General features: G+C 65.2%; 104 protein-coding genes (2 of these 104 running past the window's edge). 44 read left to right on the forward strand and 60 right to left on the reverse strand.

Features of this window, described 5'->3' with window-relative positions; genetic code table 11:
- Both ACZ7GB_RS04115 and dsbD read right to left on the reverse strand, forming a co-directional pair.
- On the reverse strand, positions 1 to 134 hold the 5' end (the start) of the coding sequence (locus tag ACZ7GB_RS04115) for a L,D-transpeptidase (RefSeq protein WP_472157724.1). The gene continues 619 nt to the left of window position 1, outside the view; only the first 134 of its 753 coding nucleotides appear in the window; its start codon is at positions 132 to 134; the stop codon falls past the left edge of the window.
- The gene (dsbD, locus tag ACZ7GB_RS04120) at positions 131 to 2059 is read right to left on the reverse strand and encodes a protein-disulfide reductase DsbD (protein ID WP_472157725.1); all 1929 of its coding nucleotides are present in this window, start codon (positions 2057 to 2059) and stop codon (positions 131 to 133) included. The genes ACZ7GB_RS04115 and dsbD overlap by 4 nt, the downstream gene beginning before the upstream one ends.
- A 73-nt stretch (positions 2060 to 2132) precedes the next feature.
- Between dsbD and ACZ7GB_RS04125 the strand changes: the two genes are divergently transcribed.
- Positions 2133 to 2828 carry a response regulator gene (locus ACZ7GB_RS04125; RefSeq protein WP_472157726.1) on the forward strand — a complete coding sequence of 232 codons (696 nt, stop codon included), beginning with the start codon at positions 2133 to 2135 and terminating at the stop codon, positions 2826 to 2828.
- Between the two features lie 29 nt (positions 2829 to 2857).
- The gene (locus tag ACZ7GB_RS04130; RefSeq protein ID WP_472157907.1) at positions 2858 to 4138 is read left to right on the forward strand and encodes an ATP-binding protein; all 1281 of its coding nucleotides are present in this window, start codon (positions 2858 to 2860) and stop codon (positions 4136 to 4138) included.
- A gap of 9 nt (positions 4139 to 4147) precedes the next feature.
- Here ACZ7GB_RS04130 and ACZ7GB_RS04135 read toward each other — a convergent pair whose 3' ends face one another.
- From ACZ7GB_RS04135 to ACZ7GB_RS04145, 3 genes are read right to left on the reverse strand one after another with little or no spacing between them, the layout of a single operon-like run.
- Complete coding sequence (locus ACZ7GB_RS04135; protein WP_472157727.1) at positions 4148 to 5521, reverse strand: c-type cytochrome; 1374 nt, start codon at positions 5519 to 5521, stop codon at positions 4148 to 4150.
- 1 nt (position 5522) lies between these two features.
- The gene (locus tag ACZ7GB_RS04140) at positions 5523 to 7118 is read right to left on the reverse strand and encodes a GMC family oxidoreductase (RefSeq protein ID WP_472157728.1); all 1596 of its coding nucleotides are present in this window, start codon (positions 7116 to 7118) and stop codon (positions 5523 to 5525) included.
- Positions 7118 to 7837, reverse strand: a complete 720-nt coding sequence (locus ACZ7GB_RS04145; protein WP_472157729.1) for a sugar dehydrogenase complex small subunit — start codon at positions 7835 to 7837, stop codon at positions 7118 to 7120. Before ACZ7GB_RS04145 ends, ACZ7GB_RS04140 begins: the two co-directional genes overlap by 1 nt.
- Positions 7838 to 8215: 378 nt before the next feature.
- Between ACZ7GB_RS04145 and ACZ7GB_RS04150 the strand changes: the two genes are divergently transcribed.
- The gene (locus ACZ7GB_RS04150) at positions 8216 to 9076 is read left to right on the forward strand and encodes an NAD(P)-dependent oxidoreductase (protein WP_472157730.1); all 861 of its coding nucleotides are present in this window, start codon (positions 8216 to 8218) and stop codon (positions 9074 to 9076) included.
- A gap of 7 nt (positions 9077 to 9083) precedes the next feature.
- Here the strand turns inward: ACZ7GB_RS04150 and ACZ7GB_RS04155 are convergent, their stop codons facing one another.
- Positions 9084 to 10967, reverse strand: a complete 1884-nt coding sequence (locus tag ACZ7GB_RS04155) for an FAD-dependent monooxygenase (RefSeq protein ID WP_472157731.1) — start codon at positions 10965 to 10967, stop codon at positions 9084 to 9086.
- 109 nt (positions 10968 to 11076) lie between these two features.
- Here ACZ7GB_RS04155 and ACZ7GB_RS04160 point away from each other — a divergent pair, with 109 nt between their 5' ends.
- Positions 11077 to 11508: a MarR family winged helix-turn-helix transcriptional regulator gene (locus tag ACZ7GB_RS04160; RefSeq protein WP_472157732.1), complete on the forward strand. Its 432-nt coding sequence runs from the start codon at positions 11077 to 11079 to the stop codon at positions 11506 to 11508.
- A 52-nt stretch (positions 11509 to 11560) separates the two neighbouring features.
- On the opposite strand, the gene ACZ7GB_RS04165 is transcribed toward ACZ7GB_RS04160, so the two are convergent.
- The 3 genes from ACZ7GB_RS04165 to ACZ7GB_RS04175 form a co-directional block, all read right to left on the reverse strand.
- Positions 11561 to 13828 carry a xanthine dehydrogenase family protein molybdopterin-binding subunit gene (locus ACZ7GB_RS04165; protein WP_472157733.1) on the reverse strand — a complete coding sequence of 756 codons (2268 nt, stop codon included), beginning with the start codon at positions 13826 to 13828 and terminating at the stop codon, positions 11561 to 11563.
- A complete protein-coding gene (locus ACZ7GB_RS04170) occupies positions 13825 to 14298 on the reverse strand; it encodes a (2Fe-2S)-binding protein (protein WP_472157734.1) in 474 nt (157 codons plus the stop codon). Before ACZ7GB_RS04170 ends, ACZ7GB_RS04165 begins: the two co-directional genes overlap by 4 nt.
- A gap of 229 nt (positions 14299 to 14527) precedes the next feature.
- On the reverse strand, positions 14528 to 15064 hold the full coding sequence (locus tag ACZ7GB_RS04175) for a YcbK family protein (protein WP_078539890.1): 537 nt from the start codon (positions 15062 to 15064) through the stop codon (positions 14528 to 14530).
- A 528-nt stretch (positions 15065 to 15592) separates the two neighbouring features.
- Between ACZ7GB_RS04175 and ACZ7GB_RS04180 the strand changes: the two genes are divergently transcribed.
- Positions 15593 to 16060: a nucleoside deaminase gene (locus ACZ7GB_RS04180; RefSeq protein WP_472157735.1), complete on the forward strand. Its 468-nt coding sequence runs from the start codon at positions 15593 to 15595 to the stop codon at positions 16058 to 16060.
- A gap of 78 nt (positions 16061 to 16138) precedes the next feature.
- On the opposite strand, the gene ACZ7GB_RS04185 is transcribed toward ACZ7GB_RS04180, so the two are convergent.
- Positions 16139 to 17653 carry a catalase gene (locus ACZ7GB_RS04185; RefSeq protein ID WP_472157736.1) on the reverse strand — a complete coding sequence of 505 codons (1515 nt, stop codon included), beginning with the start codon at positions 17651 to 17653 and terminating at the stop codon, positions 16139 to 16141.
- 210 nt (positions 17654 to 17863) lie between these two features.
- Between ACZ7GB_RS04185 and glgX the strand changes: the two genes are divergently transcribed.
- The 4 genes from glgX (at position 17864) to ACZ7GB_RS04205 (ending at position 25290) form a co-directional block, all read left to right on the forward strand.
- The gene (gene glgX / locus ACZ7GB_RS04190; RefSeq protein WP_472157737.1) at positions 17864 to 19954 is read left to right on the forward strand and encodes a glycogen debranching protein GlgX; all 2091 of its coding nucleotides are present in this window, start codon (positions 17864 to 17866) and stop codon (positions 19952 to 19954) included.
- Positions 19951 to 21678, forward strand: a complete 1728-nt coding sequence (treZ, locus tag ACZ7GB_RS04195) for a malto-oligosyltrehalose trehalohydrolase (RefSeq protein ID WP_472157738.1) — start codon at positions 19951 to 19953, stop codon at positions 21676 to 21678. The genes glgX and treZ overlap by 4 nt, the downstream gene beginning before the upstream one ends.
- Entirely contained in the window at positions 21678 to 23960 is a 2283-nt protein-coding gene (treY, locus tag ACZ7GB_RS04200) for a malto-oligosyltrehalose synthase (protein WP_472157739.1), read from the forward strand. Before treZ ends, treY begins: the two co-directional genes overlap by 1 nt.
- A gap of 262 nt (positions 23961 to 24222) precedes the next feature.
- Complete coding sequence (locus tag ACZ7GB_RS04205; RefSeq protein WP_472157740.1) at positions 24223 to 25290, forward strand: sugar phosphate nucleotidyltransferase; 1068 nt, start codon at positions 24223 to 24225, stop codon at positions 25288 to 25290.
- 64 nt (positions 25291 to 25354) lie between these two features.
- Here the strand turns inward: ACZ7GB_RS04205 and ACZ7GB_RS04210 are convergent, their stop codons facing one another.
- The 5 genes from ACZ7GB_RS04210 to efeU form a co-directional block, all read right to left on the reverse strand.
- Entirely contained in the window at positions 25355 to 26521 is a 1167-nt protein-coding gene (locus ACZ7GB_RS04210) for a glycosyltransferase family 4 protein (protein WP_472157741.1), read from the reverse strand.
- 154 nt (positions 26522 to 26675) lie between these two features.
- Positions 26676 to 27620 (reverse strand): sensor histidine kinase, encoded by a 945-nt coding sequence (locus ACZ7GB_RS04215; RefSeq protein WP_472157742.1) that lies wholly within the window; start codon positions 27618 to 27620, stop codon positions 26676 to 26678.
- Between the two features lie 233 nt (positions 27621 to 27853).
- Positions 27854 to 29110: a Dyp-type peroxidase gene (locus ACZ7GB_RS04220; protein ID WP_472157743.1), complete on the reverse strand. Its 1257-nt coding sequence runs from the start codon at positions 29108 to 29110 to the stop codon at positions 27854 to 27856.
- 17 nt (positions 29111 to 29127) lie between these two features.
- Entirely contained in the window at positions 29128 to 30327 is a 1200-nt protein-coding gene (gene efeO / locus ACZ7GB_RS04225) for an iron uptake system protein EfeO (RefSeq protein WP_472157744.1), read from the reverse strand.
- 38 nt (positions 30328 to 30365) lie between these two features.
- Positions 30366 to 31910: an iron uptake transporter permease EfeU gene (gene efeU, locus ACZ7GB_RS04230; protein ID WP_472157745.1), complete on the reverse strand. Its 1545-nt coding sequence runs from the start codon at positions 31908 to 31910 to the stop codon at positions 30366 to 30368.
- A gap of 278 nt (positions 31911 to 32188) precedes the next feature.
- Between efeU and gndA the strand changes: the two genes are divergently transcribed.
- The 19 genes from gndA to ACZ7GB_RS04325 all read left to right on the forward strand — a co-directional run bounded on the left by gndA (position 32189) and on the right by ACZ7GB_RS04325 (position 49268).
- The gene (gene gndA / locus ACZ7GB_RS04235) at positions 32189 to 33598 is read left to right on the forward strand and encodes an NADP-dependent phosphogluconate dehydrogenase (RefSeq protein ID WP_078545865.1); all 1410 of its coding nucleotides are present in this window, start codon (positions 32189 to 32191) and stop codon (positions 33596 to 33598) included.
- Positions 33599 to 33809: 211 nt separating this feature from the next.
- Positions 33810 to 34562, forward strand: a complete 753-nt coding sequence (locus ACZ7GB_RS04240) for an SDR family NAD(P)-dependent oxidoreductase (protein WP_472157746.1) — start codon at positions 33810 to 33812, stop codon at positions 34560 to 34562.
- Positions 34559 to 35950, forward strand: coding sequence for a F0F1 ATP synthase subunit beta (atpD, locus tag ACZ7GB_RS04245; protein WP_472157747.1), 1392 nt, complete (start codon positions 34559 to 34561; stop codon positions 35948 to 35950). Before ACZ7GB_RS04240 ends, atpD begins: the two co-directional genes overlap by 4 nt.
- Entirely contained in the window at positions 35947 to 36357 is a 411-nt protein-coding gene (locus ACZ7GB_RS04250) for a F0F1 ATP synthase subunit epsilon (protein ID WP_078569625.1), read from the forward strand. Before atpD ends, ACZ7GB_RS04250 begins: the two co-directional genes overlap by 4 nt.
- Positions 36354 to 36650: an AtpZ/AtpI family protein gene (locus ACZ7GB_RS04255; RefSeq protein WP_472157748.1), complete on the forward strand. Its 297-nt coding sequence runs from the start codon at positions 36354 to 36356 to the stop codon at positions 36648 to 36650. The genes ACZ7GB_RS04250 and ACZ7GB_RS04255 overlap by 4 nt, the downstream gene beginning before the upstream one ends.
- A complete protein-coding gene (locus ACZ7GB_RS04260) occupies positions 36647 to 36919 on the forward strand; it encodes a hypothetical protein (protein WP_472157749.1) in 273 nt (90 codons plus the stop codon). Before ACZ7GB_RS04255 ends, ACZ7GB_RS04260 begins: the two co-directional genes overlap by 4 nt.
- The gene (locus tag ACZ7GB_RS04265) at positions 36916 to 37602 is read left to right on the forward strand and encodes a F0F1 ATP synthase subunit A (protein WP_472157750.1); all 687 of its coding nucleotides are present in this window, start codon (positions 36916 to 36918) and stop codon (positions 37600 to 37602) included. Before ACZ7GB_RS04260 ends, ACZ7GB_RS04265 begins: the two co-directional genes overlap by 4 nt.
- A 2-nt stretch (positions 37603 to 37604) precedes the next feature.
- Positions 37605 to 37850: a F0F1 ATP synthase subunit C gene (locus ACZ7GB_RS04270; protein WP_078519861.1), complete on the forward strand. Its 246-nt coding sequence runs from the start codon at positions 37605 to 37607 to the stop codon at positions 37848 to 37850.
- A 2-nt stretch (positions 37851 to 37852) separates the two neighbouring features.
- Complete coding sequence (locus ACZ7GB_RS04275) at positions 37853 to 38587, forward strand: F0F1 ATP synthase subunit B family protein (RefSeq protein WP_472157751.1); 735 nt, start codon at positions 37853 to 37855, stop codon at positions 38585 to 38587.
- A complete protein-coding gene (locus tag ACZ7GB_RS04280; protein WP_472157752.1) occupies positions 38574 to 40076 on the forward strand; it encodes a F0F1 ATP synthase subunit alpha in 1503 nt (500 codons plus the stop codon). The genes ACZ7GB_RS04275 and ACZ7GB_RS04280 overlap by 14 nt, the downstream gene beginning before the upstream one ends.
- Complete coding sequence (locus tag ACZ7GB_RS04285; RefSeq protein ID WP_078539910.1) at positions 40073 to 40876, forward strand: F0F1 ATP synthase subunit gamma; 804 nt, start codon at positions 40073 to 40075, stop codon at positions 40874 to 40876. Before ACZ7GB_RS04280 ends, ACZ7GB_RS04285 begins: the two co-directional genes overlap by 4 nt.
- A 55-nt stretch (positions 40877 to 40931) precedes the next feature.
- Entirely contained in the window at positions 40932 to 41894 is a 963-nt protein-coding gene (locus ACZ7GB_RS04290; RefSeq protein ID WP_472157753.1) for a MurR/RpiR family transcriptional regulator, read from the forward strand.
- Between the two features lie 115 nt (positions 41895 to 42009).
- Entirely contained in the window at positions 42010 to 43077 is a 1068-nt protein-coding gene (locus ACZ7GB_RS04295) for a substrate-binding domain-containing protein (RefSeq protein ID WP_098410191.1), read from the forward strand.
- Positions 43078 to 43124: 47 nt separating this feature from the next.
- Entirely contained in the window at positions 43125 to 44198 is a 1074-nt protein-coding gene (locus ACZ7GB_RS04300) for an ABC transporter ATP-binding protein (RefSeq protein WP_472157754.1), read from the forward strand.
- Positions 44195 to 45046 carry an ABC transporter permease gene (locus ACZ7GB_RS04305; RefSeq protein WP_078539912.1) on the forward strand — a complete coding sequence of 284 codons (852 nt, stop codon included), beginning with the start codon at positions 44195 to 44197 and terminating at the stop codon, positions 45044 to 45046. Before ACZ7GB_RS04300 ends, ACZ7GB_RS04305 begins: the two co-directional genes overlap by 4 nt.
- A gap of 1 nt (position 45047) precedes the next feature.
- A complete protein-coding gene (locus ACZ7GB_RS04310) occupies positions 45048 to 45824 on the forward strand; it encodes an ABC transporter permease (RefSeq protein ID WP_472157755.1) in 777 nt (258 codons plus the stop codon).
- 29 nt (positions 45825 to 45853) lie between these two features.
- On the forward strand, positions 45854 to 47089 hold the full coding sequence (locus ACZ7GB_RS04315; RefSeq protein WP_472157756.1) for a diaminopropionate ammonia-lyase: 1236 nt from the start codon (positions 45854 to 45856) through the stop codon (positions 47087 to 47089).
- Positions 47086 to 48357 carry a Zn-dependent hydrolase gene (locus tag ACZ7GB_RS04320; protein WP_472157757.1) on the forward strand — a complete coding sequence of 424 codons (1272 nt, stop codon included), beginning with the start codon at positions 47086 to 47088 and terminating at the stop codon, positions 48355 to 48357. Before ACZ7GB_RS04315 ends, ACZ7GB_RS04320 begins: the two co-directional genes overlap by 4 nt.
- Entirely contained in the window at positions 48354 to 49268 is a 915-nt protein-coding gene (locus ACZ7GB_RS04325; RefSeq protein WP_083078829.1) for an N-carbamoyl-D-amino-acid hydrolase, read from the forward strand. Before ACZ7GB_RS04320 ends, ACZ7GB_RS04325 begins: the two co-directional genes overlap by 4 nt.
- A gap of 28 nt (positions 49269 to 49296) precedes the next feature.
- On the opposite strand, the gene ACZ7GB_RS04330 is transcribed toward ACZ7GB_RS04325, so the two are convergent.
- On the reverse strand, positions 49297 to 49713 hold the full coding sequence (locus tag ACZ7GB_RS04330; protein ID WP_472157758.1) for a hypothetical protein: 417 nt from the start codon (positions 49711 to 49713) through the stop codon (positions 49297 to 49299).
- Between the two features lie 373 nt (positions 49714 to 50086).
- On the opposite strand from ACZ7GB_RS04330, the gene ACZ7GB_RS04335 reads away from it, so the two are divergent.
- Positions 50087 to 50233 (forward strand): hypothetical protein, encoded by a 147-nt coding sequence (locus ACZ7GB_RS04335; protein ID WP_472157759.1) that lies wholly within the window; start codon positions 50087 to 50089, stop codon positions 50231 to 50233.
- A gap of 37 nt (positions 50234 to 50270) precedes the next feature.
- Here ACZ7GB_RS04335 and ACZ7GB_RS04340 read toward each other — a convergent pair whose 3' ends face one another.
- The 16 genes from ACZ7GB_RS04340 to ACZ7GB_RS04415 all read right to left on the reverse strand — a co-directional run bounded on the left by ACZ7GB_RS04340 (position 50271) and on the right by ACZ7GB_RS04415 (position 69021).
- Positions 50271 to 52787 (reverse strand): cation:proton antiporter, encoded by a 2517-nt coding sequence (locus ACZ7GB_RS04340; protein WP_472157760.1) that lies wholly within the window; start codon positions 52785 to 52787, stop codon positions 50271 to 50273.
- Between the two features lie 125 nt (positions 52788 to 52912).
- Positions 52913 to 53506, reverse strand: coding sequence for an NAD(P)H:quinone oxidoreductase (gene wrbA, locus ACZ7GB_RS04345; protein ID WP_078599618.1), 594 nt, complete (start codon positions 53504 to 53506; stop codon positions 52913 to 52915).
- Between the two features lie 44 nt (positions 53507 to 53550).
- Entirely contained in the window at positions 53551 to 54459 is a 909-nt protein-coding gene (locus tag ACZ7GB_RS04350; protein ID WP_078569637.1) for a pirin family protein, read from the reverse strand.
- Between the two features lie 173 nt (positions 54460 to 54632).
- Positions 54633 to 56204 (reverse strand): GMC family oxidoreductase, encoded by a 1572-nt coding sequence (locus ACZ7GB_RS04355; protein WP_472157761.1) that lies wholly within the window; start codon positions 56202 to 56204, stop codon positions 54633 to 54635.
- A gap of 11 nt (positions 56205 to 56215) precedes the next feature.
- The gene (locus ACZ7GB_RS04360; protein WP_472157762.1) at positions 56216 to 56740 is read right to left on the reverse strand and encodes a Twin-arginine translocation pathway signal; all 525 of its coding nucleotides are present in this window, start codon (positions 56738 to 56740) and stop codon (positions 56216 to 56218) included.
- Positions 56741 to 56776: 36 nt separating this feature from the next.
- Positions 56777 to 57172, reverse strand: a complete 396-nt coding sequence (locus ACZ7GB_RS04365) for a VOC family protein (protein ID WP_078545828.1) — start codon at positions 57170 to 57172, stop codon at positions 56777 to 56779.
- A 114-nt stretch (positions 57173 to 57286) separates the two neighbouring features.
- Positions 57287 to 57580, reverse strand: coding sequence for a ribbon-helix-helix domain-containing protein (locus ACZ7GB_RS04370; RefSeq protein ID WP_078530393.1), 294 nt, complete (start codon positions 57578 to 57580; stop codon positions 57287 to 57289).
- A gap of 120 nt (positions 57581 to 57700) precedes the next feature.
- Positions 57701 to 58765, reverse strand: a complete 1065-nt coding sequence (locus ACZ7GB_RS04375) for a flavin monoamine oxidase family protein (RefSeq protein WP_472157763.1) — start codon at positions 58763 to 58765, stop codon at positions 57701 to 57703.
- Between the two features lie 33 nt (positions 58766 to 58798).
- Positions 58799 to 59467: a cupin domain-containing protein gene (locus ACZ7GB_RS04380; RefSeq protein ID WP_083078815.1), complete on the reverse strand. Its 669-nt coding sequence runs from the start codon at positions 59465 to 59467 to the stop codon at positions 58799 to 58801.
- Between the two features lie 124 nt (positions 59468 to 59591).
- Entirely contained in the window at positions 59592 to 60365 is a 774-nt protein-coding gene (locus ACZ7GB_RS04385) for a carbon-nitrogen hydrolase family protein (RefSeq protein ID WP_472157764.1), read from the reverse strand.
- A gap of 145 nt (positions 60366 to 60510) precedes the next feature.
- Positions 60511 to 60714 (reverse strand): hypothetical protein, encoded by a 204-nt coding sequence (locus tag ACZ7GB_RS04390; protein ID WP_472157765.1) that lies wholly within the window; start codon positions 60712 to 60714, stop codon positions 60511 to 60513.
- A gap of 392 nt (positions 60715 to 61106) precedes the next feature.
- On the reverse strand, positions 61107 to 61349 hold the full coding sequence (locus ACZ7GB_RS04395) for an acyl carrier protein (protein ID WP_078539928.1): 243 nt from the start codon (positions 61347 to 61349) through the stop codon (positions 61107 to 61109).
- Positions 61346 to 62527, reverse strand: a complete 1182-nt coding sequence (locus tag ACZ7GB_RS04400) for a dihydrolipoamide acetyltransferase family protein (protein ID WP_472157766.1) — start codon at positions 62525 to 62527, stop codon at positions 61346 to 61348. Before ACZ7GB_RS04400 ends, ACZ7GB_RS04395 begins: the two co-directional genes overlap by 4 nt.
- Positions 62528 to 62531: 4 nt before the next feature.
- Positions 62532 to 64529: a pyruvate dehydrogenase (acetyl-transferring) E1 component subunit alpha gene (gene pdhA, locus ACZ7GB_RS04405; protein ID WP_472157767.1), complete on the reverse strand. Its 1998-nt coding sequence runs from the start codon at positions 64527 to 64529 to the stop codon at positions 62532 to 62534.
- Positions 64526 to 66265, reverse strand: a complete 1740-nt coding sequence (acsA, locus tag ACZ7GB_RS04410) for an acetate--CoA ligase (RefSeq protein ID WP_472157768.1) — start codon at positions 66263 to 66265, stop codon at positions 64526 to 64528. Before acsA ends, pdhA begins: the two co-directional genes overlap by 4 nt.
- Before the next feature lie 119 nt (positions 66266 to 66384).
- On the reverse strand, positions 66385 to 69021 hold the full coding sequence (locus ACZ7GB_RS04415; RefSeq protein WP_472157769.1) for a cation-translocating P-type ATPase: 2637 nt from the start codon (positions 69019 to 69021) through the stop codon (positions 66385 to 66387).
- Positions 69022 to 69254: 233 nt separating this feature from the next.
- Between ACZ7GB_RS04415 and ACZ7GB_RS04420 the strand changes: the two genes are divergently transcribed.
- Genes ACZ7GB_RS04420 through ACZ7GB_RS04435 form a run of 4 tightly spaced genes read left to right on the forward strand, consistent with a single transcriptional unit; the run spans position 69255 to position 73439 of the window.
- Positions 69255 to 70514 (forward strand): ABC transporter substrate-binding protein, encoded by a 1260-nt coding sequence (locus tag ACZ7GB_RS04420; RefSeq protein WP_472157770.1) that lies wholly within the window; start codon positions 69255 to 69257, stop codon positions 70512 to 70514.
- Between the two features lie 29 nt (positions 70515 to 70543).
- Entirely contained in the window at positions 70544 to 71425 is an 882-nt protein-coding gene (locus tag ACZ7GB_RS04425; protein ID WP_078519888.1) for a carbohydrate ABC transporter permease, read from the forward strand.
- The gene (locus ACZ7GB_RS04430; protein WP_472157771.1) at positions 71422 to 72315 is read left to right on the forward strand and encodes a carbohydrate ABC transporter permease; all 894 of its coding nucleotides are present in this window, start codon (positions 71422 to 71424) and stop codon (positions 72313 to 72315) included. The genes ACZ7GB_RS04425 and ACZ7GB_RS04430 overlap by 4 nt, the downstream gene beginning before the upstream one ends.
- 2 nt (positions 72316 to 72317) lie before the next feature.
- A complete protein-coding gene (locus ACZ7GB_RS04435; RefSeq protein WP_472157772.1) occupies positions 72318 to 73439 on the forward strand; it encodes an ABC transporter ATP-binding protein in 1122 nt (373 codons plus the stop codon).
- Between the two features lie 102 nt (positions 73440 to 73541).
- On the opposite strand, the gene ACZ7GB_RS04440 is transcribed toward ACZ7GB_RS04435, so the two are convergent.
- The gene (locus ACZ7GB_RS04440) at positions 73542 to 74048 is read right to left on the reverse strand and encodes an autoinducer binding domain-containing protein (protein WP_172976147.1); all 507 of its coding nucleotides are present in this window, start codon (positions 74046 to 74048) and stop codon (positions 73542 to 73544) included.
- A gap of 222 nt (positions 74049 to 74270) precedes the next feature.
- Between ACZ7GB_RS04440 and ACZ7GB_RS04445 the strand changes: the two genes are divergently transcribed.
- Positions 74271 to 74741, forward strand: coding sequence for an autoinducer binding domain-containing protein (locus tag ACZ7GB_RS04445; protein WP_472157773.1), 471 nt, complete (start codon positions 74271 to 74273; stop codon positions 74739 to 74741).
- A gap of 84 nt (positions 74742 to 74825) precedes the next feature.
- On the opposite strand, the gene ACZ7GB_RS04450 is transcribed toward ACZ7GB_RS04445, so the two are convergent.
- The 7 genes from ACZ7GB_RS04450 to ACZ7GB_RS04480 form a co-directional block, all read right to left on the reverse strand.
- The gene (locus ACZ7GB_RS04450; protein ID WP_472157774.1) at positions 74826 to 75680 is read right to left on the reverse strand and encodes an SMP-30/gluconolactonase/LRE family protein; all 855 of its coding nucleotides are present in this window, start codon (positions 75678 to 75680) and stop codon (positions 74826 to 74828) included.
- Positions 75677 to 76285 (reverse strand): 2-dehydro-3-deoxy-6-phosphogalactonate aldolase, encoded by a 609-nt coding sequence (locus ACZ7GB_RS04455; RefSeq protein ID WP_472157775.1) that lies wholly within the window; start codon positions 76283 to 76285, stop codon positions 75677 to 75679. The genes ACZ7GB_RS04450 and ACZ7GB_RS04455 overlap by 4 nt, the downstream gene beginning before the upstream one ends.
- Positions 76282 to 77172: a 2-dehydro-3-deoxygalactonokinase gene (locus tag ACZ7GB_RS04460; protein ID WP_472157776.1), complete on the reverse strand. Its 891-nt coding sequence runs from the start codon at positions 77170 to 77172 to the stop codon at positions 76282 to 76284. The genes ACZ7GB_RS04455 and ACZ7GB_RS04460 overlap by 4 nt, the downstream gene beginning before the upstream one ends.
- Entirely contained in the window at positions 77169 to 79241 is a 2073-nt protein-coding gene (locus tag ACZ7GB_RS04465; RefSeq protein WP_472157777.1) for an alpha-galactosidase, read from the reverse strand. Before ACZ7GB_RS04465 ends, ACZ7GB_RS04460 begins: the two co-directional genes overlap by 4 nt.
- Entirely contained in the window at positions 79238 to 80083 is an 846-nt protein-coding gene (locus ACZ7GB_RS04470) for a carbohydrate ABC transporter permease (protein ID WP_078519897.1), read from the reverse strand. The genes ACZ7GB_RS04465 and ACZ7GB_RS04470 overlap by 4 nt, the downstream gene beginning before the upstream one ends.
- A 1-nt stretch (position 80084) precedes the next feature.
- Positions 80085 to 80975 carry a carbohydrate ABC transporter permease gene (locus ACZ7GB_RS04475; protein ID WP_472157908.1) on the reverse strand — a complete coding sequence of 297 codons (891 nt, stop codon included), beginning with the start codon at positions 80973 to 80975 and terminating at the stop codon, positions 80085 to 80087.
- A gap of 117 nt (positions 80976 to 81092) precedes the next feature.
- Positions 81093 to 82328 carry an ABC transporter substrate-binding protein gene (locus ACZ7GB_RS04480; RefSeq protein ID WP_078519898.1) on the reverse strand — a complete coding sequence of 412 codons (1236 nt, stop codon included), beginning with the start codon at positions 82326 to 82328 and terminating at the stop codon, positions 81093 to 81095.
- A gap of 127 nt (positions 82329 to 82455) precedes the next feature.
- Between ACZ7GB_RS04480 and ACZ7GB_RS04485 the strand changes: the two genes are divergently transcribed.
- The 6 genes from ACZ7GB_RS04485 (at position 82456) to katG (ending at position 91150) form a co-directional block, all read left to right on the forward strand.
- Entirely contained in the window at positions 82456 to 83259 is an 804-nt protein-coding gene (locus tag ACZ7GB_RS04485) for an IclR family transcriptional regulator (RefSeq protein ID WP_472157778.1), read from the forward strand.
- 32 nt (positions 83260 to 83291) lie between these two features.
- The gene (locus ACZ7GB_RS04490; protein WP_472157779.1) at positions 83292 to 84353 is read left to right on the forward strand and encodes an ABC transporter ATP-binding protein; all 1062 of its coding nucleotides are present in this window, start codon (positions 83292 to 83294) and stop codon (positions 84351 to 84353) included.
- Positions 84350 to 85270, forward strand: coding sequence for a Gfo/Idh/MocA family protein (locus ACZ7GB_RS04495; protein WP_472157780.1), 921 nt, complete (start codon positions 84350 to 84352; stop codon positions 85268 to 85270). The genes ACZ7GB_RS04490 and ACZ7GB_RS04495 overlap by 4 nt, the downstream gene beginning before the upstream one ends.
- 27 nt (positions 85271 to 85297) lie before the next feature.
- Positions 85298 to 86446 carry a galactonate dehydratase gene (gene dgoD / locus ACZ7GB_RS04500; RefSeq protein ID WP_472157781.1) on the forward strand — a complete coding sequence of 383 codons (1149 nt, stop codon included), beginning with the start codon at positions 85298 to 85300 and terminating at the stop codon, positions 86444 to 86446.
- A gap of 2 nt (positions 86447 to 86448) precedes the next feature.
- The gene (locus ACZ7GB_RS04505; RefSeq protein WP_472157782.1) at positions 86449 to 88647 is read left to right on the forward strand and encodes a glycoside hydrolase family 2 protein; all 2199 of its coding nucleotides are present in this window, start codon (positions 86449 to 86451) and stop codon (positions 88645 to 88647) included.
- Between the two features lie 328 nt (positions 88648 to 88975).
- A complete protein-coding gene (katG, locus tag ACZ7GB_RS04510) occupies positions 88976 to 91150 on the forward strand; it encodes a catalase/peroxidase HPI (RefSeq protein ID WP_472157783.1) in 2175 nt (724 codons plus the stop codon).
- Positions 91151 to 91412: 262 nt separating this feature from the next.
- Here katG and ACZ7GB_RS04515 read toward each other — a convergent pair whose 3' ends face one another.
- Positions 91413 to 91856, reverse strand: coding sequence for a YtoQ family protein (locus ACZ7GB_RS04515; RefSeq protein WP_078604465.1), 444 nt, complete (start codon positions 91854 to 91856; stop codon positions 91413 to 91415).
- Between the two features lie 241 nt (positions 91857 to 92097).
- Between ACZ7GB_RS04515 and ACZ7GB_RS04520 the strand changes: the two genes are divergently transcribed.
- On the forward strand, positions 92098 to 92496 hold the full coding sequence (locus ACZ7GB_RS04520) for a c-type cytochrome (protein ID WP_472157784.1): 399 nt from the start codon (positions 92098 to 92100) through the stop codon (positions 92494 to 92496).
- A gap of 13 nt (positions 92497 to 92509) precedes the next feature.
- Positions 92510 to 92749, forward strand: a complete 240-nt coding sequence (locus tag ACZ7GB_RS04525; protein WP_472157785.1) for a hypothetical protein — start codon at positions 92510 to 92512, stop codon at positions 92747 to 92749.
- Positions 92750 to 92840: 91 nt separating this feature from the next.
- On the opposite strand, the gene sigJ is transcribed toward ACZ7GB_RS04525, so the two are convergent.
- The 14 genes from sigJ to ACZ7GB_RS04595 form a co-directional block, all read right to left on the reverse strand.
- Entirely contained in the window at positions 92841 to 93770 is a 930-nt protein-coding gene (gene sigJ / locus ACZ7GB_RS04530) for an RNA polymerase sigma factor SigJ (RefSeq protein ID WP_472157786.1), read from the reverse strand.
- Positions 93757 to 94209, reverse strand: a complete 453-nt coding sequence (locus ACZ7GB_RS04535) for a carboxymuconolactone decarboxylase family protein (RefSeq protein ID WP_472157787.1) — start codon at positions 94207 to 94209, stop codon at positions 93757 to 93759. The genes sigJ and ACZ7GB_RS04535 overlap by 14 nt, the downstream gene beginning before the upstream one ends.
- Before the next feature lie 239 nt (positions 94210 to 94448).
- Positions 94449 to 95369, reverse strand: coding sequence for an XdhC family protein (locus tag ACZ7GB_RS04540; protein WP_472157788.1), 921 nt, complete (start codon positions 95367 to 95369; stop codon positions 94449 to 94451).
- Between the two features lie 10 nt (positions 95370 to 95379).
- Positions 95380 to 96552 carry a M20 aminoacylase family protein gene (locus tag ACZ7GB_RS04545; RefSeq protein ID WP_472157789.1) on the reverse strand — a complete coding sequence of 391 codons (1173 nt, stop codon included), beginning with the start codon at positions 96550 to 96552 and terminating at the stop codon, positions 95380 to 95382.
- 11 nt (positions 96553 to 96563) lie between these two features.
- Positions 96564 to 97154 carry an SRPBCC family protein gene (locus ACZ7GB_RS04550; RefSeq protein ID WP_078545741.1) on the reverse strand — a complete coding sequence of 197 codons (591 nt, stop codon included), beginning with the start codon at positions 97152 to 97154 and terminating at the stop codon, positions 96564 to 96566.
- Entirely contained in the window at positions 97154 to 98047 is an 894-nt protein-coding gene (locus ACZ7GB_RS04555; RefSeq protein WP_472157790.1) for an NAD(P)-dependent oxidoreductase, read from the reverse strand. The genes ACZ7GB_RS04550 and ACZ7GB_RS04555 overlap by 1 nt, the downstream gene beginning before the upstream one ends.
- Positions 98044 to 100422 (reverse strand): xanthine dehydrogenase family protein molybdopterin-binding subunit, encoded by a 2379-nt coding sequence (locus tag ACZ7GB_RS04560; protein WP_472157791.1) that lies wholly within the window; start codon positions 100420 to 100422, stop codon positions 98044 to 98046. The genes ACZ7GB_RS04555 and ACZ7GB_RS04560 overlap by 4 nt, the downstream gene beginning before the upstream one ends.
- Positions 100419 to 100916, reverse strand: coding sequence for a (2Fe-2S)-binding protein (locus ACZ7GB_RS04565; RefSeq protein ID WP_078519914.1), 498 nt, complete (start codon positions 100914 to 100916; stop codon positions 100419 to 100421). Before ACZ7GB_RS04565 ends, ACZ7GB_RS04560 begins: the two co-directional genes overlap by 4 nt.
- Positions 100913 to 101782, reverse strand: a complete 870-nt coding sequence (locus tag ACZ7GB_RS04570; protein ID WP_472157792.1) for an FAD binding domain-containing protein — start codon at positions 101780 to 101782, stop codon at positions 100913 to 100915. Before ACZ7GB_RS04570 ends, ACZ7GB_RS04565 begins: the two co-directional genes overlap by 4 nt.
- Before the next feature lie 4 nt (positions 101783 to 101786).
- Positions 101787 to 102896: an ABC transporter ATP-binding protein gene (locus tag ACZ7GB_RS04575; protein WP_078604119.1), complete on the reverse strand. Its 1110-nt coding sequence runs from the start codon at positions 102894 to 102896 to the stop codon at positions 101787 to 101789.
- Between the two features lie 13 nt (positions 102897 to 102909).
- Positions 102910 to 103875, reverse strand: coding sequence for a carbohydrate ABC transporter permease (locus ACZ7GB_RS04580; RefSeq protein ID WP_210402129.1), 966 nt, complete (start codon positions 103873 to 103875; stop codon positions 102910 to 102912).
- Position 103876: 1 nt separating this feature from the next.
- On the reverse strand, positions 103877 to 104722 hold the full coding sequence (locus ACZ7GB_RS04585) for a carbohydrate ABC transporter permease (RefSeq protein WP_208607942.1): 846 nt from the start codon (positions 104720 to 104722) through the stop codon (positions 103877 to 103879).
- A 131-nt stretch (positions 104723 to 104853) separates the two neighbouring features.
- Entirely contained in the window at positions 104854 to 106185 is a 1332-nt protein-coding gene (locus tag ACZ7GB_RS04590) for an extracellular solute-binding protein (RefSeq protein WP_472157793.1), read from the reverse strand.
- Between the two features lie 239 nt (positions 106186 to 106424).
- Positions 106425 to 107186, reverse strand: a complete 762-nt coding sequence (locus ACZ7GB_RS04595; protein WP_208607943.1) for a TetR/AcrR family transcriptional regulator — start codon at positions 107184 to 107186, stop codon at positions 106425 to 106427.
- 142 nt (positions 107187 to 107328) lie between these two features.
- Between ACZ7GB_RS04595 and ACZ7GB_RS04600 the strand changes: the two genes are divergently transcribed.
- Positions 107329 to 107640 carry an NIPSNAP family protein gene (locus ACZ7GB_RS04600; RefSeq protein ID WP_078519919.1) on the forward strand — a complete coding sequence of 104 codons (312 nt, stop codon included), beginning with the start codon at positions 107329 to 107331 and terminating at the stop codon, positions 107638 to 107640.
- A 17-nt stretch (positions 107641 to 107657) separates the two neighbouring features.
- The gene (locus tag ACZ7GB_RS04605; protein WP_472157794.1) at positions 107658 to 108239 is read left to right on the forward strand and encodes a nucleotidyltransferase family protein; all 582 of its coding nucleotides are present in this window, start codon (positions 107658 to 107660) and stop codon (positions 108237 to 108239) included.
- Positions 108240 to 108376: 137 nt separating this feature from the next.
- Here ACZ7GB_RS04605 and ACZ7GB_RS04610 read toward each other — a convergent pair whose 3' ends face one another.
- From ACZ7GB_RS04610 to ACZ7GB_RS04630, 5 genes are all read right to left on the reverse strand, one after another.
- Positions 108377 to 109465, reverse strand: a complete 1089-nt coding sequence (locus ACZ7GB_RS04610) for a tartrate dehydrogenase (protein ID WP_472157795.1) — start codon at positions 109463 to 109465, stop codon at positions 108377 to 108379.
- A 7-nt stretch (positions 109466 to 109472) separates the two neighbouring features.
- Entirely contained in the window at positions 109473 to 110315 is an 843-nt protein-coding gene (locus ACZ7GB_RS04615) for an SDR family NAD(P)-dependent oxidoreductase (protein WP_078599653.1), read from the reverse strand.
- Positions 110316 to 110358: 43 nt separating this feature from the next.
- Complete coding sequence (locus ACZ7GB_RS04620) at positions 110359 to 111384, reverse strand: LacI family DNA-binding transcriptional regulator (protein ID WP_078599654.1); 1026 nt, start codon at positions 111382 to 111384, stop codon at positions 110359 to 110361.
- Between the two features lie 122 nt (positions 111385 to 111506).
- A complete protein-coding gene (locus tag ACZ7GB_RS04625) occupies positions 111507 to 112400 on the reverse strand; it encodes an NAD-dependent epimerase/dehydratase family protein (protein WP_472157796.1) in 894 nt (297 codons plus the stop codon).
- A 46-nt stretch (positions 112401 to 112446) separates the two neighbouring features.
- Positions 112447 to 113779, reverse strand: the 3' portion of a protein-coding gene (locus ACZ7GB_RS04630) for a sugar ABC transporter ATP-binding protein (protein WP_078519925.1). It continues 170 nt past the right edge of the window; 1333 of the gene's 1503 nt are visible here — the last part of the coding sequence; its start codon lies beyond the right edge, outside the window; it ends in the stop codon at positions 112447 to 112449.

Consider the following 113779-nt stretch of genomic DNA (forward strand, 5'->3'; position numbering starts at 1 on the left):
TGGCTGTAAATCGCCTTCACCCGCGCGCTGAGCTGCGGCGCTTGCGGCGCGGGTTGCGGGGCCGGGCTGGGAGGCTCGGGCGCGCAGGCCGCGAGGGCGATCAACGCGAGCGGGGCGAAGCGGATAAGGTTCATTGAGCGATCTCCGAAAGCGAGGTCGTGAGTTTCGGCGCGGTTACATCCCCGATCAGCCGGGTGCCCTGCGCCTCCGAATGGTCGGGGCTGAGGAAGATCAGCGTCGGCGGGCCGATCACGCCCAACTGCTTGAGAAGCGCCTGCTGCGGCGCGCCGGTTTTCGTCACATCGACCGCGATGGGCGTGACATGGCGCAGCGCGCCCTGCACCTGCGGGTCGGGGATCACCTCGCGCGCGATGGTGGCGCATTCGGTGCACCATTCGGCCGTGGTGATCAGCATCACCGGCGCGCCCTTCGCCGCGTTCAGTGCGGCATCGAGCGCCGCGGGCGTCTCGACATGGGTGAAGTCATCCTCCATCAGCACGTCCGACGTGGCGGCCATGACGGTCTGGCCTGCGGTGAAGGGCGCAAGCGGCCGCAGCGGATCGGCGGCGCCGCTCGCCGCGCCGATACCTTCGAGCGCACCGGCCAGCAGCGCCGCGAGGCCAAGCGCGCCACCCGCGCGGCGCAGGCCCGAGCTTTCCGGTCCGAACCGGTCACGCCCGCCCATGGCCACGCCCGCGCCGAGCAGCAGCAGCGCCCAGAGCGCGAGGATCGCAGGCCCAGCGATGACGCGGCTCAACAACCAGATCGCCACGCCAAGGAAGACGAAGCCGAAGGCGCGGTTCACGCCGACCATCCATTCGCCCATGCGCGGCAGGATCGCCGAGCCGAAAAGACCGACGGCCATCAACAACACGCCCTGCCCCAGACCCAGCGCGAACAGCGCCGAAGCTCCGAGCCCCGCATCGCCCGTCTGCGCGATGTAGAGGAAGGCCCCTGCCAGCGGGGCCGTCACGCAAGGCCCGACGATCAGCGTCGATGTGAAGCCGAGGATCGCCGCCCCCGCCAACGTACCGCGCCGACCCTGCACGGAGCTCACCTTGTTGGTCAGCGCCTGCGGCAGACGCAGCTCGAACAGGCCGAAGGAGGACAGCGCGAGGACGGCGAACAGCAGGGCCAGCGCGATCACCGTCGCGGGCGCCTGCATCAGGAATTGCAGGTTCTGCCCAGACCATGCCGCCACAATGCCGAGAAGCCCGAAGGCCACGGCCATCGCCAGCACATAGGTCCCGGTCAGCGCCAACCCGCGCGCGGGCGTCAGGTCTTTGCCTTGCGCGCCAAGCATCCCGGCCACGATCGGCACCATCGGCAGCACGCAAGGCGTGAAGGCCAGAAGCAGACCGAAGCCGAAGAACGACGCCACGACCAGCGCCCAGCCGCCCTTCGCCGCGATCCCCGCGACGAGGCCGTCATCGGAGGACAGATTCAGGCTGTTTCCGTCGCCCTTGGAGGCGACTACGGGAGGCGTGGGAGTATCGGCCTCGGAACGCGCGGCTGGCGCGGAGGACGCGGCGCTCTGCGCATAATCGGGCACCCCGGCGGCTTGGTTCGATTGCGCCGCGCCTGATGCGGCGGCAGTCGCAGCCCCGCCCGGCGGCACGATCTCGCGGCTTTGGGGCGGATAGCAGAGACCCTTCTCCTCGCAGCCCTGCCAATGCAGCGTGAACGGGCCGGAAATGTCGCTGACCACGGCCTCGGTATGATCGTGCCAGACCTCGACCGTGCCGAAATTCGGATCGTCCTTCATCTCGCCCGGCTGCGTCTCGATCACTGGCGCGTCGCCGTCCTCGGCGCTGACCGTCAGGTGGTCGCGATAGAGGTAGTAGCCCGGCGCGATGTCGAAGGAGACCGCGAGCGTTCCGTCATCCTGCCACGCGGTCTCGACCTGAAACGCCTCTTCGGGCGACAGCGGACCGCTGCCTCCCTTGGGCTTCAGAAGATCAAAGCTTTGCGCCGCAGCGAGGCCGGGCAACAGCAATGAGACCAGAAACACGCCCCAGAGGGCGCGCAGCGATAGACGGGAAAGAGCCTTTGCGTTCATGTTGGCCGGATCGCGGGTGAAGCTTAAGTCAGTCTTAAGATTCGTGCGGTGTATCCGCCGCGAAGGAGAAAAGATGCGCATACTCGTCGTCGAAGATGACAGCATATTGGCGGACGGCCTGCGGGTCGGGCTCGGCATGGCCGGGTTCACCGCCGATGTCGTGTCCCGCCTCGAAGATGCGCGCGCGGCGCTGGCAGGGGCGGAATATCGCGCGCTCGTGCTGGACCTGATGCTGCCCGATGGCTCCGGGCTCGAACTCCTGCGCGAATTGCGCGCGGGCCGTGCCGGGCTGCCGGTCCTGCTGCTGACCGCGCGCGATCAGGTCGAGGACCGGGTCGCGGGGTTGGATGCAGGCGCGGATGACTATCTCGGTAAGCCCTTCGATCTGGACGAGCTGGCCGCCCGGCTGCGGGCCCTTTCGCGTCGGTCGGACGGGCGGGCGGTCGCGCAGATTTCCCATGCCGGGATGGAGCTCGACCCCGGCACCCGCAGCGCCGCCTTCAACGGCCAGCCGCTGAAACTCTCGCGCCGGGAATTCGCGGTGTTGCAGGCGCTGGCCGAACGCCCCGGACGGGTGCTCGCGAAATCGGACCTCGAAGACCGGCTCTACGGCTGGGACGAGGAGGTCGAGAGCAACGCCGTCGAAGTCCATATCCACCATCTGCGCGCCAAGCTCGGGCGCGATTTCATCGAAACCCTGCGCGGCATCGGCTACCGGCTGCGCCCAGAGGAGACCTCGCCATCTCGCTCCGCCTCCGCCTCTTCCTGATCCTCACCGGCGCGACGCTGGCCGTCTGGCTGTCCGCCGTATTCTGGATCGAGAATTCCACCCGCGCCGAGGTGACGCGGGTGCTCGACGCACGTCTGGTGGAGGCGGCGCGCATGGTCTCGTCGCTGGTCTCGAAGAACCAGATCTCGCTGAATCGGGACGGTCCCGCACAGATCACACTGTCGCATAACGAGAGTTACGAGCATCAGCAATTCTGCCAGATCTGGTCTTTCACCCAAGGGCTCGTCGGACGCTCGAACGGGGCGCCGAGCGCGCAGCTGGTGCCCGCCGATGCGACCGGCTTCCGCGATGTGACACGCGACGGCAAGGACCTGCGGGTCTACACGATCATCGATCCCGATCTGGGCGGGCAGGTCACGGTGGGCGACAGTCTCGCGATGCGCAACCGGCTTGTGCGCGATGTGATAGAAGGGTTCCTCTGGCCCGCGCTGGTGATCCTGCCGGTGATGTGGGGGCTGATCTGGTTTGCGATCTCGCGCGGTCTGGCGCCGCTCGACCGCTTTGCCCGCGATCTGGACGCGCGGCCGAGCGAAGATCTGCGCGCCCTGCCCGGCACCGCGCTACAGCCCCGCGAGATCCGCCCGCTCGCCGGTGCGCTCGACGACCTTCTCGCACGTCTGGCTGCGGCGCGCGGGCGCGAGCGGGAATTCATCGCCTATGCCGCGCATGAGATGAAAACGCCGCTCGCCGGGCTGAAGACGCAGGCCCATATCGCGCGCCATGCGCCCGATACCGACACGCGCGAACACGCGCTCGCCGCGATCTCGACCTCGGTGGATCGAACCGATCGGATGGTGCGCCAACTTCTCGATCTGGCGCAGGTGGACAGTCGCGAGGCGCGCGCCACTTCGGTGGAGCTGAACGGGCTTCTGCGGCAGGTGCTTGGCGATCTGGCGGGGCTGGCCACGCGGCGCGGCGTGACGCTGGAACTCGACAGCGCGCCGGACGCGCCGACGGTAGAAGGCGACCCGCTGCTTCTATCGCTCGCCCTGCGCAACCTGATCGAGAACGCCGTTCAGGCGAGCCCAGACGGGGCGGCGATCAAGGTCAGCGTGACCACCTCCGGCAATACGCTCCTCGTCGACATTCACGACCACGGACCGGGCCTGCCGCCCGAGATCGCGCAGCAGGCGGGGCAGAAATTCGTCAAGGGCAAGGGCGCGGATGCGAATGGCTCTGGCCTCGGCCTTTCGATCGCGCACGACGCGCTGACCCGTCTGGGCGGCACGCTCAGCTTCGAGATGCGCGCGGACGGGCATCATACGCGGGTCGATCTGCCTGCCGCGTGAGGTGCGGCGTCAGGCCCTGCGCCGCGTCCGCATCACAGCCCAACCGATCAGCGCCAGTACCAGAAGCACCGCCAAGGCGATCGCCGCCCAAGCCAACTGTGCGGCGTTCGCGATGATCCAGCTGACCTGCTGCTTGCCGCTCAGGATATTGGCGACGCTGCCTTGGGTCACCTCGCCGTCGACACCTCCGAAATTCGTGCGCACATAGCTCGCGACCGAGGCGATCTGCGCGTCGCTCATCGTGCGCTGAAATCCGGGCATGGCGACGTGGCGCGCCTCATTGGGCATGTTGATCCCATGCGCGATCACCTGCACGACATTCGCTGCATTCGCAGCGCGCACGTCAGAGATCTTGGACAACGCTGGCGCGGCGGTGCCCTGCCCGTTCATGCCGTGGCAGGTCGCACAGGCGCCCTGATAGAGCGTCGCCCCGTCTGTCGTGTCGTGGCCGACCACGGATTGCCAATCGCCGTTGGGCACCTCCAATGCGGCCAGATCGAGCGTCGCCTGACCGTCGGGTCCGCTGGCCTCGGGTTGCGTGTCGACCGGCTTCACCGCCTTCAGGTATTTCGCAATCGCCGTGAGGTCGTCGCTCGACAGCTTCGAGGTTGAGCGCGAGACCACGAGCCCCATCTCGCCGCCCGCGACGGCGTGCGCATTTCGGCCCTTGCTGAGATAGGCCACGATATCGGCCTCGCTCCAGTCGCCCAGACCGCCCTTGTCCGACGGCGTGAGGTTGGGCGCATACCAACCGTTCAGCGTCCCCCCGGCGAGGTGTTTGCTGGTGTCCTCCTGCATCAGCGTCCCGCGCGGGCTGTGGCAGGAGGAGCAATGCTCCAGCGTCTCCACAAGATAGCGCCCGCGCTGAAGTTGATCGCCCGAGACATCCACCGCGCCGGGCGGATGGCCCTTGTCGAGGAACAGCGTGTTCCAGCCCATCATCGCCGGACGCACGAAAGGAAAGCCCAGATGGGTCTCGGGTACCTCGTTCTCGACGGGTTCGACCTGTTTGAAATAGGCCCAGAGCGCTTTCACATCGGCATCGGTCAGGCCGGTGTAATGGGTGTAAGGCATCGCCGGATAAAGCCACGTGTCGGACTTGCCGCGCCGCAGGGCGCCTTCGAATTCCGCCTCGGTCATGTCGCCAATCCCAGTCTTCTGGTCGGGCGTGATGTTAGGCGCATAGATCGCGCCGATCGGGCTTTCGATCTTCTCACCACCGGAGAAATTCTCCGCGTGACAGGAGGAGCAATCCCCCGCGATGGCGAGGTATTTGCCGCGCTTCACGAGGTCGCCTCCAGAAGCATCGGAGCCCGATTGCGCCTTCGCCGCAAGCGGGGAGATCGCGGCGAAGGCGGCGGTGGCCAGGATCAGAACACGCATCTCAAAGCTCCTTCGCGATGGTCTGGCCCGCGCGGATCGCGAGCGCCATGCCGGTCAGCGTCGGGTTCACACCGCCCGCCGTGGGCATCACGCCGGTCGTCACCAGAAACAGGTTCTCGTGGTCGAAACAGCGCAGATCGGCATCGCAGACCGCCTCTTCGGCCTTGCTGCCCATGACTGTCGTGCCCATCACGTGCTGCTGGCAAATAAACTTCTCGGGCGCGGAAACGCGCGTGCCGCCGGTCGCCTGCAGAAAGCGCGCGTAATCCTCCATCAGCCGCGGCAGGTTCGCCTTGGTGTAATCCGAGAGCTTGTAGGTCAGTTTGATGCCCGGCAGCCCCACGGCGTCTTTCCAAGAGGGGTTCACCTCGATGCGGTTCGCGGGATCGGGAAGGTCCTCGGTCAGCGCCTCGGCGGTGAAGACGCGGGCCGAGTGGTCGCGGATCTTCGCGTCGAGATCAGGGCCGAGCGTGCCGTCCTTCAACAGCCCCTGCGCGATGCCTTCCTCGGGTGGCGCATTGAGCAGGTCGTAGCGCGTCGATGGCACCTTGTCGCGGTCGGGAAGCGCGCGGCGCTGCATGATCGCACCGTGAATATTCTGGCCGCGCCCGGTCCAATAGGGCTCGGGCGAGAGCCATGTCATGTCGATCGTCGGGTGGATCATCAGCCGCCGTCCGACCATGTCGGAACTGTTCGCGAGATCGTTCATCAACAAGAGCTTCGGCGTCTCGTAGCCATGCGCGGCGATCACGAACATCTTCGCCGTCAACCGCGTGCGGTCGCCTTCGGGGTTGATATAGGAGAGCGCCGTGATCTTGCCCTTGTCGCCGGTCTCGATCTTGTCGACGATGGCCTGCGTGCGGATCTCGACGCCCAGATCGCGGATCTTCTGAACCACGTGATAGCCCGAATGTTTCGCACCGATCGGGCAATTCCAGTTGCAGATATTGTTGCCGATACAGGCGGGCCGGTTGTCGTAGGGCTGCGACAGCCGCGACGAGGGCGCGATATCGACGCGAAAGCCCATCGACGCCACCTGCTGCTGTAGCCGCTGGGTCGCATAGGGTTTCGCCTCAGGCGGGAGCGGATAGGGTTTCGAGCGCGGCGGATAGGTCTCGCCCTTGCCCAGACCGCTCTCGTCGAAGCCCTTCTGACCGTTCACGCCGATCTCGTATTCGGCCTGCGTGTAGAAGGGCTCCAGATCGTCGTAGCTGATCGGCCAGTCCTCGGCGATCCCGTAAGTCGAGTGCATCGCCATGTCCTCGGGCAAGAGCCGCCAGGTCGCCGCCGTCCAGTGCCGCGACGTACCGCCCAGCACCCGCAGCGTGCCCGGAAACACGTCGAGCCCGCCGGTCAGATGCGGATCGACATAGCCGGGCGTGAAGCTGTTGGGCGCATAGGGCACATCGCCGAAGGGATCGTTGAAGTTGTTCTTGCGCGGCGAGTTGCGCCAGTTCTCGGTCACTTTCCAATCGGGGATGTCGGGACCTGCCTCCAGCACGATCACCGAATGGCCCGCCTGTGCGATCTGTTGCGCGGCCAGACCGCCGAGCGAGCCCGACCCGACCACGATCACGTCTGCATCGAAATCAGCCATTACTGTGCCTCCTGCTGGGAGTCGGAATTGGATGCGGGGTTGGGCGAGCCACTGGCACCCTGACCGGTGCCACCTCCGCTGTCCGCGCCTTGCGCTTTGCGGGCGGCGTCGACGCTGTCGGCCTCGCTCTTGGCATAGGCCAGCCATGCCGGATCGGGATCTTGCAGCTCGTAGCTGGATTTGGGCTGGTACTCCCAGCTCGTGGCCTCCTCGGGCAGGTCCGAGGCATCGACACCTTCGGGCACCTCTTTCCACCAGCCCGCACCGCCAGAGGGGTAAGTCTGCAGGGGCACGATGTCGCTGACTTTGGTCAGCGCCTGCGCCTCGAGGAAGGTCGCGAATTCGGCGTCGTCTTTCAAAATGCGTGCCGAGGGGGAGCCGGTGAATCCGAGATACCACGGCTTCGCGATGCTCAGCGCGAGGGTGGTCTGGTCGTCGCTCAGCCCCTCGATCGCGGTAGCGCGGTCCCTGCCGTCGAAGGCCTTTGCGAGCCCGTCCAGCTTGCCGGCAAAACCTGCATCGCCATCGCTCAGCAGCTTTTCGATCCGCGCGGCGGTTTCCTTCGAGAGGCTGTCATTGCCGCAGATCGCGCGGCTCACGAAAAGAAAGGCATCGCTGGGCGCGGCGCTATCGGCGGCGCGGGCGAAACCGGGTGTCAAACTTGCAAGTGGCACGGTGCCTGCCAAGGCGATCAGGAAACGTCTGCGGTCGAGGCTCATGGCATCCTCCTCCCGGGGCTAAAAACGGAGCGTAAGCAACAGCCATGCGCAGTGACCCTCAATCCCAGCGCAATCGCGCGTATGGAGCGGTCGGGTCATGGCTGCCTTCGTCATAATCGTGACGCTTTCACGCATTCGGGGTGGCGTAGGTTGACGGTAGGGCCGCAGTCGGGGCCAGCAACCGCCCGCTACCGCACGTTATCGTCAAGGAACAAAGGCCGCGGGATGCGCGTTCGATACCCCCCTTCACGTTTTCTCGCAAACGAACGCGGCCGCGTCTGAAATCGGCCCGGTCACCGGGATGTGCGCGCCACGCCCGGAACTTCGCGAAGGCACGTCGCATTCGGCCGGCAACACCCTCACGAACAGGAGCAGAGCATGGCAAAGATCGCATTTCTAGGCATGGGCGCGATGGGCTCGCGGATGGCGCGGACCCTTCTGGATGCGGGCCACGATCTGATCGTCTGGAACCGGACGCCAGAGCGCTGCGCGCCACTCGTCGAGGCCGGAGCCACGCAGGCCGACACCCCGCGCGACGCGGCAGCACAGTCCGAGTTCACGATCTCGATGTTGCGCGACACCGAGGTCTCGCGCGAGGTCTGGTGCGACCCGGAAACCGGCGCTTTCGCCGGGTTGCCCGAAGATGCCATCGCGATCGAAAGCTCGACCATCACGCCAGAGGGAGCCGCAGAGCTTGGCAGCTACGCCACCGCGCAGCAGCGGCGCTTTGTCGAAGCGCCGGTCTCCGGCACGCTGCCGCAAGCCGAGAACGGTGTGCTGGTCTATTTCCTCGGCGGCGAGGCCGAGACCGCAGGCCGTGTGCATGACGTGCTCGACCCGCTCGCCAAGGCGCAGCACCATGTCGGCACCTGGGGCATGGCTGCGCGGATGAAGCTTGCGACGAATGCGATGCTGGGCGTTCAGGTCGCCGCCTGGGCGGAGATCATTCCGATGCTGGAGCGCGGCGGCATGGATGTCGATCTTGCGCTGGAGGCGCTGTCCTCCACCCCGATCTGGACGCCGAACGCGCCCTATATCACCGGCACGATGCAGCGCTCGGACTTCACGCCGCAATTCCCCGTCGATCTGATCTCAAAGGACTTCCGCTATGCCATCGCCGAGGGTGGCGAAGCGCGGATGCCGATGACCGAGGCCGCGAAACGCCTCTTTGCGCGGGCCAGCGAGGCCGGTCATGGCGCGGAGAACATGACCGGCGTCGTGCAGGTGAACCGCGACTGACGCGCCCTCAGCCTGCCGATTGCGGGATCAGGATGCGGTCGAAGAAATCCGCGACCGCGTCCACCGCGTCGAGCGGCAAGACCTGCGCGACATATTGATCGGGCCGCAGCACCAGCAAGGCGCCCTGCGCCCGGTCGATGCCGCGCAGGTCGAAGATGTCGGGACCGGGGACGGCGGGGCAGAAGGCTTTCTCGTAATCGACCAGCCCGTAACGCCCCTTCTTGGGACGCAGGAGCGCGGGCAGCGCCTCGATGCGCATCTCGCGATGGGGCGTCTGGAAGACCGCGCGCAGGTCGACGACGCTGTCGATATCCGCGCCCTCGGGCGTGAAGCGGTGAAGTAGTCCCTCCGGCCCATCGAGCCGGTCGCATAGCTGCGCGATCGCCCCACCCGTCTCGCCTGTGTCGCCCGTCGGCGCAAACGCCAGAAGCCGCCAGCGCCCGTCCGCCTTGAACGCATGGCCCAGCTGCACCGGCTTCGCATCCGCCAAACGCACCACCGGAGCGGAGTGGAAGCGCTTGCCCACGACCTGCCCGGCGGCCAGCGCCTGATGCGCGGCGTCGCCGATCAGGAGCCCCGGCGCGTATTGCGTCTCGACCCCGGCGGTATAGCGCCCGTGTTTCTGGAAATAGGCCTGAAACTGCGCCTCTTCCTCCTTGGTCTGCGGCTTCGCGCTGAACAGCCGCGCCATGTCGCGGTCGAAGTCGATCAGTTCCTGCGCCTTGGCCTGCCGCTCCGCCGAATAGGTCCGCAACAGCTCTGGCCGCGCCTGTCCGCGCAGCACGGCAGCCAGTTTCCAGCCGAGGTTGAACGTGTCGGCCATCGAGACGTTCATACCCTGCCCCGCCTTCGGGCTATGGGTGTGGCAGGCGTCGCCCGCGATGAAGATGCGCGGCTCGGTCACGCCGTCGCCGCCCCCGTCGCTGTCGTCGAACCCGTCGCAGACACGCTGGCCGATCTCATAGGCCGACCACCATGCGACCTCCTTCACATCGAGACTGTAGGGGGAGAGGATCGCCTGCGCTTTCTCGATCAGCATCTCGGCGCTGACATTGCGATCCGCGGCGCGCTCGTCGCCATGCAGCGCGTCGAGCTCGATATAGAGCCGCACCAGATAGCCGCCTTCGCGCGGGATGATCAGGATGCTGCCCTCGGTTGCCGACTGGATCGCCGCCTTGAGCCGGATATCGGGGAAGTCGGTGACCGGCAGCACATCCATCACGCCCCAAAGCTGGCGCGCGGATTCGCCGTGCAATTCGTGCCCGATAGATTTGCGCACCGTGCTGCGCGCCCCGTCGCAGCCGACGACATAGCGCGCGCGGATCGTCTCGGTCTCGCCCGGCGCATCGAGGCAGTCGAATATCGCGACGAGCGGATAATCGGGGTCGTCGGTGCGGGTGAGCGTGGTCAGCGCGCGATCGTAATCCGGGGTCAGACGGCGTGCACCGTTTTGCATCTTCTCGAGGTAGAAATCATGGACCCGCGCCTGATTGAGGATGACATGCGGCATCTCTGAGAGGTCATCGGCCACGTCCTGAATCCGGTCGGCCCGCTGCAGCCCCTCGCCTTGCACGCCGGGCCGCCAGAAGGCGACCTCATTCACCCAATAGCCTTCCTTCATCACCTTCTCGGCGAAGCCGAAAGCCTCGAACATCTCGACCGAGCGGCAGGCGATGCCGTCCGCCTGCCCGACTTCGAGCGGGCCGGATTTGCGCTCGGTGATGCGCACGGAAATCTCGGGGAAGGCTGCAAGCTGCGCCGCAAGGGTCAGCCCCGCCGGGCCGCAGCCGACGATCAGCACATCGACTTTGTCGAGCGTCTCCCCCGCCTGCGGATGACGCGGCGCGATGGCCGGATCGCCGGTAGTGAACCCGTTCAGATGAAACTGCATAGCGCGCCCTCCCAATTGATATGTATACTTACCATTAACGGAAAGGCTGGCGCGGCGTCAATATAGTAAGTATACTTACCTAAATCACAGAAGACCCGGAGCGCATCCCATGCCGAACGAATTCGAGACAATGCCCGGCCACCTGATCCGGCGGCTGAACCAGCGTTCGACGGCGGTGTTCCAGAAGCGGATCAAGGACGCCCCGGTGGAACTGACCTCGGTGCAATTCGCGGCGCTCGACGCCCTGTCGCGCGAGCCAGGAATGGATCAGGCTCAGCTGGCCGCGCGCATCGCCTATGACAGGGCGACGATCGGGGACGTGGTCAAGCGGCTGGTGCAGAAGGGGCTTGTCGCGCGGGCCGTCAGCGAGACGGACCGGCGCGCGCGCAGCCTGCATCTGACGCCCGAGGGGACAGCCGCACTGGACGGCGCGCGGCCCGTGGTGACGCAGCTGCAGGCGGAAATCCTGGAAGGGTTGAGCGAGGAGGAGGCCGCGCAGTTCATTGCGCTCGCCCGCAAGGCTGTCGCCCCGCAGGACTGAAAAAGGGAGGCGGATCGCGCCGCCTCCCCCAATTCTTTCCGTCCGGACGGGCTCAGCCCTTCTTCAGGTCGAGCTTGTCCATCGGCATCGAACGCACGCGCTGCCCGGTCAGCGCCGAGACCGCATTGGCGATCGCCGGCGGCACGGCGGGCAGCGGCGGCTCGCCCACGCCGCCCATCTTCGCGCCGCTCTCGATCACCTTCGCATGGATGCGCGGCGCCCGCGCCCCACCGAGGATCGGGTAGTAGTCGAAGTTGCGCGCGGTCGGCTCGCCGTTCTTGTAGGCGACCTCTTCGATCAGCGCCTCGGAGGTGCCGAGCGTGGCCGCCCCCATGATCTGCGCCTTGATGATCGACGGGTTCACGATGCTGCCCGGGTCGAGCACGTCCCAGATGTCATGCACGACGATCTGGCCGTCCTGTATCGAGACCTCGGCAATCGCCGCCGCCTCGCTGCCGAAGGGCGACGCCATCGCGACACCGCGGGCGCGGCGGGTGCCGTCCTCGGCGTCGAAGGGGCCACGCTTCCAGCCGCCCGAGAGATCGCCCACGGCTTTGAGCAGATTAGTCAGACGCTCATTCCCTTCGAGCAGCTTCATGCGCAGCTCATAGGGGTCCTGCCCGCCCGCATCGGCCATCTCGTCGAGGAAGGCCTCATAGAAGAAGTCGTTCATCGAATGACCGACCGAGCGCCAATAGGCGAGCGAGGTCGGGTTCTCGACATAGTTCTGCGCGATGCGGCGGTTCGGGATCGCGTAGCTCTTGCCGGTCAGCCCCTCGACGGCCATCGCATCGACCTTGTCGGGGTTGTGGCCGTTGAGCGCCTCGGTCGGACCTTCACAGGCGGAGATCGCCTCCAGCGCCACCGGCATGCCCTGATCGTCCAGCGCACCACGGAAACGCACCGCCGCCATCGGACGCAGCGGATCGCGCAGGAATTCCTGCTCGCGCGTCCAGATCACCTTGATCGGCTTGCCGACCTCTTTCGCAAGCTGGACCGCCTGCGGGAAGGGGTTCGCCGCGGGGTACAGGAAGTGCCGCCCGAAGAAACCACCGAGCATCGGCGAGTTGACCTTTACCTGCTCGGGCTTGATGCCCGCCGCATCCGCGATCTGGGCCTGGAACTGCTCGGGCGCCTGATTGGGCAGCCAGATGTCGAGCGTGCCATCCTCGTTGAACCGCGCCAGTGTCGAGGCAGGCTCGATCTGGGCGTGGTGCAGGTATTGGCTCTGATAGGTCGCATCGACCGTCTTCGCAGCCCCGTCGAAGCCCGACGCGATGTCGCCTTCGCTCTCGGCCTCGGTGCCGTCGCCTTTTGTATTGGCCAGTTGCTTGGCGAACTCCTCGGTCGAGAAATCGGCGGGCATGTAGCGGATCTTGGACTTCTCGTCCTCGCTCGGCTCCTGCCAGTCGACCTTGGCAGCTTCGACCGCCGTCTTCGCATCCCAGAACCGCTCGGCCACGACAGCCACCGCCCCGTCGAGCTTGTGAACCGACATGACGCCGGCCATGCCCTTCACCTCGTCGAGGTTGCTGATGTCGCCGGGCTTGAGACCCAGACGTGGCGCGTGCTGGACGGCGGCGTGCAGCATCCCGTCGACCTTGGCATCCATCGCATAGATCGCCTTGCCGGTCGATTTCTCGTAGACGTCGACGCGCTTCACGGGCTCGCCGATCCACTTGAAGTCTTTCGGATCTTTCAGCGTCACGGAGTCGGGGCTCGGCACCTCTTGGTCGAGCGCGTCGCCCGCCAGCTCGCCATAGCCCAGCGACTTGCCGGAGGCCTTGTGGACCACCTTGCCCGGCTCGGTCGACAGATCGGACACCGGCGCGTCGAGCTTCTTCGCCGCCGCTTCCAGCATCATCTGCCGTGCCGCCGCACCGAGCTTGCGCATCGTGTCGTAGCTGGTGCGCACCGACATCGAGCCGCCGGTGATCCTCATCTTGCCATAGACCACGAGGTAATCGCTGCCCGCGGGCGCGTTCTCGACGATGAAGCTATCCGGGGCCACGTCCATTTCCTCGCCCACGATCTGCGCCATCGCGGTGAAGACCCCTTGGCCGCCTTCGTTGAACGGGCTCAGCAGGCGGACCTTGCCGTCTTTGCGCAACTCGAGGAAGGCCGGGACGTTGGCGCCGGGCGGCATGTCTTTCGCAGCGGCGGCGGCTGCCTTGTTGGGCGCGACGCTCAGGCCGAAGCCCAGCACGAGCGAGCCTGCGGTGATGCCAGCGGAGGCCAGCAGGAAGCGGCGGCGCGAGACGTTCTCGGGCGCGCCGGTCGGGTAGCCGGGATCGGAGATCTTGGGATCGTGGTCGTTCATTGCGCATCCCCCGCTTTCGCTGCATCGGTACCGGCAATCGAGGCGATCGTATCGTTGATCGCGTTATAGGTGCCGCAGCGGCACAGGTTGGTCATAGCTGCCGTGATGTCATCTTCGGTGGGCTTGTCGTTTTCCTTCAGCAGCGAGGTCGCCGCCATCACCTGACCCGACTGGCAATAGCCGCATTGCGGCACTTCCTTGTCGATCCAGGCTTCGACGACACGCTTGCCGACGGGGTCGTTCTCGATCTCTTCGATCGTGGTGACTTCGCTGTCGCCGACGGCGCTGACGGGCAACACGCAGCTGCGCTGAACCGTGCCATCAAGCAGCACCGAACAGGCGCCGCATTGTGCGATCCCGCAGCCGAATTTCGTGCCGGTCATGCCGAGCTCATCGCGGATCACCCAAAGGAGCGGGGTATCCGGGCCGGACTGCACGTCGACGGACTTGCCGTTGATTTTCAATTTCATGAATTCCTCCTCGCCGTTTCATCGGTGAGCGCTCGCGCGGCGCTGGTTGGCCGCTCTCCACCTAGGGCACGAGTGGCGCGAGGCACTAAATTTTCGTGAAAACGTCGCGAGAAGATGGAACCGCCGGGGATGCCGGCGCGTCAACGCGGCGCGGCGCCCTGCCCTCGTTTCGATCCCGTGAAGGCAGGGAAACCGCGCACCGCGCCGGAGGTCTTTGGAAGTCCTGCGCTCAGCCGCGCCAGGTGCGGACCGGGCCGCAATCGACATGCACGAAATGCTCGCTCGGATAGTAGCCGACACCGCCGCCACGGATGCGCAGGGCCACTTTGTGCAGCATGCTGGTCGAGACATGCGGATGCGTCAGATCGAGCGCCTCGCCCCGCATGTGGTAGCTATGCGTCGCGCCATGCACGAGACGGTTCGTCTTCGGCGTGCGGTAGCCCGACACCAGCATCAGCGGCGTGCTCTGCTCGAGCATGTTCTGCATGTTGTAGGCGATGTTGACCGTGCGGTTGTCGATCTTCACCTCTTTCTCCTGACGCCAGTCGCGGGCGATCCGGTAGAATTCGCGCATCGCGTCGTCGTCATACTGCCCTTTCGCGAAATAGACCGCGTCGAAATTCTCGTTGGTATGCGGATTGTGGAAGCGCAGGCGGCGCTCGTCCGTCTGGCCTGCCTGTGCCGGGGTGACGATGTAGGGGGTTGCGAGGGCGCCCGCCGCGCCCAAGAGAAACTCGCGACGGAGCAGTCCTGATGCCTTTGCCATGATAGATGTCCCTTCGAATGCGTGTCGAAGGGCGCAAATTCGAAATTTCGGGGACGAACAAAAGGGCCGCACTGGGTTCCATCGATGGAACCGGCAGCCAAATGCCGAGAGCTCAGCAGGGAGTTGCCGACAGACGCCCTCACCTCAAGGTCATCTGACCGGATGTTACCTCTTGAAACCCGCGCAGCCCTTGCAGGTCACGCAGGCGCGAGGGAGCGCGAGGACAGCCTCACACGGGGGAGAGGCCGGATTTTGGCTTCCGGACACGTCACCGCACCTGAAACCACCACCCGATTCGCCCCGTGGAGACTTGGACCCCACGAAGACGCAGCAGCTTCGCGGCGCGCCTTTCGGTCACCTGTAAGTCTCGTCCAACGCCGAATGTCGACATGGGTTCCCGAAAAAATCGGCGCGCGTGTGGGATTGGTCGCAACCGCAAGCGGGGAACAGCGCGCATCCGTGGGCGTTCGTCCCTGCGCGCCCGCCGCGCCCGCCCGTTTACCTCCGACCGCCGAAAGGATCGCATCCATGCCCGAGCACCCCACACCGAACGAACGCGAGGCGATGGCCCTCTTGATCGCCAAAGCGAAAGAGGCCGCACAGGAGCCGGGCAAGGCGGGGATCGCCGCCGCGATCCTGCGCGACGGGGAGATCATCGCCGAGGGGGAGAACGAGGTGCATCTGAACTGCGACCCGACCCGCCATGCCGAGATCGTGGCGATCGCGAAAGCGACACGGGCGCAGGACGACCCGTCGCTCGACGGCTGCGTGCTGCTGACGACCCTGCAGCCCTGCGAGATGTGCCTCTCGGCGGCGCGGTTTGCCGGGATCAAGCGGATCGTCTTCGGCGCGCAGAAGGAGAATGTCGCGGGGAAGTATTTCGTTTTCCCCGATTTGACGCTGACCAAATTCCGCGACGCAGGCGAAGCCTTCGAAGCGATCGGCGGCGTGCTGGAGGAGGACGTCGTCGCGCTTTATGTCGATGGCGAGGAGTGACGCCTCTCTAAGCTAAGCGGATAGCAAAAAGGCGGGGCCGCGGCCCCGCCTTTTCCTTTGGTCTGTCTGACGTTCGGCTTAGCCGCCGATGCTTTTCGCCGAGGCCATGCCCGGCGCCTTCGATTCACCGCCCAGCTTGTCGCGGACCGCTTTCTCGATGCGCGCGCCGATATCGCCGTCGATGTTGCGCCAGTACTCGAATGCTCGTTGAAGCACCTTCTCGCTGACGCCGTCGCAGAGGTGGCCGGTGACGTTGTTCACGAGACGCTCGCGCGCCGCGTCGTCCATCACGTCCCGCACAAGCGAACCTGCCTGGCTCCAGTCGTCGTCATCCTCGCGCAGCGTATAGGCCTGACGGACCATCTCGCCATCGGAATACCACAGACCGGCTTCGGATTTCTGCGGATGCGCTTCCGGCCCGCCATAGGAGTTCGGGAAATAGACCGGGTCTTCGGACTTGTTGACCCGCAGCGCGCCGTCCTTGGTGTAGGCGTTGGTCTCGGCCTGCGGCTTGTTCACCGGGATCTGCTTGTAGTTCACCCCGAGCCGCGCGCGGTGCGCATCGGCATAGGAGAAGCCACGTGCCAGCAGCATCTTGTCGGGCGAGAGACCAACGCCGGGGACCATGTTGTTGGGCTCGAAGGCCGCCTGCTCGATTTCGGTGTGGAAATCGGTCGGGTTGCGGTCGAGCACCATCTTGCCAACCTCGATCAGCGGATAGTCCTTGTGCGGCCAGACCTTCGTCAGGTCGAACGGGTTGATACGATAGGTCTTTGCATCCTCGAAGGGCATGATCTGGAAATAAAGCGTCCAGCTCGGAGCGTTGCCCTCGGAGATCGCGTTGAACAGGTCGCGGCGGTGATAGTCGCTATCGGCGCCCGCCATCTCGTCCGCTTCTTCCTGCGTGAAATGCGCGTTGCCGTCGCCCTGATCGGTCTTGAAGTGGAACTTCACCCAGAACATCTCGCCCGCCTCATTGACGAGCGAATAGGTGTGGCTCGAATAGCCGTTCATCTCGCGCCAGGTCCGCGGGATGCCGCGATCGCCCATCAGATAGGTGACCTGATGCGCGCTCTCGGGCGAGAGGGTCCAGAAGTCCCACTGCATGTCGTGGTCGCGCAGACCGTTATCGGCACGGCGCTTCTGGCTGCGGATGAAGCTCTGGAACTTCAGCGGATCGCGCACGAAGAAGACGGGGGTGTTGTTGCCCACCATGTCGAAGTTGCCTTCCTCGGTATACATCTTCACCGAGAAGCCGCGCGGGTCGCGCCACGTGTCGGGGCTGCCGCGCTCGCCTGCGACGGTCGAGAAGCGTGCGACGATGTCGGTCTTCGCGCCCGGCTGGAACACCTTCGCCTTGGTGTATTTCGAGACGTCGCCCGTCACTTGGAAATGGCCGAAGGCGCCCGAACCTTTGGCGTGGGGCTGACGCTCCGGGATGCGCTCGCGGTTGAAATTCGCCATCTGCTCGATGAGGTAGTGATCGTTCAGAACGATCGGACCATCGGAACCGACCGTGAGCGAATGTTCGAGACTTTGGACGGGGGTGCCCCCGTCTGTGGTGGCGGGGCGTCCGCGCTTGTCGTTCGTCATGTCGGAACCTCTAATTTTGGAAAATATCGGTTCGGAAACGCAGGGGGCGTGGCGCAGTTCCTTGAAGTTTCCACGACTGAATTCACGGCTCCGATATGTTGGTCGAAATGCGGGTAGCCCGTCCCGATCCGGCCCTTAGCGACTTACGCTTGGGAACCGATTACACTGCGGCGCATTGATCACGTTGGCGCATCGCCGTTTCTTCCGCACATGGAGCCTCCCCCTATGACCCCCAGTTCGCTGCGTTTCGATCCGTATGCGGGGCGACCCGATACTCTTGGCGCGCGCGTCACCGGAGACGGTGTGAATTTCGCGATTTTCTCCGAAGAGGCCGAGAAGGTGGAGCTGTGCCTTTTCGACGATGAGGGCCAGGAGGAACTTGCGCGGCTGGAGATGCCGCAGCAGGAGGGCGGGATCTGGTTCGGCCATTTGCCCGGCGCGCAGGAAGGCCTTGCCTATGGCTACCGCGTCCACGGTCCGTTCGCCCCCGAAGAAGGGCTGCGCTTCAACCCGAACAAGCTGCTGCTCGACCCCTACGCGATGGCGATGCGGGGCTATCTGAAATGGGATGACGCGCTGTTCGGCTATCCCATTGGCGATTCCGATCTGAAACAGGACACCCGCGACTCCGCCCCGTTCATGCCGAAAGCCATCGTGGTCGACACGCAGTTCGACTGGGATCAGGATCAGGTGCTGCACCGCCCGTGGTCGGAAACCGTGATCTACGAGGCCCACGTGAAGGGCCTGACGATGCGCCATCCCGGCGTCGTTCAGGCCGATCGCGGAACCTTCCGCGCGCTCGCCTCGCCGCAGATCATCGACCACCTGCTGACGCTCGGCGTGACCACGATCGAACTGCTGCCGATCCATGCCATCGTGCAGGATCGCCACTTGGTCGAGAACGGCCTGTCGAACTACTGGGGCTACAACTCCATCGGGTTCTTCGCGCCCAATCGCAGCTATCTCGCCGGCGAGGACGTACGCGAGGTGCGCGCCGCAGTGAAACGCTTCCACGAGGCCGGGATCGAAGTGATCCTCGACGTGGTCTACAACCACACCGCCGAGGGTAACGAGCTCGGCCCGACGCTCAGCTTCAAAGGCATCGACAATCGCAGCTACTACCTGCTGTCGCCGGAAAACAAACGCCACGGCTTCGACACGACCGGCACCGGGAACACGCTCAACGTCGCCCATCCGATGGTGCTGCGCCTCGTGATGGACAGCCTGCGCTACTGGGTGGAGGCGGTGCATGTCGACGGCTTCCGCTTCGACCTCGCCTCGACACTTGGCCGCGAGCCCGACGGGTTCGAACGCGAGGGCGCTTTCTTCAACGCGATCCGGCAGGACCCGGTGCTGTCCGGCGTAAAGCTGATCGCCGAGCCGTGGGATATCGGCGAAGGCGGCTATCAGGTGGGCGGTTTTCCCTGGCCCTTCCGCGAGTGGAACGACAAGTTCCGCGATGACACCCGCGCGTTCTGGCGCCGCGATCCGGGGCTCTTGCCGAAAATTTCCCAGCGGCTGATGGGCTCACCGGTGCAGTTCGACCACACGCATCGCCCCGCGACGTCGTCGATCAATTTTCTCGCCGCTCATGACGGGTTCACGCTCTGGGATACGCTCAGCTACAACCACAAGCACAACGAGGCCAATGGCGAGGGCAATCGCGACGGCCACGACCATAACCTGTCCGACAATATGGGCGTAGAAGGGCCGAGCGACGATCCCGAGATCAACGCCGCCCGCCTGCGTAGGGCGCGCGCGATGCTGGGCTCGCTGCTGGTCAGCCACGGCGTGCCGATGATCCTCGCAGGCGACGAGATGGGCCAGAGCCAGAACGGCAACAACAACGCCTATTGTCAGGACAACGAGACGACATGGATCGACTGGGAGGGCGCGCGGACCGATCTGCGCGACAGCCTCAGCGCGATGGTCGCATTCCGGCAGGACTGGCGCTATCACCTCGCACCGCCCGCCTTCGCCCCTAACGCCGCGACCCCGGTCAGCGATTGGTGGCACGCGTCGGGGCGGCAGATGAAGGACGACGACTGGCAGGAAGCGGGGCAGTGCTGCGTCGGATTGCGGCACCGATTGGAAGGCTACCCCGAGCTGCTGATCGTTGCCAATGCGGGCGACGCCTGCGAATTCACCCTGCCCGGCAACGGCTGGCACCATATCCTCGACACGACCCGGGACAATCCGCGCTGCGACGAGGCAGTCGACGGGGTGCAGTCGCTGCCGTGGCAATCGTTGCACGCGTTCTGTCGTGAGGGCGAAGCTGCGATCTACGAGGGCGACGCGTGACGGCGGCAGGCGATCGGCAGCCCCTTCGCTGGGGCGCGCATCCGGGGGCGGAGGGTAACTGGGACTTCGCCATCTGGGCCCCTGCCGCGAAGCGCGCAGAGTTGGTGCTGGACGGAGCGGCACATGACATGACACCGGTCGGAGACGGCGGCAGGCAGGCCTCAGTCGCGGCCCGCGACGGACTGCCCTACGCATTCCGCCTCGACGGCACGGACTACCCCGACCCAGCCGCGCGCCGCCAGCGAGGCGATGTTCACGGGCCGTCGCTGACCGTTGATCCGGCCCATTTCGACTGGGGCGCGCCGTGGCAAGGGCGGCCATGGGACGAGGCGGTGATCCTCGAAATCCACATCGGCACCTTCACCCCCGAGGGCACGTTCGCTGCTGCTTCGGAACGCTTGCCCGAACTGGCAGGTCTCGGCATCACGGCTGTCGAGATCATGCCCGTCTCGCAGTTCCACGGTGCCCATGGCTGGGGCTATGACGGGGTTGTGCTCCGCGCGCCGCATCCCGCCTATGGCAGCCCCGACGAGATGCGCGCCTTCATCCGCACAGCGCAAAGCCACGGGATCATGGTGATCCTCGATTTGGTGCTGAACCATTTCGGCCCCTTCGGGAACTACCTGCACGCCTATGCGCCCCAGACCTTCGGCGGGGAGGCAACGCCATGGGGCGATGCGATCGACTTTACGCGACCCGAGGTACGCGCGCTGCTGCGCGAGGCAGCGACAGGATGGATCGACGAGTATCGGCTCGACGGGCTTCGGCTGGATGCAGTCCACGCGATCCGCGATCCGTCCGAGCCGCATTTCCTGATCGAGCTTTTGCAAACGATCCGCGCACAGGATCGAGGCCGTCCGATCCACCTAATCCTCGAGGACGAGCGCAACCTCCCCGATCTGCGCGACGGCGGGTATGACGCGCAGTGGAACGACGATTGGCATAACGCGCTGCATGTCGCCCTGACCGGCGAGACGCAGGGCTACTACAAAGCCCATGCCACCGATCCGTTCGGCGATCTGGCGCGGGCGATGGCGCAGGGCCAGATCGAGGAAGGCCAGACGCGGACCGACAGGACGACAGCGCGCGGCGCGCCCGCCGCCCATTTGCCATGGTCCGCTTTCGTGAACGCCAACCTCACCCATGACCAAGCGGGCAACCGTCCCGAGGGCGAACGCCTCCTGAGCCTTATCGGCGACGAGGCGGGTGCGGTGATCCATGCGCTGGTGCTGCTGATGCCCTTCACGCCGATGCTGTTCATGGGCGAAGAGGTCGGCTCGACCGCGCCCTTCCCCTTCTTCGCCGATCCACCGCCGGACGCCGTCGCCGCACTGCGCGCGGGCCGGACGAAAGAGCTGCAAGGCATCGGCTACGACACGTCCGCGATGATCGACCCCGCCTCTCCCGATACGCCGCGCCTGTGCTACCCTTACCGCGACACCGGGCCGCGCGCGCAGGAGTGGCTGCGGCTGACTCGCGAACTTCTGAGCCTGCGCCGGGCGCATCTGCTGCCGCTTTTGCGCAGCGGTAAGCGCGGCCCTGGCGAGGTCACGCGCCACGGGGCGAAGGCCTTCCACGCGCGCTGGCCTTTCGCAGCGGGGACGCTCGATATTCTCGTCAGCCTCGGGGCACCCGCATCCAATGCGCCGCGCCGCGAGCCTGCGCTATTCTCGATGGGCGACCCGCGCCGGGACGCCTTCGCCATCGACGTGAGGATTGAGTAATGCCGTCCGATCTGCCCGCTGCCACCGCCCGCCCCATGATCGCGACCTATCGGCTGCAATTGCGAAACGGCATCGACTTCGCGGCTGCGAAAACCTTCCTGCCCTATCTCGCCGACCTTGGCGTGAGCCATCTCTACCTCTCGCCGATCTTCACCGCGACGGAGGGTTCCACCCACGGTTATGATGTCGCCAACCCGCAGGAGATCGACCCGGCGCTTGGCGGCGAGGACGGTTTTCGAGATCTCACTGACGCCGCGCAGGCGCTGGGGCTCGGCATCGTGCTCGACCTCGTGCCGAACCACACCGCACTCTCGCTCGACAATCCGTGGATGCGCGATGCGATGCGTTATGGCCCCAACAGCGCCTACGCCGATTACTTCGCGATCGACTGGTCGCAAAAACTGATCCTGCCTTTCCTGCCGGAGCCGCTCGACGACATGCTGGCGAAGGGTGAGCTGCGACTGACTGAGGATCACGGTGGCGCGGTGGAATGGGAGGGCGGCTGGCTGCCGCTCGCGCCCGGCACGGCGGCGCTGGGAGACATCGCTACGGTCCTGACGCACCAGCACTGGCAGCTGCGCGACTGGACGCGCGAACGCGGCGCGCTCTCGCATCGGCGCTTCTTCAACGTCACCGGGCTGATCGGGATGCGCATCGAGGATCCGGCGGTATTCGCCGCGATGACCGAACTGCCCGCGCGGCTGGTTCGCGAGGGGCTCGCCCACGCGCTACGGATCGATCACATCGACGGGCTCGCCGATCCCGCCACCTATCTGGAGCGGTTGCGCCAGACGGTGGGCGATGCAGTCCCGATCTGGGTCGAGAAGATTCTGACCGACGATGAGGCGATGCCACCTGAGTGGCAGACCGACGGCACCACGGGCTACGAGGCGGGACGGCAGATTTGCCGCCTGCTGACCGAGCCGGAAGGCTTCGCGCGGCTCGACACGCTTTGGCGCGACCGCACCGGCGGCTGCGACGATTACGAGACGATGTGCCGCGAGACGCGCGCGCAGGTGATCCCCGAAGACCTCGCGGCTGAGTTGCACCAACTGATCGACCTCGCACAGGCGGCGCTCGTGGTGGATCGGCTCGATCCGCCCGATACGGAAACGCTGCGCGAGGCGATGCTGGCGCTGCTGATCTTCTTCCCGCGCTATCGCAGCTACATCACCACGCCGCCCGCGACGCCCGAAGACCGCGCCATCATCGAAGAGACGGTGGACGCCGCGGCAGAGACCTTGCCGCAACGCGAGGCGCTAGATTTGCTCGCCGGGCTGCTGCTCGACGGGAAGGATAAGCCGAGCCTCAAGTTCCGCATCCGGTTCCAGCAGGTCACGGGCGCGGTGGTCGCCAAGGCGCAGGAGGACACGGCCTTCTTCCGCCACACCCGTTACCTCGCCGCGAATGAGGTTGGCGCGGAACCCGACACACCACTGCTCGACGCGGAAGGGCTCAACGCGTGGTTCTCCAGCGCGCAGGGCCAGCGGGATACGGCGCTGACGCTCACCTCCAGCCATGACACGAAACGCGCTGAGGACACACGGATGCGGATCGCCGCGATCTCGCACCATCCCGAGACCTTCGCCGCTTTGTTCGATACCGCGATGCAAGACGCCGCACTTTCGGATGCCGGGTTCGTCTGGTATGCCACGCAAAGCCTTCTGGGCATCTGGGACGATCCAGCGCCCGGCCCGGAATTGTGCGAGCGCCTGACCGAGCATCTTCGCAAAGCGCTGCGCGAGGGCGGGGAGATCACGCGCTGGTCCTTCCCCGATATCGAGGCCGAGGACGCCGCCTTGAACGCGGCACGGCGGATTTGCGCGGCATGGGAGGCGCAGCCGCCGGCCGAGCTCGCGCCCCTGATCGCGACGGGGCAGCGGCTTTCGCTGCTGCAACTGGCGCTGAAGATGATGCTGCCTGGCATGCCCGACATCTACCAGCGCGGGGAGCGCGCCCTCTACGAATTGACCGATCCCGACAATCGCCGCCATTTCGCTTTGCCAGAAACCCTGACGTCCTTTGAGCAGGTGAAATCGGACACAACACGGCTCCTCCTGAAGCTGCGACGACAGGCGGAGGACGTGTTCCGCGCAGGCAGCGCCGAGGCGGCAGAGCGTGACGGTATCTTTACGCTCACCCGTCGCGCGGGCGGGCGCGAAATCACCCTGCGCTTCCGTCGTGACCTGCGCGATCTCAGCGATGGCGCGCTCTTCGAGATTCGCGATTCGGCAGCGGAGGACACTGCCGCCCGCCTACATTTCCGCCGCCTGCCTAATTGATCGGCGGATTGGCGCGACCTGCTTTTTGACACATCGTCCGAGACCGCCCCCTAGACTCAAAGGGTTTTCGATCAGCTCTCGAAATGGTCAAAAAACACACGCGAAAATCTTACCGCGAACCGGCGGAAATCCGGGAACCGCGGACCCGTTTCATGGCTTTCATTTTTGAAAAGCGTTAAGCTTATTCATGTCGCAGCGTCACGGTGGAGGAGCTCTGATGCTGACTCAGAAAAGACCCAATTTATTGAACGGCTGTCTTCCCATGGTCTTGGCCGGCGGGCGCGGAAAGCGTCTGTACGAGCTGACCGAAGAGAGTTGCAAACCCGCCCTGCCCTTCGGCGCTGGCGGCCAGCGATTGGTGGATTTCACCCTTGCTTCGCTGCGTGCTGCCGGGTTCACGCGGGCGATCATCGCGACGCAATATCGGCCCGCGCCGCTGATCCGGCATCTGCGCGACAAATGGGCGGATGCCTTTCCCGACGGTCTGCTCATCCGCGATGCGACACGGCTCTCGCGCGGCGGCTATCGCGGCACGGCCCATGCGCTTCTCGCCAATCTCGACCTGCTCGAGCGCGAAGGCGTGAGCGACGTTCTGGTGATGCCCGCCGATCAGATTTGCGACATCGATCTGCGTCCGTTCATCCAGCGCCATCGCCTGAGTAACGCGCCCGCGACGCTGGTCGCCGCAACGCTCTCATCCTCGGATGCCGAGCATCATTCGGTGCTGGAAGTCGCGCGGGACGGGCATGTCAGCGCGCTCACCCATCGCCCGAGCGCGCCCGCCGAGATCGGCGAAAACTCAGGGCGCAGTTTGGTCGCGACGGGGATCTACCTCTTCAAGACAGCGTGGCTGCGCAAGGAACTGCCCGAACTGTCTCGGGGCCGGTTCGATATTTCGATCGAGGCCGACCTGCTGGAAGCCGCGCTGCGCGAGAAAGCTCTGCAAGCCTACCGTCTGCCGCGCAGCGACACCGGCCGCGAAGCCTATTGGCGCGATATCGACACGCTCGACGACTATCGCTCTGCCCTTCTGGATTTCGCGGCACCACAGGGCGGCACGGCACGGGGAAGCCCGCCGCTGAGCTGCCTTCATCTCGAGGCGCAGCCGGGCGTCATCGGGGTCGGTCGGCGCTCCGCGTTGACGGCAAAAGGGGCTGTCTCGCGCGATTGCCACCTGACCGATACGCTGCTGGCGCCCGATGTCTCGTTGCCAGCCGGAACTATTGTCGAAGGGATCGGACGCACGAATATGCAATGGTTCCGCCGCAGCGGCGACACCAACCTGATCACGCAGGCGATGGTCGATCGCTCCAGAGAGCGGCTGCACTAGCTGCCAATTCCGAGACGCTTTCGGGCGCGGACCTTCAGCGGTCCGCGCCTTTTTCAGTCCCGCGCTATTCCACCGCCAGCCTGACACCGACCTCTGCCGGCGGCAGGTCGTCCGGCGCGAAATCGACCTCGGGCGCTGGCTCCGAGAGCCCCGCCATGCACATGCGATAGAGCTCTTCGTAACGGTCGACCATCCGCTCCACCCCGAAGCGGGCGACTGCCCGGTCGCGCACGAATTGTCGGTCGCAGGTCATCGCCTTGCGTGCAGCGTCCGCGAGCGCGGACACGTCGCCCGTGGGAACAATCACGCCCGCCTCGCCCACGACCTCGCGCACCGCGCCGGAATCGAAGGCAGCGACGGGCACACCGCAGGACATCGCCTCGGCTGCGGCGAGCCCGAAGGGTTCATCCCAGACCGGTGTGAAGAAGCAGACTGACGCCCTGGCGACCTCGGCGCTCAGTTCCTCCGCCGTCAGATTTCCCCCATAGGTGATCTGCGACCCGAGATAGGGGGCGATGGTGTCGTCGAAATACGCACGATCCTCGATTGGCCCGTAAATCCGCAGCGGCACTTCCGCGATCCGCGCGGCCTTCACCGCCTCGGCGGTGCCCTTGTTGGGAGTGATGCGCCCGAACCAGACCGCTGAGCCATCGGCATGAGGGCAGAAGCCCCAGACGCCGGTATCGATCCCGTTCGGCACGACATGGAAGGACAGATCGCAGTCGGGCTTGGCCCAACGCTCGCGCTGCGCCCCCGTGCAGACCGTGAAACGACACCATGGCGCGCGGGCATCGTGGACGGCGTCGCGCAGCGTCTCGAGGGGCGGCACATGCAGGGAGGTCAGCATCGCGATCCGCTCCCGCCGCGCCAGCCGCGGCGGATAGCGGTGCAGCGAATTGTTGTGAATGATGTCGAAGCCCCCCGTCTCCAACTTCTGCAGGATGCCCGCGAAGGCGCTGTCGAGATGGGTATCGGGCACATCGGACTCGCGGCCGCCTTTCGACGGATAGGCGCTGTCGACATGGCGCTCCGTGACCGGATACAGCTCCACCCCTTCAGGCGGCTGACTGTCGCCCGACGCAAACAGTGTCACCTCATGCCCTCGCGCGACGAGGGCGCCTGCGAGCGCGTAGGAATGAGCCTCCATCCCACCCATGAAGGGCGCCGAAATGGGGTGACGGATTGGGGAAATGATAGCGATGCGCATGTGCCTCCCTTCCCGGAAACGCATGGGCTCCGGGCGATGAACGGGCTGTTTCGGTAATGGGACTTCAATCGTATCGTGTAGGGGAACCAATGGGTGCGACGCTTGTTCCTGCATCGCGGAGCCGATCATGCAGAAAGTCTCGGCTGTTGCCCGATTTCCCCCCCGGGGGTCGCGCGCGTCAGTACCCGTCGAGCGGCAGCTTCATGTCGATGATAAGCCAGCCATCCTCATAGCGGCGCTCTTTCTCCGCGCGCAGTTGCATCGCCGAGGCGAGGATCAGGAGCGAGCCGAAGCCCTGTTCGGCGGCCGCGTCGTAATCCGGGACCTGCTCTTTCCAGGTGAGGTGAACGCCGTTCTCATAGGGCTCCCACGTAACTTTGATCTGGCCGTCCACGGATCTCAGCGCGCCGTATTTGGCGGAGTTCGTCACCCATTCATGCAAGATCAAGGCCAGCGAGGTCAGCGCCCGCGCGGGGATCATCACCTCTGCGCCCGACAGCAGAATGGTTTGCTCTGCGCGCGCCGGCGCAAGCACCCGCTCCAACAGCCCGCCGAGCGCAACCGGCTGGGTGCTGTCCGTTCGCAGCATCATGGAATGCGCGCGATCGAGGGCGGTCACGCGGCCGCGCAGCTCGTCCAGCATCTCCTCCTTGGTTTCGCTCGCGCGGGCCGCGCTGGAAATCATTGCAGAGACGAGCGCAAAGAGGTTCTTGATGCGGTGGTTCATCTCGGCGAGGTGCAGCTCGCGCTCGGCCAGCAACGCCTGCTCGGAGGTGATGTCGAAGCTGACCCCGATGACTTTGCGCTGGCCCGCCTGCGCGCGGTATTTTCCGACGCCACGGATCCAGCGCTGCTCGCCGGAGGGAAGGGTGATCCGGAAGACCTCGTCATAAATGTCGCCATCGCTCACAGCACTGTCGAGCGCCTCGAAAACGCGCGCGCGATCTTCCTCGACCACCCGCGTCCGCACTGCGTCCTGCAAGTCCATCTCTCCCTCGGAGATGTCGAAGAGCAAACGACACGGCTCGTCGATTACCAAGCGGCGCGCCTCGACCGAGAATTCCCAGCGGCCGATCCCGGCAATGCCGAATGCGTCCTCGAGGCCGATGGGGGGAAGCGACATGCTGGGGAAACCTCGGTACTGACGATGTGCGGGGGAGGGTGAGCGGGGCGCGGAGCCGAATGGCTCGGCCCGACACAGTGACCTTTCCTCTGACCGAGTCAACTGCTGTAAACCGCCAGCCCCCGGCCCCTATGCCCCCGGCACGGCTCAGACTTCCTGAAGTTCCTCATGCTTCTTGGTCTCGCCGCGACGACGGCGCGCAAGGGCCTCAACGCCGGATCCGCCCCGGAGGTTTAAACCGCCGCGAAAAGCGGTGCTCCGATATAGGAGCCTTTCGGAGCGGCAGGCGGCACCCAGAACAGCCCCGATCCGGTGTGGGAGATGTATTCATTCAGCAAATCCGACGCGCCGAGCCGCCGTTGCAGCGCCTCGAAATGCGCGGGATCGTTCTGGTAGCCGATGAAGAACAGACCCGCATCGAGCCGCCCGACCGCGTTCAGCCCGCCGGTGAAGTTGTAGCCGCGCCGCAGGATGCGAATGCCGTCATTGGTTTCATGCGCCGACAGCCGAATATGCGCATGCGTCGGGATGACCGGCTCGCCTTGCGCGTTCTTCGCCTTGAAATCGGGCGTGTCGAATTCGTCCTCTCCGGTCAGCGGCGCGCCGGTGAGCTTGTGCCGCCCGAAGACGTCGTTCTGGTGGCTGACCTGCGCGTTGTCCCAGTTCTCGATATGCATCTCGATCCGGCGCATCACCTGATAGGTCCCGCCATGCTGCCATTCCGGGCCATCATTGGCCCAGACATGCTGCGCGAGTTGCTCGGGCGTCGTGATGTTGCGGGTGCCGTCGCGATAACCGAAGAGGTTGCGCGGCGTCTCCTGCCCTGCCCCGGCCGAAGCGCGCCCGAAGCCGAGTTGGGTCCAGCGCACCGTAGCGGCCCCGGTGCGTTTCGCGATCCGCGCGAGGATGCGCACCGCGTGATAGGCGACCTGCGGATCGTCGGCGCAGGCCTGCAGCGAGAGATCGCCACCGCTGATCTCGGGGCGCAGCGCGTCCGAGGGCAGATCGGCCAGTGGGCGCAGATGCGGCGGGGCTTTCGCCGCCAGCCCCATCTCCTTGGAGAAGACGCGCGGGCCAAGGCCCACGGTCACCGTCAGACCCGCCGGGCCAAGCCCCAGCGCCTCGCCGGTCTCGAGCGCGGTGGCTGTCTCGCGGTCGGGCTCTGCCGGACCGACCGGCTGCCCTTCCATCATCAGCCCGATCGAGGCCGACCAGCGCGCGAGCAGCACCTGCAGCGCGCGCGGATCGGACCCGGTCAGGTCGAAGGCCATGGCCATCAGATGCTGCTGCGGCGGCGTGGCGATCCCGGCCTGCGGCCCGGTCCCGTAGAAGGCATAGCGCCTCTGGTCCGGGTCGGGCATGGCGTCAGGCGCGACCTTGCCGGTCTCCGCCGCCTGCCCCGCCGTGGCGAAGGTGCCGCCGAGCGCTGCCGCGCCCAGAAACAGCCCACGCCGCGACAGTCCTGCCGGTTTATCGTCTTGCCCGCGCATCATGGCCTCCTTCGTCTTCAGCTTGCCGTGGCGACTTTTTCAGCGATCCGCGACAGCGGCTCCTGCAGCATCTGGATCGCGCGGCTCAGCTTCACCGCGTCGGATTTGCGCAGCTCAGCATCGTAGATCTTGTAGCCGCCCAGAGCGTCGGCATCGCGGTAGTCTTCGAGCATCGTCTGCACATCCGCAAAGCGCTGCGCGATGGTCTCGGCCACGTCCGAGTCGATCCGCTTCAGCCCCGGCTCGAGGAAGGCGAAGGCCTGATGCGCGCCTTCGATATTGGCCGCGAAGTCCACGAGGTCGATATGGCTATAGGCCTCTTCCTCACCGCTGATCTTGCCGCTTTGCACTTCTTCCAGAAGGGCCGCCGCACCGTTCGCGAGATCTTCGGGGCGATATTCGATTCCGCCCGACAGATCGGCGAGCATCTTGACGTTCTTCACCAGCTCCGCCGCATAGGCCTTGGTCTCGTCGGTGATTTCACCTTTTTCGAACAGGTCGCGCTCCACCGCATGGAAGCCGTGCCAGCCGACCGCCGGGTCGAGGTTCGACGCCCGCATGTCGATCAGGTAATCGAGGTTGCCCGAGTTGTCGGTCGGATCGGTGCCGGGCATGACGAAGCCTTCGACGTCGGGCTCGATCCGCTCGTAGAACGGACGGGCCTGCGCATAGGCCGCCTTCGCGCCCTCCACGTCGCCCGCATCCACTTTCGCGGCGAGGCGTTCGCTTGCGGTCACCATCGCGCCGACCATGCCTTCGACGTAGTTGGCATAGCCTGCGGTGCCTTCGTCCAAGAGATCGCCGATCGCGCTTTGCGCGCGCTGCTTGCTCTCGCCGGTCACGGTGAAGGCCACGGTGTCTTCCGCAGCGCCCGGGCAGTAGATGCGATAGTCGCCACCGTCGAGCGTGACGGTGAAGCTCGACGCGGGCAGACCGGGGGCGAGGTTCTCTTTCTCGCCGAGGATGCGGCTGTCCGACAGCAGCTCCAGCTCGGAGATCGCCGGGGCGGATTCATTGGTCACCGTGAAGGTGATCGGCCCTGCCGCCGCGCTGTCGTGATCGAGGACACACGCGCCGCCATCGTCGCCGGTCAGCGTGATCGCGACCTGCGCGGCCCCGTTATTCATCGGCGCATCGGCCAGTGCGGGCTGCGCGAAGAACGCGGTTGCGGCGAGAAGGGGGACAGCGCGGCGGCGCGCGCGGGACGACATGTTCATTGTCAGGCTCCTGTATTTGCTCTGCGGTTTTGGCTTGGTCAGAGGGACCTGGCGGGGAAAAACGGTGCGGGGCGCGCACGGGCGAGCGCAGAAGCTGCCAGTGCAAGCGCGATGAGGAAGAGGATCACGGGCAACTCTCGGGCCCAGAACTGATGCTCGATGCGGGCACGGCGCACGGCGCGCAGCGCATCGGCGGCGTCTTGCGCGGCGGCGGGGGCCATGACCCAGGCGCCGGTCGCCATGCCACCGGGGGCCATGTCGACGCGCAATGTGCGTGCCGTGGTCAGCCCGCCGCCCGAGAGGCGCAGCGTAACGGCACTACGGCCCTGCGCATCGAGAAGCGCATCGCCTGCGGTCCAGACGGTCACCTGTTCGAGCCGCGTCCACTCGGCCACGAAAGGTCCGGGGTTGCGCGCGGGGCTGACGCCCACCGGCAGGCGCCCACCTGCAAGCTGCGCAAGCGTGGCGAGATCGATCTGGCCGGGGGCACCCGCGATCTCGGTCTGGCTCTGCACTTCGCGATGCAGGCTTGGCAGGCCCAGATGCCGCTCCGGCGTGGCCTCGGCGCCCGTCAGGTCGACGCGGGTCGCGCCCATCTCCAGAACCTCACCCTGCAAGCGCAGATCGGGCCCGGCGGAGGTGTCGACATCGCTTTCCAGCACACGCGGCGCATGATCGGGCAGCGTCACCTGAGGCTGCGGCCAAAGCGCCGCAATGCCCGCGGCCAACACCGCGAAGGCGACCGCCAGCCCACCGCGCAGCCATTGCGCCGTGCGGGGATCGGGGCGCAGTGCGCGCGGCCAATAGGTCAGCGCCGCGACCGGGATCAGATAGGCGATCCAGCCCAGCACCTCGATCAGGCGCGGATCGGCGGGAATGCCCAGCACGCCGGTGATCAGCGCCGAGCGCACGGTGCCGGGGGCCACGAGCCAGCTCAGATCGGCAATGCGCTGCTGGCCCGCCAGCAACCAGCCCGCCTCATGGGCGGAGCGCAGCGTCTGCAACACCAGCCCCGCCGCGACGAGGATCAGGAACACGCCGGTCCAGCGGAAGAAGCGCCCCAGATTGAGCCGCATCCCGCCCTGCGCGATCGCCCAGCCAAGCACGACCGACGCCGCGAGGCCAAGTGCTGCACCAAGCCCGGCCCAATGTCCGGTCTGCGCCCCCGAGATCGTGGCAAGCAGGAAAACAGCGGTCTCGAAACCCTCGCGCAGTACGGCGAGGAAGGCCATCGCCGCCAGTGCGACCCGGCTCCCCTGCCCCAGCGCCGCGTCGGCGTCGCGCTCGATCTGGCCCTTCAGCCCTGCGGCGTGGCGCGTCATCCAGAGCACCATCAGCGTCACGAAGACGACCGCAACGGCCGCGATCACGCATTCGAGCTTTTCCTGCGCGCTATGCGGCAAAGCGGCCTCGACCAGCGCGAGCCCCGCGCCAACACCGACGGCCAGCGCCACGGCGGCAGCGACGCCAAGCCACATCTCGGTCAAACGTTCGCCCCGGGCGCGCAGGAAGGCCGCAATGATCCCGACGATCAGCGCCGCCTCGAGCCCTTCGCGCAGGCCGATGATGAATGTTGCCAACATGCCGTGGGCACCCCGTCGATTCCCGAGTAAATTGATTGGGTATTCGTTAGTGGCGCAGATCGGCGAGCGCAACCCCTTTTCCGAGTAAATTGCTCGGATTCTTGAAGTCGCATTTCTTCGCCCCTGCCGTTGCGGGCGATTTGCAACTTCCGCCATCTTGGGGCAATTCGTGCGGGTCGCCCTCGCAGCGCCGCGCAATCAGGCGGTCCGGCGCAGCGAAAGAGACACGATCCGGGCGCCTGAAGTGGCCCGCATGCAACAATTTCGGAGGCCGTATCTTGGCACAATCGCAAATCGGGCTGATCGGCCTTGGCACCATGGGCGGGATGCTCGCCCTCAACATCGCGGAAAAAGGGTTCGACATTTCGGTGTTCAACCGCACCACCAGCGTCACGAAGTCCTTCCATGAAAACGCGGGCGAGCTGGCGTCGAAGATCACGCCCTGCGAAAATCTTGAAGACCTAGTGGCCTCGATCGCGAAACCCCGCGCGATCATCCTGATGGTCCCCGCAGGCGAGCCGGTCGACCAGCAGATCGCGGCGCTGCGCGCCCATCTCGACCCCGATGATCTGATCATCGACGCGGGCAACGCGAATTTCCACGACACCGAGCGCCGCGCGGAAGAAGCGGCAAAGGCGGGGCCCCGTTTCCTCGGCATCGGCGTTTCCGGCGGTGAAGAAGGCGCGCGCCACGGGCCCGCGATCATGGGCGGCGGCGAGCAGCAGGACTGGGACCGCGTGGCCCCGATCCTCAACGCGATCGCAGCCAAGTTCGACGGCACGCCCTGCGCAGGCTTCATGGGCAAGGGCGGCTCGGGTCATTTCGTCAAAGCCGTGCATAACGGCATCGAATATGCCGATATGCAGATGATCGCCGAGACCTACGGCGTGATGCGCGACGGCATGGGCCTGAACTCGCAGGCCTGCGGCGAGATCTTCGCGAAATGGGACGAAGGCGCGCTGAAATCCTACCTGATCGAGATTTCCGGCAAGGTCGCCCGCGCCACCGATCCCGAAAGCGGCGAGCCGATGCTCGACATCATCCTCGACCGCGCGGGCCAGAAAGGCACCGGCCGCTGGACCGTGATCGAGGCGCAGCATCTGGCGGCCCCCGTGCCGGTGATCGAAGCGGCCGTGATGGCGCGCAACCTGTCGTCGCGGCTCGATGCGCGCAAGCAGGGCGAGGACATGTTCGGCGCCGCTCCCGAGGCGCTGCCCGAGGGCGCGCTGAGCGCGGAGGATCTGGAGAACGCACTGATCGCGGGCAAGATCCTGTGCTACGCGCAAGGCTTCGAGCTGCTGCGCTCGGCCAATGCGCCTTTCGACTGGGACCTGCCGCTGCCCGACATCGCGCTGGTCTGGCGCGACGGCTGCATCATCCGCTCGGCGATGCTCGACGATATGGCGAGCGCGCTCAGCGAGTCGCCCGATCGCAACCTGATGTATGCGCCCTATTTCGCGGATCTGCTGAAGGCGCATCACGGCGCGCTGCGCAAGGTCGTCAGCATTGCCGCGGCCCACGGCCTGGCGGTTCCGGCCCTGTCGATGGCGCTGAGCTATTTCGACACGATGCGCACCGCGCGCGGCACCGCGAACATGATCCAGGGCCAGCGCGATTTCTTCGGCGCGCATGGGTTCGAGCGCACCGACCGCGAGGGCACCGACTTCCACGGCCCCTGGGCGATGTAAGCGCGCCCGTTTGCTGAAAGATCACCGCCCGCGGCTCGCGCAGAGTCGCGGGCGGTTTCCGTTTCGCGGGGCGTCAGACGCCACGAACCATGCACCGCAATCACGAGTTCGTGTACGCCCCAACCGCGTCCGCCCCGCTTGATCCCCATCAAAGTCCTAAAGCACCGAGATCGTTACCCTCTGCGCATCCAAAACGGAGGCCGGGACTGCTATGACACGGGATTTCGAAGGTAAATCAGCTATCGTTACGGGCGCGGGATCAGGGATCGGCGCGGCAATCGCCACGGAATTGGCGGCACGCGGCGCCTCGGTCCTGCTGGCCGATCAGAAAGCGGACGCGGCCAAGTCCGTGGCCGAAGAAATCCGCGAGGCCGGCGGCACCGCCGAGCCGATGGCGGTCGACGTCACCTCCGCCACAGAGGTCGAAGCGATGGTCGAGAAGGCCGTCGCGACCTTCGGCAAGCTGGATCTTGCCGTGAACAATGCGGGTATCGGCGGTCCGCAGGTGCCGTTCGGGGAGTATCCGCTCGACGGCTGGAAGCAGGTGATCGACGTCAACCTGAACGGCGTGTTCTACGGGATGCGCTTCGCGATCGCCGCGATGCTGAAATCGGGCGGCGGCGCGATCGTGAACATGTCCTCGATCCTCGGCTCGGTCGCCTTCCCGAGCGCCTGCGCCTATGTCGCAGCGAAACACGCGCTTCTGGGCCTGACGCGGGCCGCGGCGATCGATCACGCAGCACAGGGCATCCGCGTCAATGCGGTGGGCCCCGCCTTCATCGAGACACCACTTCTGTCGGGGCTGGCGCCTGAGGTGAAGGACTCGCTGGTCGCGCTGCATCCCGCCGGACGGCTCGGCACGCCCGAGGAAGTCGCGGCGCTGACCTGCTTCCTGCTGTCGGATGCCGCGAGCTTCGTGAACGGCAGCTATCACCTCGTCGACGGCGGATATACCTCGCGATGAGCACGACGGAGGGGCGGATCATCGCGGTGCGCGGGCCGGTCATCGACGCAAGCTTCGATGGCCCGCTGCCGCCGATCCATTCGATCCTGACGCTGACGGACGACGACATGCCGGGCAGCTTCGAAGTGCATGGCCATCTCGACGCGCATCGGGTGCGCGCCATCGCGCTGCAATCGACGCTCGGCCTGTCACGCGGGCGCAAGCTGCGCGCCACGGGCAAGCCGCTCGAAGTGCCCGTCGGCGAGGCCGTTCTGGGGCGGCTGATGGACGTGACGGGGGCGATGCGCGACGGCGGCGATCCGCTGCCCAAGGGCACACCACGCCGCCCGATCCACGGCACACCGCCGCGCCTCTCGGGCAGCGGCGCGGTCACCGCTTTCGAGACCGGGATCAAGGTGATCGACCTGATGTTGCCGCTGGCCCGCGGCGGCAAGGCCGCGATGTTCGGCGGCGCGGGCGTGGGCAAGACGGTGCTGGTGATGGAGCTCATCAACACGATGGTCGAGAAATATCAGGGCATCGCGATCTTCGCGGGTGTGGGCGAGCGCTCACGCGAGGGTCACGAGATGCTCGCCGACATGACCGATTCCGGGGTGCTCGCGCGCACCGCGCTGGTCTATGGCCAGATGAACGAGCCGCCCGGCGCGCGTTGGCGGGTGCCGCTGACCGCCGTCTCCATCGCCGAGGATTTCCGCGACCGCGATCACCGCAATGTCCTTCTGATGATGGATAACGTCTTCCGCTTCGTGCAGGCGGGCAGCGAGGTCTCGGGGCTTCTGGGCCGCCTGCCCTCGCGCGTGGGCTACCAGCCCACCCTCGCGTCTGAGGTCGCGGAACTTGAAGAACGCATCGCCTCCGCCGCCGGGGCGTCGGTCACGGCAATTCAGGCGGTTTACGTCCCGGCGGACGATTTCACCGACCCGGCCGTGACCGCGATTTCGGGGCATATGGACAGCTCCATCGTGCTGTCGCGTCAGCTGGCCTCGGAGGGGATTTACCCCGCGATCGACCCGCTCGCCTCGTCCTCGCAACTGCTCGACCCAGAGATCGTCGGGGCGGAGCATTTCCAGCTCGCGGGTGAGGCGCGGGCACTGTTGGCGCGGTTCCGCGAATTGCAGGACATCATCGCGCTTCTCGGCGTCGAGGAGCTGGGCGCGGCCGACCGGCTGGCGGTGCGCCGCGCGCGCAAGCTGCAACGCTTCCTCACCCAGCCCTTCGTCGTGACCGAGGCCTTTACCGGCCAGACCGGGCGCTCGGTGCCGTTGGCCGATACGCTGGAGGGCTGCCGCGCGATCCTCGCGGGCGAGGCGGACGACTGGTCGGATCAGTCGCTCTACATGATCGGCGGGATCGACGAGGCCCGCGAGCGAGAGGAGGCCGCGGCATGAGGCTCACCATCGCCACGCCTCTCGAAATCGTCGTCGACGCCAAGGACGTCACCGCGATCCGGGCCGAGGACGAGAGCGGCGGCTTCGGCATCCTGCCCGGTCATGCCGAGTTCCTCACGAGCCTCAGCATCTCGGTCATCTCCTGGGTGGTCGAGGGCCAACGGCATTATTGCGCGGTGAAGGGCGGTGTTCTTATGGTCGAGAATGGAAGCGACGTCTCGGTCTCGACCCGCGCTGCGGTGACCGGCGATCTGCCCGAGCTGGGCGACACGATCCTGAAGCGGTTTCAGGCCGAGGATGACGCCGCGAAGACCAAACAGGCCGACTCCACCCGGCTGCATCTGCTCGCGATCCGGCAGCTGGTGGCGAGCCTCGACGGCGCGCAGGCTCGGAAGGATTGGACATGACCGACTCGCCGGAAGACCCGGAACAGACGGAGGAGCCGATGGAGAGCGCCGCGCGCCGCCACGCCGCCCGGATCGAGAAAGCCCGAGAGGAGGGTGACATCCCGCTGGCAAGACGGCTGGGCCAGATCGGTGTGCTCGGATGGATCGTGGTGCTTCCGATGCTCGCGGGGGCCGCAGGCGGAAGATGGATCGACCGGAGCGCCCAGTCGGGCATCTTCTGGACCGCCGCGCTGATGATGGTGGGGCTTGTCGTGGGGTGCTGGCTGGGCTGGCGCTGGGTGCAACAGCAATGAGCGCGACGATGGTTCTTCTAGGTCTGGCGAGCCTCGCCCTCGGCATCGGCGTCGGCCTCGTGCATTTCGCCCTGCTGCGGGCGGGCACGGATGCGATGCTGCTCGAAAGCAAGGCGCTGAAGGCGATCGCGCTGACCGCGCTGCGCTTCGGGCTGACGATCGGGGCCCTCGTGGGCTGCGCGCTTCTGGGCGCGGTGCCGCTGCTGGCGGCGGCGCTCGGGATCGGCATCGGGCGGATGCTCACCCTGCGCCGCGCGAGGTCCGCATGAATTCGCCGCTGGAGACCACCGTCCTGTTCTGGGTCGGCCCCGTGCCGATCACGCAACCTGTCGTCACGACATGGGTGATGATGGTGGTGATCGTGGCAGGGTGCTACGCGCTGACCCGAAACCTGAGCCTCAAGCCCGGACGACGTCAGGCGGCGCTGGAACTGCTGGTGACGGTGCTCGACACCCAGATCCGCGAGACGATGAGCGTCGCCCCCGACCGCTACCGCACCTTCCTCGGCGGCTTGTTCCTGTTCATCCTGATCGCGAACTGGTCCTCGCTGATCCCGGGCGTCGAACCTCCAACCGCCAACCTCGAAACCGACGCGGCCCTTGCGCTGCTCGTCTTCGTTGCGGTGATCGTCTACGGCATCCGCGCGGGCGGCGTGCGCGGCTACCTGCGCAGCTTCGCGATGCCGACGCCGCTGATGATCCCGCTGAACCTCGTCGAGACGCTGACGCGCAGCTTCTCGCTGCTGATCCGCCTGTTCGGCAATATCATGAGCGGGGTCTTCGTGATCGGCATCGTGCTCTCGCTTGCGGGGCTGTTCGTGCCGATCCCCTTCATGGCGCTCGATCTGCTGACCGGCCTTGTCCAAGCCTACATCTTTACCGTCCTCGCCATGGTTTTCATCGCGGCGGCAGTGGCGGAATCACAAACCTCCCACGGATCCGGAAAGGACTGACTATGGAATATATTGAAGTGGCGAGCGTTATCTCGGCCGCCGCGGCGGTAGCCTTCGGGGCGCTCGGCCCCGCGCTTGGCGAGGGGCGCTCGGTCGCGGCTGCGATGGACGCGATCGCCCGCCAGCCCGAGGCCGCGAACGCGATCTCGCGCACGCTCTTCGTCGGGCTCGCGATGATCGAGACGACGGCGATCTACTGCCTCGTGATCGCGCTTCTGCTGCTGTTCGCCAACCCGTTCATCGGCTGATCATGACACTGGACTGGTGGACGCTAGGGCTACAGACGCTCAATGCGGCGGTGCTGATCTGGCTTCTGAGCCGGGTGCTTTGGCGCCCGATCGTGAGTGCCATCCAAGCGCGTCAGGCCGAAGCGGACAAGCAATTGAGCGACGCGAGCGAGACCGCGCGCAAAGCCGATGAGGCGAAGGCGCAGGCCGAGGCCGAGCTCGATCAGGTCGGCACGCGTAAGTCCGAGATGCTGGCGCAGGCCCAGACCGAGGCCGAAGCCGCGCGCAAGGCGCTTCTGGATCACGCCCGCGCAGAGGCCGCCGATATGGCCCGCACCGCAGAGGCCGAACGCGCTGCCCGCGCGGAGGAGGCCGAGAAGCGCTATGCCGCGCGCGCCGCCGATCTGGCGCAGCGCATGGCCGAGCGGATCGGCGCGCGCCTGTCGCGGCCCGCACTGCTCGAAGCCTATGCGACGGATCTTCTGGCGCAGGTCGCGGCCCTCGACACCGAGGATCGCGCCGCGCTCGGCTCGGAGAAACTCATGCTGCGGATCAGCGAGGCGACAGAGGCCGGTTACGGAGAGGCCTTCGCCGACCGCCTTGGAAAGACCTTGGGAGAGAAGATCGCGCCCGCGATCAAAACGGATGCGGAGCTGATCTGCGGCCTCGCGCTGGAGACCAAGCACCTGCACCTCGAGAGCTCATGGGCCGCCGATCTTGCCCGGATGCGCAAGGAGGTGGCCAATGACACCCAATGATCCCGACGAGTGGCTGGACCGCAGCCTCGAGGCCATCGCGCGTGCGCCGCTCGGTCCCGTCGTGCGCCGCAGCGGGCGGGTGGAGCGCGTGTCCGACGGCGTTGCGATGGTGTCGGGCCTGCCCGAAGCCCGCGCCGGCGAGCGGCTGGTCTTCGAGGGCGGGCAATCGGGCTTCGTGCATGTGCTCGACGAAGAGACCCTCGCGGCGGTGTTGCTCGACGATATAGCGGGCGTCGCACAGGGCGATGCGGTCACCGGCACGGGCGACGTGATGCGGGTGCCGGTCGGGCCGGGACTGCTGGGCCGGATCGTCGATCCGCTCGGGCGGCCCCTCGACGGGCTCGGCCCAATCACGACCACGGCCAAACACCCGGTCGAACGCCCCGCCCCGGCGATCATCGACCGCGCCGCGGTGGTGGAGCCGATGCAGACCGGCACGCTCGTGGTGGATGCCCTCTTCGCGCTTGGACGGGGCCAGCGCGAGCTGATCGTGGGCGACCGTGCGACCGGCAAGACGACGATCGCGCTCGACACGATCCTGAACCAGAAAGACGGCGACGTGACCTCGGTCTATGTCGCGATCGGGCAGAAAACCTCCTCGGTGGAGCGCGTGATCGAGACGCTTCGGCGCAACGGCGCGCTGGCGCGCACCATTGTCGTGGTCGCCGGGCCGTCGACACCGCCGGGGATGCAATGGCTCGCCCCCTTCGCAGGCATGACCATGGCCGAGGAGCTGCGCGACACCGGCGGCCACGCGCTGATTGTGCTCGACGACCTCACGCGCCACGCCGCCTCGCATCGCGAGCTTGCGCTGCTGACCCGCCAGACGCCGGGGCGCGAGGCCTATCCGGGCGATATCTTCTATCTGCACGCCCGGCTTCTGGAACGCGCCGCGCGGCTGTCGGACGCATTGGGCAGCGGCACGCTGACCGCGCTGCCGATTGCCGAGACCGATGCGGGCAACCTCGCGGCCTTCATCCCGACCAACCTGATCTCGATCACCGACGGGCAGATCGCGCTCGACGCCAAGCTGTTCAACCGCGGCCAGAAACCCGCCGTGGATGTCGGCACTTCGGTCAGCCGGGTCGGCGGCAAGACGCAGGCGCGCAGCCTGCGCGACGCGGCGGAGTCGATGCGGCTCGACTACGCGCAGTTCCTCGAACTGGAGATTTTCACGCGTTTCGGGGGGATGCCCGATACGCGGGTGAAGGCGCAGCTTGCGCGCGGGCGGGCGGTGCGCGCGGTGCTGGCGCAGATCCAGCACGCGCCACTGCGCCTCGCCGATGAGGTGGCGCTGGTTCTGGCGGTGCAGACGGGGCTTCTCGACGGGTTGGAGCCCGCGCAGATCGACACGCTGCGCGCGGCGCTGCCCGATGCGCTCGATGCGGCGGGGCTGTCGGGGGCGGATTTCTCCGCCACGCTGAGCGAGAGCCTGCATGACCAGATCGTGCAATGCCTGAAGGGGCTTCTGCCGGAGCCTTCGAAATGAGCGAGCAGCTTGCCGAGATCGAAGCGCGGATCGGCAGCATCCGCACGCTCGCCTCGGTCATCCGGGCGATGCGCGCCATCGCGGGCGCGCGCGTGCGTCAGACAGAGGGAGAGCTTGCCTCGGTGGATCTGCACGCGGCGACGGTGAGCCGCGCACTCGACCGGGTTCTGTCGCTCGCGCCGACACCGCCCAAACCCGAAGGGCCGCCGCTCACCGTTCTGTTTCTCGCCGAACAAGGCTTTGCGGGATCGTTCAACGCCCGGCTTCTGAGCGAGCTGGGCACGCCGCCCGGCGGTCTCGTCGTGATCGGCACGCGCGGCGCGGCGCTGGCCGCCGAGCAAGGCCTGAATGCGCTTGCGCAGTTCCCCCTGCCCTCGCACGGTCCAGCGGTTCCGCCCTTCGCCGACCGGCTGGCCGAGACGTTGCTGCAACTGGCAGGCCGTGCCCCGATCGACGCCTTCTACGCCCAGACGGAAGATGGCAGCTGGAAGGCCCGCCGCCGCCGTATCTTCCCCCGCCCGACCCGGTCGACTCCGCCGCCAAGCCAGCCGCCCCTGCTGACGCTGCCGCCCGCGCAGCTTTGCGCGTCGCTCTTTGCCGAGCTGCTGCATGCGGAGCTGTGCCGCGTCGCGCTGCATGCCACGGCTGCGGAAAACACCGCCCGGATGCTCGCCATGGCCTCCGCTCAGGGGATGACCGAACGCAAGCTCGACGCGCTGCAACAGACCGCGCGGATTTCGCGGCAAGAGTCGGTGACGACGGAAATTCTGGAGCTTTCGGCGGGCGTCACGTCCAGCTGAGTTGGGAACCCCACAACCCCGCTACGCACACGCATTGCTTGAAAAGCGCGCCCGCATGCAACAAGACTTGGGCTCGAGCAGAAACGAGGCCGATGTGACGCAAGAGATGTCCCCCGAGGCGCAACCCGGGTCGGGAGATGACCCGATCGACATGCGGATCATGGCGATTTTTCCCGAGCTGACCCCCAGTGAGAAACGCCTTGCCGAGGTCGTGCTCGAAGCGCAATCGACCCTGTCGAGCTATACGGCTGCGGAGCTGGCCGAGAGCGCGGGGATTTCCTCTGCCACGGCGGCGCGCTTCTTCAAGCGGCTGGGCTATCGCAATTACAACGAAGCGCGGCTGCATTCGCGGCGCAACGGAAGCTGGGGCTCGCCGCTGAGCGAGTTGAGCGACGGCACGACGCCGGGGCAACTGGCCGATCACTTCGCGCAGGATATGCAGAACCTGACCCGCAGCACCGAGATCCTCTCGGAAGAGGCGGTCGCCGACGCGGTTCAACACCTCGCCTCGGCCCGCCGGATCTGGGTGCTGGGCTATCGGAACTCGCGGGCGCTTGCGATCTATGCCCGCGCCCTGCTGCTCAATCTGAAATCGGATGTGCAGCTTCTGCCCTATGAGGGTGCGTCGCTCGCCGAGGATGTCGCGGGGTTCGCGCCGGGCGATGTGCTGCTGGCGATCGGGCTGCGGCGCAGGCCGCGCGCGCTGGGAGAGGTGATGACCGTCGCGCGCGAGGCGGGCATCCCGACGATCCTGATCGGCGACCCTACCGTGGCGCAGACCGCGCGGCACGCGACGATCACCCTGCGCTGCCACAATCGCGGGCAAGGCATCTTCGACAGTACGGTCGTCGCGATGAGCCTGATCAACTTCCTCTGCTCGAGTCTGGTGGACTCGCTTGGCCCCGAAGCGCGCGCCCGACTCGCCCGGATCGAGGACCTTCATGCGCGTTTCGACGACCTCGGACCGCCCCCGGAGAGCCTTGAGGCGCTCACCAAGGCTGCAAAACAGGAGAAATAGCGCCCAAAAACTGCGCATAGCTCGAATGAAAGCCTATTTTCATTTTTAGGATTTTGTGAAATAATTCTTTCCTGCGAAGGTGACCTCGCCATCTCATGCAGCGAAAGGATATGCCATGGATCGCCGACTATTCCTGAAATCTGCGCTTGCGGGCACCGCTCTCGGGGCGTTCGGCCCGGCGGGACGAGCGCTGGCCGCGACCGATCTTCTTTGGATGACCTGGGAGAACCTCGCGAAAGACGACTACCTCGCGCCCTTCCTCGACAGCCATGACGTCGACCTGACCAAAACCTTCATCGGCACCGATGACGAGCAATTCGCAAAACTGCGCGCCGGCGGCGCCTCCTCAGTGGACCTGATCACGCCCGGCCTCGACAAGGTTTCCTACTACACCGCGTCAGACCTTCTGCAGCCGATCGACTTCGACAAGGTGCCGAACGCGAAGCTCCTCTATGACACGTTCAAGAAGACTGATCTGGGCAAGACGGACGGCCAGACCTACGGCATCCCCTTCTATTGGGGCATCAACCCGATCGTCTACCGCGCCGACCTGATGGATGAAGAGCCCGATTGGTCGGTCTTCTTCGAGGGCGACAAATACAACGGCAAGCTCGCGATGCGCGACTACGCGCTCGAAGGGATCATGATCGCCGCGATGTATCTGGGCATCCCGCGCGACGAAATGTTCACGATGGACGACAAGCAGCTCGCCGAAGTGAAAAAGGTGCTGATGATCCAGAAGAGCAAGCTGCGCACCTACTGGAATTCCATCGGCGACCTGACCAACCTGTTCGCGACCGGCGAAGTGGTCTGCGCCTTCTCCTGGGTGCCGCCCTATTACGACCTGAAGGAAAAGGGGCTCGAAATGGGCATGGCCAAACCCAAGCAGGGCGTCATCGGCTGGTGCGATACGATTGCCGTGCCCAAGGGCGTCGAAGGCGCGCGTCGGGACTCGGTCTTCGAACTGGTGAACTACCTGCTCGGCCCGACCTACGGCAAGAAGCTCGCCTATGGTGGCCCCTATGCGCAATCGACCTCCGCCGCGCGCGACGAGATCGACGAAGCCCAGCAGGAAAAGATCTTCATTAAGGACCTGTCGGTGATGGACAACTTCGTCTGGAAGCAAAATCCGCCGCGCTACAACGACTGGGTCGCACTCTGGAACGAAGTGAAGGCCAGCTAAGAATGACCGAGGCAGGTTCCGGGCCGACGGGTGGGCAGGGGCAGACAATGCCCCTGCTCCGCGCGCGTGCCCTTTGTAAGACTTATGGCACCGTGCAGGCCGTGCGCGGTGTGAATTTCCGGCTCGACGAGAATTCCTACGTGACGCTGCTGGGGCCTTCGGGCTGCGGCAAGACCTCGATTCTGCGCATGATCGGCGGGTTCGAGGAGGTGAGCGAGGGGATGCTCGAGCTCGACGGCAAGAAGATCAACGACGTGTCCGCGAGCGCCCGCCCGATCAACACCGTCTTCCAGAGCTATGCCCTCTTCCCGCATCTGAGCGTGCTCGAAAACGTGGGCTTCGGCCTGCGCTACAAGGGCTTGAGCCGCAAGCAAGAGCGCGAGAAGGCCCGCGCGGCGCTGGAAACCGTCCAGATGTCCGCGATGGCGGATCGCCGCCCGCGCCAGCTCTCGGGCGGGCAGCAACAGCGCGTGGCGCTGGCCCGCGCGATCGCCAACGAGCCGCGCCTGCTGCTGCTGGACGAGCCGCTCTCCGCGCTCGACCGGCGGATGCGCAAGGACATGCAGATCGAGCTGAAAGACCTGCAGCGGCGACTGAAAATGACCTTTCTCCATGTCACCCACGATCAGGAAGAGGCCTTCGCTCTCTCGGACTGGATCATCGTGATGCGTGACGGGATCATCGAACAACAAGGCGCGCCGGATACGATCTATCGCCGCCCCGAGACCGCTTATGTGGCCGATTTCATCGGCGGCGCGGCCTGCGTGCCGGGCAAGATCACCGACACCGCCATCGGCGCCTATGAGATCGAGACCCCCTTGGGCCAGTTCGCGACACCCGGCGTGCGCGGTCTCAAAGCCGGATCTCCCGCCGTGCTCTGCCTGCGCCCCGAGCAACTGTTCCTCGACCCGCAGGGCCGGATTTCCGCCCGCGTGACCCATGCCGTCTATCGCGGCGCGGAGTGGCTGGTAGAAGCCGAGGCCGCCGGCGTCACGCTGGCGCTGACCGTTGGCCATGACGACGTGCCCGAGATCGGCGCGGAGATCCGCATCGGTTTCGATCCGGCACAGGTCTGGATCGCGCGGACCGAGGCCGAACAAGCGACGGGAGCCAAGCCATGAGCCTGCGCGTCGGCACGCTCCTCGCCGCCCCGGTGACGGCCTTCCTGCTGGCGCTTTGCGTGGCGCCGCTGCTGATCCTCTTCGCCTACAGCTTCTTCCGCGTCGATTTCGTCGCGATCTCCTACGACCCGTCCTTCGCCAATTACGCAAAGATCGCGGGCTCGGCGACCTATCGCGGGCTGATCCTGAAGGCCTTCGGCTCGGGCGCGCTCGTCGTCGCGATCACCGCCGTGATCGGCTACCCGGTCGCGTGGTTCCTTGCCAAACGTGCGGGCGCAATGAAATCCGCGCTGCTGACGCTGCTGCTCGTGCCGCTTTATTCCGGCGATCTGGTGCGGGTGTTTGCTTGGCGCGTGCTGCTCGGGGCCGAGGGCGTCATCAACCGCTCGCTGATCTGGGCAGGCGTCACCGACGCACCCATTCAGGGGCTGCTGTTCTCGCCCCTCGCGACCCATATCGCGCTGACCTACAACTACCTGCCCTTCATGGTGATCGGACTGTGGCTCGCCTTCGAGAGCCTCGACGATGCCTGGCTGGAAGCCGCCGCCGATCTGGGCGCGCGCAGCCCCAGCCGGTTCGCCCGCGTGACCCTGCCGCTGACCTTCCCCGGCCTCGTGGCGGGCGGGCTGATGGTCTTCGTGATGGTGGTCGGCGATTACCTCACGCCGCAGCTGCTGGGTGGCGCTTCGGGGATCACCGTGATCTCGGCGATCAACGACCTCTTCGGCACCGCCTTCGACTGGCCGCTGGGCTCGGCCATCGCCTGGACGATGCTCGCGATCCTGATGGCTTTCTTTGCCGTGGGCGCGATGCTGATCCGCCGCTCCAGCCTCGTGGGAGGGTCCTGACATGTCGCGCCTCTCCACGCTTTGGGTCTGGGCGGTCTTCGCCTTCATGTATCTGCCGATCGCGATGATCGCGCTGTTTTCGGTCAACGATTCCAAGATCATGTCCCTGCCCTTCTCGGGCTTCACCCTGAAATGGTATGCTGAGGTGATGGACGACGGGCGTCTGGGCGGGGGCTTCCTGACCACGCTGAGCGTCGCCTTCCCCGTTGCGATCTGCGCGACGCTTCTGGGCGGGCTCGCCGCTTTGGCGATCAGCTTCTACCCGATGCGCGGACGCGGCATCTTCGCGGTGCTGCTGCTCGCGCCCTTCCTGATCCCGAAGCTGATCCTCGCCGTGGCGCAGCTGATCATGTTCAACGAGACCGGGGTGGAGCGCAGCTTGCTGACGGTGATCGCCGCGCAGACGGTGATCGTGCTGCCCTTCTCGACGCTGGTGATCGCCTCGGTGCTGATCCGGATCGACCGTGGACTGCTGGAAGCGGCCGCCGATCTGGGCGCCTCGGGCCTCTCGGCCTTCCGCCGGGTGGTGCTGCCGCTGATGGCGAACGGGCTGATGGCGTCATGGGTCGTGGCCTTCGTGCTATCCTCGGCCGAATACGTCCTGACCGCTTTCGTCTCGGGCCGCGCGCAACCGCTTTCGGTGCTCGTCGCCTCCGACTTCCGCTTCGCGCTCTCTCCCTCACTCAACGCGCTCGCCGTGATGATCGTGTTCGGCAACATCGCCCTCGTGGCGCTGGCCGAGCTGATCCGCCGCCGCGCCTCCAAGACGGGGGCCTAAGCGCGATGACCAACCACAAGGACCCCACCATGATTTTCGAAAATGCCCTCGGAGAGGGGCAATCCAACGAGCTCATTCTGAACCCGCATTACGACACTGCGAAAGGCTATGGGCCCAAGCAGGAAGCCGTTCTGAACGACGCGGCCTTCGATCTGGCCAAGCGCACGATTTCTTCGTGGGAGGGCTATGCGCCGACGCCCCTCGTCTCGCTGCCCGCAATGGCGGCAAAGGCGGGCGTGGCAGAGATCCAGTTCAAGGATGAGGGCGGGCGCTTCGGTCTGGGCAGCTTCAAGGCTTTGGGCGGCGCCTATGCGGTGCTGCGCCTTCTGGCCCGCGAGATCGCGAAGGCCAAGGACATCCCCGAGCCCAGCGCCGAAGACATCGTCGCGGGCAAATATGCCGATATCGTCTCGCAACTGACTGTCTGCTGCGCCACGGACGGCAATCACGGGCGCTCGGTCGCATGGGGCGCGCAACGCTTCGGCTGCCGCTGCGTGATCTTCATCCATGCCACCGTCTCGGAGGGCCGCAAGGAAGCCATCGAGGCCTACGGGGCCGAGGTACGCCGCTGCGCAGGCAATTACGACGACAGCGTCCGCGAGGCGCAGGAGACCGCAACGCGCGAGGGTTGGTTCGTCGTCTCCGACACCTCCTATCCGGGCTATACCGAGATCCCGAAAGACGTGATGCAGGGCTACGAGCTCATGGCGGCGGAGGCGGCCGATACGCTCGGCACCCCGCCCACCCATATCTTCATCCAGACCGGCGTCGGCGGGCTGGCGGCGGCGGTCGCGGCGCAATTCGCGCGCCGTTACGGCCCCGAGGCCCCGCGCGTGATCCTCGCCGATCCCGACCAATCGGCCTGCTGGCTCGAGACGATCCGCGAAAGCAAACCCACCGCCGTCGAGGGCGATCTGGACACGCTGATGGCAGGTCTGGCCTGCGGCGAGGTCTCGCTGCTGGCCTGGGACGTGCTGGAGCCCCTGACATTCGCGGTGATGTCCGTGGCCGACCCCGATGCCGTCGCGGTGATGCGTGCGCTGGCCAGCCCCGAGGGGGGCGATCCGCCCGTGGCCGCCGGAGAATCCGCCGTGGCGGGGCTCGCAGCCTTCCTCGCCGCCGCCGAGAATGATGCGGCGCGCGCAGCCCTCGGGATCGACGCGAACTCCCGCATCTTGTGCTTCGGCACGGAAGGCGACACCGACGCCGCGCTGTTCAAAACCCTCGTCGGCCGCAGCGCTGACGAAGTTCGGGGCGCGGCATGAGTATCGCGATCGACATCGAGCGCCTGATGGCGCGGCTGGAACGGCTCGGACAGATCGGTGCCCTGCCCGGCGGCGGCGTGAAGCGCCTCGCACTTTCCCCCGAAGACGCCGAAGGCCGCGCCCTCGTGATGCGCTGGATGCGCGAGCTGGGCCTCGAGATCACCACGGACGTCATCGGCAATTGCTGGGGCATCCGCGCGGGCGAGGAAGACGGCCCGCCGGTTCTGATGGGCTCGCATATCGATACTGTCGCGACGGGCGGCCTCTATGACGGCAGCCTCGGCGTGCTGGCCGGGCTGGAAGTGATCGAGGCGCTCAATGCGGCTGGCGCGCGCACCCGCCGCCCCGTTGCGGTCGCGTTCTTCACCAATGAGGAAGGCGCGCGCTTCGCCCCCGACATGATGGGCTCGGGCGTGGCGCAAGGCGCGCTGCCGCTCGACGAGATGCTGGAGGTGGAAGGCATCGACGGGGTGCACCTGCGCGATGCGCTCGCCGCGATCGATGCCGCAGGCCCCGCCCCGGTCGGCGCGCTGAAGCCGCACAGCTATCTGGAACTGCATATCGAACAGGGCCCGGTGCTGGAGACCGAGGAGCTGCAGATCGGCGTCGTCACCGGCGTGCAGGGCATTTCCTGGACCGAGATCACCGTCACGGGCGCTTCGGCCCATGCGGGCACGACGCCGATGGCGCTGCGCCACGATGCAGGCGCGGTCGCGGCACGGATCGCGGTCGAGGCGCAGCAGATCGCGGCAGACCACGGCCCGCCGCAGGTCGCGACCGTGGGTCGGATGCGCGTCTCGCCCGATCTGGTGAACGTGGTGCCGCAGGAAGCGGTGATGACCGTCGATCTGCGCCATACCGACGAGGCCGTGCTGCAGAAGGCCGAGACCCGGCTCTGGCGCGCCGCGCAGGATTTCGCCCGCGCCGGGGGATGCGCGATCACGCGCCGGACGCTGGCCCGCTTCGAGCCGGTGGAGTTCGATCCGGCGCTGGTGGACAGCGTCGAGGCCGCCGCACATGCGCGCGGGCTGGGCCATCGCCGGATGCCCTCGGGCGCAGGCCATGACGCGCAGATGTTCGCGCCGAATTGCCCCTCGGCCATGATCTTCGTGCCTTCGCAGGACGGGGTCAGCCACAACATTCACGAATATACCGCGCCCTCGGACATCGCGGGCGGGGCACAGGTGCTGATGGATGTCGTCTGCCAGCAGGCGGAGCTTCAGGACGCGCCCGAATTTCAAACGACCGAGACAGGACAATTGCCATGACCCGCAAATTCATTGCCGCCGCCGCCCAGCTTGGACCGATTGCGCGTGACGAGCCGCGCGCCTCCGCCGTGGCGCGGATGCAGAAGCTTTTGATCGACGCCCATCGGCGCGGCGCGGAACTGGTCGTCTTTCCCGAACTGGCGCTAACCACCTTCTTTCCGCGCTGGCTGATCGAGGACGAGGCCGAGCTCGACGCATTCTACGAGACCGAGATGCCGAACGCGGAGGTGCAGCCGCTGTTCGATACCGCCCGCGAGCTCGGTGTCGGCTTCTATCTCGGCTATGCGGAGATCGCCTACGAGAACGGCCAGAAGCGCCGGTTCAACACGTCGATCACCGTCGAGAAGACCGGCCAGATCATCGGCAAATATCGCAAGATCCACCTGCCCGGCCATCCCGAATACGAAGACTGGCGCCCCTTCCAGCATCTGGAGAAGCGCTATTTCGAGCATGGCAATCTAGGTTTTGGCGTCTTCGACGGGTTCGGCGGCAAGCTGGGCATGTGCCTGTGCAACGACCGCCGCTGGCCCGAGACGTTCCGCGTATTGGGGCTGCGCGGGGCGGAGCTGGTGATGTTGGGCTACAATACGCCGGTGCACTACCCGCTCGCGCCCGAGCATGACCACCTGCAGGACTTCCACAACCACCTGTCGATGCAGGCGGGCGCCTATGCGAACGGGTGCTGGGTGATCGGCACCGCGAAAGCGGGGCGCGAAGAAGGCTGCGACCTGATCGGCGGCACCTGCATCATCGCACCCACCGGCGAGATCATCGCCAAGACCCAAGGGTTCGGCGATGAGCTGGCGATGGCCGAAATCGACCTCGACCGCTGCCGCGAGCTTCGTGAGAACGTCTTCAACTTCGCGCTTCACCGCGAGCCGGACGACTACCGCGACATCTGCGCGGGATAAGAAAGTCGATGAGGGTGAGGACTACCGATCAGTGCAGCGGCGCATTCGAGGCCGCGAGCTGTTCCGCATATGCGCCCCGAACCTTGAGCGACGAGAGCATCGGTTGGGACTGCATGATGTAGCCCTCGAGGAAGGTGACGAGGGCGATGCGCCACCGGCGTTCGATCTCGATATAGGGATCGGAAGTGGCGAAAGAACTGACGTTGACGGAGACCGAGAATTTCTGCGGGTCGAAAGTCGCGCGTTGGTCGAGCAATTCGGTGCGCAGGGCCGCGGTGAAAACCTTTTCCGGCTGCGCCAGCGTCGCCAGACCTTTCAAGTCGATCGAGTCGCCGAGAGCGTCACGGGTGTCGTCCTGGAAATTAAGGGAGAATTTGCCCACGTCAGCCACACCGCGCTCATCAAGCTTAACCAACAATTCAAGCGACACGTGTTTAACATTCATAATCAATACCTCCGTTGGACGCGAGTGGCTCCGAATGGACCTGTGCGGCTCGCCGACGAGGGCTGGATCACATGCAAGAGCGGCGATGTTGTGACTTGAATTGGGCAACTATGTCAAAGTTAGTTTCTGACGCTGCGTGACCTTTCGAACTGACGATCAGGTCTCCATCTTCGGGGCCTGCCATCGAGAAATACCCTTGCGGCAATCTCCCGCTCATGTGCGCCGGGAAATCCCCTGCGTGGCGTCGGTGCGTCAGTGAGGCTAAATACATCCACAGAAACCGAAAAATCTTGCCGCGCCCCACGGTGCGCCCCAAATAATTGAACTGGTCCGTTCATTTTGAGGACCCGAGTCGTTTTGAAAGGAACCCGACATGCAAAGCCCGATGAAGAAAAAAGCCGTACTCGCTCTGGTCGCATGCTGCGCCATGGGCATTCTGGCCGCCTGCACCCAAACCGAAGGCACGGCGACTGCTGCAAACGTTCCGAACATGAAGGCGAACATCGAAAACCCGATGTAAGCGAACGGAGCCTTTTCGCAGCACCAAAGCCGACCCGCTACTGACGCGCCCTCTCGACATCCGCGAGGAGCGCGTCAGGAGCGATGCCGCGTTTCTCCGCACTCGCGCGGACGGCCTCCTGCAGGGACTTGCTACGGCTCAGCAGGCGACGGAAACGGGCTTCATCCAGTTCGAGAAGTGTCGAGGGGGTGATCGCGCGCACTTCGGTTCTGCGCGTCCGTCTCATCAGGATCGACAGCTGACCGAACATCTCACCGCGACCCAGCCGCCATGTCTGATTGGCCGCCTCCACCTCGACGGCCCCGGAGGCGATGAAGAACACACTTTTCGCGACGCTTTCGCGGCCGAGAATGACCTCCCCCGCATTGGCGTGCCGCGCCTTGAGCAACCGGCTCAATCGTTTCTGGTCCCGGGCATCGAGACCGGAGAACAGCGGAAATTGCCGCACGAGCTCGATGCGCCGCAGCGCGATATCGAGCTTGGGGCGATCCTCTGCGCGCGACCGCTTCTGCGCAAGGGCGGCCCGGAGCTTGGTGTAGACCTCATCGCCGATCAGGCCGTCTTCTCGCATCGTCTCGTATTCGCGCTCCTCCAGCCGCAGCGCGGTCCGGCGAATGATGCGCCGTTCGAGCTCTTCGGCGTAGCCGGGATATTGCAGACGCAGCCCCTGCAGCGCGGTTTCCACGATTTCGATGCGGCGCGACAGCAGGTCAGAGAGCAGGTCGCTCACGCGCTTGCCATGAATGCGGCGGATGCGGCCGCTGATGAAGCCGCCGAGATCGCGCAGCACCAGACGCTGCGACAGGAGCATCTCGAACCGGTCCGCCGTCATCCGCGCGAGGGGGCGCGACAGGTGAAGGCGGCGATGAAGGATATTCGCGACGCGGAAGCCGAAGCCATATTTGACGCTGCGCCGCGCGATCCGGTTATAGCCGTGCCGCCCGTCCGCGCGCGCGCCCTCGATGAGGCGGTCGGCGTTCGACAGAACCTGTTCGGCGATGCGAGAGGCGATCGTCCGCTCCCGCACCCGCATCAGGATGGTGTCGCGTTCATGGCCGGCGAGCGCGATAAGCCCCAGGGTGATGCGGTCGCGGTCGTGGATGTCCTGACTGTCGTCGGCGGCCTTGACCGCGCCCTCCAGCCGCTCCCCGAACCGCTTGGCCTCAGAGCGGACGACGTCTCGGCTGAGTTCGTAATTCTCGGTGGTCCGCGCGAGGTCTTCGCGCACTTTCTGAAGCGAGACGGCGACGACCTGGCGCGACAGCGCATCGTCGATCGGCGACAGCCGGTCCAGCCCCAGCCGACCGATGATCCAGCGCAACGTGGTACCCTGCCCGATCAGCGTGAACAGGGTGAAGCCGGTGGCGAGGATGCCGACCATGCGCTGAACCTCGTCGGGGACGCGGAAACTCTCGGTCACCGCCAGCGCCAGCGCGAGCGTCACCGCCCCACGCAATCCGCCCCAGAGAATGGCGACCCGGTAGGGCCGCTCGACCGTGGGCGAGACCCGCAGCGCCGTGAGAAGTGGCAGAAGACCGAACAGGATCACCGCGCGCGCGAAAATGGACGCGAGGACCACGACACCGACGAGGGCGATATCCCCGATCCGGATCTCCTCCAGAAGTCGCGGGATCAACAGCGCCGCCAGAACGAAGATGAGGGCCCCCGCCCAATGCGCCAGGACGCCCCAGAGCTCGCGCAGATTGATCCATGTCTGCGGTTGCAGACGTCCGGGCCCGGTCAGGTTCAGCGTCAGACCGGCGGCGACCACCGCGATGACACCCGAGGCACCGATGCTTTGCTCCGCGCCGATATAGGCCAGGTAAGGCAGCGCCACCGAGATCGAGAGCTGGGCAAGCTCATGACGCCGGAAGAACGACATCATCCCGACGGCGATACGCGCGACCAGCCAGCCCGTGAACGCGCCGCCGAGGATGAGATACGGAAACCGGGCGAGCGCATCGCCCAGCTTCGGATCGGGCACGCCCATCATCACGAAGCCCATGAAAAGGCCGAACAGCGCGATGGCCGCGGCATCGTTGAGCAGGCTTTCCCCCTCGATGATCCGCGACAGCCGGCGCGGGGCAGAGATCGAGCGGAAGATCGAGACGACGGCGGACGGGTCGGTCGTGGACACGATCGCGCCGATGAGCAGGCACGCGGTGAGCGGGATCGAACTGACCCAGGACAGCGCGTAGCCGACGCTGAGGGTGGCCGCGACGACCGCCACTACCGCAAGCATCAGGATGGGAACCCAGTCGTCCAGCATCCTGCGCAGGTCCATGCCCAACGTCGCCTGAAACAGCAGCGTGGGCAGGAACACGTAGAGAAACACGTTCGAGCGGATCGGCAAGTTCAGGATCGCTTCCGCCACCGGATTGAGCGCGTCGGTCAGCTCGGTCCGGAGGAAAAACACAGCCGCCACACCGATGAGAATACCGATGCCCGCAAGGATCACGCTGAAGGGCAGACGCAACCGCGCGGCCAATGGCTCCGCCACCCCGATGACGAGGAAAAGCGACGCGACAATCGTGGTGATGACGACGATATCCATTCAGTCGAAATACCACGCTGATCGGCGGACGCACGGGGAATTGAAAGGTTTGGACACTTTGCGATCGGGAGACAAGCACGCCCCCGCCGAGAGAGGTGGGGGCGCTTAATGGACGTTAAGTCAGATCAGGCGACGAGTTTCGCCGTCATCTCGACGAGGCGTTTCGCCTGATGGGCGATCGCGGCCTTGCCAGCCTCGTCGACGCCCCCGGCATTGGTCGAGAAGCCGTAGGGGTTGCCGCCCGCATTGAAGATCGCCTCGTCGGTATAGCCCGGCGGAACGATGACGCAGCCCCAATGCATGGCCGTGGTGTAGAGGCCGAGGATGGTCGCCTCCTGCCCACCATGTGCGTTCTGCGCGCTGGTGGTCGCGGTGAAGGTCTTGTTCGCCAGCTTGCCCGCGCCCCAGAGCCCGCCCAGCGTGTCGATGAAGGCGCGCATCTGGCTTGCGGAGACGCCGTAGCGGGTCGGCCCGGAGAAGAAATAGCCCTCGGCCCATTCCATATCGTCGGCGGTCACTTCCGGAATATCGCTCATCTTCTCGAGCTGGTTCTTCCAGGCGTCCTGCCCCTCGACGACGGCTTTCGGGGCCGTCTCGGGAATGCGACGCAGGCGCACTTCGGCTCCGGCAGCCTCAGCGGCTTCCGCTGCCGCCAGCGCGACGGCATGGTTGGTGCCATAGGTGGAATAAAAGACGATTGCGATCTTCGGTTGTGCCATTTCTCTCTCCTGTGTTGGGAAGGGACTGAGGGGCAACGGCGCCCTCAGCCGTGTTTGATGAACGTGCCGTTGTTGAGTTCAGTCAGCGCCTGACGCAGTTCGTCTTGCGTGTTCATGACGATGGGGCCGTGCCATGCGACAGGCTCCTGGATCGGGCGACCGGTCATCAGCAGGAAGCGGAGACCTTCGTCCCCGGCCTGCACCGTGATCTCGTCGCCCGCGCCGAAGCGGACCAGCGTGCGGTTGCCGGTCATGTCGCGGATGTTCAGCTCCTGCCCGCGATATTCCTTCTCGACCTTGATGCCGACCGGATCGCTGGCGTCGCGGAAGGTGCCGGAACCTGCAAACACATAAGCGAGCGCATTGGAGTGCGTATCGACCGGCAGCACCTTGCGGCGTCCGGCGGGGATCGACACGTCAAGCAGCATAGGATTGGCGGCGATCCCGTCGACCGGACCGGTCTTACCCCAGAACGAGCCGATGATGACCTTGACGGTGGTACCGTCCTCGTCGCCCTCGATCGGAATGTCGCTGCCGGTAATGTCTTGATAGCGCGGCGCCGTCATCTTGAGCGCGCCGGGCAGGTTCGCCCAAAGCTGAAACCCGTGCATCTGCCCCTTGGCATTGCCCGAGGGCATCTCCTGATGGACGATGCCGGAGCCAGCCGTCATCCATTGCACGCTGCCCGCGCCGAGAAGCCCGCGATTGCCGAGCGAATCCGCGTGCTCCACCTGGCCGTCGAGCACATAGGTAATCGTCTCGATGCCCCGATGCGGGTGCCACGGGAAGCCCTTGGAATAAAGGCGCGGATCGTCGTTGCGGAAGTCGTCCATCATCAGGAACGGATCGGTCAGCGACGGATCACCGAAGCCGAACACGCGATGAAGGTGAACGCCAGCGCCTTCGAGCGCGGGTTGCGCTTGGCTGGTGGCCGAGACAGGTCGAAAGGTCATGGGAGCCTCCAAATATCGTTGGTGATAGTGTGGGGCTTCCTGTGGGAATTTGAATTAGCGAAGGTCCCGCATGTCCTGTGCGCAAGCGCGCAGATGGGCAAAGGTTCCCAAAAAAGAACCGGGCCACCCGTGGGCAGCCCGGTCCTCTTTTGACGTAACGGATCGTCTCGGGATCAGATGTTGCCCTTCGACAATTCCCCGGCGATGAAATCCGCCTGCCGGATCGCGAGCGCCACGATGGTCAGCGTCGGGTTCTCTGCCGCGCCGGTCGTGAATTGCGAGCCGTCCGAGATGAACAGGTTCGGCACGTCATGGGTCTGGCCGTGTTTGTTCACCACCCCGTCGCGCGGGTTCTCGGACATCCGGTTGGTGCCGAGGTTATGCGTCGACGGATAGGGCGGCGTCGGCAGCGTCCGGGTCGCGCCCACCGCCTCGTAGATCGCCTTCCCGCGAGCATAAGCGTGATCGCGCATCGCCCGGTCGTTCGGGTGATCGGTGTAGTTCACGTTGGCCACCGGCAGCCCGTAGGCGTCCTCGACCTTGTGGTTGAGCGTGATGCGGTTGGTCTCCTGCGGCATGTCCTCGCCGACGATCCACATCCCGGCCATGTTCTCGTAGCTGTCGAGCGCCGAGGTGAACTCGCGCCCCCAGCCGCCCGGATCGAGGAAGGCCGCCATGAAGGGCAGACCGAGGCTGAGCGTCTCCAGCTCATACCCGCCCACGAACCCGCGCGAGGGATCGTGGCGCGCCTCATCGCGGACGATGCCCGCCATCGTTGTGCCGCGCCACATCTTCACCGGCTTGTCGAACACGCCATAGACCGAGCCCGTGGTGTGACGCATGTAGTTGCGCCCCACCTGCCCCGAGGAGTTCGCGAGCCCGTCGGGGAACATCGCCGAATGGGAATTCAGCAGCACGCGCGGGCTCTCGATGGAGTTGCCCGCGACGCAGACGATCTTGGCCTTCTGCATCTGCAGATTGCCCTCCTTGTCGAAATACTCGACGCCGGAGGCCATGCCCTGATCGTCATGCAGGATGCGCGCGACGTGGCAGTGATCGCGCACCTCCAGATTGCCGGTCGCCTCGCCGCGCGGAATATCGGTGTAGGCCGACGACCACTTGGCGCCCCATTTGCACCCCTGGAAACAGAAGCCCGTCTGCTGGCACGAAATCCGGTCGTCATAGTCGATCGAGTTGATCGCCATATGACCGGTATTCACTTCCTCATAGCCGAGCGCCTTCGCGCCTTTCTCCAGCACCTTGAAGTTGTTGTTGCCCGGCAGGCCCGGACGGTCGCCGGTGCGGGTCACACCCAGCTTGGCCTCCGCCTTGTCGTAATAGGGCGCAAGCTCGGCCGGATCGATCGGCCAGTCGAGCAGGTTCGCCCCGTCGACATTGCCGTAATGGGTCTTCGTCTTGAACTCGTGGTCCTGAAAGCGAAGGCTCGCGCCGGCCCAGTGGATCGAGGTGCCGCCCACCGCCTTCACGATCCATGCGGGCAGACCCGAGAAGTCCTTCGCCACCCGCCAGTCGCCGCTCGTGGTGCGCGGCTCGGTCCAGGCGAGCTGGCCGAAGCTTTCCCATTCGTCGTTGATGTAATCCTCGGGCAGATAGCGACCGCCCGCTTCGAGCGCCACGACCTTGACGCCCTTCTGCGCCAGTTCGTTGGCCAGCACGCCGCCGCCTGCGCCGGTGCCGATGATGACAACGACGCTGTCGTCGCTCAGATCAAATTTCGCAACCATGTCTGCCTCCCTTACAGCCAGTCGATGTCGTCAAAACCGCGGTTGATGTAGCCGCCCTTGGAATAGGACTCGCCCTCGTAGCCGAAGATCGGCCAGACCGCTTTCTGGTTGTAGAGGCCGGTCACCAGACCACCCCGGATCTTCTGGAAGAAGGGGCTCTCCTCCATGCCCCGCAGGATCGCGACGCGATCCTTCTCCCAGCCCGTCTCGAGGTAATTCGCGAAGCCTTTGCCACGTGCCGCCGCATCGAGCGCGGCAATCCCCGCCTCGATCTCATCGGCCGTATCGGCAGTGTCGTAGCCCTTCACCGCGATGACATAATACTGGTCGTCGATCTTGTCGTGCGGATAGATATCGCGCGCCATCTGCACGAGCGTCGCGAAGGTCGTGGGCTTGAGCGCCGAGAGCTCGGTGGCCCAGGCGGCATTGCGCGCCGCCATGAACCCCGAACCCACGACGAAGCTCGCCCCTGCCGCGGTAACCCGCGCCAGAAGCTGCCGTCTGGTCAGCCCTTTCGAGCTTGCCTTGGTGGTCATTGTCGTCTCCTCCCTGATGTCTCCCTTAGGAAAATCTCACTTGAAGCGGCCTTCGCGCGCGAGCACCTCGATCTGGTATCCGTCCGGATCGGCCACGAAAAAGAACTTCGCGACGACCTCCCCTGCCGGCGCGAATTCCACGAGTTTGCGAGGCGCGAGGCCCTCCGCCTCGAAGCGCTTGTGTTCGGCTTCGAGATCATCGACCGAGACCGCGAAATGGCCATAGCCATCGCCGAGGTCATAGGGCTCGGTCCGGCCCTTGTTGACGGTGAGTTCCAGTTCGAACTCGCTTTCGGGATTGCTCAGATAGACGAGCGTGAAATCCGGAAAGTCGAGACGGTCGGCGACCTTGAGGCCGAAAGCCTTGTCGTAAAACGCGACCGAGCGGTCCTCGTCGAGGACACGGATCATGGAATGAATGGATTTTGCCACCGGTTGCTCCCGCTGTAGTGCTGTCAGTTGTCCTGAGAGCCTAGCAGCGGGCCGCGGTGGGGCGGGTAGTAGGTCTATACTACCCCTGAAGAATGTTTGACGTCAGGCTTGCGCTTACTCTGCGGCGACCGCGAGCGGGGCACGATCGGTCGAGATTTCCATGAATTTCAGGCACGCACAGCGCAGCAGCGACGTGAAGTTCGACGGCTCCCCGCGCAGCTCCAGCACTTCCGCATGCAGCGTCGAGATAAAGGTCGGCGTGGACACCCCATCGCGCGCGGCGATCTCGTCGAGAATGTCCCAGAATGCGTTCTCGAGCCGGATGCTCGTGCTCTGGCCGTTGAGCCGCAGCCTGCGCGTCTCGCTGGAATAGCGCTCCGGGTCCTGACCCGCAAAAACATGGCACATATCGTCTCTCCTCCCTCAGATCCGATTGCCGAGGCGAACCAAGATTCACCCGAGACTCAAGAATATGGTCAATCCGGGGCGGGTCAATCGTGTTGTGACAGGGGGGCTGGGCGCGTCGGGCTATGGGGTCGCCCCGAACCCTCCCACGAGGTCACGCACCACGCGCTCCGCCGCCGCCAGCGCGCCTTCCATGTAGCCGCCCATCTCGGGCGCGGTTTCCGAAGACGCGAAATGCACACGGCCCTCACGGAGCCCGCGCAGCACCGACGGCAGGCCGTAATCGGGGTGGAACCTGAGCGGTTCGAGATCGGCCTCCGTCGCCGTTTCGGGCGCGACGGCCCAATCTTCGAGCGCATAGGTCAGCGGCTTGGCCGCCTCCGGCCCGAATATCCGGCCAAGCTGCTCGAGGGCGGCAGCTTTGACCACTTCTTCCTGCCCGATCCGCGCCCGCGCCGGCACGCCCAGAAAGCCGAACAGCGCAGCGGGCGCGCCGTCTGGCCCGGACGCATCATGGATTTCCGCCAGAGGGCCGCGCTGGCTCATCGCATCGCCCGACAGCCCGGCCTCGCGCCAGAACGGTCGCTCGTAGAGAGCGACGAATTTCGCGTGCCCCGCCATCCATGTCGGGATCGCGCGGAGCGCCTGCATCTGCGCCTCGCTCAGCTGCGGCGCGAAAGACATCTGCGCCGCAACGCGGGGCGGCACGGCCAGCACGACATGCTCCGCCTCGCAGGCCCGACCGTCCTTAAGCGTGACCGAGGGCCCTGCCCCGATTTCGACAACGCGCGATCCGGGATGAAGCTGCGCGGCGGGAAGGGCGGCGGCAAGCGCATTCGTCAGCGCGACCATGCCGCCTTCGAGACGCCACGACCCCGCCATGCTGGCAAAGCCCATATTGCGGTGAACCTCGCCGCTCGCATCTTCCAGCGAAACCGCGCCGCGCGCGAACTGCTCGAACTTGCGCAGGTTCAGCGCCTCGGTGAGCGCGGCGATCCGGGGCTGGCCGGGCCAGAACCATGACGGGCCGAGATCGACCCTGCCCGTTGCGGTCTCAAGCGCCTTGATCCGACCGCCAAAGCGCGGCCGCGCCTCGAACAATTCGAAAGAGACACCGCGCGCGTGCAGATGCCGCGCGAGCGCCAAGCCCGCGAGCCCGCCGCCCACGATCGCGACCTGCGTTTTCATGGAAGCCTCGTCATTGTGAGAGATCGTTTCCCGTCACTGATCCGGCGCGGCAACAAAGCGCAGATGCCCCGTCTTGATCCAGAACTCGGCGCCGCCCGACCCGGCCTGAACCTGCAGCGGCTGCCCGTCAGGCAAGCGCAGCCACGATCCCTCGCGCAGGTCATCGCCGCCTTCGGACAGCGTTCCGCCTAGCACGAGCAACTCCATCCCGCCCGGATCATCTAGCGACAGGGTCGCATCCGGCGCGAGCCGGAAATAGCGGACGATCTCCCGCGCGTCGCGATGAAGTTCAGCGCACTCCACGCCCTCGCCGGTCTGGGTCAGATCGGCCCGCATATCCTTGTGAAACTGGTTGCGGTCGTCCGGGTCGAACTGCCAGAGCTTCACGAAGATCGTGCAGCCACCTTCCGATCCCGGCCGGTGCCGGGTCTGCGGCGGATTGCGCACATAAGTCCCCGCCGGATAATCGCCGCTCTCGTCCTGGAACACGCCTTCGAGCACGAGATATTCCTCGCCGCCGCCATGCGTATGCGCCGAGAAACTGTGCCCCGGTGCGAAGCGCACGATGCTCGTCGCCCGCGCCACCTCGTCGCCGATCCGGTCGAGCATCCGCCGCTCGACACCCGCCGACGGCGAGCCGTGCCAGTCGAGCGTGTCGGAGTGAACGAGCACGCGCTCCGAGAATTCCGCGTTGATTTCCATGTGCCCTCCGAAATGTCTGCCCCAACCCGGGCTGGACTGTCGCCCCGCCTTAAAACGGCGCGTAATTCGGAGCTATGCCCGGAAGGCGGAATTTCAAATGGAGGGGAGCCGCGAAGCCCCTCCGCTATTCCACGCGTCGCAGATCGTCGAGCTGAACCGAGATCGCCTCGCCGGGATAATCGGCGGGCTTCGGCAGCTCGGCAATCAACATCGTCGGGCCACGTCCGGCCAGCGCCACCGCCTGTCCGTCGGGGCCCGCGATGATGGACTTGCCACCGAAATCGATGTCTCGATCGGGACCGGCGTAATTCGCATAGACCACGACGGCCGCGTTCTCATTCGCGCGCGCCCGCACGAGCAGATCGGGGACGTGATCGTAGCCAACCGGGTTCGCCGTCGGCACGAGGATCAACTCGGCCTTCGCTCTCGCCAATGCCCGCGCGTGTTCCGGGAACTCGATATCGTAGCAGATCAGCAGGCCGGTCCGGATCCCATTCAGCTCGAAGACGGGCGGCGTTTCCGTCCCGAAGGCGAAACTCGCGCGCTCCATCTCGCCAAAAAGCTGGATCTTGCGATAGTGCCCGACCCGCGCGCCTGTCTTGTCGAGCACAGACGCCGCGTTGAACACGTCATCGCCCAGCCGTTCAGCCCAGCCATAGCAGATCGCGCAGTCGTTTTTGCGCGCGATATCGCCCATCGTGGCGCACCACTCTGCGCCGAGCGGCTGCGCCTGCGCGCGATGGTCCTCGGGCCGGTTGTAGCCGGGCAAGATCAGCTCGGGCAGCACGACAAGATCGACGCCGAGCCTCGACAGGCCGCGCACCCATGCCTCGATAGTCGCAAATATCTGCGCCGGATCAGAGGGAAGCGGGTGCGGCTGGACGAGCGCGATTCTCATGTTTGTCTCCATTCTCGACAAACAAGCGTATCGCTTGCGTCGCAGCCCGTCACCCTGAGCAAAGCCGGAAAACTCTGCCTACGGGCGACAGACGTCTGGAGAGAGGGTCAGGACGAAGGCAGCCGCGAGAACCTGTCCAGTTCAATCAAGACAGGAGTTTCGCCTTGGCCTCCCGCAGGGCATGCGCGAGTTCGAGATAGCCGGCATTGCCATTATTGAGATGCATCAGCTCATAGTGGTCTGCCCAGTGGTCGATCCGCGCACGCGGCACACGGTCCGACCACGCACCTCTGCGCAGCCGGATGGCCCCGTCTTCCAAGCACTCTACTTCGATACGCGTTTCGATCATAACGATCTCCATCTCTAACTCGTCAAGGGCGCAAGAGGCTCGCGATACAGCCGGGGCCCTCCCGAAAATAACATTTTTGCGAATAGACAACTGTTGCGAATAACCCACTGGTAACAAAGGAATGCGACTCCGCGCATTGCGGATTTCCTCAGTTTTTTCCGCGGTAACAGCGAATTGACTCACGGCGTGCCGAAATCCCCCCTGAGTTGAATGCTCAGCGGGTGGTCCGGCAGGGTCAATTTGGAGTGGCTGGCCTCCGGGCGAGAAGCGAAGCCCCCGCCTTAGAGCGATCTGGATCTGCGGTCCGTGCAGCGGTGCTCACCCACCAGCATCAGCCCGGACTGGACGCCATCAGACATCGGATGCCGCAACTGACCGCCTAAGCCGATCCTTCAAACCCGCTTGGCTAGAAACGCCGCAGCAAGATCCGGTGTGGCGATCTGGGGATAATCCGCCTCTGCAATCGCGACGCCGAAGCGCTGGTTGAGCGCGATCACCAGATTCAGGATATCCATCGAGTCGAGCTCGAGATCGTCCTGAAGATGGTCCGATCCCGCGATTTCGGCGGGATCGAGATCGGGGGCGACGCGCACAAGTTCCTCGATATAGGCGCTGCGGATTTCGTCTTCGGTCATAGCTCCTCCGGGGTTTGCAGCTTCGCGTCGATCGCGGTCAGGAATTTCGAGCCCAGCCGCCCGTCGCTCACGCGGTGATCCGCGGCGAGGGTCAGCGTCACGGCCTGCGCGGCGATCACCTTGCCATCGCGCACCAGCGGTTGCGGGCCGGGCGCACCGGCGGTGACGATGGCGACCTGCGGCGGCACGATGATACCGGCCATCGCCTCGACCCCGCTTTCGCCGAGCGCCGAGAAGGTCAGCGTCGCCATGCTCATCTCCGAGCTTTTGAGCCGCCCGGCACGGGCGCGCATCGTAAGGTCGCGCATCGCCTCCATCAAATCCTGCAGGCTCTTCTTGTCGGCATCGAGGATCGCAGGCGCGACAAGCCCGCCGCCCCTGAGCGCGATCGCCAATCCGAGATGGATCGCCGTGGAGGGCGTAAACCCATCCTCGCCATAATGCCCGTTCACCGCCTTTTCCTCGTGTGCCGCCAGCGCCATGGCCTTCATCAAAAGCGCGCCCATCAGGATGCGCTCTTCGGGCGGGCGGTCCGCATTGGCGGCGCTCAGCCAATCGCTCGCAGCAGTGAGGTCGACCGTGTGAGTGACGTAGTAATGCGGGATCTCGCGTTTGGACCGGGCCATCGCGGCGGCGATCGCCTTGCGCATCTCGGCGAGATAAGCGCCGCGATCTTGCGCCGGGCTCGGTGTCGCGGCGGGTTTCGTCGTCTCGACATCGGCGAGGACGATTGCGCCCCCCGGCCCGCTCCCGGTGAGGCTCTCCAGCGCGATCCCGAGTTCCGCCGCGCGTGCTTTGGCGGCGGGTGATGCGGCGATGCCTGCTGCTGTGGCGGCAGGCGGAGCACTTGGCGGCGCCGCTTCCGCAACGGGCGCGACGGGTTCGGTCGCAGTCTTCGGTGCAACTGGCGGCGCTTCCTCCGTGGGTTCCGCCAGCGCCTCCCCCGGCGCCTGAATAACGGCGAGCGGCGCGCCGACGGGCAGGCTCTGGCCCAGTTCGGCCACCAGCTTTTCGACCACGCCGTCCTCGAAAACCTCGATCTCGATCGCGCCTTTCTGGGTCTCGACCACCGCAACGATATCGCCGTGCTTGACCGTATCGCCGGGCTTCACCAGCCATTCGACCAGCTTGCCCGCCTCCATATCCGCGCCGAGCGAGGGCATCTTGAAAACGGCCATCGCGTCACCCTTTCCCGAGCGTCGCCTTCACGGCGGTCACGATGGCGGGCACTTGCGGAATGGCGGCGTCCTCGAGATGTTTGGGATAGGGGATCGGCACCTCGGTCGAGCACACCCGCCCCACCGGCGCGTCGAGATGCCAGAAGGCCTGCTCGCCGATCCGGGCCGCGATCTCGGCCGAGAGCGAGCCGGACCGCCAGCCCTCATCCACGATCACCGCGCGGCGCGTGCGCGCAAGCGATGCCATGATCGTCTCGTCATCGAGCGGGCGCAGGGAGCGCAGGTCGATCACCTCGGCCTCGATCCCCTCGCCTGCCAGCACCTCGGCGGCCTCGAGCGTCTTCCACAGCGATCCGCCATAGGTGATCAGGCTGATATCCTTGCCCGCACGCCGGATCGCGGCTTTGTCGATATCGACCGGCCCGGCATTCGCCGCGATCTGCCCGGTCATGTTGTAGAGCATGACGTTCTCGAAGATCAGCACCGGGTCGGGGTCTTCCAGCGCGGTCCAGAGCATCCCGCGCGCGTCCTCAAGCGTGGCAGGCGCGAGGATGCGCAGCCCCGGAATATGCGCATACCACCCTTCGAGCGAATGGGAATGCTGCGCCGCCAGCTGCTTACCCGCACCGGTCGCGAGGCGGATCACCACGGGCGCGCCGAACTGCCCGCCCGACATGTGCCGGATCGTGGCGGCGGTGTTCATGATCTGGTCGAGCGCGAGCAGCGAGAAATTCACCGTCATCACCTCGACGATGGGGCGCATTCCTGCCGCCGCCGCGCCAATTCCAGCCCCGGTGAAGCCGGACTCCGACAGTGGCGTGTCGCGGATGCGATCCTCTCCGAATTCGTCCATCAACCCTTTCGAGACCGCGTAGCAGCCGCCGTATGCGCCCACATCCTCGCCCATCAGGAAGACCCGATCGTCGCGGCTCATCGCGTCACGGATGCCCTGCTTGACCGCCTCGCGATAGGTCATCTCGACGGTCTCGGCGCTGGGTTCGGGCGGTGCGGGCGGCGCGGGGCGGTCCTCGGCCATGACATGGCGGGTGAGCGTCTCGAGCGGCTCCCATTCGCTCGCCTCGGCATAGGCGACGGCGGCGGCGATCTCATCCTCGACGTCCGCCTCGATCTGCGCGACCTCTTCGGGATGCATAAGCCCGGTCTCGTAAAGCCAGGTCTGGAACCGTACGATCGGCCCCTTCTCGCGCCACGCGGCCACCTCGTCCTTGTCGCGATAGAGCTGGGCGTCGAACATCGAATGCGCCCGGAACCGATAGGTCAGACATTCGAGGAAATAGGGTTTGCCGGTCTCGCGGATCGCGGCGAGCGCGCGGCGGGTGGCGGCCTCGACCGCGACCACATCCATCCCGTCGACCTGTTCCGTCACCGTGCCATAGGCCGCCGCCTTGCGCCGGATGTCGGTCTCGGCCTCGGTCCGCGCCAAGGCCGAACCCATCGCGTAGCCGTTATTCTCGCACACGAACAATACCGGCAGCGACCAGAGTTGCGCGAGGTTCATCGACTCGTGGAATTCGCCCTCGGCCACAGCCCCTTCGCCGAAGAAGCAGGCGGTGACATTGGGCGCGCCCATCATCCGGTCGCGCAGCGCGAGCCCCACGGCCAGCGGCAGCCCGCCCCCCACGATCGCATTCCCGCCATAGAAATTGCGCTCGGCGTCGAAGATATGCATCGAGCCGCCCCGCCCGCCCGAGGCGCCGGTGGCCTTGCCATACATCTCGGCCATCACGCGTTCCATCGGCACGCCGCGCACCAGCGCGTGACCGTGCTCGCGATAGGTCGCCACGACGCGATCATCCGGGCCAAGCCGCGGGATCACGCCCGAGGCCACCGCCTCCTCGCCATCGTAGAGATGGAGGAAACCGCGGATTTTCTCCTGCGTGTAGAGCTCGGCGCATTTATCCTCGAAGTGGCGCACACGGATCATCGCCGTGAGCAATTCGCGGATGTGGTCATGGGTCAGGTGCGGTTTGTCGGCAGTCATGTCTCGTCACTCTCCAGCGTCGAAATATCGCCTTCCGGCAGGCCCAGCTCGCGCGCTTTCAGAAGACGGCGCATGATCTTGCCCGAACGGGTCTTCGGCAGGGTTTTGCGGAACACCACCTCGCGCGGGGCGACCGCCGCGCCGAGTTTCTTGCGTGCAAGGCCCCGGATGTCGCGTTCTAGATCCTCAGAAGGCTCAAAGCCCGGATTGAGCGCGACATAGGCCTTCACGACCTCGCCCGCGGTCTCGTCGGGCAGGCCGATCACGGCGGCCTCGGCGACCGCCGGGTGCTCGATCAGCGCGCTTTCGACCTCGAAAGGGCCGATCAGGTGGCCGGAGGATTTGATCAGATCGTCGGCACGGCCCACGAACCAGAAATACCCCTCCGCGTCGCGCATCGCGAGATCGCCCGAGAGATACCAGCCATCCACGAAACACTTCTTGTAGCGTGCCTCTTCGTGGAGATAGGCGCGCATCATCGACGGCCAGCCGGGGCGCAGCGCCAGTTCGCCGATCTCGCCGGGCTTGCAGTCGCGCAGCCCCTCATCGACACGCTCGACGATCCCCGCCTCGATCCCCGGCAGCGGCTTGCCCATCGAGCCGGGATGCACATCCATCGCGCGGGTATTGGCGATCATGATGCCGCCGGTCTCGGTCTGCCACCAGTTGTCGTGGAAGGGTTTGCCGAAGACCTCGTTGCCCCAGACCACGGCCTCGGGATTGAGCGGCTCGCCCACCGAGGCCATGAACCGCAGTTTCGAGAAATCGTAAGGCTCGGCCGCCTCTTTCCCTGCGCGCATCATCATGCGGATCGCGGTGGGCGCGGTGTACCAGACCTCGATCTGCTCGCGCTCAAGGATGCCATACCAGCGGTCGAGATCGAAATCGGCCTCGTCGATAACCATCCGCACACGGTTCACCAGAGGCGAGATGATCCCGAAGGAGGTGCCCGTCACCCAGCCCGGATCGGCGGTGCACCAGTAGCGCGTGCCCGGCGTCAGCTCGAGCGCATAGCGCCCCGCGGCAGCGTGCATCACCACCGCATTATGCACATGCACCGCGCCTTTCGGGCGGCCCGTGGTGCCGGAGGTGAAATGGATCAGCGCAGGGTCTTCGGGGGCCGTGCGGACCGTCTCGAACTCCTCCGAGGCCGCCGCCATCGCAGGGCCGAGTGCGACGCAATCGTCTGGCGCCTCGTCGCCGATGATCAGCACCAGTTTCAGGGACGGAATCTCGTCACGCCAGGCGGCAATCTTGCGCCGGTAGATCGAGGCAGTCGTGATCAGCGCATTGGCCTCGCCGATCTCGAGCCGGGTGCGCAAGGGCTCGGGCCCGAAGGCGGAAAAGAGCGGCGAGAAGATCATCCCGGCTTTCAGCGTGCCCAGCGCCGCGACGTAGAGATCGGGTACCCGCCCCGCGAGACCGAAGAGCCGGTCGCCCGGTTTCAGCCCGTGGCTTGTCAGCACATTGGCGAAGCGCGCGGTCCGGGCGGCGAGGTCGTCATAGCTCAGGCTTTCTCGCGCGCCGTCCTTGCCCAGCCACAGGATCGCCTCATCTGCCCCATGACCCGAGGCGACATACCGATCCACCGCCTCATAGGCGATGTTCAGCCCGCCATCGGGAAAGCCGTCGAGCATCGCCCGCGCGGTGTCCCAAGTGAACGCCTCGCGGACCTCATCGGTCAGCGTGGCGGCTGCCCGTTCGGCGGCCGGCTTCCGGATAATCGCCCAAGTCATCACACCTCCTCCCATGGTGATGCCAGTCGATGGGCCGCCCCTGTCACGAACGGCCATGACCTTCCCTAGGCGAAGACAGGAGGCAGTTTCATTGATGTGGCTCAACGCGGGAGCGGAAATTATCTGCGGGTTGCGCGCGATACGACCAGATGCCCCAGCAGCGGCGGCAGCAGGCTCATCGCCCCGGCGAGCGTCAGCCCCGCGATTCCGGGCGACGGCAGCTGCAGCACATCGGAGAGCCCCGGCAGCCACAGCGCCCCGGCGATCAGCACGAGACACAGGACAAGCGCCCCCCAGACATAGGGGTTGCGCGTCACATCGTTGCGCAGGGCGTGGGTGTCGGCCTCGCGCATGTTGAACACGTTCCACAACTGGCCCAGCGCGAGTGTGACGAAGGCCACGGTGACGGCGGCGGCGGGCTCAAGCTGCAGACCGTAGAGCGCCCCCCCGAAAGCCAGCATCGTCGCCAGCGTGACGATCGTCCCGAGCGCAATGATGCGCCCCCATTCCCTGCGTGCGAGGATCGGCTCGGCGCGGTCACGGGGCGGGCGGCGCATCTCATGGCCGTCCCCATGCCCCAAACCGAGCGCCAGCGCGGGGAAGACATCGGTGACGAGATTGAGAAACAGGATCTGCAGCGGCAGGAGCGGTGAAGGAAGCCCCACTCCCACGGCGATCCCGACCACAAGGATCTCCGAGAGATTGCACGACATCAGGTAGACGATGAATTTGCGGATATTGCCGAAGATCACCCTGCCCTGTCGCACCGCCTCGACGATGGTCGCGAAATCGTCGTCCTTGAGCACCATATGCGCGGCCTCGCGGGCGACCTGGGTGCCGCGCTGGCCCATCGCGATGCCGATATCGGCTTTCTTCAGCGCCGGCGCGTCATTCACCCCGTCGCCCGTCATCGCGACAGTCTCCCCCTCGCGCTGATAGAAGCTGACGAGGTCCAGCTTCGTCGCCGGTGCCACGCGGGCGAAGACGCTAGCCTTGCGCAGGCGGTCGAGCGTTTCCTCCGGGGCGTTTTCCAGATCGAGCCCGGTGAGGTCTCGCCCCTCGATCGCCACCGCGCCGTTTCCGCTGATCCCGGCATCCTTCGCGATGCGCGCGGCGGTCTCGGCATGATCGCCCGTCAGCATGATCACCCGGACCCCGGCGCTCTGGCAGGCCGCGATCGCGGGGGGCACATCCTTGCGCAACGGATCGGCGAGGCAGGCAATCGCGACCAGCGTCAGCCCCTCATAGGGCGCGTCCTCCGCCCCGTCCGTCCGCTTCATCGCGAGGCCGATCCCACGCAGTCCCTCGCTCGCGGCGTCCGCGTTCCGCGCGATCCAGTCGGCCTTGTCTTCGGCGCTCAGAGGGCGCGGGCCTTCCGCCCCCAGAACCTCGGAGCAAGAGGCGATCACCGCCTCGGGCGCGCCCTTCACCGCATAGAGCGCGCGCCCGTTCGGCAACGCATGGACGGTCGCCATCATCAGGCTGTCGCTCTCGAAAGCATGTTGGAACAGGCGTGGCTCCGCTTCGTCCTCGGTCACCCCCGCCTGTCGCGCCGCACTCAGCAAGGCCAGTTCGGTCGGGTCGCCGATCCGGCCCTCATCGCCATCGCCCAACTCGGCATTGTTGCACAGCATGCCGATCTTCAACGCGGCGCGCAGACGGTCCTCCGCGACACCGGTCTCCGGCCCATCCAGATCCACGCTCCCCCCGTCGAGCAAGACCTGCACCACGCTCATCCGGTTTTCGGTCAGGGTTCCGGTCTTGTCCGTCAGGATCAGCGTCGTCGCACCGAGCGTCTCAACCGAGGACAGGCGGCTGATCAGGGCATTGCGCTGCACCATGCGCCACATCCCGCGCGCAAGCGACAAGGTGGCCACGACGGGGATGCCTTCGGGGATCGCGGCCACGGCAAGAGCGACCCCGGTCTGGATCATACTCGTGAGCGGGTGGCCCTGCGCCATTCCCGTCACGATGATCGCGATGGCAAGAACGATCGTCAGCCAGACCAGTCGCTGCCCGAGCCGCGTCAACTGGTGTTCGAGCGGTGTGGGTTCCGTGCTGGCCGCCATCGCAAGCTGGCTGATCTTGCCGATCTCGGTCTCCATGCCGGTCCGCACCACCACGCCGGTTCCGGCCCCCCGCGTGACCGCCGCCCCTTTGAACCCCATATTGGTGCGATCCCCCAGCACGACGTCGGATGGCAGCGGTTTGGTGGTCTTGAGCACCGGAAGGGACTCGCCGGTCAGCACGGATTCGTCGCAATGAAGCCCCGACGCCTCGACGAGCCGCAGATCGGCGGTCACCACATCGCCCGCTTCGAGCATCACGAGATCGCCAGGCACGAGATCGCGGGCATCCACCTCGATCAGAATCCCGTCCCGACGGACTCGGGTGCGGACCTCGGCGACGCTGAACAGCGCCTCCATCGAGCGGGTGGCGCGCAACTCGGTGAAAAACCCGATCGCGCCGTTCAAGAGCAGCACGACGAGGATCGCCAGCGCCTCGACGATATCGTTAATGACCAGCGAGAACACCGTTGCCAGAACGAGAAGCGCGACGATCACCCCCTGAAACTGATGCAGCAGGATGCGCAACGCGCTTCGGGGCTTGGGACGTCGCAGAGCGTTCGGGCCGTGACCCGCGAGGCGCGTGGCGGCCTCCTGAGCGCTCAGCCCGTTCGGAAAAGGGACGGACAGACGCGCAATCACCGCCTCGGCGGTTTCGGCAAAAGCTGGCGCGGCGTCGGTATCCTGCATCACGAGGCCTTCAGTCATCCCGAGGCGATGGTAAGCCTTTCGGCAGGCAGCGCAATCGCTCGGACTTGCGTAAGGATGCCACGGGTCAAACTCGCCTCTGCCACCGTCCCCTCACCCGCGATTCACAAATCGTTGATCGAGATCAATGACGTTCTGCGCCTGTCGTCTCAGCCTAAATCTCGTGTCGGGCTGCGATCTTGGACCGCGAACTCGACCGGGAGGAGGAGGAAAACATGCACATTTGTAAAGCCATGATGGCGGCGGCAAGCGTCGCCGGCGCGCTCTCAGCGAGCGCGGTACGGGCGGATGGCACGGTCGAAGTCCTGCACTGGTGGACTTCGGGCGGCGAGGCCAAGGCCGTCGGAGAACTGAAGAAAGCCTTCGAGGCCGAGGGCGGCGAATGGATCGACTCGCCGATTGCGGGCGGTGGCGGCGATGCCGCGATGACGGCGCTGCGCGCCCGCGTCGTGGCCGGCAATCCGCCGACGGCCGTGCAGCTCAAGGGGCCGGGTATCCAGGAATGGGCCGAGCAAGGCGCGCTGAACGACGTTCAGTCCGTCGCGGACGAAGGCAACTGGGATGCGGTCCTGCCGCCAGCGCTGGCCGAGATCATGAAATATCAGGGCAAATACGTCGCCGCGCCGGTCAACATCCACCGCGTCGACTGGATGTGGGCTAACCCCGAGGCGCTGAAGAAGGCAGGCGTCGAGGAGATGCCCACGACATGGGACGAGTTCAACGCCGCCGCCGACAAGCTGCAGGCGGCGGGCATCGTGCCGCTCGCCCATGGCGGTCAGCCATGGCAGGACGCGACGCTGTTCGAAGACGTGGTGCTGGGCATCGGCGGCGCCGATTTCTTCCGCAAGGCGCTGGTGGAGCTCGATCCGGAGGCTCTGACCTCGGACATGATGGTCAAGTCCTTCGACCAGCTGCGCAAGCTGCGCGGCTATGTCGATCCGAACTTCTCGGGGCGCGACTGGAACCTCGCGACCGCGATGGTGATGCGCGGCGAGGCCGGTTTCCAGATCATGGGCGATTGGGCCAAGGGCGAATTCCTCGCCGCCGGAAAGGTGCCGGAACAGGATTTCCTGTGCTGGCCCACGCCGGGCAAGGGTTTCGTGCTAAACTCGGACAGCTTCACCTTCTTCAAGGTGGAGGGCGAAGACCGCATCGAGGGCCAGAAAGTGCTCGCACGACTGATCATGTCGCCCGAGTTCCAGAAGGTGTTCAACCTCGCCAAGGGGTCGATCCCGGCGCGCACCGACGTGCCGCTCGACGATTTCGACGCCTGCGCCAAACGCTCGCATGCCGATCTGCTGGCAGCGATCGAGAACGACACGCTGGTGCCTTCGATGGCGCATGAGATGGCGGTGCCGCGCTCGGTGCGGGGCGAGTTCCTCGATCTCGTGACCGCTTTCTTCAACTCTGACATGAGTTCTGAGGACGCGGTCAAGCAACTTGCGGCCGCGATCAAGCGCGCGCAGGAAAACTAGGGCCTGCAATGCCCGGAGGCACGGGGCCCATGGCAAGGTTCGGGCGGGCGCTGGAACGGCGCCTGCCCGCGATCGTGGTCTCGCCGCTTTTCGCGGCGAGCCTGTTCTTCGTTTACGGCTTCATCCTCTGGACGGCCTATATCTCGCTGACCCGGTCGGGGGTGATGCCCAACTACGAGTTCGACGGGCTGAGCCAATATGTCCGGCTCTGGGAGACGCCACGCTGGTATGTGGCGATCCGCAACCTCTTCGTCTTCTCGGGCCTGTTCATTTCGATCTCGATGGCGATCGGCATCCTTCTGGCGATCCTGCTCGATCAGAAGGTGCGGATCGAGGGGGTGATCCGCACGATCTACCTCTACCCGATGGCGCTCAGCTTCATCGTCACCGGCACGGTCTGGAAATGGATGCTGAACCCCGGCCTCGGGCTGGAGCGGCTGATGCATCAGGCCGGGTTCGAGAATTTCAGTTTCGACTGGCTGGTGAACTCCCATTACGCGATCTACACGGTTGTGATCGCAGCCGTCTGGCAAAGCTCCGGCTACGCGATGGCACTGTTTCTGGCGGGGCTCCGCTCGGTCGATGACGAGGTCCTGAAAGCGGCGGCGATCGACGGCGCGGGGCTGTGGCGCACCTATACCGGCATCGTGCTGCCGATGCTGCGGCCGGTGTTCTTGTCCACCGTCATCATCCTCGCCCATCTCGCGATCAAGAGCTTCGATCTGGTGATCGCGCTGACCGGCGGGGGGCCGGGCTATGCCACCGACATGCCCGCCACCTTCATGTATTCCTTCGCCTTCCAGCGCAGCGAGCTGGGCGTGGCGGCGGCGAGCGCCACGATGATGCTGATGACGGTCATCGCGATCATCGTGCCCTATCTCTACTCGGAACTGAGGAAGACCAGCGGATGAGTGGGCGCAACACAAGCGGGATCGTCCAGCGCAGGGGCCTGCATCACAGCCTGATGCGCGCCGTGCTGTTCGCCGTGCTCGGGGTGTTCTGCATCTACTACCTGATCCCGCTTCTGGTGATGATCTCGACCTCTCTGAAATCGCTGACCGAGATCCGGGAGGGCTCGCTGATCAGCCTGCCGAAAGAGTTCGACTTCAGCGCCTGGGAGAAAGCCTGGAACAGCGCCTGCGTGGGCGTACGCTGCAACGGGCTGGCACCCTATATGTGGAACTCGGTGATGATGACCGTGCCGGCGGTAGCGATCTCGACGATACTGGGCGCGCTCAACGGTTACGCTCTGACCAAATGGCGCTTTCGCGGCGCCGACACGATTTTCGCGCTGATGCTGTTCGGCGCCTTCATCCCGTTTCAGGTGATCTTGCTGCCGATGGCGCGGGTGCTGGGCCAGCTTGGCCTTGCGGGCACGATCCCGGGGCTGATCCTCGTACACACGGTCTATGGCCTCGCCTTCACCACGCTGTTCTTCCGCAATTTCTTCATCGGGGTTTCCAGCGGCATCATTCAGGCGGCGAAGGTCGACGGGGCGGGCTTCTTCGGCATCTTCTTCCGGCTCGTGCTGCCGATGTCGCTGCCTGCCATCGTGGTGACCGTGATCTGGCAGTTCACCCAGATCTGGAACGATTTCCTGTTCGGCGTGGCCTTCACCACCGGCGACAGCAACCCGGTGACGGTGGCGCTCAACAACGTGGTGAACACCTCGACGGGGGTGAAGGAATACAATGTCGACATGGCCGCGGCGATCATCGCGGCGCTGCCGACGCTGGCGGTTTATGTCGTCGCCGGAGCCTGGTTCGTGCGCGGGCTCTCGGCCGGAGCGGTGAAAGGGTAGCAATGGCAGCGGGAATTTCCCTTCAGGGCGTGCGCAAACGCTTCGGAACGAACGAGGTGATCAAGGGTATCGACCTCGAGATCGAGGCGGGCGAGTTCATCGTCCTCGTCGGGCCCTCGGGCTGCGGCAAGTCCACCCTGCTCAACCTGATCGCCGGGCTCGAGACGCTGAGCGACGGCCATATCGAGATCGCCGGGCGGCGGGTCGACGACACCCCGCCACGCGACCGCGACATCGCGATGGTGTTCCAGTCCTACGCGCTCTACCCGACCAAGACGGTGCGCGAGAACATCACCTTCGGGATGCAGACCCGCCACGTCCCGCGCGCCGAACAGGCCACCGCGGTCGAAGAGTTCAGCACGCTCTTGCAGATCCATCCCTATCTGGATCGCAAGCCCGGTCAGCTTTCGGGCGGCCAGCGCCAGCGCGTCGCGATGGGCCGGGCGCTGGTGCGCAAGCCCGAGGTCTTCCTGTTCGACGAACCCTTGTCGAACCTTGACGCCAAGCTTCGGATCGAGATGCGCACCGAGATCAAGAAGCTGCATCAGCGGCTGGGAAAGACTGTCGTCTATGTCACCCACGACCAGATCGAGGCGATGACGCTGGCGACCCGGATCGCGGTGATGGATAATGGCCATATCCGTCAGGTGGCCGAACCCGGAGAGATCTACGACGATCCGGTGGACCTCTTCGTCGCGAGCTTCATGGGCTCGCCGTCGATGAACATGCTGCCCGGCGCCCTGCGGCGCGATGGGCAGACGGGCGCGCTGTCGGTGGAGGTGGCCGAGGGCACGGCGGGGGCGCTTCGCTTTCCCCTGCCCGCGCGGTTCGCAGAGCGGATCACCGCCCCCGACGGGCACAAGGTTGTTCTGGGGCTCCGGCCGGAGGCGATCTTCATGGCCGGGACCGAACTGCCCGGCCCCGACCGTTTCGTCTTCGAACGCCCGGTCGATCTGGTCGAGCCGACCGGCCCCGACACGATGATCGTCTTCGCCCTTGGAGAGACCGAGGTGATTGCCCGGGTTCGCCCGGAAGACGCCCTGCCCCCTGGTTCCCCCTTCAGCTTCGAGGTCGATATGGGCAAGGCCAAGGTCTTCGATGCCGAGACCGGCCTGCGCCTGTGACGCGGATCTTTGAAAGCCCCCTAAAGCCCCCCGCGCCGATTGGCGCAACGCGGCTTTCGGCTATCGTCTTCGCAAGAGGAAAACCCGGTGGAGCGTCAAAGCTTACAGCAGGCCGCGACTTGCAGCGATGCTCGCAGCTTCTCTCAATGTCTTGGCCCCGAGGCGGTCCGCAGCGCCCCTTAGACGGGCCTTTACCCCGCCGACGGAGAGCTGCAATTCATGGGCGACCTGCTTGTGCAGATAGCCCTTGGAATAGAGTTGAAGGGCCTGCATTTGCGCCTCTGTCGGCATCTCGGGCTCGGCGGCATGGATGCGCGAGAGCACCGTCTCGATCTCTTCCATTTCGGAGACGTGCAGCTCTCGGTCAGCGCGCGCAAAGATCCCGAGGCTCCGCTTCGGCATCTCTTCCGTCCCATGGATCGACACGACACTTCCGAATTCGAAGCCAAATTTCCGATAGTCGCGCATGAAGTCCGTGCCGACGAAGCTGTCGATGTCCTTCCATCGCGCATAGCCCGAATTTTCCTGACACCAACGCAACAGCGGGTCGGCCAGCGCCAGTCCAGAAAAGGTATAATGATTGATCCAGTCAGCCGGAAACAGATTCAACTCGGCCTCAGGCGCGAAGAAACCCGCCCGCAAAGCGATGTAGCAACCGGCTGGCGCGCGTTCGGCGAAAAGACTTTGAAAATCACTTAGCATCGTGTCGTTTCGATCTTCCATTCCCTCCGAGGGATTTATAGTCACCAAAGAGGAGAGCTCAATTAGGCCAAGCTAGTGCCGCGGCGTTTTGGTCAAGAATTTCTGTCAAGTTTATACAAGGATAGCTGCATGATCGACGTGCATGAAATGCGCCAGAGCTTGCAACGTCTGGGTGAAGTATCGGATTGGAAATTCGCCCTAGGGCTGCACATTCGCTTTGCCAATCCTACGCTGCTCTACCAGACATATCCACAAGAATGGATGAATTTCTACACCGCAAATGGCCTCGTATTCGTCGATCCGACGGTCAAGTGGGCGATGACCCATACGGGGATTTGTGATTGGTCCGAGCTCGCGGATCAAGACGAGAGCAATGTGTTCGGTCAGGCCGCCGAATTCGGACTGCGCTTCGGGAAGGCCATCGCGATCGGGGAGACCTCCCGGTCCGCTGGATTTTTCACACACCCTTCGCGGAAGATCGAAGACGCCGAGGCCGAGCAAGCCCAAGCGCTCCTGGAAGAGCTTCACGAGATGACGAAGGGTGTCGAGTCGTTGCCCGAGGGCGAGTTGGAGCGGCTCCGGTCTGAACTCCGTTTCTGAGACGATCCGGAAAGCCGGATCGTCCCCGAGAAAGCGCAGCAAGCCCGTGCTGTGTTCGCCCGAGCTCCGCTGCACGCATTGCGATCAGCCGTTCAGGCGCACCGCGGGTTCGGGTCGCCCTGCAATCCCGGCGGGGGCGCAATAGACCCGGCCCTGCGCGACGTCGGGCGCCTCGATCCCTTCCTGCGCGGTGGTCACGAAAAGCGTCTTGAACTCCGGCCCGCCGAATGCGGGACAGGAACTGTGCCGCCCGCCGACCGCGGTCGCCCGGTCGAAGCGCCCGTCGGGCAGGTATCGCGCCACGCGCCCTGCCCCCCATTGCGCACTCCAGAGTGCGCCCTCGGCATCGCTCTGCGCGCCGTCGGGGTTCAGGCCCTCCGCGCTCAGATCGACAAAGACCTCCGGCGCCCCCTCGGGCCAGCCCTGCGCGTCGAGCGCGACGGTCATGATCTTTCCGGTCGGGGTGTCGGCGAAATAGGCGCGTCGCCCATCGGGCGCGAAGCAGATCGAATTGGGGATGGTGATCTCGGGAAAGAGCCGCTCCACCGTGCCCTCGAAATAGCGATAGATTGCCCCCGCGCCCGTCTCCGCGTTCTTGCCCATGGTCGACGCCCAGAAGCCCCCCATCGGATCGGCCCGGCCATCGTTGCAACGTGTGTCGGTGCGGTCGGCCTCGATCGCGGCGAGCGGCTCATGCGCACCCGAGGCAATGTCGAAACGGCGCAGTCCGGTCTCGGTCGAGATCACCAACGTCTCGGCATCGACCCAGCCCGCAGCCGAAGCCATCTGCCCGATCTCCCATTCGCGCGACCCGGTCGCATCGCGGCTGAGCATCCGACCCGCGAGGATGTCGAACCAGAACAACTGGCCACGTTCGGGATGCCAGAACGGCCCCTCGCCAAGGAAACAGGCGCGGTCGTCGTAAATCTCGAAGCTCATGCCGTGCAGGCCTCGTCATAGCTGGCGACCAGCGCGCGGGCCTTCTCGGTCACGGTCTCTACGCTGTCGCCGGGTTTGTAGATAGACGAGCCAATGCCGTAGCCGGCCGCACCTGCCTTGTGCCATTCGCCCATGTTCTCGGCCGAGACGCCGCCCACCGCGTAAAGCGGCACTTCGGGCGGTAGCACAGCCCGCATCGCACGCAGCCCGACGGGGCCGATCAGTTCGCCCGGAAACAGTTTCAGCCCATCGGCCCCGGCGGCAAGCGCCGCGAAGGCCTCGGTCGGGGTCATCACGCCTGGGAAGCTCTGCAGCCCGGCGGCTTTGGAAGCGGCGATCACCTCGGTGTTGCAATTGGGCGAAACGATCAGCTTCGCACCGGTTGCGGCGACGGCGGCGACCTGATCCGTGGTCAGGACCGTCCCCGCCCCGATCAGCGCGTCGGAGCCGAAGCGCTCCACCATCGCGGCGATGCTCTCGAGCGGATCGGGCGAGTTCAGCGGCACCTCGATCCGGGTCACGCCCTCGGCGATCAGCGCCTCGCAGACGGCGATGGCTTCAGCGGGGGTGATCCCGCGCAGGATGGCGATGATGGGTCGGCTCATTTGTCAGCTCCGATGGTCTGGCGCGCGGCATAGAGCCCCGCAAGGGTCACGTCTTCGGCGTCATGGCTGGCAGCTTGGATGCCGCAACCGGCCAGCGCCCGGGTATAAAGCGGGCTGAGAACAGGGCTTCCGATCAGCGCGACGGGCTGGCCCTGCCAGAGATCGCGCGTGGCGGACAGCTCCCAGCCGATCAGCAGCCCGGAGAGACGGCAGGCGGCGGTTTCGGGCGATTGCGCACCCAGTAGCGCCCCGGCGCGCAGCGCGAACAGCGCGCCATAGGCTGCCGCCGGATCGGCCAGCGCCTCCGCCACCGCCGCGTCGAAAGCTGCCATGTCGTGACAGCCTTCCCCGATCGTGTGGCGCAGCACCGAGCGATGCGCGAGCAGGTCGTAAATCTCGCCAGTCATGCAGCTCCGGAACCGCTCGATCCGGCCCGCGCGCAGCGCCACCCATTTCGTATGGGTTCCCGGCAGACAGATCGTGCCCTCGAAGCCGGGATTGCGCAGCAGAAAGCCCGCTATCTGGGTCTCTTCGCCGCGCATCACATCGGGCGGGCTGTCCTGACGCAGGCCGCAGGCGATATAGACCGGGCGCGCCGCGTGATCCGGCACCCGCACGAGGCGCGGTTGGGCGGCGCAGGGCACCGGCGCATAGGGCGCCTCGGCCCAGCCCTGACGCGAACCGACCATGCCGCAGGTCACGACCGGGGCCGCGCCCCAGCCCGCAACGGCGTCTTCCAGCACCGGGCCGAACTCGGGGGGGGTAAGCTTGCCCATCCCCTGCTCCGAGCTCCGTCGGTCGAGCACCTCGCGCCCGCGCATCGCCCAGACGCGCAGATGCGTCGTGCCCCAATCGGCGGCGATCCAGTCGGGAGCCGCGTCACTCATAGTCTTTCTCCTTCAATCACGTGAATGCGCTCGGGGAAGGTCCAGGGCAGGGTGATCCCCTGCCCCATCAGCGCTTGCCCGCTGAGCGTAATCGGTCCGGTCTTAAGCGCGGGTGTCCCACGCGACAACCGGGGCAGATCTTCCGCGGTGATCAGCCGCAACCGGTAGCGCGCTGCCCGGTCCAACCCGGTCAGCCGCAGCGGGCGCGGCAGGATCTGCGCAGAGGTTGCCGCCTGACCTGCGAAGGCCACGAAACGGCTGCCATCCTCGGCCAGCTGCAACTCGGCGATCACGGCCGGGTCGGCGCTGTCGAGCCGCAGGATATCCGCGCGCATCCGCCAGTCGCGGTTGTCCTTCCACCAGCGGGTGACGGAGGTCAGAACCTCTGCCTCCTCCGCGGTCAACTCGCGCGGGTCCATCTCGAAACCCATGTGTCGTTGCGCCGCGACCCAGGCCCGGGTGCGAATGTCGATCACCCTCCCCGATGTGTGGCAATGGCGCGGGCCGACATGAGAGCCGGTGACGCAGCTCGGCAAAAACAGCGCCGCGTCATGCTGGATGCGCAGGCGTTCGAGAGCGTCGTTGCTGTCCGAGAGCCAGACCCGGCCCGTGCGCTCGAGAATACCGAAATCGATCCGCCCACCGCCTGAGGCACAGCTTTCGAACTCCACGCCCGGATGGGCCGCGCGGAGCCGGTCGAGCAGATCGTAAAGGCCCCGCGCCTGCGCGGCGTCGGGATGCGGCAGCACCCGGTTATGGTCCCATTTGACGTAAGAGATCGCATAGGCCGAGAGCACCGCGTCGATCGCCTCGAAAAGATGATCGCGCACCGCGGGGTTCGCCATGTCGAGCACGCGCTGCTGGCGGCCTTCGATCTGATCCTCCGGGCCCAGCAGCCAGTCGGGATGGGCGCGGGCCAGATCGCTGTCGCGGTTGACCATCTCGGGCTCGAACCAGAGGCCGAATTCCATCCCGAGGCTTTGCACATGATCGACCAGCGGCGTCAGCCCGTCGGGATATTTGCGCGGATCGACCGTCCAGTCGCCCAGCGACGTGGTGTCGTCGTCGCGCTTGCCGAACCAGCCATCGTCGAGCACGAAACGCTCTGCGCCAAGTGCGGCGGCGCGCTCTGCGATGGCTTTCAGCTCGGCCAGATCATGTTTGAAATAGACCGCTTCCCAGCAGTTGTAATGCACCGGGCGCGCCTTGGCCCAAGGGGCGCGTTTGCGCAGGTGGCGCTGGAAGGCGACCGCGCAGCCATTCGACCCCGCTTCTGAGAAAGCGGCATACAGCGTCGCGGTCTCGAACCGCGTCGCCGGTTCCGGCTCGGAGCCGCTGGCATGGCCGAACTGGATTTGCCTGCGCCCGTCGGGCAGTTCTTCGGCGACCATCCGATGCCCGCCGGACCAGCCGTAATGGAAGGCGCGGGTTTCGCCTTGGGTCTTGGTCGCCCCGCGCGCGGGCAGGATCAACCCGGGGAAATGCTCGTGCCCGGTACGGCCCGTATGGTTGTCGCGCACGCGCTGGCCGGGGCGCCACGGGGTCGGCTCGATCTGGAATTCCCCGATCCAGCGACCGGAGAACTCATGCATCTCGTCGGCCAGTTGCGGGCCGGGAAAGACAGGCGCGGCGAGCCAATGGAGCGTGATCGGCGCATCGCTCTCCAGCTCGGCGCGGGCCGAGATCAGACCGGTGTCGGGGTCGAGCGTGAAATGCGCACTATAGCGCAGCCCGAGCGCCGCATCGCGATAGGTAAGCGTCAATTCGCTGCCGGTCTGCGTCTCGCTCTCGAAGCGGAAGGCGGGCCGCAGAGGCCGCCCTGCCCCGTCGCGCGCAATCAGACCCGGCTCGCCCGGGAAGCTCTGGCTCGCTTCGGGGCAGATCGAGACCTCCGGCGCGCGGTCGAGCATCCCGCCGGTAACATCCGGCACGCTCGCCGCGGCCAAGCTTGCGAGGTCTTCCCCCTCGGGCAGCGCCGCGCCCCAATAGACGATCTCGGGAAGCCGGTCGTCGTGACCCGCCAGAACGAGGCTCTGGCGGGCGTCTTGCAAATGCCACGTGCGGATCATTTCACCGCCCCGAGCGTCAGCCCTGCGATGAAGTGTTTCTGCATCAGGAAGAACATCGCCACCGGCGGCAGCGCGGCGAGGATCGAGCCTGCCGACACCAGTTGCCACGCCGCGACCCATTGGCCGTTGAGCGATTGCAGCCCGGCTGTGATCGGCTGGGTATCCGCCCCCGTGGTCAGCACCGTCGCCCAGAAATAGTCGTTCCAGATGAAGGTGAAGATCAGCACCGACAGCGCCGCGATTGCGGGCCGAACCAAGGGCAGCACGATATGCCAGAAGATCTGCCATTCGCCAACGCCCTCGACCCGGGCGGCCTCGATCAGCTCTTTCGGCAGTGCCTTGATGAAGTTGCGCATGAAGAGCGTGCAGAAGCCGGTCTGGAAGGCGACATGGAACAGCGCGAGCCCCGTGATCGTGTCGTAAAGCCCCATCTTCACCGTCAGGTCGCGCACCGGCACCATCAGGATCTGGAAGGGCACGAAGTTCCCCGCCACGAAGATGAAGAAGATCAGCAGGTTGCCCTTGAACTTGTAGACGGCGAGCGCAAAGCCCGTCAGGCACGACAGCGCCACCGCCCCGATCACCGTCGGGATCGTCACCTTGAACGAGTTCAGCATGTAGCTGGCAAAGGGCGAATTCTTGAACACGTCGAGATAGTTCGAAAACGCCAGATAGGACGGTATGCCGAAGTAGTTGCCCTGCGCGAGATCGCTGGAGGGCCGGATCGACGTGACGGCGACGCCCAGAAGCGGCAGCAGCCAGACCACCAGCATCACCGGAAGGGCTATCTGATAGGTCAGCCGGGCGGCGGGGCTCATGGATTGAATGGGTTTGGGAAACATCTCACACGCCCCTTTCGTCGCGCCACATCTTCCAGATGAAGCCCGAAATGAAGATCATCATGATCGCGAACAGCACCACCGCGATCGCCGCGCCGTAGCCCATGCGATAGCCGTATTCCGACAGCGCCTGCTCATACATGTAGTAGGACAGCACCCGCGAGGAGCCGAAGGGCCCGCCATCGGTCATGATCGAGACGAGATCGAAGCTGCGCAGCGCCCCGATCACGGTGACGACGACCGCGATGAAAGTGGCCGGGCGCAGTTGCGGCAGCACGACATACCAGAGCATCTTGATGCCCTTCGCCCCATCGAGACGCGCCGCCTCGATCTGGTCGGGCGCGACCGCGTTCAGGCCGGTGAGATAGAGGATCATGCAATAGGCGATCTGCGGCCACAGACCCGCTGCGATGATCCCGTAGGTCACCGTGTTGGGATTGGCGAGGATCGCGATCCCGGTCCCGTCGAGCCATTTCGTCAGCTCGAAGAACAGCCCGAAGCCCGGTGCATAGAACCACGAGAAGATCAGGCCGACCACGACCTGAGAGATCACGAAGGGGAAGAAGAACAGCGATTTGTAGATCCGGATACCGCGCACGGTCTGGTTCAGGAACAGAGCGATGAACAGCCCGAACGGGATCGCCAGCATATAGAGCACCAGCCAGATCAGGTTGTTCTTGAGGCTGGTGTAAAAAGCGTCGTCATCGAGCAGCTCGAGATAATTCGACAGCCCGACCCACGTTTTCGCGCTCAGCCCGTCCCATTGGAAGAACGAGATCCACATCGACTCGCCGATCGGGATCAGCACGTAGATCAGGAACATCAGCACGCCGGGGGCGAGAAACAGCCAGGGCGCAAGTTTTCGGTTCAACCGGCGGCGGCGCGGTGCGGGCATGCCGGTCTCCGCGCGCGGCTCGGACATAGCGGGTGAGACGGTCATCGTCGCACTCCTCGGATCTGGAAAAACAGGAAGGGGCGGCGCCCTGTGACAGGCACCGCCCCTCGGGGAGGATCAGTTCTTGTAGACGCGCTGACGCACCTTCTCGAGGCGCTCGAGGATCGCGTCGAGATGGTCGGGATAGGCCATGAATTCCTGGAAGCCTTCCATGCCCGCCTTCGCCATCTGCGCCGGTGCGTCACGGTCGAAGAACTGCGCGATGCCACCATCGGCCGTGGACAGGATCTTGAAGCCCGCCTGCAGATAGGGATCGTCGCCCACCGAAGAGTTCTTGTTGATCGGCAGCTGACCGAGTTCTTCGTTCATCTTGGTCTGCACATCGGCCTTCGCGACATAGGCGAGGAACTTCTTGGCGTCCGCCTTGTTCTTCGCGCCTGCCGGGATGTGGATCGTATCGGTCGGCGCTTCTTCGGCGCGCGGGATATCCGGGTTGATCGTCGGGAAGTCCATGAAGCCCAGCGTGTCATTGGTCATCCCGCCATCCTTGAAGGTGGCGACGGCGAAGTTGCCCATGACGTAATTCGCGGCCTTGCCCTGCACGATGTTCGAAACCGCATCCTGCCAGTCGATCGCGGCGACGTTCTTCGTGGTGTAGGGCAGAACCTTCTTCCACTCGGCGAAGACGGCCTTCACCCGGTCATCGGTCCACGGAATCTCGCCGCTGGTGAGCTTCATGTGGAAATCGTAGCCGTTGGTGCGCAGATCGAGATAGTCGAAGATCCCGGCCGCCGGCCACAGCGCCTTGGTGCCGGTGGTCAGGCAGTCGACGCCCATCTCCTGGAACTTCTTGCAGTTCGAGATGAACTCGTCCCAGGTTTTGGGCACCTCCACCCCGGCTTTCTTGTAGACGTCTTTGTTATAGTAGATGCCCCACTGGTAGTAGGTATAGGGCACGCCCCATTGCTTGCCGTCGATGGTCATCGACTTGAGCGCGGAGCCGAGGCTGTCCTTGAGCCCGTTCTCCTCCCAGACATCGGACACATCGGTGAACTGCCCGGCATTGACGAAGGGCGCCATGCGGTTGCCCGCATACCAGTTCGCCAGATCGGGGCTGTCGGCGGTCAGGAAGTTGCGGATCGCGGTCTTGTAGCCCTCGTGATCGAAGGTGTTCACCTCGACTTTCACATCCGGGTTTTCGGCCTCGAAGCCTTTCACGAGCTGTTCGAACGCGGCTTTCGGGGCCGGATCGGACGCGTCGGTGAAGAGCTTGAGCACGCGCTGCTCCGCCATCGCCGGAATGGCGATAGAGCCCATCAGCGCCACAAGCGCGGTGGTTTTCAGGATATTCATTCGGTTCTCCTCCCGTTTCAGTAGCCCACGGATCAATGATTTTAGTTCCAAATATTGAAACCGTGTTTTACATATTGAAATGCTGCCGCGAATCTCTCATCCTGTCAACAGCCCTGAGGAGGAGCCCATGAACGACGCCACGCCAAAGCCGGAGAAATCCGACGGCACGGTTGGACGCACGCTGGCCGTGCTCGACCGCGTTGCCGAATTCGGCCGCCCCGTGCGTTTCGCCGAGTTGCTGCCGGTCTGCGATCTACCCAAGGCGACCCTGTATCGCTTCGTGCAGACGCTCACGAACCAGGGCATGCTCGCCTTCGACGAGGATCGTCAGACCTATCGGCCGGGTTTGCGCCTCGTGCGCCTTGCTCATGCCGCCTGGGCGCAAAGTTCGCTTGCGCCGATCGCGGCGCCTTACCTCGATCAACTGTCGAAGGAGACCGGTCAAACGCTGCACCTCGCGCAGCTCGATCAGGGCATGGTGCTCTATGTCGACAAGCGCAACGCCTCGCGCCCGGTCGAGATGTTCTCGCAATCGGGCAAGGTCGGTCCGGCCTATTGCACGGGCGTGGGCAAGGCGATGCTCGCCTATCTGCCGGAGGAGGCGCTGCAGAATGCGCTGACGCGGCAGAGCTTTCATCGTTTCACGGAACACACCCTGACCGACGCGACGAGCCTGCGCGCCGAGCTGGACAACATCCGCAAGCGCGGTTTTGCCCGGGATGACGAGGAGCATGAGCCCGGCATCCGCTGCATCGCCGCTCCGATCCTGTCGCCGCAGGGCCGCGTTCTGGGCGCGCTCTCGATCACCTCGGGCCAGCCCGACGGTCAAAAACAACTCGAAACCTATGCCCCGCTGATCCTCGAGACAGCGGAGAAGATCGCGAAAGCGGCCAGTGACTGGCGCTTTCCGGAACAGAAACGCGCCGACTGAACCCCGGCGCGTAAAAACAGGGAGGAGACCCCGTGAGCGGAGTCGCATTGGAGAAGATCGTCAAGAGATTTGGCGATGCGGAGGTGATCCACGGCGTCGATCTGACGGTCGACCCGGGGGAGTTCTGTGTCTTCGTCGGGCCGTCCGGCTGTGGCAAGTCGACGCTTTTGCGGATGATCGCGGGGTTGGAGGAGACCTCGGACGGCGCAATCCGCATCGGCGGGCGCGAAGTCACGAAGGCCGAACCCGCCGAGCGCGGCATCGCGATGGTGTTTCAGACCTACGCGCTCTACCCGCATATGACGGTGGGCGAGAATATGGGCTTCGGGTTGAAGATGAACGGCCATCCAAAGGCCCAGATCAGCGACAAGGTTCAAGAAGCCGCGCGGATCCTGAAGCTCGAGCCGCTTCTGGACCGTAAGCCTGCCGCACTGTCTGGCGGTCAGCGCCAGCGTGTGGCCATCGGCCGCGCGATCACCCGTGGCCCGGAGGTGTTCCTCTTCGACGAACCGCTCTCGAACCTCGATGCCGAATTGCGCGTCGAGATGCGCGCCGAGATCGCGCGTCTGCACCGTGAGATCGGGGCAACGATGATCTACGTTACCCACGATCAGGTCGAAGCGATGACGATGGCCGACAAGATCGTCGTGCTGCGCGCGGGAAATATCGAACAGGTCGGAAGCCCGATGGAGCTTTACGACGATCCCGACAATCGCTTCGTTGCGGGCTTCATGGGCTCGCCTTCGATGAACTTCCTCGCCGCGACCGTGGTGGAGGGCCAGCTCGACGTGCCCGCTTTGGGGCAGCGCGTCGACAGTCCCGTCGCCTTGCCCGCGGACGGCACGAAGCTGGAAATCGGCATCCGCCCCAACGCGCTGCGCCTGAGCGGCTCGGACGGCAACTTCACCATCGAGATGGCCGAGAACCTTGGCGGCGTCAGCTATGCGCATCTCGACGCGGCCTCCGGCGAGCGCGTCGTGGTCGAGACCGATCAGCGCCTCCACGGCGGGGTTGGCGGCAAGACCGGGCTCAGCTTCGATCCGGCCTCGGTCTATGTGTTCAACACCAGCACGGGCGCACGGGTGCGCGGATGAGCCTTGCCATCGGCCTCGTGGGGCTGGGAGCGATCGCCCGCGCCCAGCACCTTCCCGCGATTGCGGAGACGGGCGGCGTGCATCTCGCCGCCATCGCGAGCCGCAATGCCACCCTGCCCGACCTGCCGAGCTATCCCGACCTGCGCGCGATGCTGGACGCCGAACCCGAGATCGGCGCCGTCTCGCTCTGCACACCGCCGCAGGGGCGATTCGATCAGGCGATGGCGGTGCTGCGCGCGGGTCGTCACCTGATGCTCGAAAAGCCGCCCGGCATGACGCTGAGCGAGGTCGAGGCGCTGCGCGAGACCGCCGCGAAGGCGGGGCTGACGATCTTCGCCACCTGGCATTCGCGCGAGGCGGCAGCCGTGGACGCGGCGCGCCAATGGCTCGCCGGGCGCGAGATTTCCGCAATCCGGATCGACTGGCGCGAGGATGTGCGCAAATGGCATCCGGGCCAGGAGTGGATCTGGCAGCCGGGCGGGCTCGGGGTCTTCGATCCCGGCATCAACGCGCTCTCGATCCTGACCCGCATTCTGCGCCAGCCGGTGCGGCTGACAGCAGCCGCGCTGAGCATCCCGCGAGGTCGCCAGACCCCGATCGCCGCTGATCTGGAGATGCGCGCGGGCGACACCCCGATCACCGCAGCCTTCGACTGGCGGGAAACGGGTGACGAGCTGTGGCGCATCACCCTTCAGACCGAACGCGGCACGGCCATGCTCGACAAGGGCGGCGCGGAGTTCAGCGTCGATGGCAAGGTGATCGCCACGGGCGAGAACCGCGAATACGCCAATCTCTACGCCCGGATGCGCGGTCTGGTGCGCGCCGGGCAGAGCGATCTCGACCTCGCGCCGATGCGCCTCGTCGCGGACGCCTTCATCAATGCACGTTTCGCGATCACCGATCCTTTCGACGCCTGATCGCGCCCACTAACCCTGAGGACCGTCATGAAAATTACCGCCATCGAAACCTTCATCGTGCCGCCGCGCTGGTGTTTCGTGAAAATCTCCACCGACGAGGGCATCTCCGGCTGGGGCGAGCCGGTGCTGGAGGGCCGTGCGGCCTCTGTCGCCGCCTGCGTCGAGGAACTGTCGGACTATCTGATCGGCAAGGATCCCGGCCATATTCAGGACCACTGGACGGTGATGTATCGCGGCGGCTTCTATCGCGGCGGCGGGATCCACATGTCGGCCATCGCCGGGCTCGATCAGGCGCTGTGGGACATCAAGGGCAAGGCGCTAGGCGTGCCTGTCCATGCGCTTCTGGGCGGCCAGCAACGCGACCGCATCCGGGTCTATAGCTGGATCGGCGGCGACCGGCCCGGCGACACGGCGCGGATGGCGCGCGAGTGCGGCGACCGGGGCTTCACTGCGGTGAAGATGAACGGCACCGAGGAGCTGCAATTCATCGACTCCCACGCCAAGATCGACGCCGTGCTGGCGCGCGTGCAGGCGATCCGCGAGGAAATGGGCCCCGATTTCGGCATCGGCGTCGATTTCCACGGCCGCGTCCATCGCCCGATGGCCAAGCAGCTCGCGAAGGAACTCGAGCCCTTCAACCTGATGTTCATCGAGGAGCCGGTGCTGAGCGAGAATGCCGAGGCGCTGCGCGAGATCGCCAACCATTGCTCCACCCCGATCGCATTGGGTGAGCGGCTCTATACCCGCTGGGATTTCAAATCGATCCTGCAGGGCGGCTACGTCGATATCGTCCAGCCCGACCCCTCGCATTCCGGCGGCATCACCGAGACCTACCGGATCGCGGCCATGGCCGAGGCGCATGACGTGGCGCTGGCGCTGCATTGCCCGCTGGGGCCGATCGCGCTGGCGGCGAACCTGCAGCTCGATGCGGTCTGCTACAACGCCTTCATTCAGGAGCAGTCGCTGGGCATCCATTACAACAAGGGCTCGGATCTGCTCGACTATCTGAGCAACCCGTCGGTCTTCGAGTATGACGACGGCTTCGTCGCGATCCCGCAGGGCCCCGGCCTCGGCGTCGAGGTCAACGAGGAGAAAGTCCGCCAGGCGGCCGCAGAAGGTCACCGCTGGCGCAACCCGATCTGGCGCCATGCCGATGGCAGCTTCGCGGAGTGGTAATCATGAGAGAGATCAGCAAACTGAACGAAGGCTGGAGTTTCGCGGAAGGCTTCGACGCATCCAAGGTCGCAAAGCCGCTGCAGGGCGAGACGGTCACCCTGCCCCATAACGCCGCCGACCTGCCGATGAGCTATTTTGACGAAGCCGCGTTCCAGCGCCCCTTCACCTATCAGCGCGAGATCGCGTGGGACGATGCATGGGCGGGCAAGCTGGTGCGTCTGCGGTTCGACGGAGCGATGGCCGATGCCGTGGTCTATGTGAACGGCGCGGAAGTGCTGCGCCACCGCGATGGCTACACGCCCTTCACCGTCGATCTGACGGACCGGTTCGAGGGCGGCAAGGCGCTGGTGACGGTGCATATCGACGGCTCGGAAAACCCCGAGATTCCGCCGTTCGGTGGCCGGATCGACTACCTCACCTATGCGGGGATCTATCGCGACGCATGGCTGGAAGTTCTGCCCGAGGCCCATATAGCAAGTGTGAAGATCGAGACGCCCGACGTGCTGGCCGAGGCCAAGCGCGTTCTGGTCAAACTCGACGCGCCGGGCACGGTGGAGGCGGTTCTGTCGGACGCCGACGGCCACGAGATCGCGCGCGGCGAGGGCACCGGCGAGATCACCTTCGAGGGCCTCAGCGGCATCACGCTCTGGTCCCCCGAGACGCCCGCGCTCTACACGCTGACTCTGACCCTGAGCCAAAGCGGCGACCGCCTCACTCAGCGGTTCGGTTTCCGCCACGCCGAATTCACGCCCGAGGGCTTTTTCCTCAACGGCAAGCGCGTGGTCCTGCGCGGCCTCAACCGGCACCAGAGCTTCCCCTATTCGGGCTATGCTCAGGGCAAACGCAGCCAAGAGCGCGACGCGGAAATCCTGCGCTACGATCTGGGCTGCAACATCGCGCGCACCTCGCATTATCCGCAGAGCCCCTATTTCCTCGACCGCTGCGACGAGATCGGCCTCATGGTCTTCGAGGAAATCCCCGGTTGGCAGCATATCGGCGGCGATGTCTGGCAGGACGAGTCCGTCGCCAATGTCGAGCGGATGATCCGGCGCGACTGGAACCACCCCTCGATCATCATCTGGGGCGTGCGGATCAACGAGAGCCCTGATGCGGAAGCGTTCTACAAGCGCACCAATGCCTTGGCGCATGAGCTGGATGCGACGCGCCCCACCGGCGGCGTGCGCTGCATCACCGACAGCCAACTGCTCGAAGACGTCTACACGATGAACGATTTCGTCCTCGGCGACTTCGAACTGCCCTTCTCGAACCGCCCGCGTACGAGTTTGCGTGACCAGCAGGAGGTGACGGGGCTGCCCAAGCGCGTGCCCTATTTGGTGACCGAATATAACGGGCACATGTATCCGACCAAGGCGGGCGACCCCGAGCATCGCCAGCACGAGCATGTGCTGCGCCATCTCGACGTGCTCAACGCCGCCCACGACCCCGATGCCGGGCTCGCGGGCTGCATCGGCTGGTGCATGTTCGACTACAACACGCACAAGGATTTCGGCGCGGGCGACCGAATCTGCCATCACGGCGTGATGTCGATCTTCCGCGAGCCGAAATTCGCAGCCTACGCCTATGCCAGCCAGCGCGATCCCGACGAGGCGATCGTGATGGAGCCGGTCACCGTCTGGTCGCGCGGCGAGCGCAATATCGGCGGGGTGATCCCGTTGATCGTGCTGACGAACTGCGACGAGGTGGAGCTGTCCTACGCCGATGTGGTCAAACGCGTCGGGCCTGATCGCACCCGCTTCCCGCATCTGCCGCACGCGCCAGTTATCATCGATTACGACCATTTCACCCCCGACGAGGTGACCGCTTGGGGAGAGAGCTGGCATGCGGGCCGCCTGCGCGGCTATCGCAACGGCGAGTTGGTGATCGAGCGCGACTTCCCCGCCGATGCGATGTTCGACCGGCTCGAAGTGGCGCCCGATGTTACGAAGGCCGAGGCCGATCCGAGCGAGGAAATCCGCGTGATGATCCGCGCGCGCGATCAGGCGGGCAACAAGCTGCATTTCCTCAACGAGCCCGTTCACCTCACCGTTGAAGGCCCGGCTAAGCTGATCGGCTCCGACTGTCCGGTGCTCGCTGACGGCGCGACCGGCTGCTGGATCCGCCTGACCGGGACGCGCGGCACGATCAAGGTGACCGCCCGGCTTCGTGAGACGCTCGAGACAATCGAGATCGCGGTGGAGTAAGCGGCAAGGACGGCGACGCTCGATCAAGGTCATGGGGCAAACCGTTCGCGACATGACATGTCGTTGAACGGGCGCCCGCTTTGGCCGGTTCGAACCCGTCGGAGGCGCATGACGCCAGCACTTGGATTCCGCTGACAAAATGCCAATGCATAATTTTACATTATATGTCTTATTACAATTTCCAAATTTTTATTTATCACACTGCCTGCTATGAGCATCGGGCAAGGTAGGGACCCACGTGCCGTAGCCCCTATTCGGACAAGCTGCGGCATGTCAGACTTTAACCGGTCTCCCCGATCAACCCCGTGCTCAGCAGGAGGAAGCACAGATGGACGGAAATGATGTGAACACGGGCGGCAAGTGCCCGGTGATGCATGGCGGCAATACCGAGCTTGGCTCGAACGTGATGAACTGGTGGCCGCAGGCGCTCAATCTCGACATCCTGCACCAGCATGACACCAAGACGGACCCGCTGGGGCGCAGCTTCGACTATGCCGAAGAGGTCGAGAAGCTCGACTACGATGCGCTGAAAGCCGATCTGCATGCGCTGCTGACCGAAAGTCAGGAGTGGTGGCCGGCTGACTGGGGCCATTATGGCGGTCTGATGATCCGTCTCGCCTGGCACTCGGCGGGCTCCTACCGTCTCGCGGATGGGCGCGGCGGCGCGGGCACCGGCAATATCCGCTTCGCCCCGCTCAACTCGTGGCCCGACAATGCGAGCCTCGACAAGGCCCGCCGCCTGCTCTGGCCGCTGAAGAAGAAATACGGCAACCGGCTCAGCTGGGCGGATCTGATCATCCTCGCCGGCACCGTCGCCTATGAAAGCATGGGGCTGAAAACCTTCGGCTTTGCCTTTGGCCGTGAGGACATCTGGCATCCCGAGAAAGACACCTATTGGGGCGCCGAGAAGGAATGGCTCGCGCCGTCGGACGAGCGCTACGCCAATGTCGACAAGCCCGACACGATGGAAAACCCGCTTGCCGCCGTGCAGATGGGCCTGATCTACGTGAACCCCGAGGGCGTCAACGGCCAGCCCGACCCGATGAAGACCGCGGCACAAGTCCGCGAGACCTTCGCGCGTATGGCGATGAATGACGAGGAAACCGCCGCGCTGACCGCAGGCGGCCACACCGTCGGCAAATGCCACGGCAATGGCGACGCGTCGGCGCTCGGCGCGGAGCCTGAAGCGGCCGATGTCGAGCAGCAGGGTCTCGGCTGGTTCAACCCAAACCTGAAGGGGCAAGCGAGCAACTCGATCACCGGCGGGCCGGAAGGTGCCTGGACGACGAACCCGCTCGAATTCGACATGGGCTATTTCGAGATGCTCTTCGGCCATGAATGGGAAGTCACCCAGAGCCCCGCTGGCGCGAAACAGTGGAAGCCGGTGGACATCGCCGAAGAGGACATGCCGCTCGACACTTCGGATCCGAGCCAGCGCCGGATGCCGATGATGACCGATGCCGACATGGCGATGAAGGTCGACCCGATCTACAACGAGATTTGCCAGAAATTCATGGCCGATCCGGAGTATTTCAAGGAGACCTTCGCCCGCGCCTGGTTCAAGCTGACCCACCGCGATATGGGCCCGAAGGTCCGCTACAAGGGCCCGTGGGTGCCCTCGGAAGATCTGGTCTGGCAAGACCCGGTCCCCGCTGGGTCGACCGCTTGGGACGTGGAGTCGGTGAAGGCGAAGATCGCCGCCTCGGACCTGTCGGTGGCCGAGCTGGTCTCGACCGCTTGGGACAGCGCGCGCACCTATCGCGGCTCGGACATGCGCGGCGGCGCCAATGGCGCGCGCATCCGTCTCGCCCCGCAGAAGGACTGGGAGGGCAACGAGCCCGCCCGTCTGCAAAAGGTGCTCTCGGTGCTCGAGCCAATCGCGGCAGAAGCAGGTGCCTCGGTGGCCGACGTGATCGTGCTGGCGGGCAATGTCGGCGTCGAGAAGGCGATCAAGGCCGCCGGTCATGACGCAACGGTGCCCTTCGCGCCGGGTCGTGGCGACGCAACCGACGAGATGACCGATGCCGACAGCTTCGACGTGCTAGAACCGCTCGCCGACGGCTTCCGCAACTGGCTCAAGAAGGATTACATCGTCTCGCCCGAGGAGATGCTTCTGGACCGTGCCCAGCTGATGGGGCTGACCGCGCATGAAATGACCGTCCTGATCGGCGGCATGCGGACGATCGGTACGAACTACGGTGGCACCAAGCACGGTGTCTTCACCGACCGCGAAGGCCAGCTGACGACCGACTTCTTCGTCAACCTGACCGATATGGGCTACAGCTGGCATCCGGTGGACGACGGCGCGTACGAGATCCGCGACCGCAAGACCGGCGCGGTCAAATGGACCGCGAGCCGCGTCGATCTGGTCTTCGGCTCGAACGCGATCCTGCGCGCCTATGCCGAGGTCTATGCTCAGGACGACGCAAGCGAGAAGTTCGTGGAGGACTTCGTAGCCGCCTGGACCAAGGTGATGAACGCCGATCGCTTCGATCTGGCCTGATCGTCTGTCTTACAGAAAACCGCGCCCCTCGCAGGATGACCTGCGGGGGGCGTTTTCGTTTGGGGGATCGAAGTCTGAGCATCAGAGGGCGGCGCCAGACCGCCGGGTGGGCGCCCTGCCCTTCGTGGTCAGCGCTTTATCCCGGCCAAATCCGGACGATCTCGATCCGCGCGCTAACGTAGCCAAAGCGCCCGCCCGAGGGGGCGGTCGGACGCTGCCCGGGCCGCTGACGCGGCTGATCCGGGCGGGGCACCGTTCCGCCTTACAGCGCCGCCGTCGTCACGTAGCGCAGCGCGCGGGCCACCTGTTCGGGCGTGCGCGCGACCGCATTGGCCGCCGCGTCGACCTCCTTGAGCGCATGATCGTGCTCGGGTGGCTGAAGCACGATGATCGGCTTGCCGAGCGCCGCCGCATAGCCCGCATCAAAAGCCGCGTTCCACTGCTTGTATTTCTCGCCGAAGCAGACAACGAGCACGTCGCAGCGCTCGATCCCGGTGCGGATACGGATCGCGTTGAGCGACGCGCCCTTGCGGTCATGCCAGAACTTGTCCTCTTCCGCGCCGAATATCTCGACCCCACAATCATCCGAGGCCCCGTGATCCGTCACCGGCCCCGACCATTCGATATCCAGCCCTTCGCAGGCCGATTTCACCGCCTCGCGCCAATCGGTGTGAATTTCGCCGGCCAGATAGACATTCAGTTTCATCGCATCCTCTTTTCGCTGTCGCGTGGGCCCCGCTTCGGGCCGCTTCGCTTTTCCGGCGCGATCCTTGAGGATCGGGACCAGCTTGGCAACCTCTCCGGTTGTCCGGACCCCTTCCGATCCGCTCCCCATGCGCTTGATCCGCCAGCAGGCATAGCGACATGTCATTGACGCCGGTCAGTGCGCGAATTCGATCACCTGATTTGCTGGGAAGTGTTCGAAATCCTGGGAGGAGGAGAAAGCAATGAACGGTGTGGTGATTTCAAGCATGGCAGCGCTCCTGCTGCTGACAACAAACGCTCTGGCGCAGGAGGATGCCGGTCGCGAGGAATACATGGTCGCCTGCGCTGGATGTCATGGGGAGACAGCGAAAGGGAATGGCCCGCTGGCAGGGTTGCTGGATATTCAGACACCCGACCTCACGAGCCTCGCGGCGAAGAAGGGCAACGGCGAATTCCCGTTCGACTACGCGCTTCGGATGATAGATGGGCGAAACGAGATGCGGGCGCATGGCAGCAAGATGCCGGTCTGGGGGGACCGTTACGCGGCCTCGGCGACCAGCGAGCGCGGAGAGACGGCGGACATGGTGGCCCGGGGGCGCATCCTGTCTCTCATCTATTATCTGGCCTCGATACAGCAGTAGCGCCCCGGCGCAGATGGTGTTGGGCCTCGGCATCTGTGCCGGCACTTTGATCGGCGGGCGCGCGGCGAACCGCTACCGCTTTGGCACGATGAAGATGGCGGCCTTCAAACTCGCCAACGCCCTCGGCATGGCGGCGGGCGGGCGGAAGGAGTTGATGATCATTGACGGTGCCGATCACGTCGACCTCTACGGCCAGACGGGCATCATTCCCGTCGACAAGCTGCAGAGCGTCTTCGAAGGCCAGCTGGCCTGATCACACACGAGGCAGGAAGCCGGGCCTCGCGTCCGGCTTCTTGACGTCCGTGGGCATGCCAGACGAAACCCGCGATGTGGCTTAGTCCACATCAATCGGCCGAACAGCATGGAGGGCGCGACCCTTCGGGTGGAAATCCATCCTCCGCAGGGTGAACATGCCGCAGCTTCTCGGGGTTTCGGACAATCCATATTGCTTTGATCTTTCCGGAATGAACCGCGAAGGCCGTGGTTTGCAGGACGCCATTTTCCCGCACCACATATCCTGTTGCTCCGTTGATCAACTGCGGTCTCGGTACAGGCCCAGACGTCAGCTTGCCCTTCCGGGCCAAGCCTTCGAAGAAGCGCGCGGCGTTCCGGCTCCCTCTCAGCACGTTGATCGCCGCCGGAACCTTGCCGCCGCCATCCGTATGCACCTCGATATCTTCAGCGAAGATTTCCAGCAGCCGATCCATGTCGCCCTCGCGGCTCGCAGCCCAGAATGCCGCGACAAGCGGGTGGGTCTCCTCCGCCCGTTCCGGCGTGCTCTGATCGGCACCGGCAAGCTTGCGTCTTGCCCGCGAAACCAGCTGCCGACAATTTACGGAAGACTGGCCGACGACCGCCGAAATCTCGTCGAAACCGTAATCGAACCCGTCGCGAAGAATGAACGCTGCGCGCATCTCGGGCGATAGTCGATCGAGCGTGAGCAGGAGTGCAATCCCCACGTCTTCGGTCAGGATCCAATCACTTTCGGCATCCGCCGCATGGTCGGTGACAATCGGCTCGGGCAGCCACGCCCCCACATAGGTTTCCCGCCTCTTCTGCGCCGATCGCAGATGGTCGAGGCAAAGGCGCGTGACGACGGTCGAAAGCCATTGCGCCGGACGTTCGATGCCGGAGAGTCCGACGCTTTGCAGTTTCAGCGCCGCGTCCTGAAGGATGTCTTCCGTCTCCGAGACTGACCCGGTCATTCGATAAGCGAGCCCCGCCAAGCGGCGGCGCTCCCTTTCGAAAACCTGCTGTGTCTCAGGCAACGGCATGATCGCGCTCTGTGATCTTGTGGGTAGACCGGAACCCGATCGCGAAACGGTTCCACGCGTTAATCAACGTAACAGCGAAAGTCAGGTCCACGCATTCGCGCTCCGTGAAAACATTTCGGAGACGCTGGAAGACCTCCTCCGAGGCGCCCTGTTGCTCTATCCTTGTCAGGGCTTCGGCCCAATCGAGTGCGGCGCATTCGCGTTCGTCAAACGCAGGGCTTTCCCGCCAGGCCGCCAGCACATCGAGCTTTTGCTGCGACACACCCGCCTCCCGCGCTGCAGGCGCATGCATATCGAGGCAATAAGCGCAGCCGTTGATTTGCGACACGCGCATCTTGATAAGCTCCCGTAGCATGAGAGAAATCGAAAGCTCCTTCGTCGCCTCCTCGGCCGCCCTCATGGCCTTCATGGTCTCGGGGGCTGCTTCGTAGTAGTTCATTCGGGGCGTCATCGGCATCTCCTTGGGTTATATACCAGAAGACGAGACAGCGCCCCGCTTTGTGACCGGCGGAAAGAAAATCTCTCTGTTCAGGTAGCCGGGCCTGGAGCCTGGGGAGCCACGCCTTTCGCCAAAGCCATACGCCGGAACATAGGAACTCGGTCGAAGCTTTGGTCGCGCGGGGCATTTTAACGTAGATGCAATTCGCGGCGGCTTGTTCGGGCCAGCACCCGCGAATTTCAAACGTCGCGCTGCACTTCTTCAAGCACCTCGGCCAGCACCGACACGGCCAGCAGCCGGGGATCGCGCGCGGATTGGATCAGCCCGATCGGCCCATGAACCCGCGCGCGCGTCGCCGCATCGATACCGCGGGCCTGCAAACCTTCCTGCCGCCGGCTTTGCGTGCGCACGCTGCCTTGTGCCCCGATGTAGAATGCGGGGGTTGCGAGCGCCGCCTCGAGAATATCCAGTTCCCAATCGTGGTCGTGAAACAGAAGGATCACCGCCGTGCGCGCGTCGATTGCAACGTCCGAAGGGATCGCGCTTCGGTCCAACATGCGCACCGTGCAGCCTGCACCTTCGGCATTGGCGAAAGTGGCGTCTTCGGGCGTGAGCAAAAGATGCGGCGCGCCGGTCGCCCGCACCAGATCGGCGAAGAACACCGCCTCGGCGCCGGCACCGAAGATCACGAAGCGCGGCTCGGGGCGAAAGGCGATACGCAACTCTCCCGGCTCGTCGGACGCCTCGCCTTCCTGCATCAAACGCAAGCCCCCCGAGGCGCTCACTCCCAAGGCCGCCTCCGCGCGGCGCGCCCGCCTTGCCGCAAGCTCGCGAAGCAAGGAACGGTCCGGCGCGGGGATCACCGTAACCTCGAGCGCGCCGCCGCAGGGCAGCTTAAGATCGAAAAAGGGCGAACCGGCCCCATAGCGCAGCTTGCGCACCTGCCCGTCGGCCAGCGCCGCGCGTGCATGTTCGACCACATCTTCTTCGATACAACCTGAGCTGAGCGCTCCGAAGCGCCGACCATCCGGCAAGATCGCCATCGCGGTGCCGACATTGCGATAGGCCGGACCTTCGATGGCAGAGATCACCGCGATCGCGCCGGGTACGTCGGACCTTGCCAATTCGAACCACGGATCTTGCGCAGCGGGATGGGTCACGGCTGGCCCCTCAATCGTTCGACCCGGCCAGCGCGCGATGCGCGACCTCGACGAAGAATTGCACGCCCAGCGGCAGGATGGAGTCGTTGAAATCGTAATGCGGGCTGTGCAGGTTGCGCCCGCCCTCCGCCGATCCGTTGCCGATCCAGCCGTAAGCGCCGGGCACCTTCTCCAGCAGGAAGGCGAAATCCTCGCTCGCCATGCTGGGTGCGTAATCGACCTGCACCGCGTCGCGGCCCACGATGGCCTCGGCGGCGCGGCGTGCCGTTTCGGCGGCCTCGGCATCGTTGATCGTGGCCGGGTAGCGGCGCTGATAGATCAGCTCGGCCTTGGCATGAAACGCCTCGGCGATCATTTCGGCGCGGCGCGTCATCTCGGCCTGAACGAAATCGCGCGTCGCGGGACGCAGGGTGCGCACGGTGCCGTGCAGGGTCACTTCGTCGGGGATCACATTGAGCGTGTGGCCCGCATGGATCTGCGTGACCGAGATCACCGTCGCATCGGTCGGATCCACCGCGCGGCTGACGATGGTCTGCCAGGCCATCTGCAATTGCGCGGCCAGCGTGATCGGGTCGATCCCCTCATGCGGCATCGCGCCATGCGAGCCCTTGCCCATCACCTTCAGCTCGAACGTGTCGAACGCGGCCATGACGGGGCCTGCGCGCATCGCGATCTTGCCCGCCTCGAGCCCCGGCCAGTTGTGTAGCGCAAAGGTGCTGTCGAGCGGGAACTGGTCGAGCAACCCATCCTCGATCATCACCCGCGCGCCGCCTTCGTTTTCCTCGGCGGGCTGGAAGATGAACACTACCGTGCCCGGTCCCGGCGGATCCGCTGCCATTGCCTGCGCGGCGCCCAGAAGCATCGTGGTGTGACCGTCATGGCCGCAGGCATGCATCTTGCCGGGGATCTCGGAGGCATAATCCGCCCCGGTCAGTTCGGAGATCGGCAGCGCGTCGATATCGGCGCGCAGGCCGACCGTGGGCCCCTCGCCATTGCGCAGAACGCCGATCACCCCGGTCCCGGCCAGCCCCTCGTGGACCTCAAGTCCGAAAGCACGCAACTCAGCCGCGATGAAGGCGGCGGTCTCGTGTTCCTCGAAAGCCAGTTCGGGGCTGCGATGCAGCGCATGCCGCCATTCAACCAACTGGTCTTCCATCGCCTTGATCGCCGGGGTGATGTTCATCGCGCGTCCCTTCAACCAAAGAGCCAGCAGATCCCAAGCCCGAGGCCAAGACCGACCAGAAGCCACGCCACGCGGTCGATCAGCGGGATATGTCCCGCCGTCGCCGTGGCCACCGCGCCCGCCGGGGCAGCGCCTTCGCTGGGCGGGGCTGTCTCTTCCGCCTCGCCGGTCACGACCCGCGAGAAGGCATTGAAGAAGTCCTCGGCATTCTTGCGCGCCACGCCCTGAATCAATCGCCCACCGACTGCGGCCAGTTTACCGCCAACCTCGACATCGGCGACATAGGACAAACGCGTGCCCTCGCCCTCAGGCGCGAGCTTGATCTCGGCGCCGCCCTTGGCGAAGCCCGCAGGCCCGCCCTGCCCGCGCCCGGTGATCCGGTAGGACACGGGCGGCACCAGATCGCTCAGCTCCACCTTGCCGCGAAAGCTGGCCGAGACGGGGCCGACCCGCGCCACGACCGTGGCGGTATATTCGGCCTCGCCCGTCTGCTCCATCGCCTCGCAGCCCGGGATCGCGCGGCGCAGCACCTCGGGGTCGTTGAGCCCGCGCCAGACCGTTTCGGGATCGGCCGGGATCAGGTGATCGCCTTCGAACCGCATCACCCGGCCTCCGCATGGATCGCGTTATAGGCACGGTAGAGCGCCTGCGTGCCCTCTTCGCCGAAGCCGTCATCCACCAGCTTGCCATAGAGGCTGCGCGCCAGCGACAGGCCCGGCAGATCAAGCCCCAGTCTTTCGGCTTCGCTCAGCGCGATGGACATGTCCTTGACGAAGTGGTGGACGAAGAATCCGGGCGCGAAATCCCCGTCCACCATCTTCGGCCCAAGCCCGTTGAGCAGGAAGCTCGACGCGGCCCCGGTTCCGATGACTTTGAGAACCTGCATCGGATCCAGACCGGCGGCGCGTGCGTAGCTGATGCTTTCCGCGACCGCGAGCATGGTCGAGGCGATGGCGATCTGGTTGGCCATCTTGGTGTGCTGCCCAGCGCCCGCCTTGCCCATCAGCGCGATATTCCCGCCCATCAGCTCCAGCACCGGCAGGACCCGCTCGAACGCCCGCGCATCGCCGCCCAGCATGATCGCGAGCTTGCCCGCCTTCGCCCCGACATCGCCGCCGGACACCGGGGCGTCGAGCGCAGAGAGGCCGCGCGCGAGAGCCGCCTGCGCGATTTTCCCGGCCAGGGCGGGGCTCGAGGTGGTCATGTCGATCAACACCGAGCCCGGGCGCGCCTTGGCGATGATCCCATCCTCACCGAGGTAGACCTGTTCGACATCGGCGGGGTAGCCGACGATGGTGATCGTGATGTCGCTGGCCTCGGCCACGGCGCCGGGGCTGTCACACCACGTCGCCCCCTTCGCGACGAGGGCGTCGCCCTTGGCGCGGGTGCGGTTGTAGATGTTGAGCGGATGCCCTGCGGCGAGGATATGCCCCGCCATGTGCTGGCCCATGATTCCGAGTCCGATGAAGCCGACGCTGAGTTTCTCTTCTGTCACGGCTGGGTCCTTTTTGTTGAGCTGGGCGCGGCCTCCCGCAGGAGCGCGCGAATGGATTGGGGGGTCAGCGGAAGACGCTCGATCGTCACGCCGCGCGGCGCGAGCGCATCGCTCACCGCGTTGGCGAGCACGCCGATCGCGCCCATCACGCCGCCTTCGGCCATGCCCTTGATCCCCGCGGGGGTGCGACGGTTCGGCGTGTTGTGATGCAGGATTTCGAATTCCGGCAGTTCGTTCGGGGACGCCACGAGGTAATCGGCGAGCGTCGCGGAGAGGTTCTGCCCCGTGCCGTCGTAGATCACCTGTTCGAGCAGCGCGCCGCTCAGCCCCATCGCGATCGCGCCCTGCTGCTGGCCGCGCACGACGATCGGGTTGAGAACGGTGCCGGAATCCTCGGCGACGAGATAGCGGTCTATGGTGATAGCGCCGGTCTGCGGGTCGACCTCGACTTCGCAGGCATGGGTCGAGTTGGAATAGGTCATCGCGGGCGGGTCGTAGCTATGCGAAAAGTCGAGCCCCGGCGCGATCCCTTCGGGAAGCGCCAGCGGATCGAGATAGGCGCGCCGCGCGACATCGGTCAGCGCAAGGCCCGTCTCCTGCCAGTCGTCGCCGATCATCCGTTCGATCTGGCCTGCGCGCATGCGCAGCCCGCCAGCATCGTTGAGATCGAGCATCGAAGCCGCAATCGCGAGCACCCGCTCGCGCGCCTTGAGCGCACAGAGATAAAGCGTCCCCCCGCCAGCGGTCGCGCCGCGTCCGCCGCGGCTGCCCATGCCGTAGGGCGCGATATCGGTGTTGCCCATATGGACCGTGACATCTTCCGAGCGCACGCCGAGCCCTTCGGCCACCGCCTGCGAAAGCGGGCTCTCGTAGCCCTGCCCGGTGCCCATCAGCCCGACGGAGGCGTTGACCGCTCCGCTCGGCTCGATCCGCACCCAGGCCGATTCATGGCCCGATCCGGGGATACCGGCGGATTTGTAGAATTCCGAGCCATAGGTCGTGCTCTCGATCACTGTGCACAGCCCGAGCCCCAGATAGCGCCCCTCAGAGCGCGCCTGCGCCTGCCGGGCGCGGAAGGCCGCGACGTCGATCGCGTCCACGGCGATCTCGAGCGTCTCCCGTGGGCTGACATCTTCGAGAAGTTCGCCCGTGGGCATCTTGTAGGGCAGATCCTCCGGGCCGAGCGCGTTGATACGGCGCACCTCGACCGGGTCGAGGCCGAGGTCGCGGGCGATGGCGTCGATCGTGCCCTCCATCACCCAGCTGGTGATCGCCATGGGCGCGCGCATCGGGCCCGCGCCGCATTTGTTGGTCAGCGCGACGCGGACCTCATAGGCGTAGTCCTGAATCCGGTAGGGACCGGTCATGATGAGGGCGATGACGCGGGCCATGTAGTTGGCCGGGTAGAAGCAATAGCCGCCGAAATCCTCGTCGATCTCGAGCTCGAGACCGAGAATCCGTCCGGTTTCGCTGACCGAGGTGCGCGTGCGGCACTCGTATTCCCGCGCATGGGCGGCGGACATCAGGTTCTCCATCCGATCCTCGCGCCACCGAACCGGGCGGCGCAGGTGGCGAGACAGAGCCGCGACCGTGAGTTCCTCGCGATAGAGCGCGATCTTCTGACCGAAGGCGCCGCCCACATCGGGGCTCATCACCGTAACCTGGCTTTCCGACAGACCCAGCCGCGCAGCAAGCTGGCTGCGCAACGGATGCGGGACCTGATTGCCGATATGCATGTTCAGATGCGCGCGCCCGTCATCCCAATCGGCGACGCAACCGCGCGTCTCCAGCGGGACATGGGTGTGGCGATGGAGCGAGAAACGGGCCTCGACAACGCGATGCGCCTCAGCCCGGCGCGCGGCAGGATCGCCGACGCACAGGCTTTGATGCGAGACCATGTTGCTGGTCAGGCTGTCGTCGACCAGAGCGGCATCGGGTGCGAAGGCCTCGGTGATCGAGGTCACCGCCGGAAGCTGGTCATATTCGACGGTGACACATTCCGCGGCATCCTCGGCGAGGTAGCGATCGGTCGCGACGACGCAGACCACCGGATCGCCGTGGAAGCGGACCTTGTCGATCGGAAGCGTCGTCAGCTCGGTCGGCTGCAGCCCCTCGATCGGCGGTGCGAGGCGCAGCCGCGTCGTCATCTGATCGAGATCGCGCCCGGTGAAAATCCCCACGACCCCCGGCATCTCAGCGGCTTCGGCGCTGTCGATCCCGAGAATGCGCGCATGGGCGTGGGGCGAACGCACGAAGCTCACATGCAGCGCGCCGGGAAAGGCGAGGTCGTCGAGATAGCGCCCGCGCCCCGAAACGAGGCGCCGATCTTCCTTGCGCGGCAGGGCGCGACCGATCTCGGTGAAATCGCCGCTCATGCCGCCTCTCCACGCATCCGGGCCGCCGCTTTCAGCACGGCGGCGACGATATTCTGATAGCCCGTGCAGCGGCACAGGTTGCCCGACAGGACATCGCGCACCTCTTCTGCGGTGGGGTCCGGGTTCTCGCGCAGGTAATGCTCGAAGGTCACCACGATGCCGGGCGTGCAGAAACCGCATTGCAGCCCATGTTCCTCGTGCAGCGCCTGCTGAAGCGCCGAGAGTGCATCGGGCCGTCCCATGGCCTCGATGGTCGTGACCTCGTGGCCCTCCATCTGGGCGGCGAAGGTCAGGCAGGCGCGCGCGGGGCGGCCGTCGATCAGCACGGTGCAGGCGCCGCAGACGCCGTGTTCGCAGCCGACATGGGTACCGGTCAGGCCGAGGTCGTCGCGCAGCACATCCGAGAGCAGCTTGCGCGCGGGCACCCGAACGTCGTGGGTTTCGCCATTCACGCTCAGCGAAAGCGTCAGGGGGTCGTGTGTCGGAGCGGTCATGCACCCTCCTCCCGGGTCAGAGCGGACTGGAACGCGCGAATGACAAGCGTTTCGGCAAGTTCCCGGCGATAGACCCCGGGCACCTGTTCGCTGTCTTCGGGCGCGATCGCCGCAGCAGTCGCGGCAGCGAGGTCGCGAATGGTGTCTTCGTCGGCCAGCCTGCCCTGCGCGCGCGCCTCGATCTCGGGCAGGCGCAGCGGGACGGTGTCGACGCCGCCGAGCCCGAGCCGCAGCGCATCGATCTTGCCCTCCGCGTCGCGCGCGAAACTGAGCGCGACGCTGACCAGCGCGAAATCGCCGTGACGGCGCGAGAAAGCCTCGAAGGCCCACCGATCGCCGACGGGGAGCGGAAAGCGCAGCGCGGTGATGAGTTCGCCATCGCGCAGATCGACCGTCATGATCGATTGCAGGAAATCGGCGGCGGCGACTTCGCGCGGGCCTGCCGGTCCCGAAATCACCAGCGTCGCGCCCAGCGTGACCGCGATCAGCGGCAACTGGGCGGCGGGGTCCGCATGGGCGAGGCTGCCGCCGATCGTGCCGCGCTGACGGATCGCGTAATGCCCGATCGAGGCGGCAGCGGCACCGAGAAGCGGCAGGCTCCGCTGCACTTCCGGCGCATTGGCCAGCCGGTGATGGCGCGTCAGCGCTCCGATCTCCAGCATGTCCTCCTTCACCCGCACGCGGTCCAACTCGATCAGATCGTTGAGATCGATCAGATGGCCCGGGCGCGCCAGCCGCATATTCAGCATCGGCCCTAGGCTTTGCCCTCCGGCGATCGGCTTGGCCGCCGGCCCATGCGTGCGCAACAGCGCCAGTGCCTCGGCAAGGCTCGCAGGCCGGTGGTAGGTGAAAGGGGCGGGTTTCATCGTGTCAGGCCGCGTTCCAGATCAGCGACTGACCGGTTTCGCGGTCGAAGACATGCAGGCGGTTGAGATCCACCGCGAGGGTGATGCTCTCGCCGAACGCATGGCGCAGATCCTTGCCGACGCGGAAGAACAGCTCCTCGCCGCCGAAATCCATACCGAGATACTGATCCGAGCCAACCGGAAGCACCGAGTTCACGGTGCCGCTGAGGGCATTGTATCCCGGCTCGGCAGTGCCTTCTGCGACATCCTCGGCCCGGATACCCAGTCGCACCGCGCGCCCCTCCTGCCCTTTCAGGCGCGCAGCGTGATCTGCCGGCAGCACGAGACGCAACCCATCGCGAACGAAGGCCATCTCGTCATCCGGCCCGGCCTCGAGCACGCCGTCGAAATAGTTGATCGGCGGGCTGCCGAGGAACGACGCCACGAAGGTGTTCGCCGGGCGCTCGTAGATGTCGTCGGGCGTGCCGATCTGCTGCACGACCCCGTCATTCATCACCACGATACGATCCGCGAGCGTCAGCGCCTCGGCCTGATCGTGGGTCACGTAGACGAAGGTGGTCTCCATCGCGCGGTGGAGTTCCTTGATCTCCGCGCGCATCGAGATCCGCAGCGCCGCGTCGAGGTTCGACAGCGGCTCATCCATCAGGAAGACCGACGGGTCACGAACCATCGCCCGCCCCAGCGCCACACGCTGACGCTGGCCGCCCGACAGCTGCGACGGACGGCGGTCGAGCAGGTGCGAAATCTCGAGCTTCTTCGCGGCGTCTTGCACGCGCTCGTCGATCTCTTCCTTCGACGCGTTGCGCATTTTCAGCCCGAAACCGATATTGTCGTAGACGGTCTTGTGCGGGTAGAGCGCGTAGCTCTGGAACACCATCGCGACGTCGCGCTTGTGCGGGGGGACGTAGTTCACGACCTGCTCGTCAAAGATCAGATCTCCGTCCGAGACCTCCTCGAGCCCTGCAATCATGTTGAGGGTCGTGGATTTGCCGCAGCCCGAGGGGCCGAGCAGGACGATGAACTCGCGATCCTCGATATCGAGGTTGAGATCGCGCACGGCATGGAAGCCGTTGGCGTATTTCTTGTTTACGTTGGTGAAGCGGATCCGGGCCAAGACTTTGTCCTTTCTAACCTTTGACAGCCCCGGCGGTCAGACCGGAAACGATGTAGCGTTCGAAGACGATGGCGACGATCACCGGCGGCACGACCGCCAGGACGCCAGCGGCGTTGAGGAAGGAGAAGCTCACCGTGAAATCGGAGGTGAACGAGGCCAGCAGGATCGGCAGGGTCTGCGACGCGGAGGTCTGCGTGAACATCAGCGCGAGCAGGAATTCGTTCCAGCTGGTAAGGAAGGTAAAGAGGACCACGGCGACGAGCGAGGGCAGCGAGAGCGGCAGGAACACCTTGATCAGCGCCTGGAGCCGCGAACAGCCATCGACCCGCGCGGCCTTGTCCAGCTCATCCGGGAGGCCCTCGAAATACTGGATCAGGATGAAGACCGTGAAGGGCACCGTGATCGCGAGATAAGTGATCACCAGCGATCCGAGCGTATCGAGCATCCCAAGCTTGCGGATCACCAGGAAGAACGGCACGACCAGCGCGATATCGGGGATCACCCGCGTGATCAGGATGAAATAGACCGACGCGTTGCGCCCCCAGAACCGGATTTTCGCGATCGCATAGGCGGCCGGCACCCCGACGAGCAGGTTCAGGATCACCACCAGGATCGAGACGATCAGGCTGTTGGCCATCGACGGCAGGAGGTTCTCCGCGGTGGAGGGGATGAAGTCACCGGCAGCCGGATCGGCGCCCGAGCGCGTCTCGTAGGTGACGGGCTCGTCGTTCCCGGCGGTGAAGATTGCCTCGAAATTGCGCAGGGTCGGTTCTTCGGGAATCCAGTGCGGCGGGATCGAGACGATCTCGGTCTCGGTCTGGAACGCCGAGGAGACGAGCCACGACACCGGGGCGAGAATGTAGGCCGCAAGGACGATCGCGGAGACCACGATCACCAGACGCTGCACGATGCGCCCGATTTTCTGGCGGCGGCGGTAGTCGATCGTGTCGACAGGCGGGGTGATAGGCATATCGCTCATGTCAGATCTTGCGCCCCAGCGTTCGGATGAAGAGGTAGGAGAGTGCGAAAGTCGCGATTGCGAGGAGGTAGGACATCGCAGCACCGCTCCCGAAGGACAGGTTGCGGAAGGTCTCGACGTAGATGTGCCACGAGAGCACATGCGACGCGCTGCCGGGCCCGCCCTCGGTCAGGATGAAGAACAGGTCGAAATGGCGGATCGCCATCATCGTCTCGTAGATCATCACCAGCATGAAACCGGGCTTCATCGCCGGCAGGGTGACATGCACGAAGCGCTGCCAGACCGTCGCGCCATCGACGCGTGCTGCCGCATAGAGATCGGACGGGATCGACTTGAGCGAGACCAGCAGAAGGATCGTCGCCAGCGGCACTTCCTTCCAGACGAAGGCATTGGCGATCAGGAACAGCGTTTTGTCCTGATCCCCCAGCCAGACCATGTATTTGTCGATGAAATCGAGCTGGTAGAGCAGACCGTTCAGCGCGCCATAGCTGGAATCGTAGATCCATTTCCACATCAGCGCGTTCGCGACATAGGGGATCGCCCACGGCACCAGAAGGATCGTCGACAGGATACGACGCCCGCGGAATTCCTGATTCAGCAGCAGCGAAACAAGCAAGGCTATGAAAGCAATCGCTGTAACCGAGACGAGCGAGAAACTCACCGTGCGCCAGACCGCGCCCCAGAAAGCCTCATCGCCGAGAAGATCGGTATAGTTCTTCAGCCCGACGAAGGGGGTCCGGTTCGGACGCGTCAGCTTGATGCTGAAGAAGCTGATATAAAGCGAATAGGCGATCGGGAAGACCGCAACCGCGCCCAGAACGGCCATGACAGGAGCAAGAAACAGCATGGCGCTGCGCTCCTCGTATCCCACCCGCCATTTCGGGCGTGTCGCCCGTGTCATTGCATTCGCCACGTCATGCTCTCCCGTTGCCCTGCCCGACAGTCGGCGGGCCTTTTAGAAAGGCCCGCCGCACCTGCTCAGTAGCTGTCCTTCAGCTCGTTCCACAGATCGGCAGATTTCTTGACCGCTCCGGCGGGATCGACATTGCCGAGGATCGCCGATTGCCAGGCCGACCCGTTGGTGTCGTTCCACTCGCCGAACCACGGGGTGACCGTGTCCTTCTTGCGAGCAAGCGCCTGCTGAGCCTGGATGATGTCGACATCGCCATAGGAGTCGTAGGCCGCGCGGATCTCGGGATCCTCGAACAGTGGCTTCACGCCGAACCCGGCGCCGATATCGAGGAACAGGAGCTTCTGGAACGTGTAGGCGCCATCCGCCTTGCCGCCGAACCATTCGATCAGCTTCGCGGCATTCTCGGCGCGCGCCTTGTCCTGTGCAGCCTGCGCCGACATGCCGTGGAAACGCATCCAACCGACCGTCGCGTGAGAGCCGTTCGGGCCTTGCGGCATCATCGCCTGCTTCACATTGCCCGCGATCTGCGACTGCTCGGGATCGTTGAGCATCCGCAGACGGTATTTCGCGACCATCGCGAAGGCGTGGTTGCCCGCCGCGAAGGATTTCAGACCAGCCAGCTCGCCGGTCTCGACACAGGCGGGCGAGACGATCTCGTGCTTGTTGACCGCATCGACGACCCAGCTCAGCGCCTCGACAGCCCCCTCTTTCGGGTCCTGCATCACGGCCATGCCGTTGTCGTCGACCAGACGGCCACCATGCGAATAGACCAGCGTCGAGATGAACTCGATCAGCCAGCTTTCCTGCGCCATCGCGAGCATCATCGGATAGTCGGCAATGCCCTTCTCTTTCATGACGAGCGACTGCTCGACCAGCTCGTCCCAAGTTTCCGGCGGGGCGTCGAAGCCGGCTTCCTTGAGCTTCGCCTCGTCATAGAAGAAGGCCATGTAGTCGGTGTAATAGGTCAGGCCGTACTGACGACCGCCATAGGTCATGGAGTCGGTGCAGAAATCCTCGGCCTCGGCGTTGTATTTCATCAGGCTGTCGAACTCGTCGACCGGGGCGATCCAGCCGGCTTCGGCCCATTCAGGCAGCCAGGAATCCGACACCCACATCGCGTCGAGCGGCGCACCGCCCACGAATTTCGCGACCATGCCCTCGCGGTATTGGGCCCAGGGCGAGTTGCCGTAATTGACCGGGATTCCGGTTTCCTTGGTGAAGGCGCTGAGGTGGCTCTGCACGGTGTCGACCGCCGCCGACCAGGTGTGCATCGTCAGCGCGGCCGTTTCGGCCTTCGCCGGACGAACCAGCCCCGGCGCCATCAGCGCCCCTGCGCCCGCCGCCGAGTAGCGGAGGAAATCCCGGCGCCCGAGACGGCGCGTCTTATCCTTGAGCATCTTTCGATTCCTTTTGCATGGCCGCCTCAGCCCGAGCCCGTTCAAAGCCCAACCTGCAGCAAGCCGTCCCTGTTGATCTTGTTTATGGGAACCGACGCTATTGGCGATTTATTTATTCGTCAACTGACGACAAACGAAAAAGTGAGGATTTCCCTTCCGCAACGGAAATCGCACAAAATTTCAGCGCCTGCGGAAGCCTCCGCAGGCGAAATCAGGGAAAATGTAGTGGATTGCAGCGATCAGCGGCCGCTGCACACCTCGACCATGTCCTCGAATCCCGCGAGGAATACGCGGACATGCATCGTTACCACCTGGTCTTCGGAGAGCGACAGGCTGCTTTGATAGATATGGCGTCGAATCGCGTAGTGAGAGATCGCACCGTGCAGCGTCCACGCCATTTCGCGGAGCAATGCGGGATCTTCCGGCAGCTCTACGCCCCGCTCATGCGCAACTTCGCGCATCACAGTCTCCAGCAACTGCATGACAATCGCCGCGATGTAGTCAGGCGCCATATTCGCCTCGGCCAGCGAGGCATAAAGGAACAATCGCAGCCACTTCCGGGTCAAGGTAGACTGAAGATAGTCGCGATAGAATGCGTCGAGGCGCACGGCCATGGGCTGCGAACGATCCTGAAGCTCAACGAACCAGACGGCCTTGAAAGCACCAAGAATCTCTCGGTTATAGACCTCTTTGAGCAGGTCTTCCTTGGTCGGGAAGAAGCGATAGAGAAGACGCTGGGAGATGCCGCATTTCTCCGCCAATTGGCGCGTCTGCCCCGCAAGCCCGTTCTCCGCAAAGAACTCGGTGGCGACGTCCAAGATCTGAGCACGACGCTCATTGAACGGCATGCGCACAGCGCCTTGCGGCGAGCCGGGCTTATTTCCGGCGCCGTTCGTTTTGGACGAACCTTCAGTCATTTTGGGCTTGGTCTGCACGTTTTCCTCTTGGCATCCTTTGTTGTTCATTCCGACGCCGGACGCAACGACTTCAGGTTCATACATTAGCCCATTCCGCGCGAAGGCAAAGTATCTTTTCGTCACTTGACGACTTATGTGTTGCGAAAACCCAAAGTTTGGTCGTAGCTTCGGCGCGTGACGGGACGTCAGTGCCCGCGATTTTCTGCCATTCACGCCGGAGTCCAACATGATCTACGAACAAAGAACCTACCGCATCACCCCCGGGAAGGCGCCCGAGTTCCTCAAGCTCTATGAAGCCGAGGGCCTGCACATCATCACCCAATACGCAAAGCTCGCCGGATGCTGGGTCAGCGACAGTGGCGTGCTCAACGCGGTCACCTTCCTCTGGGCCTATGAGGATTACGGCCACCGCAGCGCGCAACGCGCCAAACTGGGCGCGGACCCGGAATGGCAGGCTTTCGTGCCCAAGATCTTGCCCTATCTCGTGCATCAGGAAAGCATCTTCCTGCAGCCCGCGGCCTTCTCGCCGCTCGACTGATCCGGGCGCGGGCCACCATGCGCACGCTTGGCATCCTCCTCGCCGCCGGCGCCTCGCGTCGGTTCGGCGCTCGGGACAAGCTCCTTGCAGATTGGAACGGCGCCCCTTTGGTGCTGGCAGCGGCGCGCGCGCTCGAGGCGTCGGGATGTGACGCGCTCGTGGCGATCGTCTCTTCCGAGAAGGTCGCCGTTTCTCTCCCGCCGTCGTTCAAGGTGCATCACGTGGCACCGGGCCTGCCGCTCTCCGAGAGCTGGCGAGCGGCGCGCGGCGTCGCAACGAGCCGCCGGGCAGAACGTGCGCTGTTCGTGCTGGGCGACATGCCTTTCGTTTCAACCGACACGCTCCGCGCCTTGGTAAATAGCGATGGCGGCAGCCGCGCCTGCACCTTCGACGGTATCCCGATGCCGCCGGCGCTTCTGACCGCGCAGGACTTGAGACACGCACCCGATCAGGACGGAGATCACGGCGCCCGGGAGCTGTTGCGCGCCCTGCCGCCCAAGTCGCTCATCCCCCTTTCAGCCGAAGAGGCGAGTGACATCGACACGCCCGAAGACCTCCGCCATCATCGGGTTAACGTCAGGCGTGAGGATCGTGCCTGACACGTTCTCCAGGGCGCGTATTGTCGGGAAACTGATCCTGGCGCGGACGCGAGTTCGGCTTGCGTGAGCCCACTCCCCATGCGCTCGGCTCTCAAGACCGACAAGAGACGACAGCGTCCAACGCCCGTCCGTAATTTTCAGCCTTTCGTCCCGATCTCATCGAGCGCGCGGCAGAGCCGTTCCGTTACCTGCTCGGTGCTGGCTGTGCCGCCGAGGTCGCGCGGGCGACTGTCCGGATCTGCCGTCACGACCTCGATCGCGCGCATCATCTGCGCCTCGGCCTCGGTCTCTCCCAGATGCCCCAGCATCATCGCAGCACTCCAGAAGGTGCCGATGGGATTGGCGACGCCCTTGCCGGTGATATCGAAGGCCGAGCCGTGGATCGGCTCGAACATCGACGGCGCAGCGCGCTCGGGATTGAGGTTGGCCGTGGGGGCGATGCCGATCGACCCCGCGAGCGCCGCCGCGAGATCCGAGAGGATGTCGGCGTGGAGGTTCGTGGCGACGATCGTGTCGAGCGAACGCGGATCGAGCGTCATGCGCACGGTCATCGCGTCGACCAGCATCCGGTCCCATGTCACGTCGGGAAACTCGCGCGCGACCTCGGCGGCGATCTCGTCCCACAACACCAGCCCGTAGCGTTGCGCGTTGGATTTCGTCACCACCGTCAGACGCTTACGCGGGCGCGCCTGAGCCTGCGAGAAGGCCACGCGCATGATGCGCTCGACGCCGGTGCGGGTGAAGATGGCGGTCTCGGTAGCGACCTCATGCGGCTGGCCGCGATGGCTGCGCCCGCCCTGCCCCGCATATTCGCCCTCGGAGTTCTCGCGCACGATCAGCCAGTCCAGATCTTCCGGACCGACACCCGCAAGCGGGCTCGACAGGCCCGGCAGGATACGGGTGGGCCGCAGGTTCGCGTATTGATCGAGCCCCTGACAGATCGCGAGGCGTAGCCCCCAGAGCGTCAGGTGATCGGGCACGTCCGGAGCGCCGACCGCGCCGAATAGGATCGCGTTATAGGCCCGCAGCGCATCGACCCCGTCTGCGGGCATGAAAGTGCCCTCGCGCTGAAAGCGTTTCGAGCCCCAGTCGAAGCGGTCGACCTCCAGCCGGAACGCGTTGGTCTGGCGGCTCAGGTGGTCAAGCGCCGTCAATGCGGCGTCGACCACCTCCGGCCCGATCCCGTCGCCGGGGATGGCCGCGATACGATGCACACGGGTCGTCATGGCCGCATCACTTCTTCAGCCACGCCTTGAAGGCGTCACCGTAATCGGGATGCCAGCGCGACAAGGGCGGGCGGTTCTCGGTGATGTCGCCCGCCGCCCAGAGGATGCGCTTCACATCCGTTGCGCGATCCACGTCGTTATCGGGGCAAAGGATGTAGAAATCGCCGCGCTCGATCGAGTCGAAGAGGAACTCCACGACCTGCTCGGGCGTCCAGGCATCGGCGGGTTTCTCGGTGCGCCCGCCTGCGGTGAGCGGCGTAAAGACGAAGCCCGGGATGAACAGCCGCGCCTCGACCTTGCAGTCTTCACGATTGCGCAGCTCGTGCTGCAAGGCCTCGGTGAAGGCCTTCACGCCAGCTTTCGACACGTTATAGGCCGGATCGCCCGGAGGCGTGGTGATCCCCTGCTTGGAGCCGGTATTGACGATCAGGCCCGGCGCGCCCGACGCGATCATGCGCGGCGCGAAGATCTGGCTGCCGCGGATGATGCCACCCATATTCACGTCGAGGATGCGGTCCCAGTTGCCTTCCGCATCGAAGATCGAGCTGCCGGGCTGCATGCCCGCATTGTTCATCAGCAGATTGACCGGCCCGAAATGCGCCCAGACCTCATCGGCGAGCGCCGTGAGCTGAGCCCGGTCCGAGACATCGGTGGCCTGCGTCATTACGTCAGCCGCCGCCGCGCCCGCAGCGATCAGGGCGTCGTAGGCGGCTTCGAGCGCAGCCCCCGGCAGATCGGCGATGCAGACACGCATCCCCAGCCCGGCGAGGTGGCGGGCGGCGGCGAGGCCGATACCCGAGGCCCCTCCGGTGACGACTGCGACATTGCCTTTGGCGAGAGCGGGATGCATGGGATTTCTCCTTTTTTCGTTCGGTGTCCGAGATCGGCGCGCCTCAGGCGGTTGCGCCGGCGAAGACCTCGAAATCAGTGTCGATGATGGTGGGTGTCGACGGGCGCTCGGGCGAGGCCAGAACCTCCTCGATCGCCTTCTTGCCGATGAGATAACGGTTCGAGCGGACGGTCGAGAGCGGCTGGGGCAGCTCCTTGCCGATATCGAGACCGTTGAAGCCGAATATGGCGAATTGGTCAGGCAGGCTGATACCTTCGGCAAGGCAGTGGAAGACGCCGCCCACGGCCATGTCGTCGTTGGAATAGACCGCGACGTCGATCTGCGGGGCCGACGCACGCAGGCGCGCGGTCTGCTCCCGGCCCGTCCCGACCGAGCTGGGTCCGTCGTCGATCGCATGCGCTTCGATCGAGAGTCCCGCTTCGGACAGCGCCTCGCACAACCCGTCATAGCGCAGCCGCGCCCGGCGGTCGGCGTTCCAGTCATGGCCGACATAGCCGAAATGGCGGTAGCCGCGCGAGATCAGGTGGCGACCGATCGCGTGGCCCGCGCGGCGATGCGAGGTACCCACCGCGATGTCGATCGGCGTGCTGTCGATATCCATCATCTCGACGACGCGGATGTCGCTTTGCTCGAGCATCTTGCGGGTGGCGTCGGTGTGGTCGAACCCGGCGAGCAGGATCGCGGCGGGTTTCCAGCTGAGAATGCCGCGCACGACGGCCTCTTCGCGGTCGACATTGTAATCCGTGGTCGAGATCACCGGCTGCAGGTCGCTTCCGTCGAGCCCGGCATGGACGCCCTGCAGAACCTCCGGGAACACGATGTTGGAGAGCGACGGGATGACGACGCCCACGAGGAAGGAGTCGAGCGAGGCCAGCGAGCCCGCGATGCGGTTGGGGACGTAGCCCATCGCGCGGACCGTCTCCATGACCTTCTCGCGGGTGGACTCGGCGACGAGCCCCTTGTTGCGCATGATCCGCGAAACCGTCGACTCGCTGACATTGGCACGGCGCGCGACCTCGCGCACCGTGATCTTGCTTTTGCGGTCAGGCAATCGCTGTTTGGTCCCCATGACGCTTTCCTCCAATTCCTTTCGGGCAAGCCCGAGTCAATGACCCAGAAATGCACCTAGCGGCAGCGTTTTCATAGGCCATACGTGCATGGGCGCTAAAAACATCGCGGGGACCGTGGCGATCATACCTCCACGTATTTGCGCCACGGATGCGCTTCCTTGAAGCCCAGAACCTCGCGCGCCTTGCGGTTCGAAATCGGCGCCTCGTCGGGGCCCATCTCGCGGGTGATCGGCGTGTTCGGGCAATATTTTTTCAAGAACTCGGTGGTCGGCATATCGGCGGTAATCGTGTCGTTGACCGCGTTGAACACCTGATAGCCCAGCCCGTCCTTCTCGATGCACAGATGCACGATCTCACCCAGATCGCGGGCGTCGATATAGCTCCAGGCGTTGCGCTTGCGGCTCATCGGGTCCTCGAGGAAGCCCTTGAACATGCCGTATTCATCCGGCTCGATCACGTTGCCGATGCGCAGCGCATAGATATCCGCACCGTAGCGGGCGGCGAAAGCGCGGGCGGTCTTTTCGTTGCAGACCTTGGAGAGGCCGTAGCTGTCCATCGGATCGCTGTCGTAATCTTCCTCGAGCGGGAAGGAGTGGAAATCCTTGTCGCCCTCGGCGAAGCACACGCCATAGGTCGTCTCGGACGAGGCGATGATCACCTTGCGTACGCCGAGCTTCATTGCCGCCTCGAGCACATTGTAGGTGCTCATGACATTGGCCTGATAGGTCACGTTGTCGGGCTCGATCAGCACGCGCGGGATCGCGGCGAAATGCACGATCGCATCGGGCGGCGACGGCGGCGCGCCTTTCTCGAACCCGCCGAAATCGTGGTGGGTGGTGAGCGCGTTGAACACGGCGCCGCTGTCGGTCACATCGGTGATCAGCGTGTTGACGCCGGGCAGGTCGAGCGGCTTGAGGTCGACGTTGAGCACATCGTAGCCCTTGCTCAGCAGATGCGGCACCGCATGACGCCCAGCCTTGCCGGTTCCGCCTGTAAATACTACGCGCTTGGTCATTTCAGTCTCCGTTTCGTTCATTCACATTTGGTTCGATGGGACGGCCTCAGCCGGTCGCCGCCAGCATCACGCTTTCCTGCGTGGCGTTCTCTCGGGTCAGTTCGCCGCTGATCTTCCCCTCCTTCAGCACGATCACACGGTCGCTGATCGCCAAAATCTCCGGCAGGTCCGAAGAGACGACGATGATCGACATTCCCTCCTCGGCCATCTTGCCCAGCAACGTGTGGACCTCGGCCTTCGCGCCAATGTCGATCCCGCGCGTCGGTTCGTCGACGATCAGGATCTGGGGGCGCCGCGCGGCCCATTTCGCCAAGACGACCTTCTGCTGGTTGCCGCCCGACAGGTTGAGCACCTTCTGCTCGGGCGACGGCGTCTTGATGCCCAGCGCGCGGATGTAATCCGCACAGGCCGCGGTTTCCTTGCGACGGTTCACGAAGTCGAGGCTGCAATAGTCACTCAGATGCGTCAGCGAGAAATTCTCGCGCACCGACATGCCGAGGACAAGCCCGCGCGACTGCCGATCCTCGGTCACAAATCCGAGCCCATGCTCGATCGCGTCCGAGGGAGAGGAAATCCGCGTCGGTTTGCCGTTGATCGAAATCTCGCCGCTATGGGGGCGGCTGCCGAAGATCATCTCCATCACTTCGGTCCGCCCGGCGCCGACCAGACCGAAGAAGCCCAGCACCTCGCCGCGACGCAGGTCGAAATCGACGTCGCGTACGAAGACGCCTTCGTCTTTCACGCGCTTCTCGGTGAGATTTCGGACCGACATCAGAACCTCGTCGGTCGCGTGGGAGATGTGATGGCCGAACAGCTGGTCGAGTTCACGGTCCACCATCAGGCGCACCAGCAGGTCGCTCGTCATCTCGGACACGGGCCGGGTGTCCACGGTGCGCCCGTCACGCAGCACGGTGACGCGGTCGGCGATCTCGAAGATTTCCTCGAGCTTGTGCGAGATGAAGACGATGCCCACACCCTGCGCGGCCAGCTTGCGCGACATGCGCAACAGCGTCGATGCCTCGTGGTGGCTGAGCGACGCGGTCGGCTCGTCCATGATGATGAGTTTGGAATTGTAGGAGATGGCGCGGGCGATCTCGATCAGCTGTCTCTGGCCGATCGAAAGCGTGCCGACCATCGCTTCGGGATCGATTTCCACGCCAAGCTCGTGCAGCACCGCGCGGGTGTCCGCATTCATCTTGGTGCGGTCGATCAGGCCGGTGGGCAACAGCGGCTCGCGCGCGAGAAAGACGTTCTCGGCGACGGTGAGGTTATTCACCACCGCGAGTTCCTGGTAGATGATCGAGATACCGAGCGACCGCGCATGGACCGGGTTCTTGATGACGACGGGCTCGCCCTCGACCCGGATCTCACCGCCCGGA

This window comes from Thioclava sp. PTB-PU3-1 (assembly GCF_055666785.1).

Coding starts and splice junctions, on each gene's coding strand:
- glgX (WP_472157737.1), top strand. CDS start 17,864: ATGGAGCCTCCCCCTATGACCCCCAGTTCGCTGCGTTTCGATCCGTAT.
- ACZ7GB_RS04305 (WP_078539912.1), top strand. CDS start 44,195: ATGAGCCTGCGCGTCGGCACGCTCCTCGCCGCCCCGGTGACGGCCTTC.
- ACZ7GB_RS04320 (WP_472157757.1), top strand. CDS start 47,086: ATGAGTATCGCGATCGACATCGAGCGCCTGATGGCGCGGCTGGAACGG.
- ACZ7GB_RS04545 (WP_472157789.1), bottom strand. CDS start 96,552: ATGAACATCACCCCGGCGATCAAGGCGATGGAAGACCAGTTGGTTGAA.
- ACZ7GB_RS04285 (WP_078539910.1), top strand. CDS start 40,073: ATGAGCGAGCAGCTTGCCGAGATCGAAGCGCGGATCGGCAGCATCCGC.
- ACZ7GB_RS04470 (WP_078519897.1), bottom strand. CDS start 80,083: ATGTTTCCCAAACCCATTCAATCCATGAGCCCCGCCGCCCGGCTGACC.
- ACZ7GB_RS04600 (WP_078519919.1), top strand. CDS start 107,329: ATGATCTACGAACAAAGAACCTACCGCATCACCCCCGGGAAGGCGCCC.
- ACZ7GB_RS04265 (WP_472157750.1), top strand. CDS start 36,916: ATGAATTCGCCGCTGGAGACCACCGTCCTGTTCTGGGTCGGCCCCGTG.
- ACZ7GB_RS04340 (WP_472157760.1), bottom strand. CDS start 52,787: ATGGATATCGTCGTCATCACCACGATTGTCGCGTCGCTTTTCCTCGTC.
- ACZ7GB_RS04300 (WP_472157754.1), top strand. CDS start 43,125: ATGCCCCTGCTCCGCGCGCGTGCCCTTTGTAAGACTTATGGCACCGTG.
- atpD (WP_472157747.1), top strand. CDS start 34,559: ATGAGCACGACGGAGGGGCGGATCATCGCGGTGCGCGGGCCGGTCATC.
- ACZ7GB_RS04605 (WP_472157794.1), top strand. CDS start 107,658: ATGCGCACGCTTGGCATCCTCCTCGCCGCCGGCGCCTCGCGTCGGTTC.
- dsbD (WP_472157725.1), bottom strand. CDS start 2,059: ATGAACGCAAAGGCTCTTTCCCGTCTATCGCTGCGCGCCCTCTGGGGC.
- ACZ7GB_RS04430 (WP_472157771.1), top strand. CDS start 71,422: ATGAGTGGGCGCAACACAAGCGGGATCGTCCAGCGCAGGGGCCTGCAT.
- efeU (WP_472157745.1), bottom strand. CDS start 31,910: ATGTTGGCAACATTCATCATCGGCCTGCGCGAAGGGCTCGAGGCGGCG.
- ACZ7GB_RS04375 (WP_472157763.1), bottom strand. CDS start 58,765: ATGAAAACGCAGGTCGCGATCGTGGGCGGCGGGCTCGCGGGCTTGGCG.
- ACZ7GB_RS04330 (WP_472157758.1), bottom strand. CDS start 49,713: ATGAATGTTAAACACGTGTCGCTTGAATTGTTGGTTAAGCTTGATGAG.
- ACZ7GB_RS04535 (WP_472157787.1), bottom strand. CDS start 94,209: ATGAACTACTACGAAGCAGCCCCCGAGACCATGAAGGCCATGAGGGCG.
- ACZ7GB_RS04215 (WP_472157742.1), bottom strand. CDS start 27,620: ATGTCGCTTCCCCCCATCGGCCTCGAGGACGCATTCGGCATTGCCGGG.
- ACZ7GB_RS04295 (WP_098410191.1), top strand. CDS start 42,010: ATGGATCGCCGACTATTCCTGAAATCTGCGCTTGCGGGCACCGCTCTC.
- ACZ7GB_RS04160 (WP_472157732.1), top strand. CDS start 11,077: ATGCCGAACGAATTCGAGACAATGCCCGGCCACCTGATCCGGCGGCTG.
- ACZ7GB_RS04435 (WP_472157772.1), top strand. CDS start 72,318: ATGGCAGCGGGAATTTCCCTTCAGGGCGTGCGCAAACGCTTCGGAACG.
- ACZ7GB_RS04260 (WP_472157749.1), top strand. CDS start 36,647: ATGAGCGCGACGATGGTTCTTCTAGGTCTGGCGAGCCTCGCCCTCGGC.
- katG (WP_472157783.1), top strand. CDS start 88,976: ATGGACGGAAATGATGTGAACACGGGCGGCAAGTGCCCGGTGATGCAT.
- efeO (WP_472157744.1), bottom strand. CDS start 30,327: ATGAACATGTCGTCCCGCGCGCGCCGCCGCGCTGTCCCCCTTCTCGCC.
- ACZ7GB_RS04140 (WP_472157728.1), bottom strand. CDS start 7,118: ATGGCTGATTTCGATGCAGACGTGATCGTGGTCGGGTCGGGCTCGCTC.
- ACZ7GB_RS04175 (WP_078539890.1), bottom strand. CDS start 15,064: ATGGCAAAGGCATCAGGACTGCTCCGTCGCGAGTTTCTCTTGGGCGCG.
- ACZ7GB_RS04485 (WP_472157778.1), top strand. CDS start 82,456: ATGAACGACGCCACGCCAAAGCCGGAGAAATCCGACGGCACGGTTGGA.
- ACZ7GB_RS04210 (WP_472157741.1), bottom strand. CDS start 26,521: ATGCGTTTCCGGGAAGGGAGGCACATGCGCATCGCTATCATTTCCCCA.
- ACZ7GB_RS04505 (WP_472157782.1), top strand. CDS start 86,449: ATGAGAGAGATCAGCAAACTGAACGAAGGCTGGAGTTTCGCGGAAGGC.
- ACZ7GB_RS04565 (WP_078519914.1), bottom strand. CDS start 100,916: ATGACCGCTCCGACACACGACCCCCTGACGCTTTCGCTGAGCGTGAAT.
- ACZ7GB_RS04570 (WP_472157792.1), bottom strand. CDS start 101,782: ATGAAACCCGCCCCTTTCACCTACCACCGGCCTGCGAGCCTTGCCGAG.
- ACZ7GB_RS04585 (WP_208607942.1), bottom strand. CDS start 104,722: ATGCTGTTTCTTGCTCCTGTCATGGCCGTTCTGGGCGCGGTTGCGGTC.
- ACZ7GB_RS04325 (WP_083078829.1), top strand. CDS start 48,354: ATGACCCGCAAATTCATTGCCGCCGCCGCCCAGCTTGGACCGATTGCG.
- ACZ7GB_RS04515 (WP_078604465.1), bottom strand. CDS start 91,856: ATGAAACTGAATGTCTATCTGGCCGGCGAAATTCACACCGATTGGCGC.
- ACZ7GB_RS04595 (WP_208607943.1), bottom strand. CDS start 107,186: ATGTATGAACCTGAAGTCGTTGCGTCCGGCGTCGGAATGAACAACAAA.
- sigJ (WP_472157786.1), bottom strand. CDS start 93,770: ATGCCGTTGCCTGAGACACAGCAGGTTTTCGAAAGGGAGCGCCGCCGC.
- ACZ7GB_RS04315 (WP_472157756.1), top strand. CDS start 45,854: ATGATTTTCGAAAATGCCCTCGGAGAGGGGCAATCCAACGAGCTCATT.
- ACZ7GB_RS04580 (WP_210402129.1), bottom strand. CDS start 103,875: ATGAGCGATATGCCTATCACCCCGCCTGTCGACACGATCGACTACCGC.
- ACZ7GB_RS04145 (WP_472157729.1), bottom strand. CDS start 7,837: ATGAGCCTCGACCGCAGACGTTTCCTGATCGCCTTGGCAGGCACCGTG.
- ACZ7GB_RS04135 (WP_472157727.1), bottom strand. CDS start 5,521: ATGCGTGTTCTGATCCTGGCCACCGCCGCCTTCGCCGCGATCTCCCCG.
- ACZ7GB_RS04590 (WP_472157793.1), bottom strand. CDS start 106,185: ATGCTCAAGGATAAGACGCGCCGTCTCGGGCGCCGGGATTTCCTCCGC.
- ACZ7GB_RS04205 (WP_472157740.1), top strand. CDS start 24,223: ATGGTCTTGGCCGGCGGGCGCGGAAAGCGTCTGTACGAGCTGACCGAA.
- ACZ7GB_RS04420 (WP_472157770.1), top strand. CDS start 69,255: ATGCACATTTGTAAAGCCATGATGGCGGCGGCAAGCGTCGCCGGCGCG.
- dgoD (WP_472157781.1), top strand. CDS start 85,298: ATGAAAATTACCGCCATCGAAACCTTCATCGTGCCGCCGCGCTGGTGT.
- ACZ7GB_RS04425 (WP_078519888.1), top strand. CDS start 70,544: ATGGCAAGGTTCGGGCGGGCGCTGGAACGGCGCCTGCCCGCGATCGTG.
- ACZ7GB_RS04380 (WP_083078815.1), bottom strand. CDS start 59,467: ATGGAAATCAACGCGGAATTCTCGGAGCGCGTGCTCGTTCACTCCGAC.
- ACZ7GB_RS04445 (WP_472157773.1), top strand. CDS start 74,271: ATGATCGACGTGCATGAAATGCGCCAGAGCTTGCAACGTCTGGGTGAA.
- ACZ7GB_RS04455 (WP_472157775.1), bottom strand. CDS start 76,285: ATGAGCCGACCCATCATCGCCATCCTGCGCGGGATCACCCCCGCTGAA.
- ACZ7GB_RS04460 (WP_472157776.1), bottom strand. CDS start 77,172: ATGAGTGACGCGGCTCCCGACTGGATCGCCGCCGATTGGGGCACGACG.
- ACZ7GB_RS04550 (WP_078545741.1), bottom strand. CDS start 97,154: ATGCGGTTCGAAGGCGATCACCTGATCCCGGCCGATCCCGAAACGGTC.
- ACZ7GB_RS04610 (WP_472157795.1), bottom strand. CDS start 109,465: ATGACGACCCGTGTGCATCGTATCGCGGCCATCCCCGGCGACGGGATC.
- ACZ7GB_RS04150 (WP_472157730.1), top strand. CDS start 8,216: ATGGCAAAGATCGCATTTCTAGGCATGGGCGCGATGGGCTCGCGGATG.
- ACZ7GB_RS04220 (WP_472157743.1), bottom strand. CDS start 29,110: ATGCGCGGGCAAGACGATAAACCGGCAGGACTGTCGCGGCGTGGGCTG.
- ACZ7GB_RS04560 (WP_472157791.1), bottom strand. CDS start 100,422: ATGAGCGGCGATTTCACCGAGATCGGTCGCGCCCTGCCGCGCAAGGAA.
- ACZ7GB_RS04385 (WP_472157764.1), bottom strand. CDS start 60,365: ATGAGAATCGCGCTCGTCCAGCCGCACCCGCTTCCCTCTGATCCGGCG.
- ACZ7GB_RS04615 (WP_078599653.1), bottom strand. CDS start 110,315: ATGCATCCCGCTCTCGCCAAAGGCAATGTCGCAGTCGTCACCGGAGGG.
- ACZ7GB_RS04415 (WP_472157769.1), bottom strand. CDS start 69,021: ATGCAGGATACCGACGCCGCGCCAGCTTTTGCCGAAACCGCCGAGGCG.
- ACZ7GB_RS04290 (WP_472157753.1), top strand. CDS start 40,932: ATGCAACAAGACTTGGGCTCGAGCAGAAACGAGGCCGATGTGACGCAA.
- ACZ7GB_RS04275 (WP_472157751.1), top strand. CDS start 37,853: ATGACACTGGACTGGTGGACGCTAGGGCTACAGACGCTCAATGCGGCG.
- ACZ7GB_RS04625 (WP_472157796.1), bottom strand. CDS start 112,400: ATGACCAAGCGCGTAGTATTTACAGGCGGAACCGGCAAGGCTGGGCGT.
- ACZ7GB_RS04395 (WP_078539928.1), bottom strand. CDS start 61,349: ATGACCGAAGACGAAATCCGCAGCGCCTATATCGAGGAACTTGTGCGC.
- ACZ7GB_RS04180 (WP_472157735.1), top strand. CDS start 15,593: ATGCCCGAGCACCCCACACCGAACGAACGCGAGGCGATGGCCCTCTTG.
- ACZ7GB_RS04335 (WP_472157759.1), top strand. CDS start 50,087: ATGCAAAGCCCGATGAAGAAAAAAGCCGTACTCGCTCTGGTCGCATGC.
- ACZ7GB_RS04370 (WP_078530393.1), bottom strand. CDS start 57,580: ATGTGCCATGTTTTTGCGGGTCAGGACCCGGAGCGCTATTCCAGCGAG.
- ACZ7GB_RS04360 (WP_472157762.1), bottom strand. CDS start 56,740: ATGACCACCAAGGCAAGCTCGAAAGGGCTGACCAGACGGCAGCTTCTG.
- ACZ7GB_RS04495 (WP_472157780.1), top strand. CDS start 84,350: ATGAGCCTTGCCATCGGCCTCGTGGGGCTGGGAGCGATCGCCCGCGCC.
- pdhA (WP_472157767.1), bottom strand. CDS start 64,529: ATGACTGCCGACAAACCGCACCTGACCCATGACCACATCCGCGAATTG.
- ACZ7GB_RS04400 (WP_472157766.1), bottom strand. CDS start 62,527: ATGGCCGTTTTCAAGATGCCCTCGCTCGGCGCGGATATGGAGGCGGGC.
- ACZ7GB_RS04480 (WP_078519898.1), bottom strand. CDS start 82,328: ATGAATATCCTGAAAACCACCGCGCTTGTGGCGCTGATGGGCTCTATC.
- ACZ7GB_RS04240 (WP_472157746.1), top strand. CDS start 33,810: ATGACACGGGATTTCGAAGGTAAATCAGCTATCGTTACGGGCGCGGGA.
- ACZ7GB_RS04390 (WP_472157765.1), bottom strand. CDS start 60,714: ATGATCGAAACGCGTATCGAAGTAGAGTGCTTGGAAGACGGGGCCATC.
- ACZ7GB_RS04355 (WP_472157761.1), bottom strand. CDS start 56,204: ATGGTTGCGAAATTTGATCTGAGCGACGACAGCGTCGTTGTCATCATC.
- ACZ7GB_RS04250 (WP_078569625.1), top strand. CDS start 35,947: ATGAGGCTCACCATCGCCACGCCTCTCGAAATCGTCGTCGACGCCAAG.
- ACZ7GB_RS04185 (WP_472157736.1), bottom strand. CDS start 17,653: ATGACGAACGACAAGCGCGGACGCCCCGCCACCACAGACGGGGGCACC.
- ACZ7GB_RS04280 (WP_472157752.1), top strand. CDS start 38,574: ATGACACCCAATGATCCCGACGAGTGGCTGGACCGCAGCCTCGAGGCC.
- acsA (WP_472157768.1), bottom strand. CDS start 66,265: ATGACTTGGGCGATTATCCGGAAGCCGGCCGCCGAACGGGCAGCCGCC.
- wrbA (WP_078599618.1), bottom strand. CDS start 53,506: ATGGCACAACCGAAGATCGCAATCGTCTTTTATTCCACCTATGGCACC.
- treY (WP_472157739.1), top strand. CDS start 21,678: ATGCCGTCCGATCTGCCCGCTGCCACCGCCCGCCCCATGATCGCGACC.
- ACZ7GB_RS04525 (WP_472157785.1), top strand. CDS start 92,510: ATGGTGTTGGGCCTCGGCATCTGTGCCGGCACTTTGATCGGCGGGCGC.
- ACZ7GB_RS04450 (WP_472157774.1), bottom strand. CDS start 75,680: ATGAGCTTCGAGATTTACGACGACCGCGCCTGTTTCCTTGGCGAGGGG.
- ACZ7GB_RS04170 (WP_472157734.1), bottom strand. CDS start 14,298: ATGAAATTGAAAATCAACGGCAAGTCCGTCGACGTGCAGTCCGGCCCG.
- ACZ7GB_RS04270 (WP_078519861.1), top strand. CDS start 37,605: ATGGAATATATTGAAGTGGCGAGCGTTATCTCGGCCGCCGCGGCGGTA.
- ACZ7GB_RS04125 (WP_472157726.1), top strand. CDS start 2,133: ATGCGCATACTCGTCGTCGAAGATGACAGCATATTGGCGGACGGCCTG.
- ACZ7GB_RS04155 (WP_472157731.1), bottom strand. CDS start 10,967: ATGCAGTTTCATCTGAACGGGTTCACTACCGGCGATCCGGCCATCGCG.
- ACZ7GB_RS04165 (WP_472157733.1), bottom strand. CDS start 13,828: ATGAACGACCACGATCCCAAGATCTCCGATCCCGGCTACCCGACCGGC.
- ACZ7GB_RS04310 (WP_472157755.1), top strand. CDS start 45,048: ATGTCGCGCCTCTCCACGCTTTGGGTCTGGGCGGTCTTCGCCTTCATG.
- ACZ7GB_RS04465 (WP_472157777.1), bottom strand. CDS start 79,241: ATGATCCGCACGTGGCATTTGCAAGACGCCCGCCAGAGCCTCGTTCTG.
- ACZ7GB_RS04350 (WP_078569637.1), bottom strand. CDS start 54,459: ATGACCTTTCGACCTGTCTCGGCCACCAGCCAAGCGCAACCCGCGCTC.
- ACZ7GB_RS04520 (WP_472157784.1), top strand. CDS start 92,098: ATGAACGGTGTGGTGATTTCAAGCATGGCAGCGCTCCTGCTGCTGACA.
- ACZ7GB_RS04475 (WP_472157908.1), bottom strand. CDS start 80,975: ATGCCCGCACCGCGCCGCCGCCGGTTGAACCGAAAACTTGCGCCCTGG.
- ACZ7GB_RS04255 (WP_472157748.1), top strand. CDS start 36,354: ATGACCGACTCGCCGGAAGACCCGGAACAGACGGAGGAGCCGATGGAG.
- ACZ7GB_RS04620 (WP_078599654.1), bottom strand. CDS start 111,384: ATGGGGACCAAACAGCGATTGCCTGACCGCAAAAGCAAGATCACGGTG.